This is a genomic window from Halomonas halophila (genome assembly GCF_030406665.1).
Classification (GTDB): Bacteria; Pseudomonadota; Gammaproteobacteria; order Pseudomonadales; family Halomonadaceae; genus Halomonas; species Halomonas halophila.
In genome coordinates, this window is sequence record NZ_CP129121.1 from 2,741,152 (window position 1) to 2,852,304 (window position 111,153).

Below are 111,153 nucleotides of genomic sequence, written 5' to 3' on the forward strand. Positions count from 1 at the left end.
GATGCCGCCGGGCATGCGGATCTTGACCCCGTCGAAGTCGTCGAAGCTTCTCAGCGGCACCTTGGAGTGGATCAGGTTGAGGTCGTGGTGAACGTAGCCCAGCAGCTCCTGGCCCTGCTTGCGATAGAGTTCCTTGGCGATGCCGAAGCCGCCGTAGGCGCCGAACATCATGTCCCACTGGTGGGGCAGCGACAGCCCCATGGGGAAGGCAGTGAGGAAGACGCCGGCCGGCATCTTGCCGGGCCAGTAGACGGTGAACCAGTTCTGACCGTCGAGCACGCCGTTGCGCACCGCATCGGCGACCTCGAAGGCCCCGGCCACGGCACCGGCGGGGAAAGGCTCGATGCTGACCTCGCCACTGGTGGCCTCGATCACACCGTTGGCCCAGGCCTCGAAGGTGCGGTAGCCCACGGTCCCCGGCTGCCAGGAGGACTGCATGCGGATGCGAATGCCCTGCTGAGCCTGGACATTGCCGATCCAGGGGGCCGCCACGGCCGCGGCGGAGCCGATCGCGGCGGCCTTCAGGAAGTTACGACGATTGCCGGCACCGCTGCCCGATGTCGCGACGCTAGCGGACGAAGTGCGCTTGGGCTGCTGGTCGTCTTGCATGGCGAAGACTCCTCGTTGGTGTTGCGTCCGTCTCGCACGGCGCGAGAACGGAGGGCTTGTTGTTGTTTCTTCTGGCTTCACCCCATGCCGCCGGCGCCCGAGGGACGCCGACGGCATGGGCAACACGATCCATGTCTCTGGAAATACCTTCCGCATCAAAACGTAGTGTCCCCGTAGACCCCGGCCAACAGCGACTTTCAACGTACATCGCTCAACGATACGCACCGATAACGAAGTAACATGCTGTTATATATAAAAATTCAGACTCTGGGGCGGCGCAGGCGAAAAAACGTCCCTACGACTATTGAACGAGTGATGGGAGGCCACGAGGGGAGAGAGGACGGGGGAAGTCGGAACGATAAAGACGACGGCCATCGCCGGGGAGGCGATGGCCGTGCAAGGCCGCTCGGGCGGCCTCAAGCGCGAACCGGAAGGCTAGCGCGAGAACACCACCGTGCGGCGGCCGTGCGGGAACACCCGACGCGCCACGTGGGCATCGACGGCGCGGGCGACAGGCATCAGGGGCACTCGATCTGGCGCCCCCGCCCTTGGCTTTCCTAGCGCGAGAACACCACCGTGCGGCGGCCGTGCAGGAACACCCGACGTGCCACGTGGGCATCGACGGCGCGCGCCAGGGTCATGCACTCGATGTCACGGCCCTTGGCCACCAGATCCTCGGGATCGTCGGCGTGGCCAACCGGCTCCACGCCCTGAGTGATGATCGGCCCCTCGTCCAGATCGTCGTTGATGTAGTGCGCGGTGGCACCGACCAGCTTGACGCCCTTCTCGAAGGCCTGGTGATAGGGCTTGGCACCCTTGAAGCCCGGCAGCAGCGAGTGATGGATGTTGATCGCGCGGCCGGAGAGCTTCTCGCACATGTCGCTGGAGAGCACCTGCATGTAGCGGGCCAGGATCACCAGCTCGGCGCCGGTCTCCTCGACCACCTCCCACACCCGGGCCTCCTGCTCGGCCTTGGTCTCGGCGGTGATCGGGAAGTGGTAGTACGGCAGCCCGTGCCAGTCGGCCAGCGGCTGGAGATCCGGGTGGTTGGAGACCACCGCGCGAATCTCGATCGGCAGCTGGCCGGTACGATAGCGATACAGCAGGTCGTTCAGGCAGTGATCCGCCTTGGAGACCATGATCACCACCGGCATCCGCGCATCCGGGGCGGTCAGCTCGAAGGCCATCTCGAACTCGGCGGCCCGGGCGGCGAAGGCGGCCTGGAAGGCCTCGGCATCGAAGTCGGGCTCCAGCGGGCGGAACTCGGTGCGGATGAAGAAGCGCTCGCCGTGATGGTCGTCGAAGGACTGCTGCTCGGTGATGTAGCAGCGGCTCTCCTTCAGGAAGCGGGTCACCACGTCGACGGTGCCCAGGCGGCTGGGGCACTGGGCGGTGAGAATCCAGGTATCGGCGCTACGGCTCATGGAAGGTCTCCTGACGTAAGCAGGCCGGGGCGAGCCCCGGCCTGATCTGGTACCACGGCTGAATGACGGTCGCGCTCAGCGCTCGACGCCGATAGCGTACTCGTCACCGGCATCCAGCAGCCAGCGATAGGTATAGTCGGCGAAGCTGCGGCGCACCACCAGCTCCCAGCGCTCCTCGCTCGGACGGCGAAGGACCACGGTGGTCTTGGCGAAGATGGTGGTCACGCCCTTGCCGACCGGGAAGTGGCTCGGATGGACGTCGTAGACCACCGACTTCATCAGCACCTCTCGGGCGGCCTCACCCTCGAGCTCGACCAGGGTCTGGCCGCCGCTGACGTTGCTGATCGCGAAGTGGGCGTCGCCCAGCGCCGCACGCAGGCGGTTTTCCAGCTCGAACTCCTCGCCGCCGGGCACGATGACCAGCCACTCGTCCGGGGAGATCCACTGGATCGAACGCTTGCCCTCGTCGTCATGGACCAGGCCCTGGGGCTCGCCAGGCAGGGAGACGCCGAGCACCCCACGCACCGCGCCGTCGAGCACCACGGCGCCGCCGCGCAGCACCAGGTGCCCCAGGAAGGGCTTCTCGCGCAGCACCACCTGGCTCTTGGCGGTGGGGGCCGGAGCCCCCGAACGACGATAGCTGTAGGCGAGCGGCGATTCGACCGGGATCTTGGCCTCGGTATTGGTATCGAAGGTGGCAACGTTAGACATTCTGACGCTCTCCCTTGGGATCGAGGAAGATGGGGCTGACGATCTCGGCCTCATGGACCTGGCCGTCGGCCATGGGCAGATAGACGGTCTCGCCCATCTTCTTGTGACCGCCCTTGACCACGCCCAGGGCGAAGCCTGATTCCAGGGTCGGGCTGTAGTAGCTGGAGGTCACGTGACCTTCCATCGGCATCGGGATCGAATGGTTCGGGTCGAGCACGATCTGCGCGCCCTCCTCCAGCACCACCTTCGGATCCTTCGGCTTGAGGCCGACCATCTGCTTGCGGTTCTCGCGCGAGGTGTCCGGACGCGTCAGGGCACGCTTGCCGATCCAGGAGAACGGCTTGTCGTAGCCGATCGCCCAGTGCATGCCGAGGTCTTCCGGGGTCACCGAGCCGTCGGTGTCCTGACCGGCGATGATGAAGCCCTTCTCGGCGCGCAACACGTGCATGGTCTCGGTGCCGTACGGCGTCAGACCGTACTTGTCGCCATGGGCGAACAGCGTCTCCCAGACGTGCAGGGCGTAGTTGGCCTGGACGTTGATCTCGTAGGCCAGTTCACCGGTGAAGGAGATACGGAAGATGCGCGCCGGCACGCCCGCGACCTTGCCTTCCTTCCAGTCCATGAACTTGAAGCTGTCCTTGTCGAGATCGACCTCGGTGGTGACCTCTTCCATCAGCTTGCGCGCTTCCGGACCGGTGATGGTCATGGTCGCCCAGTGATCGGTCACGGAGTTGAAGTAGACGTCCAGTTCCGGCCACTCGGTCTGGTGCCAGACTTCCAGCCACTCGAGCACGGTGGCGGCGCCGCCGGTGCTGGTGGTCATCAGGAAGTGGTTGTCGCCGAGGCAGCTGGTGGTGCCGTCGTCGAACACCATGCCGTCGTCCTTGCACATCAGGCCGTAGCGGACGCGGCCGGGGGCCAGCTTGGCCCACTTGTTGGTGTAGACGCGACCCAGGAACTCGCGCGCGTCCGGGCCCTGGATGTCGATCTTGCCCAGGGTGGAGGCATCGAGGATGCCGACCTTCTCGCGCACCGCCCGGCACTCGCGAACCACCGCCTCGTGCATGGTCTCGGTCTTGCCGTTGACCTTGCGCGGGAAGTACCAGGGACGCATCCACTGGCCGACTTCCTCGAACGCGGCGCCCTGCTCCACGTGCCACTGGTGCATGGCGGTGTAGCGCTCGGGATCGAACAGCTCGCCGCAGTGACGGCCGACGATGCTGCCGAAGGTCACCGGGGTGTAGTTGGGACGGAACACCGTGGTGCCCACCTCGGGGATCGAGCGACCCAGGACGCGGGCGGCGATGGCCATGCCATTGATGTTGCCGAGCTTACCCTGGTCGGTGCCGAAGCCCATGGCGGTGTAGCGCTTGACGTGCTCGATGGACTCGAAGCCCTCGCGGGTGGCCACTTCGATGCCGGCCGCGGTGACGTCGTTCTGCAGGTCGACGAACTGCTTCGGCGCGCGCAGGGTCGCCTTCTCGTGGGGCACCTGGTAGAGCGCCACGGCGGCGCCGTCACGGCGCTCGGCGACCTGGGGCAGGCTCACGGAGGCGGCCTCGAAGCCGGACTCGGTGGCCGCTTCCAGCCCGGCCTCGACGCCTTCGGCCAGCACCGCGCCGGTGGCATAGACGCCACGCGCGCCACCGGCGGCGGCGACGCCCTTCACGGTGTTCGGGACGAAACCGAGCAGCTCATCGTTCCAGGTCGGACGGCTGCCGGTGTGGGACGCCAGGTGGATGACCGGGCTGTAGCCGCCGGAGCTGGCGATGGTGTCGCAGCTCAGGGTCTCGGAGCCACCGACCACGCGGAAGCCCTGGAGGTCGACCTTGGCGATGCGGGCGGCGCTGACGCGGGAGTCGCCCTTGGCCTCGACGACCGCGGAGCCGGCGATGATGCGGATGCCCTTGGCGCGGGCCTGCTCGACCAGCTCGCCGTCCGGGTTGGCCCGGGCGTCGGCGATGGCGACCACGTCACGGCCGGCCTCGGCCCAGTCCAGCGCCGCGCGGTAGCCGTGATCGTTGCTGGTGGAAAGCACCAGCTTGCTGCCCGGCACCACGCCGTAGCGGCGGATGTAGGTGGAGACGGCGCCGGCCAGCATGTTGCCCGGCACATCGTTGTTGCCGTAGACCAGCGGGCGCTCGTGGGCGCCGGTGGCCAGCACGACGCGGCCGGCACGCACGCGGTGCAGCCGCGAACGGGCCTGACGACGACCGTCCTTGAGCGGCGCGGTATCGGCCAGGTGCTCGGTAAGGCGCTCGTGCAGGGTCACGAAGTTATGATCGTGATAGCCGTTGGCGGTGGTGCGCGACAGCAGGGTCACGTTGTCCATGCCGGACAGCGCCTCGACGGTCTCGGCAACCCACTGGTCGGCCGGCTTGTCGTCGAGCAGCTCGCGGGAGTCGAGCAGCGAGCCGCCCATCTCTTCCTGCTCGTCGGCGACGATCACCCGCGCGCCGCTCCTGGCGGCGGCCAGCGCCGCGGCCAGGCCGGCCGGGCCGGCGCCCACGACCAGCACGTCGCAGTGCTGGTGCATGTGATCGTAGATGTCCGGGTCGCTTTCCATCGGGCTGCGACCGAGACCGGCGCCCTTGCGGATGTACTTCTCGTAGGTCATCCACATGGAGGCCGGGGCCATGAAGGTCTTGTAGTAGAAGCCCGGCGGCATGAAGCCGCCGCCCAGCTTGCCGACCAGGCCCATCAGGTCGCGCTGGACGTTCGGCCAGCCGTTGGTGCTGCGCGCGGTCAGGCCGTCGTACAGCGCCTGCTGGGTGGATCGCACGTTCGGCACCTGGCCGGCCTCGGTGGCACCGAGCTGGACCAGCGCGTTCGGCTCCTCGGCGCCGGCGGCGAAGATGCCGCGGGGACGCGAGTACTTGAAGCTGCGGTTGACGATGTCGACGCCGTTGGCCAGCAGGGCGGAGGCCAGGGTGTCACCGGCATGGCCCTGATACGTCTTCCCGTTGAAGGTGAAGCTCAGCTGACGAGAGCGGTCGATACGGCCGCCCTGGGCGAGACGATTGAGCTGGCTCATGCGCGGACTCCTTCACGAAGCGATGCCTGGTCGGCTTCAGCAGACGGCCGGCCCTCGGGGTGCTCGGCGGTGAACGTCGGCTGCTCGCCCATCTTGTAGGTCTCGAGAATCTCGTAGGTCACGGTATTGCGCGTGATGTTGAAGAACTTGCGGCAGCCCACGGCGTGTACCCACATCTCGTGGTGGATGCCACGGGGGTTGTCGCGGAAGAACAGGTAGTCGCCCCACTCCTCGTCGCTGCAGTTCTCCGGATCCGCCGGCCGGATGAGGTGCGCCTCACCCTTGGGGTGGAATTCCTCTTCCTCGCGGTGTTCGCCGCAGTAGGGGCAATGGATATAGAACATGTCGGCTCTCCTCTGCGGAAATCAGTGGGCCACGCCGGCGGCGCCGTGCTCGTCGATCAGCGCTCCGGTGTTGAAGCGGTCGATGGAGAACGGGGCAGCGATCGGGTGCATCTCGCCCTTGGCCAGGCTGGCCGCGAACACGTTGGCCGACCCCGGGGTGGCCTTGAAGCCGCCGGTGCCCCAACCGCAGTTGAAATACAGGCCCTTGACCTTGGTCTTGGAGATGATCGGGCAGGCGTCCGGGCAGGTGTCGACGATGCCGCCCCACTGACGGTTCATGCGCACCCGCGAGAACATCGGGAACATCTCGACGATCGCCTGCAGGGTGTGCTCGACGGTCGGGTAGCTGCCGCGCTGGCCGTAGCCGTTGTAGCCGTCGATGCCGGCGCCGATGACCAGGTCACCCTTGTCCGACTGGCTGACGTAGCCGTGCACGTGGTTGGACATGGTCACGGTGTTGAGCACCGGCTTGAGCGGCTCGGAGACCAGCGCCTGCAGCGGATGCGATTCCAGCGGCAGCTTGATGCCGGCCATCTTGGCCATAACGCCGGAATTGCCGGCGGTCACGCAGCCCACGGTCTTGGCCTCGATGTCACCGCGGTTGGTGTGCACGCCGTAGATCTGGCCGTCGCGGATCTTGAAGCCGGTGACCTCGGTCTGCTGCAGGATGTCCACGCCCAGGGCGTCGGCACCGCGGGCGAAGCCCCAGGCCACGGCATCGTGACGGGCCACGCCGCCGCGCGGCTGCCAGGAGGCGCCGAGGATCGGGTAACGAGCGCGCTTGGAGGTGTCCAGCAGCGGCTCGATCTCCTTGATCTGTTCCGGGGTCACCACCTCGCCGTCGACGCCGTTCAGGCGGTTGGCGTTGACGCGGCGCTGGATGTCGCGCATGTCCTGCAGGGTGTGGCCCAGGTTGAGCACGCCGCGCTGGGAGAACATGACGTTGTAGTTGAGGTCCTGGGACAGGCCTTCCCACAGCTTCATGGAATGCTCGTAGAGCGCCGCCGCCTCGTCCCACAGGTAGTTGGAACGCACGATGGTGGTGTTACGCGCGGTGTTGCCGCCACCCAGCCAGCCTTTCTCGATCACGGCGACGTTGGTGATGCCGTGCTCCTTGGCCAGGTAGTAGGCGGTGGCCAGGCCGTGGCCGCCGCCGCCGATGATGATGACGTCGTAGGACGCCTTGGGCGTGGGATTACGCCACTGGCGCTGCCAGTTCTCGTGGTGGCTCAGCGCGTGCTTGACCAGCCCGAAACCTGAATAACGTTGCATATGGGTCTACTCCTCAAGGGCCCCGCCGGCTGCCCGGCGGGGAACGGGCTCACGCGGTGGCGGTGTCGGTCGACTCGACCGCGGCCTTGGCATAAACGGGATGGCGGGCGCACAGCTCGGCCACCTTGCCCCGGACCTCGGCCTCGATGGCGGAGGTGTCTTCCTCCTTCTCCAGCACGTCGAGGATGTCGCAGATCCAGCCGGCCAGGGTCTCGCAGTCGGCCTGGTTGAAGCCGCGGGTGGTGACGGCCGGGGTACCGAGGCGCAAACCGGAGGTGACGAACGGGCTCTGCGGATCGTTGGGCACGGCGTTCTTGTTGACGGTGATGTGCGAACGGCCCAGGGCGGCGTCCGCGTCCTTGCCGGTCACGCCCTGCTTGATCAGCGAGACCAGGAACAGGTGGTCGTCGGTGCCGCCGGAGACGACCTCGAAGCCACGCTCGACGAACACGCTGGCCATGGCCTGGGCGTTGTCGATGACCTGGGCCTGGTAGCGCACGAAGTCCTGGCTCATGGCCTCGCGGAAGGCCACGGCCTTGGCGGCGATGACGTGCATCAGCGGGCCGCCCTGCTGACCCGGGAAGACCGCGCCGTTGAGCTTCTTGTACAGCGCCTCGTCGCCGCTGGCGGAGAGGATCAGGCCGCCACGCGGACCGCGCAGGGTCTTGTGGGTGGTGGTGGTCACCACGTGAGCGTGGGGCAGCGGGCTCGGATAGTGGCCGGCGGCGACCAGGCCGGCGACGTGGGCCATGTCGACCAGCAGGTAAGCGCCCACGGCATCGGCGATGTCGCGGAACCGGCGCCAGTTGACCACGCGCGAGTAGGCCGAGAAGCCGGCGATGATCAGCTTCGGCTTGTGCTCGTGGGCCAGGCGCTCGACTTCCTCGTAGTCGATCTCGCCGGTCTCCGGATTCAGGCCGTACTGCACGGCGTTGTAGTGCTTGCCGGAGAAGTTCGGCGCGGCGCCGTGGGTCAGGTGGCCGCCGTGGGCCAGGCTCATGCCCAGCACGGTGTCGCCCGGGGCGACCATGGCCATGAAGGCCGCGGCGTTGGCCTGGGCACCGGAGTGAGGTTGGACGTTGGCGTAGTCGGCGCCGAACAGGGCGCAGGCCCGGTCGATGGCCAGCTGCTCGACCACGTCCACGTGCTCGCAGCCGCCGTAGTAGCGCTTGCCGGGATAGCCCTCGGCGTACTTGTTGGTCAGCTGACTGCCCTGAGCCGCCATCACCTGCGGGCTGGCATAGTTCTCGGAGGCGATCAGCTCGATGTGGGCTTCCTGCCGTGCCACCTCGTCACCGATGGCGGCAGCGATCTGGGGATCGGTCATTGTCAGGTTGTTGTCATTCATTCGTCATCACCCTCGGGTTAGCGTCACAACGTTAAGGATTGGTGGCGATCGAGGCATCCTGAAAACGACACCGCCGTCGTTGAACGAGACACCGGCCTCTCACGCGTTTCACCTTGGCCATATTGATAGCCAAGGCCGCCGCCCAAAGATTGAATGAATGCGACAAATTTACCGACAGATTCCCGCCATAATATTCAAATACCTGATTTTAAAGATTTTAATTTCAAGACGGTTTTTGTATTTATCCCTGCCTGACGCGGAGTATCGATACCCTCACAGCGCCAGCGTTGAAGCCCCTTCGAGCGACTCCCACGCGATCGTCGCGCCGACGACACCGCCCCCGAAGATGAGCGCGCCCGGTCGAGACGCCATACGCCACCCTAGCCGCCCGCCCCCTCGCGGGAGGCGATATGCAGGAAGAACGGATCCACCGGCGTCTCGCCGCGCTGCGCGGCCTTGCGCATGGCGGTAGGCGTGTCGCCGAAGGCCTCGCGGAAGTGGCGCGAGAAATGGGCGGTGTCGGCGAAGCCGCAGCGTTCGCCGATCTCGGTGACGCTCTTGGCGGTGTAGTGCAGCATCCACAGGCCATAGCGCAGGCGCAGGTCACGAGCGAACTTCTGCGGCCCGATGCCCAGCTCCTCGCGGAACTTGCGCTCGATGTTGCGCCGCGACGACCCCACCCGCCGCGCCAGTTCGTCCACCGTGATCGCCTCGCCCAGGTGCTGCTCGATGATGGTGATGGCGCGGCGCACCAGCCGGTCGGCGACCTTGTCGAAGACCACCGGCTGGGGCTGGGGATGCTCCCCGCGGCGCGCCTCGTCGATCAGCATGATGTGCAGGCTCTTCATCGCCCAGGCCTTGCCCAGGTGGCGCTCGACCAGGTAGGCGGCCAGATCCGCCGAGGCGATGCCGCCGGCGCAGGTCAGCCGATCGCCATCGTCGATGAACAGCCGATCCGCCACCGGCTCGATATCGGGGAAGCGGCTCGTCAGGTCGCCGTGGTGGTACCAGCTCACGCAGCAGCGCCGGCCGTTCATCAGCTCGGCCTGAATCAGCGCGAAGACGCCGGTGCACACCCCGACCAGCGGCACGCCGGCCTCGGCCACGCGCTGCAGGTAGTGGAGCGCCGCCTCGTCCACCGCGTCGTGCTCGTCCTGAACCCCGCCGATGACCACGATGTAGTCGAAGTCGCGCGGATCGCGAAACGGCGAGCAGGGCGTGACGGCGGCGCCGCAGCTGGACATGGCGTCGTGCCCGCCGCTGGTCATGAACACCCAGTGGCAGCGCAGCTGGCGCGAGCGGTCGCCCTCGTCGGCGGCCAGACGCAGGCAGTCGACAAAGGCCGCGAAGGGCATCATGGTGAAACGCCGCAGCAGCACGAAGCCGACGGACAGGGGCTCGTTGTCGTGGGAATGACGCATGGGACGGGGGACTCTTCGCTCTCGCCGGATCGCCCCTAGTGTCCGGCACGGCGCGGCGCGGCGCAACGCGGGCCCGGCGCATCGGAGCCGGCTCGCTATACTCCCGGTAGAGGTCACGACGACCGGCCATGCAGGGAGCCCCGCAGTGCCGACGCCCTCACCCGCCTCTTCCCCGTCGACGGTGCTCGAGGCCCGCCATCTGACCCGCATCTTCCGCATGGGCACCGTCGAAGTGGCTGCGCTGCGCGGCGTCGACCTCGACCTCGCGGCCGGCGAGCTGGTGGTGCTGCTCGGCCCCTCGGGCAGCGGCAAGTCGACGCTGCTCAACCTGCTGGGCGGGCTGGATACCCCCACCGAGGGCGAGATCCGCTTCCACGGCGACCCGCTGACCGGCGCCAGCGAGCGCGCCTTCGACCGCTATCGCCGCGAGCACGTCGGCTTCGTGTTCCAGTTCTACAACCTGATCCCGAGCCTCACCGCCCGCGAGAACGTGGCGCTGGTCACCGAGATCGCCCGCGATCCGATGACGCCCGAGGAGGCGCTGGAGATGGTCCACCTCGGCCCGCGCCTCGACCATTTTCCCGCCCAGCTTTCCGGCGGCGAGCAGCAGCGGGTAGCGATCGCCCGGGCCATCGCCAAGCGCCCCGAGCTGCTGCTGTGCGACGAGCCCACCGGCGCCCTGGACCGCGATACCGGCATCGTGGTGCTCGAGGCGATCCTGCGCGTCAACCGCGAGCTCGGCACCACCACCGCGCTGATCACCCACAATGCGGTGATCGCCGACGTCGCCGACCGGGTACTGCACTTCGCCGACGGACAGATCGTCGACAGCCGCACCAATACCGCTCGGCGCTCGCCCGCCGAGCTGGTGTGGTGAGCCGGAGATGCACCGTGAGTAGCCTCGACCGCAAGCTGCTGCGCGAACTGTGGCGCCTGCGTGCCCAGGTGCTGGCCATCGCCCTGGTGATCGCCTCGGGCAACGCCCTGCTGATCATGGCGCTGACCACCATCGAGGCCCTCGAGGAGACCACGGTCGCCTACTACGAGCGCACGCGCTTCGGCGAGGTGTTCGCCGACGTCACCCGGGCGCCGAAATCGCTGAGCCGCGAGCTGGCCGAGATCCCCGGCGTGCAGCGCGTGTCGACGCGCATCATCGAGGGCGCGCTGCTTGACCTGCCGGACTTCGACGAGCCGGTGGTAGCGCAGCTGGTGTCACTGCCCGAGCGCGGCGTCGAGCCGATGAACGCCCTGACCCTGCGCAGCGGCCGCCGGGTCGCCCCCGACCGGCCGGACGAGGCGGTGATCGGCGAGGCCTTCGCCGAGGCGCACGGTCTGGTGCCGGGCGACCACTTCGACGCCGTGCTGCGCGGCCAGCGTCGCACCCTCGAGGTGGTCGGCATCGCGCTCAGCCCCGAGTACGTCTACGCCATCGCCCCCGGCGGGCTGATGCCCGACGACGCGCGCTTCGGCGTGCTGTGGATGGGCCGCGAGGCGCTGGCCGCCGCCTTCGACTTCGACGGCGCCTTCAACGCCGTCAGCCTGACGCTCATGCCCGGCGCCAGCACCCGCGAGGTGGTCGCGCGGCTCGATGCCCGGCTCGCCCGCTACGGCGGCACCGGCGCCTATCCTCGCGACGAACAGGTCTCGAACTGGTTCCTGCAGAACGAGATCGCCCAGCAGAAGAACATGGCACAGCTGCTGCCGAGCGTCTTCCTGGCGGTCTCGGCCTTCCTCACCCACCTGGTGATGGGCCGCATGATCGATACCGAGCGCCGCGAGATCGGCCTGCTCAAGGCCTTCGGCTACTCGCGGCTGGCCATCGCCTGGCACTACGTCAAGCTGGTGCTGGTGATCGGCGGGCTCGGTGTGGTCATCGGCGCCCTGCTCGGCGCCTGGCTGGGACACTGGAACACCCGGCTGTACGCCGAGTTCTATCACTTCCCCTTCCTGCTCTACCGCCCCGGGCCGGAGAGCTTCCTGCTGGCCACGCTGGTCAGCCTGGGCGCGGCGCTGGCCGGCGCCCTGTGGGCGGTGCGCCGCGCCGCCGCCCTGCCCCCGGCCGAGGCCATGCTGCCGCCTTCGCCGCCGGTCTATCGGCGCAGCCGGCTGTCGCGCTCGGCGCTGGCCCGCCACCTGGACGAGCCCACGCGCATGATCGCCCGCCGCCTGCTGCGCTGGCCGCTGCGCGCGCTGCTGGCAAGCGCAGGCCTGGCCATGTCGGTGGCGGTGCTGGTGATGGCCCTGCAGTGGCTGGACGCCATCGACGCGCTGGTCGACAGCGTCCTCGTCGAGAGCCAGCACCAGGATGCCACCCTGGGCTTCCACGACCTGACCCCGCTCGGCGAGCTGGCCGGCGTCGAGCGGCTGCCCGGGGTACTGGCCGCCGAGCCGCTGCGCGGCGTGGCGGCACGCCTTCACCACGGCTCGCTCAGAGAGCGCGAGGCCATCGTCGGCCTGCCGCGCGACGGCGTGCTGAGCCCGGTCCACGACGCCCAGGGCCGCCCGGTGACGGTGCCGCCGGACGGCCTGCTGCTATCGCAACAGCTGGCCGGCATGCTGGAGGTGGAGATCGGCGACGTGCTCATCGTCGAGGTGCTCGAGGGCCGGCGCCCGCGGCTCGCGCTGCCGGTGGTACGGCTGTTCGACACCGACGTCGGCAAGCCCGCCTATATGGCGCTCGACGCGCTCAACCGCCGCATGGGCGACGGCCGGGTGATGCGCGGCGCCCGGATCGTCGTCGATCCGGCCCGCCGCGCCGAGCTGCTCGCCAGGCTCAAGACCCTGCCCGCCGTCAGCGGCGTGCAGTTCCGTCAGGCCGCCATCGACACCTTCCATGACACGCTCGGCCAGACCCTCTTCATCTTCGCCGGCTTCTTCATCGCCTTCGCCAGCGTGCTGTCGGTAGGGGTGACCTACAATACGATTCGCATCGCCCTGGCCGAGCGGGCCCGGGAACTCGCCACCCTGCGGGTGCTCGGCTTCAGCCGCTGGGAGATCTCCTACATCCTGCTCGGCGAGGCGGGGCTTCTCACCTGGCTGGCCATGCCGCTGGGCTGCCTGCTGGGCTTCGCCCTGGCCTGGTACCTGTCCAGCGCCTTCGCCACCGAACTGTTTCGGGTGCCGCTGGTGATCCACCCGGCCACCTACGCCTGGGCGGTACTGATCGCGCTGGCCTCCGCCGGCGTCTGCGCCGCGGTGGTGCGCCGTCGACTCGACCGCCTGGACCTGATCGCGGTGCTCAAGACCCGGGAGTGACGCCATGGACGTGAAGGGACGCCGAGGACTGCTGTGGGGAACGCTGCTGGCGCTGCTGGCCGTCGGCATCGGCGTCGCCCTGCGCCCGCAGCCGGTGCCGGTGGATCTCGCCATCGCCGAGGTCGCGCCGCTGCGCGTCACCGTCGACGAGGAAGGCATGACCCGGGTACGCGAGGTGTTCACCCTGGATGCGCCGGTGGCCGGGCGGCTGCGGCGCATCGACGTCGACGCCGGCGACCCGGTCGAGGCCGACCGCACGGTGCTGGCCACCATCGACACCGCCCCGCCCGCGCTGCTCGACGCGCGACGCCTGGCCGAGCAGCGCGCCGCTCTCGAGGCCGCGCGCTCGACCCGGGACCTGGCGGCCGCCGAGCGCGAGCGGGCGGCGGCGGACCTGGCCTTCGCCCGTCGCGAACTCGACCGGGCCCGACGCCTGGCCGAGGAACAGAGCCTGGCCCGCCGGGCCCTCGAGGACGCCGAACGGGCCTTCCGCGTGGCCAGCGCCGAGCTGACCCGCAGCGAGGCCGCGCTGGCGGTCCGCGAACACGAGCTGGAGCGGGCCGCCGTCCAGCTGCTATCGCCGCTGGAGCTCGAGGCCCGTCAGGCCAGCTGCGAGTGTGTGACCGTCACCTCGCCGACCCACGGCGTGGTGCTGCGCGTGCTGCGACGCAGCGCCGGCATCGTCGGCGCCGGCACCCCGCTGATGGAGATCGGCGATCCGGCCGACCTGGAAGTGGTGGTCGACCTGCTCTCCGAGGACGCGGTGCGCGTCTCGCCGGGTCAGGCGGCCATCCTCGGCGGCTGGGGCGGCCCCGAGCTGGCAGCCAGGGTGCGCCGCATCGAGCCGCTGGGCGTGACTCGCGTGTCGGCGCTGGGCATCGAGGAACAGCGAGTCGACGTGGTGCTCGACCTGAGCGACCCGCCGGCACGCTGGGAGCGCCTCGGCCACGACTATCGAGTCGACGTCGGCATCGTGCTGTTCGAGGGCGAGGTGCTGCAGGTGCCGCTCGGCGCGCTGTTCCGCGACGGCGACGACTGGGCGGTGTTCGTCGCCGATGACGGCGAGGCGCGGCGCCAGACGGTCACGATCGGCGCACGCAACGATCTGGCGGTGCAGATCCGCGACGGCCTGGAGGCGGGCCAGCGGGTGATCCGCTATCCCGGCGAGCGGGTCAGCGACGGCAGCGCCATCGTCGAGCGCTGAGGTCAAGCACGAGAGACCTCAAACGCAAGCGCCCCAGGCCATGGCCCGGGGCGCTTCGCGTCGAGAGACATTCGCGTAAGCGACATACGCCTCCACGACGTGCGCGTCTGCCTCAGTAATCCACGACCAGGTTGGTCTTGGGCGTGCTGCAGCAGGACAGGATGTAGCCCTCGGCGACGTCCTCGTCGGTGATGCCGCCGTTGTGCTCCATCTCGACCTCGCCCTCGGTCACGGCCACGCGGCAGGTGCCGCAGATGCCCATGCCGCAGGCCTTCGGGATATGCAGGCCCAGCTTGGCAGCGGCGGTGTGCACGGTCTCGGTGGGCTGGATGCGCACGCTCTTGCCGGTGCTGCTGAACTCGACGCTCAGCATGTCGGAGACGTCGAGCTCCTCGGCCTCGGCCTCGGCCTGCTCCACGTTCTCGATGACCTCCTCCTGGACGTCCACCGGCGTGGCGCCGAAGGCTTCCTCGTGGTAGCGGCTCATGTCGAAGCCGTTTTCCTGGAGCAGGCGCTTGACCGCGTTCATGTACGGGGTCGGACCACAGCAGAATATCTCGCGATCCATGAAGTCCGGCGCCATCAGCTCCAGCATCGCCTGGCTGAGGTAGCCGCGGAAACCGGCCCAGGCCTCGCCCAGCTCGTCGCTGCGCTCGCAGACGATGTGCAGCTTGAACTCGGGGATCCGCGAGAAGATATGCTCCAGCTCACGGTGGAAGATGATGTCCCGGGGCGTACGCGAACTGTGCACGAACTGCAGGTCCACGGCGGCGTTGGTGTCGAACAGCCAGCGCACCATCGACATCAGCGGGGTGATGCCCACACCGCCGGAGAGCATCAGATACTTCTCCGCCGGGTAGTCGATGATGTTGAACTTGCCGACCGGACCGTGCACGGCCAGCTCGTCGTTGACCTTTAGGTTGTCGTGCAGCCAGTTGGAGACCACGCCGCCCGGCATGCGCTTGACGGTGATCGAGAAGCTGTAGGGCACGGACGGTGAGCTGGAGATGGTGTAGGAGCGCATCACCTGCTCGCCGTCGATCTCCAGCTCCAGGGTCACGAACTGTCCCGGCTTGAAGAAGAACATCACCGGCTGCTCGGCCATGAAGCAGAAGGTGCGAGTATCCCAGGTCTCCTGGATCACCTTGACGCAACGCACCTGGTGGCGGCCGTTGGTCCAGGTCTGGGTGGTGACGGGATTGACGGGATTAAGAAAATTCATTGTCATGATTGTATCGCCTGGGGGTCGCCTGGGGCTGCAGCGTGAAGCTCGCGGTCCGACGGCGGAGACACCGCCTGCCGTTGGCAGAATTTTGCGCACCCCCGCGCGCCCCCACTTGTCTGTCAACGACATGGTCATGCCCATCACGTCCATCGGCAGGACATTTATCACACCCCCTGGTCGCTGTTGCATCGCCACGCGTCGTCAGTGGACAACTCCCCCTCCAGACGCTGTTTCAAACTCACCTCACCCGCCGCGGCCCCACCGGGGCGTGAATTCGCTAGACCTTGGCCCGCATTTCAACAATCCCGAGGCTGTCACAGCAGCCCAGCAATGAGGAAGCGTCCCACCATGGATTCACTGTCACCTGCCCGTCTGGATGACCCCCTGGCCCCGGCACGCGAGGCCACCGCCGAGATGCTGAAGGAGCGTCAGCACAACTACTCGCTGCCGCAGCCGTTCTACAACGACGAGCGGCTGTTCGCCCTCGACATGCAGGAAATCTTCGAGAAGGAGTGGCTGTTCGCGGGCATGACCTCCGAGATTCCGGCCAAGGGCAATTTCATGACCCTGGAGGTCGGTGACAACCCGGTGGTGATCGTGCGCGGCAACGACGGTGAAGTGCACGCCTTCCACAACGTCTGCCGCCACCGCGGATCGCGCCTGTGCGTGACCGACAAGGGCAAGGTCGCCAAGCTGGTCTGCCCCTACCACCAGTGGACCTACGAGCTGGACGGCCGCCTGCTGTTCGCCGGCACCGAGATGGGCCAGGAGTTCAACCTCGCCGATCACGGCCTCAAGCCGGTTCAAGTGCGCACCGGCGGCGGCTTCATCTTCGTCAGCCTGGCCGACGAGGCCCCGGAGATCGACGGTTTCCTCGAGACGCTGGACCACTACCTGGCGCCTTACGACATGGAAAACCTCAAGGTCGCCGTGGAATCCAGCATCGTCGAGCAGTGCAACTGGAAGCTGGTGCTCGAGAATAACCGCGAGTGCTACCACTGCAACGGCGCGCACCCGGAGCTGCTCAACTCCCTGCAGGAGTTCGACGACACCGACGATCCCCGCGCCACCCCGGCCTACAAGGAGCTGGTCGCGCGCAAGCAGGCCGACTGGGAAGCTCAGTGCGTACCCTACAAGCTGACCCGTCTGGATCGTCGCAACCGCCTGACCCGCACCCCGCTGCTGGACGGCGCCGAGTCGATGACCATGGACGGCAAGCGCGCCTGCCAGAAGCTGATGGGCCAACTGCAGAGCGCCGACCTGGGCTCGCTGCGCATCCTGCACCTGCCGAACTCCTGGAACCACTTCATGGGCGACCATGCCCTCGTCTTCCGGGTCCTGCCGCTCGGCCCGCAGCGTACCGTGGTGACCACCAAGTGGCTGGTGCACAAGGACGCCGTGGAAGGCGTCGACTACGATCCGGAGCAGATGCGCAAGGTCTGGGACGCCACCAACGACCAGGACCGCCGCCTGGCCGAGGAAAACCAGCGCGGCATCAACTCCAAGAGCTACCAGCCGGGTCCGTACTCCGAGACCTACGAGTATGGCGTCATCGACTTCATCAACTGGTACAGCGAGCGCATGCTGGAGAACCTGGGCCACAGCCAGCCCGACCTGCAGCTCGCCAACGGCTGATCTCGCCTCCGGTCGAGCGCGCCATCGCAAGGACCCGCCTCGGCGGGTCCTTTTTTTATCGTCGCATCGAATGCCGTCGCGTCGGCCAGACACCAACGCGCCCCGCCCGGACATCCGGGCGGGGCGCGTGCGTTCGGCGACTCGAGAGTCCGGCGTCGAAGGCCCTCAGGCCGACTCACCCTCTCCGTTCGGCAGCTCCATCAGATGCTGCTCGATGGCCTCGCGCACCGCGGGCAGCATCACGTCGCTCTGGGCCATCAGCTCGCGGACCAGGGCCTCGAGCCCCGGCACGCCCACCTCGTTATGCTTGAGCCGCGCCAGATGGGCGCAGGTCTCGGGACTGGCATCCGCGGGGACATGAATGTCCAACGCCACCAGACGGTCGCGGAAATCATCCCCGTCGATCAGGTCGACGATCATCATGGTGGATTCCTCCTGTTCTTGATCTTCGGCTAGCCTCAAGATTGGCACCGCGCGACGTCGCCCGCAATGCCGGCGCTCCCCCAGGCGAAACCGCTCGCCACCGTTCACCCCCCCCCTTCCAACGCATGACGGCGCCCCGAAGGGCGCCGTCATGAAGAGAGCCTGATGGCCTCTCATACCGCAACGTCTCAGGCCGCCACGCTGCCGTGCGGGTCCATGACGAATTTCTTGGCCGCCCCGCCATCGAAGTCGGCGTAGCCCTGCGGCGCCTCGTCCAGGCTGATCATCTGCACGTTGACCGCGTCGGCGATGTTGACCTTGCCGAACAGGATCGCCTGCATCAGCGGACGGTGATACTTCATCACCGGGCACTGGCCGGTGTGGAAGCTGTGCGACTTGGCCCAACCGAGGCCGAAGCGCATGCTCAGGCTGCCCTGCTGGGCGGCGGCGTCGGCAGAGCCCGGGTCCTCGGTCACGTACAGACCGGGGATGCCGATCTGGCCGCCGGCGCGGGTCACCGACATGGCGGAGTTCAGCACCGCGGCCGGCGCTTCCTGGCCGTGGTTGCAGCCGCAGGCGTGGGCCTCGAAGCCGACGCAGTCGACGAAGGCATCGACCTCGCGCTCGCCGAGGATGACCTCGATCTTGTCGGCCATGTCGCCGTCTTCGGTCAGGTCGATGGTCTCGCACCCGAAGCTGCGGGCCTGGGCCAGACGCTCCTCGATCATGTCGCCGACGATGACGCAGGCGGCACCCAGCAGCTGGGCGGAGACCGCGGCGGCCAGACCGACCGGACCGGCACCGGCGATGTAGACGGTGGAGCCCGGGCCGACGCCGGCGGTGACACAGCCGTGGAAGCCGGTCGGGAAGATGTCGGACAGCAGCGTCAGGTCCTTGATCTTCTCCATGGCCTGATCGGCGTCCGGGAACTTCAGCAGGTTGAAGTCGGCGTAGGGGACCATGACGTATTCGGTCTGGCCGCCGACCCAGCCGCCCATGTCGACATAGCCGTAGGCCGCGCCCGGGCGTGACGGGTTGACGTTCAGGCAGATCCCGGTCTGGCCGGACTTGCAGTTGCGGCAGCGGCCACAGGCGATGTTGAACGGCACCGAGACCATGTCGCCCGGGCTCAGGAATTCGACGTCGCGACCGCACTCGACCACGATGCCGGTGATCTCGTGACCCAGCACCAGACCTTCCGGGGCGGTGGTACGACCGCGCACCATGTGCTGGTCGCTGCCACAGATGTTGGTGGTGACGACCTTGAGGATCACGCCGTGTTCGCACTTGCGATTGCCGAGGGCAAGTTCCGGGTAGGCGATGGACTCGACGGCGACCTGGCCCGGGCCCTTGTAGACGACTCCGCGGTTGTTTGAACTCATGTGGCTGGCTTCCTTCATGGTTTTTGTGGACTCACGGTACAAGACCGTCACCACGACCCTACCCCTCCTGCATGGCCGGAACGCTCCGCGAGCGGCCTCGCCATATCCATCCGCGACCCCCTTCGACCACATGCTGTCGACGCATAGCTGCAGGTCGCTTTCACGACACTCCTCGACCCGCCTCGGCGACAAGAATGATCGGCGCCGCCCGTGGCGGCACACAATAACAACCGAGGAATACGCATGACTCATGATGACGATCCTGTCCTGTCACCCGGGCAGGACAACAAGCAGTTACTGGGGCTGGATTTCCACAATCCCGTCTTCCCCCTCTCCGCCCTGGCCATTCTCGGCTTCATTCTCTACGCCCTGGTCTACCCCGACGCCGCCAACACCCAGCTGGGCGCGGCGCGCGGCTTCGCCATCGAGCACTTCGACTGGCTGTTCATGATCGCCGGCAACGTGTTCGTGGTGCTGTGCCTGGCGCTGATCGTGCTGCCGCTGGGGCGGATTCGCCTGGGCGGGGCCGACGCCCGCCCCGATCACTCGCTGGTGTCCTGGTTCAGCATGCTGTTCGCCGCCGGCATGGGCATCGGCCTGATGTTCTGGAGCGTGGCCGAGCCGGTCGCCTACTACACCGACTGGTACGGCACGCCCCTCGACGTCGCCGCCCGGACCCCGGAGGGCGCGACCGCCGCCATGGGCGCCACCATGTTCCACTGGGGCCTGCACCCCTGGGCGATCTACGGCGTGGTCGGCCTGTCGCTGGCTTTCTTCGCCTACAACCGCGGCCTGCCACTGACCCTGCGCTCGGCCTTCACGCCGCTGCTGGGCGAACACACCCGCGGCTGGATCGGCCATCTGGTGGACATCCTGGCGGTACTGGCCACCATCTTCGGCCTGGCCACCTCGCTGGGCTTCGGCGCCTCCCAGGCCGCCGGCGGTCTCAACTACCTGTTCGACGTGCCCAATACCCTGGGCACCCAGATCGCCATCATCGTGGCGGTCACCGCCGTGGCACTGTTCTCCGTGTGGCGCGGCATCGACGGCGGGGTCAAGCTGTTTTCCAACATCAACATGGTGATCGCCCTGCTGCTGCTGCTGTTCGTGGTGATCACCGGCTCCACCATGCTGTTCGTCAACGGCCTGTGGGACACCAGCGTGGCCTACCTGACTCACCTGGTACCGCTGTCCAACTGGGTCGGCCGCGAAGATGACACCTGGTTCCACGGCTGGACGGTGTTCTACTGGGCCTGGTGGATCTCCTGGTCGCCGTTCGTCGGCATGTTCATCGCCCGCGTCTCCCGCGGCCGCACCGTGCGCGAGTTCCTGATGGCGGTGCTGCTGGTCCCGACGCTGGTGACGATCGTGTGGATGAGCGCCTTCGGCGGCAACGCCCTGGCCCAGGCCGCCGGCGGCGTCGGTGCGCTGTCCGATGGCATCGGCGAGGTCTCGCTGGCAATGTTCCAGATGCTCGAGCACCTGCCGCTGACCACGCTGACCTCGACCATGGCCATCGTGCTGGTGCTGGTGTTCTTCATCACCTCCTCCGATTCGGGCTCGCTGGTGATCGACAACATCACCGCCGGCGGCAAGGTCGACGCCCCGCGCACCCAGCGGGTGTTCTGGGCCACCCTGGAAGGCGTGATCGCCGGCGTGCTGCTCTACGGCGGCGGTGACAAGGCCCTGGGCGCCCTCCAGGCCGGCGCCGTGGCCACCGGCCTGCCCTTCACCCTGGTGCTGCTGGTGATGGCCGTGGGGCTGGTCAAGAGCCTGCGCGAGGAACACGCCCTGGGCCTCGCCCGGACCGCCTGACCCCTCGCTGAACGACACCGACGCCCCCGGCCGGGACTTCCCGCCGGGGGCGTCGGCGTTCCTGCTTACCGTTTCCCCGTTGCGGCCCCGCGGGGGCTCGACCTTGCCGCCGGTTACGGGCATGGTGGTAGCACCATGCCCGGGCACCGCTCGGCGTCCGGGGCCACGAGCGTCAAACCGTCTCAACCGTCAGGAGAAAGAACCCCAATGTCCAAACGACTCGTGTCGGGCCTGATCGGCCTGCTGTGCCTGCTGCCGCTGGCGTCTTCGGCCCTCGCCCAGACCAGCATGTCCGGCCAGGGCGGCAACTTCGAGAGCGAGCAGTACCAGAGCTGGGAAGTGCGCTGCCCCACCGACGCCCAGAGCGGCCCGTGCAGCATGACCCAACTGGTCACCAACCCGGACGACGACCAGCCGGTGATGCGCGTGATCATCGCCCAGCCGCCCCAGGCCGAAGTGCCGATCATGACCTTCCTGCTGCCGCTGGGCGTGCGCCTGGCGCCGGGCCTGCAGCTGAGCGTGGACGGCGGCGAAGGCGTGCCCTTCCCCTATCAGGTCTGCGACCAGCCGGGCTGCCGCGCCGACCTGCCGCTGGAACCGTCGCTGATGCAGCAGCTGCGCGGCGGCAGCAACGCCACCCTGAGCCTGATCGACCCGCGCGGCAGTCGCCGCGATCTGAACATCTCGCTGATGGGCTTCACCAGCGCCAGCCAGCAGATCTGAGTCGCGCGCTCCGCGCCACGTAAAAAGCCCCGGTCGGTGACCGGGGCTTTTTGCTTTGGTACCTGGCGAGAGACGCTGCGGCTAGCGCAGCACGCCCTCTTCCTTCAACAGCTTGAGGATCGCTTCCGCGCCTTCCTCCGCGGTCACGTCGGTGAGCACCTGGCCACCGCCGCCCTCGGCCTTGGCGGCCGCGGCCTTGAAGCGGTCGCGGGCCGAGGCGGCCTTGACGATCTTCAGGCGCTTGGGCCGCTTGCGGGCCGGCTGGGTCTCCCAGCTCGCCCAGGCCTCGTCCACGGTCACGCTGCCGGGCACCGCGGCCAGGTGGCCACGACGGGCCGGGCCGTAGGCGCTCTGACGCGGCGCCGGGGCCGCGCCATCGACCGTGACGATGGCCGGCAGGCGCACCTTGAGCCGGCGACGCTGGCCGCGCGGCAGCGCCTGCAGCAGGGTCGCGACGCCGTTCTCGACGCTCTCCACCGCCGCCAGGCCGCTGACCACCGGCCAGCCCAGGCGCTCGGCGAGCAGGTAGGGCAGCAGGCCGGAGCCTTCGCCCTGCTCGGCGCGCTCGCCGGTGATGACCAGCTGCGGCGGCGCCGCATCGAGCGCCTCGGCGAGCGCGGGCAGCACGTCGGTGCCCTCGGGCTGCTCGACCAGGGTCAGGGCATCGAAGCCCATGCCCAGGTAGCCGCGCAGGGCCGGCTCGCTGTCCGCCTCCTTGCCGCCGGCATGCAGCAGCTGGACACTGGCGTCGGCCACGCCGCGGGCCAGCTCCACCGCCCGGGCGTCCTGGTCGGCGCGGCGCGCGCGACCGGTGACGGGGTGACGCCCCACGGAGACCAGCACGGTGATCTCCAGCGAGGCATCGGCTTGGGCTTCAGGCCGCATCGCGCTTCTCCTCTCGTTGCTGCTTGACCATGGCCACCAGCGAGCCGAGTACCTCGGCCGAATCGCCGATGACCGCCAGATCGGCGCGCTTGATCATGTCGCAGCCGGGGTCCATGTTGATCGCCACCACCTTGTCGCAGGTCTGGATCCCCTGCAGGTGCTGGATGGCGCCGCTGATGCCGACCGCCACGTAGACCCGGGCGGTGACCCAGGTACCGGTGGCCCCGACCTGGCGATCGCGCGCCATGAAGCCGTCATCCACGGCGACACGAGATGCCCCTTCCGTGGCGCCGAGCACCTCGGCGGCGGTGTGGAAGCCATCCCAGTCGCGGATGCCGTTGCCGGCGGAAAGGATGAACTCGGCCTCGGCCAGCGCCACGCCCGACGGGTCCACCGGCACCTGGCCCAGATCCTCGATGCGCGAGATCGGCGACGGCAGCTCCTGGGGCAGGCTCAGCGCCTCGGCGGCGTGACGGTTGTCGTCGACCGGCTCGGCGCATTCCTCGAGCGCCAGGGTGATGCGCGGCAGCGGCCGCTGGATGTCGATGGTGGCCGCCGCGCCGCGGGCGGTGCACTGCCAGCCCAGTTCGGCATCGGCGTCGGGCTCGAGCTGCCACACGCCGGTGGCGGGGCGCTCGCCGAGACGCGCCGCCAGGCGGCGGCCCAGATCGGCGCCGCCGAGCTTGGAGTCCGGCACCAGCCAGTGGCGCGGCGTCCAGGCCTCCTCCACCGCCAGCAGCGCGCCGAGGCGGGCCTCCGGGGCGAAGCCGTCGAAGCGGGGATCGTCGAGGGTCAGCAGGCGGTCGACGCCGGCTTCGCCGAAGCCGTCTTCCTTGTGCTCGCCGTAGACCACCGCCAGCACCGCACCCCGGGCATCCGGGTCGGCGTCGGCCAGCTGCCGTGCCAGGCCCAGCAGGTCACGGTCATGGCCGGAGAGGCGGCCGCCGGCCATGTCCGGCACCACCGCCACCAGGAAGGCCGGCGATTCGATCTCGACCAGCGGCTTGCTCTGGGCGGTCGTCTTGGCGGCTCCGCCGCCGCCGGCACCCTGCTGGACGCCGCTGCGGTCGATGCGCTTGAGGCCATTGGGGCCCATGAAGCCCACCGCGTGCGGATTGCGGCGGACGATGCCCGCGGGTCCCACCCACTCGCTGGCCGCGCCCTGGCCGAGCTCGGCCAGGACTTCCAGATGCTGCGGGTGCAGCCGGTTACGGGCGATCCAATCCTTGCGCGGATCGCGACGGACGATATCGCTCATCACGCCACCTCCACGGCCTGGGGCCGATTCGATGATTGCTGGGCCGCGCCGGAGGACGCCTCGGGCGCCTCGGTCAGCGCGTTGGCGACCAGTTCGGCAATGTCACGCACCTCGGCGGTGGCATCGACCACGCCCTCAAGCATCGCGGTGCACTGCGGGCAGCCCACGGCCACCAGCTCGGCGCCGGTCTCGCCCACGTCGTTCATGCGCATGTCGGGAATCCGGCGCTCACCGGGGATGTCGGTGATCGGCGCACCGCCGCCACCACCGCAGCAGCGGGAGCGGAAGCCGGAGCGCTCCATCTCGGCGACTTCGATGCCGAGCGCCTTGAGCACGTTGCGCGGGGCCTCGTACTCGCCGTTGTAGCGGCCCAGGTAGCAGGGATCGTGATAGGTCACGCCGCCGCCCTTCCAGGGCTTGAAGTGCAGGCGACCGGCCTCGTACAGCTCGGCGATGTAGGTGCTGTGGTGCCGCACCTCGTAGTGACCACCCAGCTCGCCGTACTCGTTGCCGAGCACGTGGAAGCTGTGCGGGTCACAGGTGACGATGCGCTGGAAGCGGTACTTCGACAGGGTGGCGATGTTGCGCTTCGCCAGGCTCTGGAAGGTCGCTTCATCGCCCAGGCGCCGGGCCACGTCGCCGCTGTCGCGCTCCTCGTTGCCGAGCACCGCGAAGTCGACGTCGGCGGCGCGCAGCACCTTGACCAGCGAGCGCAGGGTGCGCTGGTTGCGCATGTCGTAGGCGCCGTCGCCCAGCCACAGCAGCACCTCGGCCTCGCCGCGATCCGCCATCAGCGGCAGCTCGAGGTCGGCGGCCCAGTGCATGCGGGCGTCGGGGGCGAAGCCACCCGGATTGTCGGTGGCGATCAGGTTGTCGAGCACCTCGGGCCCCTTGTTGGGGGTATTGCCGTGCTCGAGGGTCAGGAAGCGCCGCATGTCGACGATGGCATCGACGTGCTCGATCATCATCGGGCACTCCTCGACGCAGGCGCGGCAGGTGGTGCAGGACCACAGGGTCTCGGCATCCACCAGGGCCTTGCCCTCGCGGGCCACGATCGGGCCGTGAGGCGTGCCTTGATGCTCGCCCACCGGCTGGCCCGGATAGGGGCTGCCGGCATAGTGGGCATCGCTGCCGCCGGCCATGCCGACGACCATGTCCTGGATCAGCTTCTTGGGATTGAGCGGCTGGCCGGCGGCGAAGGCCGGACACATGGCCTCGCAGCGGCCGCACTGCACGCAGGCGTCGAAGCCGAGCAGCTGGTTCCAGGTGAAGTCGCTGGGCTTCTCGACGCCCAGGGTGGCGTTCTCGTCGTCCAGGTTCAGGGCCTTGAGGCCGGTGGAACGGTTGCCCTCGCCGAAGCGCTCGGCGCGACGGTGGAAGGCCAGATGCAGGGCGCCGGCGAAGGCGTGCTTCATCGGCCCGCCCCAGGCCATGCCGAAGACCATCTCGCCCAGGCCCCAGACCAGCACGGCGGACAGCGCCAGCGCCAGCACCCAGCTGCCGAAGTCCTCGGGCAGCAGGCCCACGGCGGGCAGGGTGATGGCGAAGACGCTCAGCGAGAAGGCCATCAGGCTCTTGGGCAGGCGCATCCACGGGCCCTTGGAGAGCCGGGACGGTGGATTGCGGCGGCGGCGAGCCACGAAGCAGCTGCCGACGAACATGGTGGCACTGGCGGCCAGCAGCACCCAGCCGAGCACGCCTTGGGCCAGGCCCAGGCCGTGCACCAGGACCATCAGCACCGCCGCGGCGACGAAGCCGCCGGCGGTGGCCACGTGGGTGTTGGACATGACCTTGTCGCGGGCGACCACGTGGTGCAGGTCGACCAGGTAGCGCCGCGGCACGGAGGCCAGCCCCTTGACCAGCGGCACGGGTGAGGGACGCCCCTGGCGCCAAAGGCGCACGCGCCGGACGACGCCGATCGCCGCCAGGCCCAGCGCGGCGAAGATCAGGATCGGCAATAGGATATCGAGCATGACGCTCACCTCATATCGAGAGCCGTAGCTTTAAGCTGTCAGCGGAAGTGATCCACACGGGCGGGGAACCCGGGCCGGCAACCGGCGGAGGGCTCGACAACGGCGCGGGGGCCCGAGGGCCGTTCCGCGCCGTGACCGAGGGTGTTCGACCGAGGCCCGGTGCGGCCGCGAGGCATGCACCGAGCCCTCCCCTTCCGTGGTTCCCCGGGCGCCGTCAGAAGTCCTTGCAGAGGCGCAGGGCGTCGTAGATCGCGGCATGGGTGTTGCGCGGCGCGGTGCAGTCGCCCAGACGGAACAGCAGGAAGCCGTCGCCGTCCTCGCTCAGGCAGGGCTGCGGCTTGATGTCGTACAGCGCCTCGAGATCCACCTGGCCCTTGTTGCGCGACTCCTGCTTGAGCGCGTAGTAGAGGTCCTCGTCCGGACGCACGCCGTTCTCGACCACGATCTGATCGACCACGCGCTCCTCCTGCTGGCCGGTGTACTCGTTCTCGAGCACCGCCACCAGGGAATCGCCCTCGCGATAGACCTTATGCAGCATCAGGTCGGAGGTCATGATCACCTCCTTCTCGTAGAGGCTGCGGTAGTAGGTCGGGAAGGTGGTGCCGCCGACCGCCGCACCGGGCTTGATGTCGTCGGTGACGATCTCGACCTTGGCGCCCTTGTCGGCCAGGTAGTCGGCCGCAGACATGCCGGCGAACTCGCACAGGGCGTCGTAGATCAGCACGTTCTTGCCCGGCTCGACCTTGCCGTTGAGCACGTCCCAGGTGCTGACGATCAGGCTCTCCTCGGGATTCTCGGAGTAGCCCCACTCGGGATACTGGTCCAGGTACGGCTGACCGCCGGTGGCCAGCACCACGATGTCGGCCTTGAGGTCCTTGATGGTGGCCTCGTCGGCGTAGGTGCCGAGGCGCTGGTCGACGTTGAGGCGGGCCAGCTCGAGCTGGTACCAGCGAGTGATGCCGGCGATCTGGTCGCGCTGCGGCGCCTTGGCGGCGGTGGTGATCTGCCCGCCGATGGCCTCGGAGGCCTCGAACAGGGTCACGTCATGGCCACGCTCGGCGGCCACGCGGGCCGCTTCCATGCCGCCTGGGCCACCGCCGACCACCACGACCTTGCGCTTCTTGCCTTCGGTCTGCTCGATGATGTGCGGCAGGCCCATGTACTCGCGGGAGGTCGCGGCGTTCTGGATGCACAGCACGTCCAGACCTTGGTACTGGCGGTCGATGCAGTAGTTGGCGCCGACGCACTGCTTGATCTGGTCGACCTGATCCATCTTGATCTTGGTGATCAGGTGCGGATCGGCGATGTGCGCGCGGGTCATGCCCACCAGGTCCACGTAGCCACCCTCGAGGATGCGGCTGGCCTGGTTCGGGTCCTTGATGTTCTGGGCGTGGATCACCGGCTTGGAGACCACTTCCTTGATGCCCGCCGCCAGGTGCAGGAACGGCTCCGGCGGGAAGGACATGTTGGGGATGACGTTGGCCAGGGTGTCGTGGGTGTCGCAGCCCGAGCCGACCACGCCGAAGAAGTCCACCTGGCCGGTGGCATCGTAGTAGGCGGCGATCTGCTTCATGTCGTCGTGCGACAGGCCGTCCGGGTGGAACTCGTCGCCGCAGATGCGCAGGCCGACCGTGAAGTCGTCGCCGACCTCGGCGCGCACGGCCTTGAGCACTTCCATGCCGAAGCGCATGCGGTTCTCGAAGCTGCCGCCCCACTGGTCGGTCCGCTTGTTGACGCGCGGGCTCCAGAACTGGTCGATCAGGTGCTGGTGCACGGCGGACAGCTCGACGCCGTCCAGGCCGCCTTCCTTCGCCCGGCGTGCGGCCTGGGCGAAGTCACCGATGATGCGCCAGATCTCCTCCTCCTCGATGGTCTTGCAGGTGGAGCGGTGCACCGGCTCGCGGATGCCGGACGGCGACAGCAGGGTCGACCAGTTGAAGCCATCCCAGCGCGAGCGACGACCCATGTGGGTGATCTGGATCATGATCTTGCCGCCGTGCTTGTGCACGGCGTCGGCCAGATTCTGGAAGTGCGGAATGATGCGGTCGGTGGCCAGGTTCACCGAGCTCCACCAGGCCTGCGGGCTGTCGATGGAGACCACCGAGGAGCCGCCGCAGATGCACAGGCCGCAGCCGCCCTTGGCCTTCTCTTCGTAGTACTTGACGTAGCGGTCGGTGGTCATGCCGCCGTCGGTCGCGTAGACCTCGGCGTGGGCGGTGCTGACCACGCGGTTGCGAATGGTGAGGTTGCCGATCTCGATCGGCTGGAAGATCGCGTCGAATGCCATGGGTGATGCCTCCTCAGCCCTGTGCGTTGTTCGAGATGTCGGCGATCGGACGGGTCACGAAGACGCCGACGTCGCAGCCTTCTTCGGCGCCGCTCTGGGTCTGCTCGGCGACGGTGCGCAGATCGCTGCCGCGGGCGGCGAGGATCTGGTCCATGGCGCCGGCGAACCAGCCGGTGAACATGTATTCGATCTTCCGGCCGACCTTGCCCATCTGATAGACGAAGGCGCTGTGCTCGAGGCGCACGCGGCAGGTACCGGCGTCTAGGTCGATGTCCTCGGTGATGAACAGCCCCCAGCCGCGCTGGGAGAGGCGCTTCATGTAGTGTTCGAAGACGTCGACGCCCTCGAGGCCGTGGCATTCGGCCTCCTTCTCGCACCAGTGCCAGGCGCTCTTGTAGCCGGCATCGTAGAGGATCTCGGCGTACTTCTCGGCGCCCAGGGCCTCTTCCACGGCGACGTGGTTGTTGATGAAGAAGTGACGCGGCACGTACAGCATCGGCAGGGCGTCGGTGGTCCAGATGCCGGTATCGGCATCCACTTCGATCGGCAGTTCAGGGGCCATCTTGGTCACGATCTTATTCCTCGAATCTTGCTGATTATTATCGGGCTTCAATGGGCTCGCAGGCGCGGCTTCGGGCGTTGTTGGCTGTTGGCAAGCGGCGTCGAGCGGCAGTGACATTCACGGATGGCGCCGGGCCGCGGCCCGGCGCGGAGGGCTCACTCGCCCCAGACGTCCTTCAGGACATTGACCCAGTTCTCACCCATGATCTTGCGCACCTGGCGCTCGCTCAGGCCGCGCTTCAGCAGCGCCTCGGTGAGGTTGGGGAATTCGCCGATGGTGCGAATGCCCTCGGGGTTGATGATCTTGCCGAAGTTGGTCAGGCGACGGGCGTAGCCCTTGTCGTGGGTCAGCCACTCGAAGAACTGCTTGTCGTGACCCTGAGTGAAGTCGGTGCCGATGCCGATGGCATCCTCGCCGACGATGTTCATCACGTACTCGATGGCCTCGACGTAGTCGTCGACGGTGGCGTCGACGCCGGCACGGAGGAAGGGCGTGAACATAGTCACGCCGACGAAGCCGCCGTTGTCGGCGATGAACTTGAGCTCTTCGTCGGACTTGTTGCGCGGGTGTTCCTTGAGGCCGGACGGCAGGCAGTGGGAGTAGCAGACCGGCTTCTCGGACGCCTCGATCACCTCGCGGGAGGTGTTCTCGCCGACGTGGGAGAGGTCGCACATGATGCCGACGCGGTTCATCTCGGCGACGATCTCGCGGCCGAAGCCGGACAGGCCGCCGTCACGCTCGTAGCAGCCGGTGCCGACCAGGTTCTGGGTGTTGTAGCACATCTGCACGATGCCCACGCCGAGCTTCTTGAAGATCTCGACGTAGCCGATCTGGTCCTCGAACGCATGGGCGTTCTGGAAGCCGTAGATGATGCCGGTCTTGCCCTCTTCCTTGGCCCGGGTGATATCCGCGGTGGTGCGCACCGGACGCACCAGGTCGCTGGACTCGGCCATCAGGGCGTCGGTCTTGACGATGTTGTCGACGGTGGCCTGGAAGCCTTCCCAGACGGACACGGTGCAGTTGGCGGCAGTCAGGCCGCCCTTGCGCATGTCCTCGAACAGCTCGCGGTTCCACTTGGCGATAACGAGACCATCGATAACGATGGCGTCCTGGTGCAGCTCGGAAGGGGTCATGGCGGGGGGCTCCGTGGTAGCGCATGGTCACGCCGGCAGCATATCCCCCGCCCTGCGGGCCCCGGCGCCTAGAAACGACCGGGAAAATTCCAAAAGCGTCACGCCCGTCGCGATCGCGACACGCCGGGAAATCGGTGTCGCGTCAGAGACGCTCGAGGTAGGCGGCACCGCCGAGATTGCGCATCTGCCCGCGGATCCAGGCGCTGCGCTGCAACACGTAGCCGCTGGGGCGCGAGGCATTCCAGCCACGGGGATTGGGCAGGATGGCGGCCAGCCGGCTGGCCTGGGCATTGCTCAGACGCGACGCCGGTACGCCGAAGTAATGGCGGGAGGCGGCCTCGAGACCGAAGACTCCGTCGTCCCACTCGGCGATATTGAGATAGACCTCGAGAATGCGCTCCTTGGGCCAGAGCGTCTCGATCAGCAGGGTGAACCAGGCCTCCAGGCCCTTGCGCACCCAGCTGCGGCCGGTCCACAGGAAGAGGTTCTTGGCGGTCTGCTGGCTGAGGGTGCTGGCGCCGCGCAGGTCGCCGCCGTTGAGGCTGGCCTCGACGGCGCGGCGCAGCTCGACCAGGTCGAAGCCGTGATGCTCGGGGAAGCGCTGGTCTTCGGCGGCGATCACCGCCAGCTTGGCGCTGTCGGGCAGCTGGCTCCACGGGCGCCAGTCCTGGCGGATCTCCAGCGAATCGCCGTCGCGCCAGGCCTGTACCTTGCGCTCGAGCATCACCATGGAGCCGCCCACCGGCACCACCCGGAACATCAGCACCGCCAGCACGCTCAGCCCGATCCCGCCGAGCAGCGCGAGCCCCAGGGCCCGCGCCAGCCATCGCCATCCGTTTCGCATCGACCTCCGCCCGGCACTTCGTCAGGGGCGCACTCCCCGAGGATGGGGATGCGCCCTCCCGGCGCCAGGCGCTAACTCAGCCTGACGCTGGCATAGGTCGGCTCCCCCCGGGCCTGGTCCAGGGCGCTCATGGCCGCGGACACCGGCGTGTCGGGCACCGACTCGAAAGAGGCGGACTGTAGCATGACGGCGGCATCCTGGCCCAGCTGCACCGGCACCAGGTCCACAGCGCTGGAGCCCAGACGTTCGTCGCGGGGCGGAATGCCGAAGTACTCGCGGTAGCACTTGGAGAAGTGCGGCGTGGAGACGAAGCCGCAGGCCGAGGCCACCTCGATGATCGACATCGGCGTCTGCTTGAGCAGCTGCCGGGCCCGGGTCAGACGCAGCTTGAGGTAGTAGCGCGACGGCGAGCAGTGCAGGTTCTTCTGGAACAGCCGCTCCAGCTGGCGCCGCGACACGTTCACGTAGCCGGCCAGCTCGTCGAGGCTGATCGGCTCCTCGAGGTTGGCCTCCATCAGCGCGACGATCTCCAGCAGCCGCGGCTGGGTGGTCCCCAGCACGTGCTTGAGCGGCACCCGCTGCTGGTCCTGCTCGTTGCGCACGCGGTCGTAGATGAACATCTCGGAGATGCCGGCGGCCAGCTCGCGGCCGTGGTCGCGGCCGATCAGGGTCAGCATCATGTCCATCGGCGCCGTGCCGCCCGAGGCGGTGGCCCGGTCGCGGTCGATGGAGAACAGCCGCGTGGTCAGCGAGACCTTGGGGAAAGCCTCCTGCATGGCGGCCAGGCATTCCCAGTGCACGCTGGCCTCGAAGCCGTCGAGCAGCCCGGCGCGGGCCAGGGCCCAGGAACCGGTGCAGACGGCGCCCAGGCGGCGCGAATGGCGTGCCTCGGACTGCAGCCAGGCGACGTGCTCGCGCTGCACGCTGCGCTGCGGGCCCACGCCGCCGCAGACGATCACCATGTCCAGCGCCAGCGGCACGGTGGTGGAGGCGTCGGGGGTGATCTGCAGGCCGTCGCTGGCACGCACCGGGCCGCCATCGAGGGTCAGGGTGTACCAGCGATAGAGCTCGCGCCCGGCCAGCTGATTGGCCATGCGCAGGGGTTCGATGGCCGAGGCCAGCGAGATGAGAGTGAAGTTATCCAGCAACAGGAAGCCGAGCGTCTGGGGCCCGGCGGCATGACGCGAGGTCTGAGGAGCGCTTGTCATCGTCCATACTCCAGCACGGTGGTGTTGTCATCGTTATTGTCGAGTCAGGCAGGGGCATTTGCCCTGGAGGCCCGCCTGTCGCGGACAGGCATGCACGCTTCGAAATTTACCGGCTGTGTCGTTTTCTGGCATGTCAAATTTGCCTATCGGGAGGCGTTCTCCCGGTACATCACGACAATGAGTCGCACACAGGCATGAAAACGTCGCCAAGGAACACGGAAGGCAGGAACGACAGGCGCCGCCTCGAGGAGGCGGCGCGCTGCGGGCCGCTGAGCGACCCGGCCGACAGGTCCCGGCGCGACTCAGTGCTGAGCGTGAAGATGCTCGGCGTGGTAGCGCAGGTGGTCGTCGATGAAGCTGGCGATGAAGAAGTAGCTGTGGTCATAGCCCGGCTGACGACGCAGGGTCAGCGGATGGTCGTGCTCGGCGCACACCGCCTCCAGGCGCTCGGGGCACAGCTGTTCCTCGAGGAAATTGTCGGCCTCACCCTGGTCGATGAACAACGGCTGGCGGGAGGCGCCGCGCGCCACCAGCTCGCAGGCGTCGTACTGGGTCCACTGGCTGACGTCCTCGCCCAGGTAGTTGCCGAAGGCCTTGCGGCCCCAGGGGCACTGGGCCGGGTTGACCACCGGCGCGAAGGCCGACACCGAGCGGTAGTGCCCTGGACGACGCAGGGCCAGGATCAGTGCCCCGTGGCCGCCCATGGAGTGACCGCTGATGGCCTCGCGACCATTGACCGGGAAGTGCTGACGCACCACCGAGGGCAGCTCCTCGGCCACGTAGTCGTACATCCGGTAGTGGTCCTTCCACGGCGCCTGGGTGGCGTTGACGTAGAAGCCCGCGCCGGAGCCGAAGTCGTAGCTGTCGTCCTCGCCGGGCAGATTCAGCCCGCGGGGGCTGGTATCCGGGCAGACGATAGCGATGCCGAGCTCCGCGGCCAGGCGCTGGGCGCCGGCCTTCTGCATGAAGTTCTCGTCGGTGCAGGTCAGTCCCGACAGCCACCACAGCAGCGGGACCCGCTCGGTCTCCGCCTGGGGCGGCAGGTAGATGGCGAAGGTCATCTCGCAGTCCAACGCCCTGGAGCGATGGCGATAGCGCTTGTGCCAGCCGCCGAAGCTGCGGTTGGCCGAGACCAGCTCGAGCTGTTCGGTCATGGTCATGAGCGACTCCTCATGGGGTTCGAGAGAGGCCGGGCGTCGCATTCGCGACACCCGGCACCGAAGACAGGGCGTGCACTGCCGCTGCCGCGGTGATCGGACTCACGTCATCCGCCTGTGGGCGGGCACGCGTCGAGCCCTCGATGCGGCAGCCGGCGCGTGTCGAGCCCTGCGCCCGGCAGCGGGCGCGTTGATCAGTAGTGCAGCACGGTGCGGATGCTCTCGCCCTTGTGCAGCAGCTCGAAGGCCTCGTTGATCTTCTCGAACGGCATGTCGTGAGTGATGAAGTCGTCGATGTTCAGCTCGCCCTTCATGTAGCGATCGACGTAGCCCGGCAGCTCGGTGCGGCCCTTGACGCCGCCGAAGGCGGAGCCTTTCCAGACCCGACCGGTGACCAGCTGGAACGGACGCGTGGAGATCTCCTCGCCGGCGCCGGCGACGCCGATGATCACGGACTCGCCCCAGCCCTTGTGGCAGCACTCCAGGGCCGAACGCATGACGTTGACGTTGCCGATGCACTCGAAGGAGTAGTCGACGCCACCATCGGTCATGTCGACGATGACCTGCTGGATGGAGTCACTGTAGTCCTTCGGATTGACGAATTCGGTGGCGCCGAACTGCTTGGCCAGCTCGAACTTCTCCGGGTTCACGTCGATGGCGATGATGCGGCTGGCCTTGGCCATGACCGCGCCCTGGATCACGGCCAGACCGATGGCGCCGAGACCGAATACGGCCACGGTGGAGCCCGGCTCGACCTTGGCGGTGTTCATGACCGCGCCAATGCCGGTGGTCACGCCGCAGCCCAGCAGGCAGATCTTGTCCAGCGGCGCTTCCTTGGAGACCACGGCCAGGGACACCTCGGGCACCACGGTGTATTCGCTGAAGGTGGAGCAGCCCATGTAGTGATGCAGCTTCTGGCCGTCGAGGGAGAAGCGGCTGGCGCCGTCGGGCATCACGCCCTTGCCCTGGGTGGCGCGGACCGCCTGGCACAGGTTGGTCTTGCCGGACAGGCAGAACTTGCACTTGCCGCACTCGGCGGTATAGAGCGGGATGACGTGGTCACCGGGCTTGAGGCCGGTGACGCCCTCGCCCACTTCCTCGACGACGCCGGCGCCCTCGTGGCCCAGCACGGACGGGAACAGGCCTTCCGGATCGGCGCCGGACAGGGTGAAGGCGTCGGTGTGGCAGACGCTGGTGGCGGCCATGCGCACCAGCACTTCGCCGGCCTTCGGGCCTTCGACGTCGATCTCGGTCAGCTCGAGGGGCTTGCCCGCTTCCAGGGCGACGGCGGCGCGTGACTTCATGGTTCATTCCTCTCAATGGGGTTGGCCTTCCCACAGTCTAGGCAAGACCGCATACTCGGATAAACTGCACTAAACGCATGACATTGTTGCCACCTGACAACAATCCAGCGCACCACCACCGGAGGACACACCGCATGCAACGCTGGGACCGCGTCGAGGCCTTCATCGAGGTCGTACGCCTGGGCGCCTTCAAGGCCGCCGCCGAACGCCTAAAGGTCTCGAGCTCCCACGTCAGCCGGCTGGTCAGTCAGCTGGAGAATCAGCTGGGCACCACCCTGCTCTATCGCACCACGCGACGGATTCGCCTCACCGAGGCCGGGCGGCTCTACTACCAGCACTGCCAGCACCTGTTCGAGGGCTTCCGCGAGGCCGAGACCGCGGTCAAGGAACTGCAGGACACCCCCACCGGCCTGCTGAGCCTGACCTGCGCCACCACCTTCGGTGAACGCTTCATCGCGCCGCTGGTGCATGACTTCATGTGCGCCAACCCCCGGCTCGAGGTACGCATGCACTTCACCAACCGTCAGGTGGACATCATCGACGAGGGTTTCGACATCGCCATCCGCATGGGCCGGTTGCAGGACTCCTCGCTGATCGCCCGGCGCCTGTGCGAACGGCGCGAGTACGTGGTCGGCGCGCCCGCCTACTTCACCCGCGTCGCCCAGCCCCACAGCCTCTCGGAGCTGTCGCGCCACCGCTGTCTGGTCGGCTCGCGGGACTACTGGCGCTTCGACGTCGACGGCGTGCGCCGCGACATCCGCGTCGACGGCCCGCTGAGCGGCAACTCCGGGCCGGCACTGCTCGACGCGGCGCTCAAGGGCCTGGGGCTGGCCCAGCTACCGGACTACTACGTCGAGGAACACCTGGCCCGCGGCGAGCTGATCAGCGTGCTCGACGCCTATCGCCACGGCGACACCGCCGTGTGGGCCGTCTACCCCCAGCATCGCCACCGCTCGGCCAAGGTGCACCGCTTCCTGGACTACCTGGTCGCCCATATCGGCGACACCCTGCCGGCACGACGAGGCTGACGCAGGGCAAAGCGAGCCGGATCACCCGGGACGAGACAAAAAAAGGCGCGCCACCCGAGTGGCGCGCCGGCAAGGACGACACCCGCCGCCCGACAAAGAGACTGATTCAGCATTCGATGGCGTTGACCGCCAGACCGCCCTTGGAGGTTTCCTTGTACTTCTCCTGCATGTCGGCGCCGGTATCGCGCATGGTGCGGATCGCCTTGTCCAGCGAGATGAAGTGCTCGCCGTCGCCGCGCAGGGCCATCTGGGTGGCGTTGATGGCCTTCACCGAGGCGATGGCGTTGCGCTCGATGCAGGGCACCTGGACCAGGCCGCCCACGGGGTCGCAGGTCAGGCCAAGGTTGTGCTCCAGGCCGATCTCGGCGGCGTTCTCCACCTGGCCGGGGGTCCCGCCCAGCACCTCGGTGAGACCGGCGGCGGCCATGGCGCAGGCCGAGCCCACCTCGCCCTGGCAGCCGACCTCGGCGCCGGAGATGGAGGCGTTCTTCTTGCACAGGATCCCCACGGCGCCGGCGGTGAGCAGGAAGTCCACCACGCAGCGCTCGTCGGCGCCCTGCTGGAACTTCATGTAGTAGTGCAGCACCGCCGGGATGATGCCGGCCGCGCCGTTGGTCGGTGCGGTGACCATGCGCCCGCCGGCCGCGTTCTCCTCGTTCACCGCCAGGGCGAAGACGTTGACCCAGTCCATGGCGGAGAAGGTCGAGGCGATCAGGCTGCCGTCATCCTCGACGGCCTCGAGGCGGCGATGCAGGGCGCCGGCGCGGCGCTTGACGTTGAGCCCGCCGGGCAGCACGCCCTCGCCCTCGAAGCCCTTCTGCACGCAGTCCTGCATGGCTTCCCAGATGCGCCACAGCCCGGCGCGGATCTCGGCCTCGCTGCGCCAGGCCTTCTCGTTCTCCATCATCAGCTCGCTGATGCGCATGTCGTGCAGGCGACACAGCGCCAGCAGCTCGCCGGCGGAGTTGAAGTCATAGGGCAGCGCGGTGGTGTCGCTGTCGAGCTCGCCGCTGGCCGCCTGAGCCTCGTCGACCACGAAGCCACCGCCCACGGAATAGAAGATGTTGCGGTACAGTTCCTGGGAGTGGCCATGGGCCACCAGGGTCATGGCGTTGGGATGGTAGGGCAGACTCTCGTCGTGCCACTGCAGGTCACGCGCCCACAGGAAGGGGATCGCCAGATGACCGTCGAGCAGCAGGGTCTGGGACTCCAGCAGCTCCTCGATGCAGGGCGTGACGATGTCCGGGTTGATCGACTCGGGGCGCTCGCCCATCAGGCCCATGATGGTCGCCTGATCGGTGCCGTGCCCCTGGCCGGTGGATGACAGCGAGCCGTGCAGATGCACCTCGACCCGTGCCACCCGCTCCAGCAGGTCCTGCCGACGCAGTTCCTGCACGAAGTCGTAAGCCGCGCGCATCGGGCCGACGGTATGCGAGCTGGAAGGGCCGATGCCGATCTTGAACAGGTCGAAGACGCTGATGGACATGGGGAGGACCTCGGGCGGGGCCGGAACGTACCGACGCCGTCTTGTTGTCAGTTACACTAAAGCCAACTGGCTTTCGTTTGCCTTGGACCTTAATGTTGTCGCGACTCTCCCATCACGGCAATCCAGAATATCTCGCCCACGCTATAGAATGACTAAACCATGAGCCGACTCCTCAATGCCCAGACCCACGCCTGGCTGAAGGTCTTCGCGGTCAGCGCCCGCCACCTCTCCTTCACCCGGGCGGCGGAGGAGCTGCACGTCACCACCGGCGCCGTCAGCCAGCAGATCAAGCAGCTCGAGGATCGCCTTGGCTTCAAGCTGTTCCGCCGCCTGCCGCGTTGCCTGGCGCTCACCGAGGAAGGCCGGCGACTGGCCTCGGTGGTCGACGAGGCCTACCAGGCCGTGGGGCTCGAGGTGAAGCGGCTGCGCAGCGGCGTGATGAGCGGCATCATCCGCATGCGCGTGGTGCCCTCCTTCCTCAACAAGTGGCTGATGCCCAGGCTGCCGCGCCTGCAGGCGCGCTTCCCCGACATCGAACTGCATATCCTCTCGGAGGACAGCAGCATCTCGCTGCGCGAGGGCGAGTTCGATCTGGCGCTGGACCTCAACGACGGCCACTATCCGGGCATGTCGATCACGCCGCTGATGGAGGAGACCATCTTCCCGGTCTGCGCCCCCTCGCTGATGCGCGGCCGTCCGCCGCTGCGCCGCCCCGAGGATCTGGCCTGGTACCCGCTGCTGCATGACGTCACCGCCTGGCGCGGCAGCCACGACTATGGCGAATGGGAGCACTACCTGCAGGCCATCAGCGCCCCGGACGTCAACGTGCGGCGCGGCTACACCTTCAACCGCAACCACCTGACCATGGAGGCGGCCCTGGCCGGCATGGGCGTGGCCATCGCGCGCCAGACGCTGATCACCAGCGAGCTGGACACCGGCGCCCTGGTGGCACCGTTCGACCAGCGCGTGGCGACCGGCATGCACTACGGTATCGTGCATGCCGCGGGCTCGCTGGACGATCGCCGGATCTGTGCGGTCCACGACTGGCTGCTGGAGGAGGCGCGACGCCAGCACCCGTCGCGTCACCCGGTGGTGGCAGACAGCGACCTCTCTCAAGACGTATAATTAGCTGACTCAATATTCTTCCGACAGAAGCCTGACCATGCCCGAACATTCCGCCGACCGAATCGCCTTCCGCTACCTGTGCCTGCGCGGCTTCGGCTACATGCTGCTGATTGCCGCGCTGCTCGAGATCGTGCTCTTCGAAGCCACGCACATGCCGGACCTGCGCTTCACCGAACGAGGCCTCACCGAGCCCCTGCAGTCGCTGCTGCTGCTGACCGGCACGATCATGGCACTCATCGCCCGCCGCCTGGACGACCGCCTGCCGCACCTCACCCTGCTGCTGATCGGCCTGCTCGGCGCATCGCTGATCCGCGAACAGGACGCCTGGCTGGACGAGTACGTCTTCGACGGCGCCTGGCAGATCCTGGTCAGCCTGCTGGTGCTGCCGATCCTGTTCGTGGTGATCCGCCACGGCCGCGCCTTCGCCGCCGAGCTCGAGCGCTATGCCATGACCTTCTCCGGCGGCCTGTTCGCCGCCGGCTTCCTCGGCACCTACGTGTTCTCGCGCCTCTACGGCCGCGGCGACATGTGGAAGGCCGTCCTCGGCGAGCACTACGTCCGCGTGTTCAAGGACGCCGCCGAGGAGGTCACCGAACTGTTCGGCTACACCCTGATGTGCATCGCCATGATCGAGCTGCTGCTGCTGGCCCGCCGCTGGCGGCAGCAGCGGCTTCAGGGCCGGGGGTAAGACCCGGACCGAGCCCGACCGGCAGCACAAACGACGACGCCCGCGGCCATGGCCGCGGGCGTCGTCGTTTCAGGCGGGGCATTTCATGCAAGGAATGCCGGGGCCGGCGAACGGCCGGCCCGGTCGACGATCACTCGTCGAGGAAGGAGCGCAGCGGCTCGGAACGGGACGGGTGACGCAGCTTGCGCAGCGCCTTGGCCTCGATCTGACGGATCCGCTCGCGGGTCACGTCGAACTGCTTGCCGACCTCCTCGAGGGTATGGTCGGTGTTCATGTCGATGCCGAAGCGCATGCGCAGCACCTTCGCCTCACGGGCGGTCAGGCCGCCGAGCACGTTGCGGGTGGCCTCGATCAGGCCCTCGCCGGTGGCCGAGTCGATCGGCAGCACCATGGTGCCGTCCTCGATGAAGTCGCCGAGGTGCGAATCGTCGTCGTCACCGATGGGCGTCTCCATGGAGATCGGCTCCTTGGCGATCTTCAGGACCTTGCGCACCTTGTCTTCCGGCATCTCGAGGCGCTCGCCCAGCTCTTCCGGCGTCGGCTCGCGCCCCATCTCCTGCAGCATCTGGCGGGAGACGCGGTTGAGCTTGTTGATCGTCTCGATCATGTGCACCGGGATACGGATGGTGCGCGCCTGGTCGGCGATGGAGCGCGTGATCGCCTGACGGATCCACCAGGTGGCGTAGGTCGAGAACTTGTAGCCGCGGCGGTACTCGAACTTGTCCACGGCCTTCATCAGGCCGATGTTGCCCTCCTGGATCAGATCCAGGAACTGCAGGCCGCGGTTGGTGTACTTCTTGGCGATCGAGATGACCAGGCGCAGGTTGGCCTCGACCATCTCCTTCTTGGCGCGACGCGCCTTGGCCTCGCCGATGGACAGCCGACGGTTGACCTCCTTGATGTCGGTCACCGGCAGCTGGATCATCTCTTCCTCGAAGGCGATCTTGCGCTGGGAGCGCTGGATGTCGCCCTTGAAGACGGCAAGCTTGTCGGCGTACTTGGTCTGCTCGGCCATGAAGTCGTCGAGCCAGTCCTGGCGCGACTCGTTGCCGGGGAAGGCCTTGATGAAGGTCTTGCGCGGCACCTTGGCCTTCTTGACGCACAGCTGCATCACGGCCTTTTCCTGGGCCCGGATCTGCTCGACGCTGATGCGCACCTGACCGACCAGGCGCTCGAAGTGCTTGGGCACCAGCTTGATCGGCGAGAACAGCTCGGCCAGGCGGGCCAGCTCGGCCTGCGCCTGGGCGGAGCCGCGGCCGTTGGCGTCGATGGCCTGGCGGGCCGACTCGTTCTGCTCGCGGATCTGCTCGAAGCGGGCGCGGGCCTCTTCCGGGTCCGGGCCGCCGCCGCTGTCGTCCTCGTCCTCGGCGTCCTCGTCATCCTCGTCGGACGCCCCTTCGGCGACCACCGGCTCCTCGGGCACATCGGCCTCGGCGACGCCAGGGATGCCCTCGTCGGGGTCGATGAAGCCGGAGAACAGGTCGGACAGGCGGCCCGGGGCCTCCTCGTCCTGAGTGGCATCGTAGGCCTCGAGGATGGAGTCCACGGCGCCCGGCAGATAGGCCAGGGCGGACATCACCTCGCGGGTACCCTCCTCGATGCGCTTGGCGATCTCGATCTCGCCTTCGCGGGTCAACAGCTCGACCGTGCCCATCTCGCGCATGTACATGCGCACCGGGTCGGTGGTGCGGCCCACGTCGCTCTCCACCGCCGCCAGGGCCGCCACGGCCTCCTCGGCAGCCGATTCATCGGTGGAGTGATCGGCCATCATCAGGGTATCTTCATCAGGCGCTTCCTCGACGACATTGATACCCATGTCGTTGATCATGCCGATGATGTCTTCCACCTGATCGGGGTCGGCGATATCCTCGGGAAGATGGTCGTTGACCTCGGCATAGGTCAGGAAGCCCTGTTCCTTGCCGCGCGCGATCAACTCCTTCAGACGTGACTGCTGCTGCGCATTTCCAGCCATAGAAACCCTATCTCGACGAAGAAGAATGAAGCACCTGAAGCACTGAGGCGGAGAAAACTCGATAAGCCGAACAGTATAGCGGGTTTGACCGCCGTTTTGCCAGTTCGACGTATTTGCGCGGTCATTCAGGTGTGTTAGCGTGTCTGGTTGCGTTCCGCTCAGGGGACGCTGTCTATATGGTGATGGTAGGCGGAAATTCAAGTCCGGCGCCAATCGACGCCTCTCTCAGACCCTCACCCCTTGAGCTCCATCAGCAGCGCATTGAGCCGCTGCCGCTCCTCTTTCGACAGCGACTCGCCGGCCTGCATTCGAGCCAGCAGGGCGTCATACGCCTCCTGCGGCGACTGCTGCCGACGATGGCGCTGAAAATAAGCCACCCAGTTGTCGAGCTCGGTGCCGAGCAGCCCGCGCGGCACCAGCGGCGCCCGCCGGGCCAGCATCGCCAGGCGCTCGCCCTCCGGCGTGCCGTGAAAGTGCGCCAGCAGCACCTGAGGGCTGCGGTAGCCGCCGGCCCGTAGCAGGCGCACCACCTCGCGACACAGCCCGGCATCCGGATCGTTCTGGTCGCACCAGTCGTCGTCCTCGGGCAGACGCTCGACCAGCGACGGCTCATGCACCAGCAGCTGCAGCGCCCGAGCCATCTGCCCCAGGGACGCCGGACCGCCGGTCGTCCGCGCCCCCGCCGGCGCCTCGCCTCGGGGCGGCGCCTCATCCGCCCACTCCGGCGGCACATCCGCGGTCGGCGCCTCGTCGACACTCTCGCCGCGGGACATCAGCGACTCGAAGCTTGACTGATCGACGCCGGTGCGACGGGAGAGTTCCGTCAGCAGCAGCGACTTCATCACCCCCTCGGGCAGGCGACCGATGGCCGCCAGCACCCGGCTGGCGAAGCGCTCGCGCTCCTCCAGCCGCTCCAGGTCGCGCCCCTCGGCGGCCTGCTCGAAGAGGAACTCCGACAGCGGACTGGCACAGGTGACCCGATCCTCGAAGGCCTCGGGACCCTCGCGGCGCACCAGGGTATCCGGATCCTCGCCATCGGGCAGGAACAGGAACCGCGCCTGACGGCCGTCGATCATCTGCGGCAGCACCGTCTCCAGCGCCCGGCTCGCCGCCTGGCGGCCGGCGCGATCGCCGTCGAAGCAGAACACCACCTCGTCGACCATGCGGAACAGCCGCCCGAGATGATCCTCGGTGGTGGCCGTGCCCAGGGTGGCCACCGCATTGCGGATGCCGAACTGGGCGAGCGCCACCACGTCCATGTAGCCCTCGACGATCACCAGCCGCTCGAGACGCGGGTTGGCCTGACGCGCCTCATAGAGGCCGTACAGCTCGCGCCCCTTGTGAAAGACCGGCGTCTCAGGGGAGTTCAGGTACTTGGGCTTGGCATCGCCCAGCACCCGCCCGCCGAAGGCAATGGTGCGTCCGCGGATATCGCGGATCGGAAACATCACCCGATCACGGAAGCGGTCGTAGGTGCGCCCGCTGTCCTCGCGGTGCACCAGCAGGCCGTATTCGATCTGCACCGGCTCGGCGATGCCCTGCTCGCCGAGATGCCGCTTGAGCGACTCCCAGCCGCCCGGGGCATAGCCGATACCGAAGTCGCGCACGACCTCCGGCGACAGCCCGCGACGCTCGATATACTCCCGCGCGCCCTGCCCTTCGGGCATCTTCAGGCGCTCGCGAAAGAAGCTCGCCGACAGTTCGAGCAGGTTGACGCCTTCCTTGCGCTTGCGCTCGCGGGCCTGGGCCCGCGGATCGTCGGCGCCCTCGCGCGGCACCTCGAGCCCCAGCCGGGCGGCGAGATGTTCCACCGCGTCGGGGAAGCGCAGGTTGTCGTACTCCATCAGGAAGCGCAGCGCGTTACCGTGGGCACCGCAGCCGAAGCAGTGATAGAACTGCTTGTCGGCGCTGACGGTAAAGGACGGCGACTTTTCCTGGTGAAAGGGACAGAGACCGGAATGATTGCGTCCGGCCTTCTTGAGCTTGACCCGCTCGCCGACCACCTCGACCACGTCGACGCGAGCCAGCAGGTCATCGATGAAACGCTGCGGGATCTGACCGGCCATCAGGCAATCCAGTATGGGTTGAAAGCCAGGACCCTGAGAACGGGCGAAAAAACAAGCGGCCACCGAACGGCGGCCGCTTGGCGCTCCTCCCGAGTCGATCCGCTAGCCAGCGGTCCGACCCAAGTACGGATCAATAGAGCCGTTCGAAACGCTTGCGCTCACGCTGAAGCTTCTTGGCGTGACGCTTGACGGCGGCAGCCGCCTTGCGCTTGCGCTCTGCGGTCGGCTTCTCGTACTGCTCGCGACGGCGAACCTCGGACAGAACACCGGCTTTTTCACAGGAACGCTTGAAGCGACGCAGTGCGACGTCAAACGGCTCGTTATCGCGTACTTTAACAGAAGGCATTAAGCACTCACCTACCTTGAAAAACTTGAGTTCGGTTTGAACGCACGCCTTCAGGGGCGCTCGCCATGTCCCACTGACGCCGACGACCACGCGATGCGGGCCGAAACGATGGAAGGGAGAAACAGGGAGCCTGCCCCTGGGCGCACGACCCAGTCTTGCAGCGCACAGCATTCTAGTCGTCGTACCACGACCATGCAAACCGTTTCGCGCCCCGCCCCTGCCGCCCAGCGACCAAAAGGCGTAGAATGGCGCCCTTTCCGCTGTACCGAGCCATGACCATGCGTGTACTGGGCATCGAGACCTCCTGCGACGAGACCGGCGTCGCCCTCTATGACACCGAGCGTGGCCTCGCGGCCGACGCCCTCCACAGCCAGATCGCCATGCACGCCGAATACGGCGGCGTGGTGCCGGAGCTGGCCAGCCGCGACCACACCCGGCGCCTGCTGCCGCTGATCCAGACCGTGCTCAGCGATGCCGGCGTGAGCCGTGGCGAACTGGACGCCATCGCCTACACCGCCGGCCCCGGCCTGGTGGGCGCACTGATGGTCGGCGCCAGCACCGCCCACGGCATGGCCCGGGCACTCGACATCCCGGTGCTCGGCGTGCACCACATGGAAGGCCATCTGCTGGCGCCGATGCTCGAGGACGCGCCGCCCGCCTTCCCCTTCGTGGCGCTGCTGGTTTCCGGCGGCCACACCCAGCTGGTCGAGGTCGAAGGCCTCGGCCGCTATCGCCTGCTCGGCGAATCGGTGGACGACGCCGCCGGCGAGGCCTTCGACAAGGCCGCCAAGATGCTCGGCCTGGACTACCCCGGCGGCCCCGCCGTGGCGCGCCTGGCCGAGACCGGCGACCCGACGCGCTTTCGCTTCCCGCGGCCGATGACCGACCGCCCAGGGCTGGACTTCAGCTTCTCCGGACTCAAGACCCATACCCTGACCGCGATCCGCAAGCTCGAGGCCGACGGCGAACTCGATGACGCCGCCCGCGCCGACGTGGCCCGCGCCTTCGAGGAGGCCGTGGTCGACACCCTGGTGATCAAGTGCCGCCGCGCCCTCGACCAGACCGGCCTCAAGCGGCTGGTGGTGGCCGGCGGCGTCAGCGCCAACGCCCGCCTGCGCGAGCGCCTCGGCCTCGAGACCGCCAAGCGCAGCGCCGAGGTCTTCTATCCTCGCGGGCGCTTCTGCACCGACAACGGGGCCATGATTGCCTATGTGGGCGCCCAGCGCCTGCTGGCCGGCGAGCACGACACCGTGGGGCAGATGCAGGCCGTACCGCGCTGGCCGATGGACGGGCTCGAGCCGCCGGCCGGGCGCTGAAAGCTGGAAGCTGGAAGCTGGAAGCTGGAAGCTGGAAGCTGGAAGCTGGAAGCTGGAAGCTGGAAGCTGGAAGCTGGAAGCTGGAAGACAGCATGCCCCCCCGCCATCATGGGGTCACGGGTTTTCTTCAAGCTTCCAGCTCGAGCCCGCGAAGCGGGCGTTCTTCCAGGCGCGAAGCGCCGCTCTTCGCGCTTACGACTTACAACCCCGGCTCGTCGCCCCGCCCCAGCTGACGGATATTCAGCGCATGACGCCCCAGCACCAGCAGCGTGAAGCCGATCACCACCGGCACGTAGTCGGGCGCCAGCCAGATCGCGGCCAGCGGGGCCAGCGCGGCGCTGGCCAGTGACGCCACCGCCGCGGTGCGCACCCGCCAGGCCAGCAGACACCACAGAGTCGCGCAGCACAGCGCCACCCAGGGGGTCAGCACCAGCATCACGCCGAAGGCGCTGGCCACCGCCTTGCCGCCGCGAAAGCGATACCAGGCCGGATAGCTGTGGCCGAGCAGCACGCCGAGCCCGACCAGCCCCTGCCCCCAGGGCGGCAGCGCCAGCAGCATGGCGAGCCACAGCACCGGCATGCCCTTGACCGCATCGACCAGCAGCGTGGCCAGGGCCAGCCGCGGCCCATGCAGGCGCAGCACGTTGGAGAAGCCGGGATTGCCGGAACCGGCCAGGCGCGGATCGCCGCGGCCGGCCAGGCGACACACCGTGATCGCCCCCAGCCAGGTGCCGCTGAGATAGCCCAGCGCCATCAGCGGCAGCACGAGTTCGAGTTGGCTCAGCACGGCCGACCCTCAAGCGGAAAGTGCCCCGATTCTGCCAGCCTCGATGCCGCGGGAACAGCGTCGACGCTGTCGCCGACCGGTCGCCTCGCGTACAATCGCCGCCCAATTCGGCACTGCCGCCGCCCCTTGCCACGGCTCGGAGAGCCCAAGATGGATCTCGTACTGATCGAAGCGCTGAAGGTCGACACCGTGATCGGCGTCTACGACTGGGAGCGCACCCTCACCCAGACCCTGGTTCTGGATCTGGAGCTGGCCACCGACCTTCGCCCCGCGGCGGCCGACGACGATATCGCCCAGACCCTCGACTATGCCGCCATCAGCGAGCGCATCGCCCGCTTCGGGGCCGAGCACAGCTTCGAGCTGGTGGAAACCTTCGCCGAGCGCCTGGTCGACGCCCTGCGCCAGGAATACGGCATCGCCTGGATACGCCTGACCCTGCGCAAGCCGGGCGCGGTGCCCGCCGCCAATGCGGTCGGGGTGCGCATCGAGCGCGGCGAGCGGAGCGCGACCTGATGGCCCTGGTCACCGTCAGCATCGGCAGCAACATCGAGCGCGAGACGCACCTGACCGCCTGCCTCGACGCCCTCGCCGAGCGCTTCGATGGCCTGCGCCTGTCGCGGGTCTACGAGAGCGAACCGGTGGGCTTCGAGGATGGCCGCAACTTCTACAACCTGGTCGCGGCGTTCGACAGCGACTGGTCGGTGGGCGAGCTGCAGGCCTGGTGCAAGCGGCTCGAGTTCGCCAACGGCCGCCGCGCCGACAGCCCCAAATTCAGCCCCCGCACCCTGGACATCGATCTGCTCACCGTCGGCGAACTGACCGGCGAGCACGATGGCGTCGCGCTGCCGCGGGCCGAGATCCGTCATCACGCCTTCGTGCTGAAGCCGCTGGCGGAGCTGCTGCCCGACGTCCGTCACCCCGAGGACGGCCGGCGCTATGCCGAGCTGTGGACGGCCTTCGAGGCCGACGACCAGGCCCTGTGGCCGGCCGACTTCCCGTGGCGCGGAAAGTCCCTGCCGCTCGACGCCTGATCCGACCGTCTTATCCGGTCGCTTGAACCGGACACCGGACCCTCAGCCCGCCAGCACCTCGTCGATCGCTGCCCGGCGCCGCCGGGCCAGCTCCTCGCCCAGCTCGCGACCCTGATAGCCCTCCTCGACGAGCCCGCGGGGCAGGATCTGCCCCGCCAGGCGCCAGGCCACGGCCAGGTCCTCGGCCAGACGCGCGTCTTCCATGCTCACCAGGCTGATCAGCGAGGCCACCCGCTCGCCCTGGCGCCAGGCGCCAACGGCATCGAGCCAGGCCATCACCCGCGCTCCGTCCAGCTCGCCCGCCCGCGCCTCGGCGATCAGCCGGCGCGTCGCCGCCGCCTGATCGCCCAGCCGGCGCGGCGTCCGGGGCAGCTTCAGGCGCTCGGCCAGGCGCTCGCGGGCCTCGGCGTCGAGATGTTCGACCAGCCGCGCCCAGCGCCAGTGCGGCGCCTCCTCATCGGCCACGTCCTCGGGCAGCCGCGCCAGCTGGCCCAGCGCCTCGTCCAGTGCCGCGGCGTCCGCCGTCAGCTCCGGCATCAGCGCCGCCAGGGCGCCGCAGTCGTGAAGGGCCTGGAAGTAGACGTCCGGCCAGGGCTCGCCCAGCGCCTTCTCGGTCTCGGTCCAGACGCGCTCGGCCACCAGATGACCGAGCTCGCCGCTGGCGGCCAGCCGACGCATCAGCTCGCGGGTGGCCGTGGCGATCACGAAGCCGAGCCCGGCGTAGCGGGCCAGGAAACGCGCCGTGCGCAGCACCCGCAGCGGGTCCTCGACGAAAGCCGGCGAGACGTGGCGCAGCACCCGGGCCTCGAGATCGTGAAGCCCGCCGTAGGGATCGACCAGCTCGCCCTCGGGGGTCTCGGCCATGGCGTTGATGGTCAGGTCGCGGCGCACCAGATCCTGCTCCAGGCTGACCTCGGGGCTCGCGTGGACCTCGAAGCCGGTATAGCCGTGGCCGGCCTTGCGCTCGGTGCGCGCCAGGGCGAACTCCTCGTGGGTCTTCGGATGCAGGAACACCGGGAAGTCGCGGCCCACGGCGCGGAAGCCGCGCCGGGTCATGGCCTCGGGCGTGGCGCCGACCACCACCCAGTCGACGTCGGTGACCGGCCAGCCGAGACGGGCGTCGCGCACGGCGCCGCCGACCCGATAGACCGTCAGGCCATCGAGGCGGGCATCGCGGGTCGTCACGCTCAGGCCTCCACGCGCTCGGGCAGACGGTGCTGCCAGTCGGTGAAGCCGCCGTCGAGGCTGTAGACCGTCTCGAAGCCCTGGCCGGCCAGCCAGGCCGCGGCCTGCTGGCTGGAGTGGCCGTGGTAGCAGACCACCACCAGCGGCGTCTCGCGAGGCGCCTCGGCCAGCAGGGCCGTGACGCTGTCGTTGTCCAGGTGGCGGCAGCCGGGGATATGACCGGCGGCGAAGCTCGCCGGATCGCGGATGTCGACCAGGGTCAGCGGCGAGCCGGCGTCGAGCCACTCGGCCAGGGTGGGAATGTCCAGGTGCTGGAAGCTCATCGGTTCTCCAGGAATGCAACAGGAAGGAAGGGCTAAATTCAGTAGCGGCTGGGCACGCTGATGCGTGCGCCGCTCTCGAGGTCGAGGGCGGTCAGCGCCCCGCCCCAGACGCAGCCGGTATCCAGCGCCTCGGCCCGCACCCGGCTGCCCGGCGTCTCGCCCTCGAGCGCGGCCCAGTGGCCAAACAGCAGCCGCGGATCGTCGTCGCGGGGATACTGGAACCAGGGCGCGAAGCCCGGCGGCGCGCTGTCGAGCCCCTCCTTGGCGCTGAAGTCCAGCGCGCCGTCGGCGGCGATGAAGCGCATGCGGGTGAAGGTGTTGACGATCGCCCGCAGGCGGTCGAGGCCGTCCAGGTCGTCACGCCAGCGGGCCGGCTCGTTGCCATACATCTGCTCGAGGAAGGCGCCGGCACGCTCGCCGCCGAGCCGCTCGGCCACCTCGGCGGCCAGCGGCTCGGCCTGATCCAGCGTCCACTGGGGCGGCAGGCCGGCGTGGCTCATCAGGGTATCGCCGTCGCGCACCACCAGCGGACGGCTCTGCAGCCAGTCGAGCACGCGCTCGCGATCGGCCGCGGCGAGGATGGCGTCCAGGGTATCCTTGCGCTTGAGGCGCGCGCCGCCGCGAGCCACCGCCAGCAGGTGCAGATCGTGATTGCCGAGTACCACCCGGGCGGCGTCGCCCAGGGCCATGACCTCGCGCAGGCAGTCCAGCGAACCGCGGCCGCGGTTGACCAGATCGCCGGCCAGCCACAGCCGGTCACGGCGCGGATCGAAGTCGAGGCGCTCAAGCAGGGCCACGAATTCCTCGTGACAGCCCTGGAGATCGCCGACGGCGTAGGTGGTCATGGCGCGTCCTCGCGGTCTCGTTGGAAGATCGGGGGTGAAGCGGCGCTCGCCGAACGCCTCAGTGCACCTGGTTGGGGCCGGCCAGCCGAAAGGGGGCGACGGCCACCTCGAAGGGGCGCTGGGTGGCGGTGTCGACGCAGGTGAAGGCGCCTTCCATCACGCCCACCGGGCCGTCGAGGATCGCCCGACTGGTGTAGCGGAAGGTCTGGCCGGGGCCGATCAGCGGCTGCTGGCCGACCACACCCTTGCCGCGCACCTCCTGGGTCTCGCCGCTGCTCTGGGTGATCTTCCAGTGGCGCGCCAGCAGCTGCATGCTGTGGCCGGAGTGATTGTGCACGGTGATGGTATAGCTGAACACGAAGCGCTCTTCTTCGGGGGCGGACTCGTCCGCCTGGAAGGCCGGCTCCACGTCGACATGGATATCGTCGCCCAGGATCGATGTCGTCATGAGGCGCCGCCCTCCTCGGCCAGGTGGTTGGCGATGCGCACGAACTCCGCCACGCTCAGGGTCTGGGGCCGCCGGCTCGGCTCGATGCCGAGCGCCTCCAGGGCCACGGCGTCGATCCGTCCCTTGAGGTTGTTGCGCAGCGTCTTGCGGCGCTGGGCGAAGGCCTCGCGCACCACCTCGAACAGCAGCGTCTCGTCGCGGGCGACATCCGGCATCTCGGCGTGGGGGGTCAGGCGCACGATGGCCGAATCCACCTTGGGCCGCGGCACGAAGGACTCCGGCGGCACGATGAACAGCGACTCGACCGTGCAGTAGTACTGGGCCAGCACCGAGAGGCGGCCGCGCTCGCCGCCCCCGGGCGGGGCCGCCAGGCGGTCGACGACCTCCTTCTGCAGCATGAAGTGCATGTCGGCCACGGCGTCGCCGGCCTGGAGCAGGTGGGAGATCAGCGGCGTGGAGATGTTGTAGGGCAGGTTGCCCACCACCCGCAGCGCCGGGCCATCGCCACGCAGTTCGCGGAAGTCGACCTTGAGCGCGTCGCCCTCGTGGATCACGAAGCCCGGCTGGTCGAAGAACTGCACGCGCAGGCCGGGAATCAGGTCACGGTCGAGCTCGATGACCTCGAGATGGCCGCCCGCCGCCTCCAGCAGCGGCTCGGTGAGGGCGCCCTGGCCGGGGCCGATCTCCACCAGGCGCTCGCCGGGGCGGGCGCCGATGGCGCGCACCAGCCGCGAGATGATGCCGGGGTCGCGCAGGAAGTTCTGGCCGAAGCGCTTGCGGGCGCGATGACCCTGGGGGCGGGATGCCATGCGTCTGTCCTTCTGTTCGAATCGGGGATGCCGCGCTCAGTCACGAGCGGCGCGGCGGGCCATGTCGGCGGCCAGCGCCTCGGCCACCGCCAGGCTGCCGGGATCGGCGCGGCCGCTGCCGGCCAGGTCGAGGGCGGTGCCGTGGTCCACCGAGGTGCGCACCAGCGGCAGGCCCAGGGTGATATTGGCGGCGCGGCCGAAGCCGGCGTACTTGAGCACCGGCAGGCCCTGATCATGATACATCGCCAGCACGGCGTCGGCCTCGGCCAGGTGGCGCGGGGTGAACAGGGTATCCGCCGGCAGCGGCCCGTCAAGGGTCAGGCCCTCGCGACGCAGCGCCGCGAGCGTCGGCACGATCACCTCGAGCTCCTCGCGACCGAGGTGGCCGCCCTCCCCGGCGTGGGGGTTGAGGCCGCAGACGGCGATGCGCGGCGCGGCCAGACCGAACCAGCGGCGCAGGTCGGCGTCGAGGATGCGAAGGATGCGGGTCAGCCGCTCGGGCGTCACCGCGTCGCTCACCTCGCGCAGCGGCAGGTGGGTGGTGGCGAGCGCCACGCGCAGCGACCGCGGGCCCTGCCAGTCTGGGCCGGTCGCATGCAGGGCACGGTCGGTGGCGAGCATCATCACCACCTCGTCGACGCCGCAGGCGTCGCGCAGGTATTCGGTGTGGCCGGTGAAGTCGGCGTGGCCGGCCTCGCGGATCACCGCCTTGTGCAGCGGAGCGGTGACGATCCCGGCGGCCTCGCCTGCCCGGCAACCGGCGACGGCACGATCCAGCGTCTCGAGCACGTAGTCGCCGTTGCGGATATCCAGCACCCCGGGGCGACTGGGCGCGGCGAGCGCCACCGGCCACACGGGCAAGCGCCCGGGCCGGGTCTCGGGCACCGGCTCGCCCGGTGCCAGCTCGACGATCTCGAGCGCCCGCCCCAGGGCCTCGGCCCGCTCGGCGAGCAATCCGGCATCGCCCACCGCCACTCGGCGGTGCCCCGGGGTCGTGCCGGTGGCACCGTCGGTGGCCAGCATCACCGCGAGCTCGGGGCCGATGCCGGCCGGCTCGCCGGTGGTCAGGGCGATGACGGGCGCATCGCTCATGCGCCGGGCTCGAGACGCTCGTCGACGAAGGCCTCGCTGCGGATCTCCTGGATCCAGTCTTCCATCTCGTCATTGGCCTTGCGCTGGAACAATGCCTGGCGCGCCTGATCGCGGCTCATGCCGGCGCCCTGCTGCTCGATGAAGCGGTCGACCTCGCGCTCGGAGAGGCTGACCCGACCGCCCACGCGGCGCTGCTGCAGCTCGCGCATCAAAAGCTCGCGACGCACCTGGTCACGCACCACGCCGAGCGACAGGCCGTCGGCCTCCAGGGCGTCGGCGAACTGGTCCAGGGTCATGTTGTTGCCCCGGGCGATGGCCCGTACCTGACGATTGAGCTCGGTGTCGTCGACGCTCAGATTGGCCTCGCGGGCCATCTGCAGCTGGATCTCCTCGACGATCAGGCGGTCGAGCACCTGCTCGCGCAGCACCTGGTCCGGCGGCAGGTCGACGCCCTGGGCCCCGAGCTGTTGCTTGGTCTGGGTGAAGCGGTCCTCGAGCTGGGAGGCCATGATGGCGCCGTCGTTGACCACCGCCACGATACGGTCCAGGGGCTGGCGCGCCTGGGCCAGCCCGGTCAGGGGCGCGGCCCCCAGCAGCAGGGCCAGCAGCAGGGTGGCGAAGTGTCGGCTGCGCATGTCGGTGTTTCCTCTCTTTCGATATCGGATGTCTCGTGGCGGCCGGCGAGCGACCGCCACGAAGTGGCAGGCGGGGCGCCGGCCGCGGCTCAGCGTGCGCCGAAGGCGGTACTGCGATAGCCCGGCACGGCGCCGTCGAAGTAGCTGGCCGCGTCTCCGCCGATGCCGCCCAGGCCCTTGAACACGAAGCGCAGGAAGAACCCGCGATCGGTGGTGTCGTCTTCGATGGTGTTCGCGGTGCCCTCGTCGTCGACCCACTCGCGCCACACCAGCTGCAGACCATAGCAGCAGTCGTTCCACTGCACACCCGCCATCTGCTCGAGGCTGCGGTCGTTGGTGTTGTCGTAGACGAAGCGACCGATCAGGTCGACCTGTGGCCCGACCCGGTAGGCCCCGGAGACGTCGAACTCCTCGCGGTTGTAGCCGAGCCGGTCCTCGAAGTCGTCCTCGGAGACGTCGAAGCCCTGAAGCTGCCAGCGATAGCCCAGGTTGAGCACGTGGCCGGCATCGGCACGGTACTGCAGGTCCCAGCTGGCCTGCTCGGTACGCGATTCCTTGTCGTCGTACAGCCACTGCCAGCGCGTGCGCCACTCGTCGCTCAGCCGCCAGTTCAGGCGGGTCACCAGCGGCGAGCGGTCGCGGGTGGCATCGTAATACTCGTAGGAGTCCTCATCCCTCGGCAGGGTATCGGGATCGCCGGCCATGTCGATATGGCGATCCTCGAAGTAGAGCGCCTGGCCGAGGCCCAGCGACAGCCGCTCGCGGCCGCTCTCGTCCTCCAACAGGCGACTCTCGACGCCATAGGACAGGCGATTGAGGTCGCCCACCCGGTCGCCACCGGAGAAGCGGTCCGGCGACCACAGCTGTTGCCAGGAGAAATTGCGCTCGCCGGTGTCGAAGTCCGGGAACTCGCTCTGGTCCTCGGCCGGCACGTAGGCGTAGTTGAGCCGCGGTTCCAGGGTCTGACGGTAGGCGCCACCGCCGACGTCGAGGTCGCGCTCGAACACCAGCCCGCCGTCGACGGAGGTCACCGGCACGGTCAGCGACGGCGTGTCGCTGCGTCCGGGGGTAGTCTCGCGATTGTCGTAGTCGAGGTCGTAGGAGCGATGGGCCAGCTCGACGCGGGGCTCGAGGTAGCCCCAGCTCTGGTCGAAGCGCCAGCCCACGGCCGGATCCAGCCTGAGCCGGGTGCCGTTGGCCGCCTCGCGTTCCGAGATCTGCCGACGACCGTCCTTGAAGTCATACCAGCCGTCGTCGTCCGTATGCACGTCGCGCCAGAAGTAGGTCAGGTTGGAGGCCCACTCCTCGTAGAAGCCATTGTCCTGGGACCAGCGCGCCCGGGCATCCAGGCTCGGCAGGCGGTAGAAGGGCTTGTCGCCCTCTTTCAGAGGATCATCGAGCCGCTGGTACCCCTGGGCCTTGGCCTGCAGGCGCCAGACATCGCCGCGATAGTCGAGCCGGGCCAGCCGTGACAGGTGGTCGGTGTCCTGCTCGGCGAAGTCGCGGCCGAAGTCGTCGAAGTAGGCGCCGTCGCTGGCCGCGCCGTAGCGCAGCCGGTAGTCGGTACGCTCGTCGAAACGCCCGGCGTGACGGAAGTCCAGGTACCAGCGCTCATCGCCGTTCTCGAGACGGGAGCCGTTCGAGGCCTCGTCGCCGGCACGCTTGTCGTCGGCGATGTAGGCCCCCTCGATGGTGCCGGCGTCGGACGGAAAGAGATAGCGATACTCGCCGCCCAGCAGCAGGCCACGATCGCTGATCCAGCGCGGGGTGAGGGTCGCGTCCTGGTCGGGGGCGATGTTCCAGTAGAAAGGCTGGGAATAGTCGAGCCCGCTGCCGGTGGCGCCGAGGGTCGGCCACAGGAAGCCGGTCTGGCGGCGCTCATCGAGCGGGAAGCGCACCCAGGGCCAGTAGAATACCGGCACGTGACCGACCTCCAGGCGGGCGTGCTTGGCGGTGCCGAACCCCTGCTCGCGGTCCAGCAGGATGTCGTTGCCGACCAGGCGCCACAGCTCGCTGCCGGGCTCGCAGGTGGTGAAGCTGGCCTCGCGCAGCCGGTAGCGGCCGTCCTCGAGCCGGGCCAGGCGCACGGCATCACCACGCAGGCGCTGCTCATGGGCCACATAGTGGGCGGTATCGATGCTCGCCGCATCGCTTTCCAGCGAGAATTCGGCGGCGTCGCCGCGCACCAGCAGATTCTGGTCGCGCAGCGCCACCGGCCCCTCGGCCAGCACCCGATCCCGGGACGCCGGCAGGTTGACCCGCGGCGCCTCGAGCTGGGTGTCGCCACGGCGCAGCACCACCTGGCCGCTGAGCCGGGTCTCCCCCTCGGCACCGTACTCGCCGCTGTCCGCCTCGCTGGTGACCTGCCCCTCGGGCGGCGGGGCCAGACGATAGTCCGGCATCACGTAGCGCCCGCGGCATACGGCATCGGCCGGCCGGTCGGCGCCCCAGGGCTGCCAGTCCAGCCGATCGGCGGGCAGCGGCTCGGGGGGCGCCGCCAGCAGAGGAGCGGCAATGATCAGGTTCGAGGTCACCAGACCTGCCAGGGCCGTCCGGGAGGGTCGCTTGGCCATGTTCCACGATGTCCTTGGCGGAGTGAATCGGTATTATACAGGCCCCATGCGACCTGTCCCGCCGACGAGTCCCTGTCACGCCGACGCTGTCGGGCCTCAGCATGCGGCGACGCTTCGGGGCCGTCAACCGAGCCCCGCCACCGGACATCGAGAGGTGATGATGCCAGAGGCCGATGCCCTCGCCCGCCAGACGCCGCTGCGCCACTGGATCGCGCAGTGCCATGGACTCGACCCGCAGGCCCTGGACCTGCGCCTGGCCGCCGGCGATGCCAGCTTTCGCCGCTACTATCGGCTGACACTGCCCGACGGCGCCACACGAATGCTGATGGACGCGCCGCCGGACCGCGAGGACAGCACGCCCTTCGTGGCCATCGACCGGGCCTGGGAAGCCGCCGGCCTGCCGGTGCCGCACCTGCACGCCGTGGACCTCGACGCCGGCTTCCTGGAGCTCGACGATCTCGGCGACACGCCGCTGCAGACCCGCTTCCGCGGCGATAACGACCCGGCCACCCTGGCCTGGCACGAGCGCGCCCTGACGCTCATCCATGAGCTTCAGAACCGCGCCGCGCCGGACGCGCTGCCGGCCTACGACGCCGCCCTGCTCGGCCGCGAGCTCGACCTCTTCCCCGAATGGTGCCTGTCGCGCTGGCTCGACGTCGCCCCACCGCCCGGCTGGAACGCCCTGCGCCAGGCGCTGATCGCGTCCGCGCTGAACCAGCCCGTGGTCACCGTGCATCGCGACTATGACGCCATGAACCTGATGGTGGCCGACGAGGCGCTCTACCTGATCGACTTCCAGGACGCCGTGGCAGGTCCCATCAGCTACGATCTGATCTCGCTGCTCCACGGCCGCTACTGCCGCTTCGACGCCGCGCGGCGCACCGAGTGGATCGAGGGCTTTCGCGCGCGGGCGGTGGCCGACGGCCGCCTCGATGCCGAGATCGATGCGGCCGGCTTCCACGCCCGGGTGGCCGCCATGGCTGCCCAGCGCGCGCTCAAGGTGCTGGGCATCTTCTGCCGGCTGACCCTGCGCGACCATCGCGACGGTTATCTCGCCCGCCTGCCGCACTTCCTCGCCCATCTCGAGGACGCCCTGGCCGAGCTCGACGGTCACGACGCCTTCAGGGCCTGGCTCGCCGACGTCTTCCGCCCCGCCATGGCGGCGAAGCTGGACGAGGACGGCATCGACCGGGAGGGCGCGGCATGAAGGCGATGATCCTGGCCGCCGGGCTCGGCACGCGCATGCGCCCGCTCACCGACCACTGCCCCAAGCCGCTGCTGCCGGTGGCCGGCAAGCCGCTGATCGTTCATCACCTGGAACGCCTGGCCACGGCCGGTATCCGTGAAGTGGTGATCAACGTCAGCTACCGCGCCGAGCAGATCATCGAGGCGCTGGGCGACGGCCACGAGTTCGGCGTGGACATCGCCTGGAGCCGCGAGGACGCGCCGCTGGAAACCGGCGGCGGCATTCGCCGCGCCCTACCCTTGCTCGGCGAGGCGCCGTTCTGGCTGGTCAACGGCGATGTCTGGTGCGATGTCACGCCCGACGCGCTCCCTCCGCTCGGCGACGACCTGGCCAACCTGGTGCTGGTGGACAATCCCGATCACCATCCCACCGGCGACTTTCACCTGGATGCCGGCGGTCGGGTGCATGCCGAGGGCGAGCCGCGGCTGACCTACGCCGGCCTGGCGCTGCTCGATCCGGCGCTGGTCGCCACTCAGACCGACGGTGCCTTCGCCCTGGCCCCGCTGCTGCGCGAGGCCATGGCGGCAGGCCGGGTCGCCGGCCATCATCATCGCGGCGCCTGGGTCGATGTCGGCACCCCGGCCCGCCTCGAGAGCCTGGATAGGGCCCTGCGCACCCAACTTCCTTCATGACCCTCACGGGGCACCGGGGACAAGCCGAAGAGGAGCTCCGACGCCTGGGCGGCGCCGGGAGCCTGGAGGGACATACCCGTCGTGTCTCCTCGCCGGCTTGTCGACGGACAGCCTACCCATCGCCGGAGCCCTCCCGGGCTGAGCCGGTCGGCGCCAGCTGCTAAGCTGGCGCCATTCCACTCTCTCACTGCACCAAGGAAACACCGCACATGAAAGCCAGCGTCAAATGGACAGACGGTCGCCAGTTCGTCGCCTGGGGATGTGGAAAGCTGGCAGCGGCCGCGGTGAAGCCACGCACTTAATCAACAGCAAGGAAATCAGTTCATGAAAGCCTCAGTGAAATGGACCGACGGTCGCCAGTTCGTCGCCGAAGCCGGCAGCGGCCACAGCGTGGTCATCGACGGTCCGCCCGACCACGGCGGCCGCAACACCGGCCCGCGCCCGATGGAAATGCTGCTGATGGGCATGGGCGCCTGCACCTCCTTCGACGTGCTGGAGATCCTCGAGAAGTCGCGCGCCCCGGTGGCGGACTGTGTGGCCAGCATCGAGGCCGAGCGCGCCGACAGCGTGCCCAGCGTCTTTACCAAGATCCATATCCACTTCACCGTGAGCGGCCAGGGGCTCAAGGAGAAGCAGGTCAAGCGCGCCGTCGAGCTCTCCGCCGACAAGTACTGCAGCGCCTCGATCATGCTGGCCAAGGGCGGCGTGGAGGTGACCCACTCCTTCACCATCATCGAGGAGTAAGCGAGCCTTCCCCCACGGCGCCCTGACGGCCGAGACGCCAGGTCCGGCTCCCCGCCTGGCGGCGGCGAAAAAAAACCGTGGCGGCGGGTGCGCCGCCACGGTGGGCTGTGCATAATACGCGGCTCTCGATTGCCAGGGGTTCCGGCGACATCCGTCGGGATGACACTATCTGCCACTTTGGGAGGCTCGGACGTGACCGACAATCTCCGACTCCACGGGTTCAACAACCTGACCAGCTCCCTGAGCTTCAACATCTATGACATCTGCTATGCGAAGACCGAGGAGCAGCGCAAGGCGTACATCGACTACATCGATGAGCTCTACAACGCCGAGCGTCTGACGCAGATCCTCAAGGATGTCACCAACATCATCGGCGCCCACGTGCTCAATATCTCCCGCCAGGATTACGAGCCCCACGGTGCCAGCGTGACCATCCTGATCGCCGAGCACGAGCTGGAAGAGGCCGCCCCCGAGCAGATGGAACCCGGCCCGGGCCCGTTGCCGGAAACCGTGGTGGCCCACCTCGACAAGAGCCACGTCACGGTGCACAGCTACCCCGAGTCCCACCCGGACAACGGCATCAGCACCTTCCGCCTGGACATCGACGTCTCCACCTGCGGCCAGATCAGCCCGCTGAAGGCGCTCAACTACCTGATCCACAGCTTCGATTCCGACATCGTGACCGTGGACTATCGGGTGCGCGGCTTCACCCGTGACGTGGACGGCAAGAAGCTGTTCATCGACCACGACATCACCTCGATCCAGGACTACCTGGCCGACGATACCAAGCAGGCCTACCAGATGGTGGACGTGAACGTGTATCAGGAGAACATGTTCCACACCAAGATGCTGCTCAAGGACTTCGAGCTGGACAACTACCTGTTCGGTACCTCCCGGCGCGATATCAGCTTCGAGGAGGCCCGCGACATCGAGAGCCGGCTGCGCAAGGAGATGCTGGAGATATTCTACTCGCGCAACATGGACTAGCCCCGCGCTATCATCGGCACACGGGGTCAGACCCTTAAGCGCCCTTAGGGACGGAGTCCCTAAGGGCGCTTAAGGGTCTGACCCCTGCTATCTTCGGCGCTTGTAGCTCGGCGCTTAAAGCTTATAAACCGACCGGGTCATCACCTTGGACATCAGCGTCATGCCGGCCTTGACCGGCCCCGGGAAGCGGGCGCCGCCGGCTTCCAGCGCCTGCTCGGCGTGATGGGCCTCGTCGATGGCCATCTGGCGCAGCACCGCGCGGGAGCGGTGGTCGCCGGACGGCAGCTCGTCCATGTGGGCGTCGAGGTGGCGACCCACCTGTTCCTCGGTGGCGGCGACGAAGCCCAGGCTGATGCGGTCGCCGATCGCCCCGGCCAGCGCCCCCATGCCGAACGAGGCGGCATAGAACAGCGGGTTGAGACGGCTGGTGTGACCGTCGAGCTCGTCGAGACGCGACTCGCACCAGGCCAGGTGATCGATCTCCTCCTGGGCGGCTTCCTCCATCTGCTCACGAACCTCGGGCAGCTTGGCGGTCAGCCCCTGTCCCTGGTAGAGCGCCTGGGCGCACACCTCGCCGGTATGGTTGATGCGCATCAGGCCCACGGCGTGGCGTCGTTCGGCCTCGTCCAGGGCATCGTCGCGCACCTCCGGGGTGGCCGGCGATGGACGAGACGGCTGGGCGGCGCCCGGCACCAGGGTGCGCAGCACGGCATCGCCCTGGCGCACCAGTTGATCGGCACGGGAATACTGACGGTTCATGACACCCCCTGAATCGATGATGAGCTCATTGTAACCGAGTCGCCCCGGTGCCGGCAGTTCCTCCGGATGCGACGACGCCGCCCCGGAGGCGGCGTCGAACGGAAACGGTGTCGGGCGAGGCCCGGGAAGGCTGCACCTGATGCGTCGAACACCGCAAGCCGCGGCAGGCGCCGCGCGCCGACTACCCAGCCGGCCAAGTAAAGCGTCGACCGCCCATCAGGTGCATATGAATATGATAGACGGTCTGACCGCCCTGTTCATTGCAGTTCATCACCACCCGATAGCCGTCGTCGGCGAAACCGGCCTCGCGGGCCAACCGGGCGGCGGTGAACTGCAGCCGACCCACCAGCGCCAGATCGTCTTCCTCGATGTCGTTGAGGGTGGCGATATGGCGCTTGGGCACGATCAGCTGGTGCGTCGGCGCCTTGGGATCGATGTCGTTGAAGGCCAGCACCTCGTCGTCTTCGTAGACGATGTCGGCGGGAATCTCACGCTTGATGATCTTGCAGAACAGGCAGTCCATGGCGGGCTCCTCGACGGATGACGAACGGCGAATGTAGAGGCTCAGCGAAAACGGCGCTGGGCCAGCAGGTGGCGCACCAGCGGCCCCAGGATCAGCTCCATGGCCAGCGGCATGCGCGAGCCCGGCACCACCAGGGTGTGCGGTCGGCTCATGAAGGCATCGGGGATCATCGCCAGCAGGTAGGGGAAGTCCACCGTGGCCGGATCGCGGAAGCGGATCACCACGAAGGACTCGGCATCGGCGGGGATATCCTGGACCTCGAAGGGATTCGAGGTATCCACCGTGGGCACCCGCTGGAAATTGATGTGGGTGCGCGAGAACTGCGGCTGGATATAGCGCACGTAGTCGTCCATGCGCCCCAGGATGGTGTCGATCACCGCCTCCTGGGAGTAGCCGCGATAGCGCATGTCGCGATCGATCTTCTGGATCCACTCCAGGTTCATGGTCGGCGCCACCCCGACCAGCAGGTCCACGTGGCGGGCGATGTCGTGCTCGGCGGTCACCAGGCCACCGTGCAGCCCCTCGTAGAACAGCAGGTCGGTGCCCGTGGGCAGCGGCTGCCATTCGGTGAAGGTGCCGACCTGATAGCCGGCCTCGATCATCGACTTGTCCTCGGCGTGGATATAGTGCCGATAGGTGCCGGTGCCGTGCTCGCCATACTCCTGGAACAGCGCCTCGAGCTCCTCCAGCAGGTTGGCCTCCACGGCGAAGTGCGACAGCTCGTCCTTGCGCTCGGGCTCCTCGCGGAAGATCCGCGCCAGCTCCTGACGGGTGTAGCGATGGAAGGCGTCGCCGTCGACGAAGGCGGCATGCAGGTCCTCGCGGGCGAACATGCGCTCGAAGGTGCGCTTGACCGTGGTGGTGCCGGCCCCGGAGGAGCCGGTCACGGCGATGATCGGATACTCGCGCGACATCAGCTCGCCCCCGCGAGACGCTCGCGCACGAGGTCGGGCACCGCCACCGGGCGGCCGGTGGCGGGGTCCACCAGCATCAGGTTGATGCGTGCCGTGGCCACGGGACGATCGTCGGCGAGGCGCCGGATGCGATGGTAGACGGCGATCGCGCGGCGCCCCGGCGCCGGAATCGCGGTGTCCACCTCCAGCGCCTCGGGCCAGCGCGACTCGGCCTGATACTGCACCGCCAGGTCGGCGGCCACGCACGGGTAGCCGCCCATGTCGCCCTCGGCGAGCGAGCGGGTGGCCAGGGCCTGAACGCGGGCCTCGTGCATCAGCGACACCACGGCATCATGGCCGAGATGCCGGCCGTAGTTCATGTCGGTGATGCGCACCGACAGCGGATGCCGGTGCAGGATGTCCGCCTCGGGGAACTCCAGTTTCACGCGTTCCATGCCGCCTCCTGGTGGTGAATGTGCGCCGTCGTGGGTGGGTCAGGCTCGCGGGCTCAGCCCTCGCCGCCTTCCCGGGCGATGGCGCGATGCGCGATGTCGCCGCGGTGGAAGGCGTCCTGCCAGCGGATCTCGGCCACGCCCCGGTAGGCCAGGTCGCGGGCCGCGGAGACACCCTCGCCCAGCGCGGTGACGCATAGCACGCGGCCACCGGCGGTCAGCACCTCGCCGCCGTCGCCCAGGGCGGTGCCGGCGTGGAAGACCTTGCTGCCGGTGGCCTCGGCGGCGTCGAGCCCCTCGATGGCGTCGCCCTTGCGATAGCTGCCGGGATAGCCGCCGGCGGCCATCACCACGCCCACCGCGGCGCGGGAATCCCACTCGCAGGCGTGGCCGGAAAGCTCGCCGCGGGCGCCGGCCAGGCACAGCTCGGCCAGGTCGGACTGCAGGCGCATCATGATCGGCTGGGTCTCGGGGTCGCCGAAGCGGCAGTTGTACTCGATCACCCGCGGGTTGCCTTCGGGGTCGATCATCAGGCCGGCGTACAGGAAGCCGGTGTAGGGATGGCCTTCCTCGGCCATGCCGCGCACCGTGGGCCGGATCACGCGCTCCATCACGCGCTCATGGATCTCGTCGGTGACCACTGGTGCCGGCGAGTAGGCGCCCATGCCGCCGGTGTTCGGGCCCTGGTCGTCGTCGTAGGCGCGCTTGTGGTCTTGGCTGGTGGCCATCGGCAGCACCGTCTCGCCATCGACCATGACGATGAAGCTGGCCTCCTCGCCCTGCAGGAAGTCCTCGATCACTACCCGGGCGCCGGCGTCGCCGAAGGCGTTGTCCTCGAGCATGTCGTGGACCGCGGCCTCGGCTTCTTCCCGGGTCATGGCGACGATCACGCCTTTGCCCGCGGCCAGTCCGTCGGCCTTGATCACGATCGGCGCGCCCTTCTCGGCGAGGTATTCGAGCGCCGGCTCCACCGCCACGAAGGTGCGGTATTCGGCGGAGGGAATGGCGTGGCGGGCCAGGAAGTCCTTGGTGAAGGCCTTCGAGCCCTCGAGCTGGGCGGCACCGGCGGTGGGGCCGAAGATCGCCAGCCCGGCCTCGCGGAAGCGGTCGACCACGCCTTCCACCAGCGGCGCCTCGGGGCCGACGATGGTCAGGTCGATGGCCTGCTCGCGGGCGAAGGCGAGCAGCCCGTCCAGGTCCTCGGCGCCGATCGCCACGTTCTCGAGTCCCGGCTCGCGGGCGGTGCCGGCGTTGCCCGGGGCCACGTGGACGGTCTCGACCTCGGGCGACTGAGCGACCTTCCAGGCCAGGGCATGTTCGCGGCCACCGCCGCCGATGATCAGAACCTTCATCCGCTGCTCTACCTCACTTACAGGGGGATAACACGGGAAAAACGTCGCCGCATTATGTCAGAAAGCGGCCGTCGGCGCCGCCTTCAGCTTCGATACGCCGGCCTATCGAAGCGCCACGCGGGGCGCCGGGGACAGGTCAGAGAGGGGGTGGGTTGCCATGCATGGCAAAAGTAGCGCCCAGGGAAGAGTTCACAGCGCCCCTCGGCGACCTGTCGCCGGATCAGCCCCGAGAGCATCGGTACGCCATCAGGACTCGTCGTCATCCTTGCGGCCCTTGCCACCCAGGTTCTGCTGCCAGAAGCGCATGTTCTCCTCGGCCAGCTCGCGCATCAGCTCCATGGGCGTGTGGCGCATGGCCTGCTGCCACTGGTCCTGCAGGTGCTTCTGCTGCTCCATCATCAGCTGCGTGCCCTGCTCCAGGTAGCGCGCCAGCGGCAGCGGCTGGGCCATGTTGTAGACGCGGATGAACTGGGCCAGCAGGTCGTTGGAGAACACCTGGGCGTCGCCGTCGGCCTGCTCCTGCTCGATGATGATGGTCAGCAGGATGGTCCGGGTCAGGTCCTCGCCGCTCTTGGCATCCTCGACCCGGAAGGGCACCTCGTCGAGGATCAGCTTGCGCAGATCCTCGAGGGTCACATAGCGGCTCTGTTCGGTATCATAGAGCCGGCGATTGGCATACTTGCGAATCACGCGCACGGCGCTCTCCTTGTTCGAATCGGGTGGGCGAATGCCTCCTTATGCAGGTATTGTGCACCGCCTTACCGACCATGCAAGGCATACCGGCACCACGAGGCCCCATGAACCTGATCCTGCTCTCCCCCGACGACATCGAGAACGACCGCCTGGCCCGGGTGTGCGCCCCGCGCCGGCTCGCCCATCTCAGGGAGGTCCATCGGGCCCGCGAAGGGGACACGATGACGCTCGGCATCGCGGGTGGCGCCCTGGGGCGCGGCGAGCTGCTGAGTCTCGGCGAGCACGAGGCAGTGTTCGACGTGTCGGGGCTCGATCAGGCGCCGCCACCGCCGCTGCCGGTGCATCTGGTGCTGGCCCTGCCGCGGCCGCGAATGCTGGCACGCACGCTCGAGCATGTCACCGCGCTGGGCGTGAAGGAACTGACGCTCTTGAACACCAGGCGGGTGGAGAAGAGCTACTGGCAGTCGCCGGAGCTGTCCGAGGACAAGATCCGCCGCCATCTGGAGCTGGGCCTGGAGCAGGCCCGGGACACCCGTCTGCCGCGGGTGACCCTGGCCAAGGGCTTCCGTCCCTTCGTCGAGGACACCCTGCCGGGGCTCTTGGCCGGCCGCCGCGGGCTGCTGGCCCATCCCGGCATGCCGGACGCCTGCCCCCGCGGGGTCGAGGCGCCGACACTGCTGGTGGTGGGCCCCGAGGGCGGCTTCATCCCCTGGGAGGTGGAGAAGCTGGTCGAGGCCGGCTGCCAGGGCGTCCACATGGGGCCGCGCATCCTGCGCGTGGAGACCGCGGTCACCGCCCTGCTGGCGCGGCTATTCTGACGCCGACTCGGTCTCGGACTCGGCGGCCGATGACGACGATGCCTCACCGCCATCGGCCTTCCCGCTCTCTCTGTTCTCTCTCTTGTCACCGTTCTCCCCGTCATCGCCGGACGCCTCATCATCGGCTCGATGGGGCATCCGCGGCGCGTCGCCGTCGCAGCCGGGCTCGGTCAGGTGAGTGCTGGCCACGTCCAGGCGGCCCAGGTGGCCGATGGTCTGGCGCCCCAGCAGGATCGGGTAGGTCATCTCCGAGCGGTCGCGCAGGCTGAACTCCTCCTCGTAGCGCACGCCGTCCACGCACACATCCAGCAGCACCACCGGCCGGTCGTCGGTACCGCCGGCGCCGCGCACCGTCAGGCGCCGCACCCGGGGGCGCTCGAGGGTCATGGCGAAGGTCTCGCCATTGTCGTCGTCATCGAACTGCAGCCGGAAACGCACCCAGGCCTCACCGTCGCGCTCGAAGCGTTCGATGTCCCGCGCATCCAGCGACGAGGTCAGCGCCCCGCTGTCCAGCTTGGCCTCGAAGGGCAGGTTCCAGGGCATCAGGGTCACCGATTCGACCCAGCCCACGCTGCGATCCGGGGCCTCGGCCAGGGCCAGCCCCGACCACAGCGCCGCCGCCAGACACCACGCCGCACGCCTCATGAGCCCACCTCCCGCAGCCGCTCCAGCAGGCCCAGGGTGGCGAAGCCGTCCGGCGTCACGCCGATCTCGCGCTGGAAGGCCCGCAGGCCACGCCGGGTGTTGGGCCCGAGGATGCCGTCGGCCTCGCCGACCTCGTAGCCGCGGGCGTTGAGCCGCCGCTGCAGCTCCAGCACCTGGGTACGCTTGAGCGCCGGCTCCTCGCGGGGCCAGTCGCCCTGGACCGCGGGGCGCCCGTCGATGGCGTCGCCGAGCGTGGCCACCGCCAGGGCATAGCTGGTGGCGTTGTTGTAGCGGCGAATGACCCGGAAGTTGTGGCCGACCAGGAAGGCCGGCCCCCGTGCACCCGCCGGGGCGATCAGCGCGGCCTCGCTCAGTGCGGGCAGCGCCTCACCGGCGCGCGGGTGCACGCCCGCCGCGGCCCAGTCGTCGGCGCTGCGACGCGTGGTATCGCCCGTCAGCGAGTAATCGAAGTCGGCCGGCAGCACCACCTCGGCGCCCCAGCGCTCTTCGGCCCGCCAGCCAGCCTCGACGAGATAGGCGGCGATCGAGGTCAGGGCATCCGGGACGCTGCCCCAGATATCGCGGCGGCCGTCGCCGTCGCCGTCCACCGCGTGGGCCAGGTAGCTCGACGGCAGGAACTGCGGATGGCCCATGGCGCCGGCCCAGGAGCCGACCATGCGCTCGGCAGGCACGTCGCCGGCCTCGAGGATGCGCAGCGCCGCCAGCAGCTCGCCGCGGGCGAAGTCGCGCCGGCGACCGTCATAGGCCAGGGTCGCCAGGGCATCGAGGGTCGAGACCTCGCCCTGATAGCCGCCGTAGCTGCTCTCGATGCCCCAGATCGCCACCAGCACTTCGGCCGGCACGCCGTAGCGCGACTCCGCGCGCTCGACCGTGCGGCGATAGGCGTCGAACCGGTCGCGGCCGGTGCTCACCCGGCTCGCCGACACCGCGCCGTCGAGATACTCCCAGATCGGGCGCACGAACTCCGGCTGACGCCGATCCAGTTCGATGACCCGAGGCAGGTAGCGCAGCGCGTCGATGCGGGCCAGGGCAGTCTCGCCGAGGCCCTCGTCACGGGCCAGGCCGCGGAAGTCGCGGCGCCAGTCGTCGAAGTCGCCCACGGCCTCGGGGCGCTCGGCGGATGCATTCCCCCCGCCCTCCGGCCTCGTCGAGGCGGCGACCTCGGCCGTGGGCGACGCCATCGGCGAGATCGGAGAAGAGGCGGCTTCGGCGCGGGGGGTGGCGATACCCTGGCAGCCGGCCAGGCCGGCGCAGAGCAGCACGAGGAGCAGTAACGGGGGCAGCATCGACGACGTTCCTTGACGAAAAGAGCCCCCGATGATCGCGCAGAACGCCGGCTCAGGCCAGTAGCAGCAGCCGGGCGATCAGCGCCAGATGGCAGGCCGCCACCACGGCGGTCAGGCGAGTACGAAGCCGCCGATAGTCGCTCGGCAGCCCCGCGGCGCCGGGGCCCGCCTCGTAGAGACGCAGGGCGACGAAGCCGGTCAGCAGCATCGCGGCGGTGGCCGGCGGGTCGAGCAGCAGCGCCGGCCAGGCGATCAGGCTCGGCAGCACGCCCACGACCAGACGGCGACCCGCGGGCTCGGAGCCGCCGGCGCCGACCAGCGCCAGTCCCCAGTGCACCCCGCCGAGGAAGGACAGGATCACCGAGCCGTAGGCGAGGAAGGCCTCGATGGCCAGGGCCTGCCCGGGAGGCGGTGCCAGGAAGGCCGCCGCCAGGGTCGCGAGGAAGGGCCCCAGGCCGGCGACGCCGAGTCCGACCGTGGCGACGCGGGGCAACTGGCGAGCGCAGGGAGCGGAATCGGTACTCATGGCGCGGCCTCTTCCTGGATTGACAGCGAAGGGGGCGGCAGGAAAACCGCGGGATCATGCCGCCAGGGCCGATGGCGGGCGTTCCCGGGCGGCAGATCGGCGAGCTCGGGGCACCAGCGGGCCACATAGTCGCCCTGAGGATCATAGCGCTCGGCCTGGTCCAGCACGTCGAAGCGATGCGCCTTGGCATGACGGCCACGGCCGGCGATATAGCCCCAGTTGCCCCAGTTGCTGGCGACGTCGTGATCGATCAGGCAACGCTCGAACCAGGCCGCCCCCAGTCGCCAGTCGACGCCCAGATCGTGCACGAGATGGCTGGCCACGTTCTGCCGGGCGCGGTTCGACAGCCAGCCGGTCTCGGTCAGTTCGCGCATTCCGGCGTCGACGAACGGCAGCCCGGTCTCGCCGCGGCACCAGGCCGCGAAGTCCTCGCCCCCGTCGGGTGGCGTGGCGCCGCCGTAGAGTCGCCGACCGTCCTGCCGGGCGGCCCAGTGGAAATACTCCCGCCACCAAAGCTCGAAGCGCAGCCAACGGCTCGAGTCACTGGCCCCGCGCTCCGCCTCCCAGTCGTCCAGGGCGTCGTTGACCTGAGCGGCGGACAGGCAGCCCAGCGCCAGCCAGGGCGACAGCCGGCTGGATACGTCGGCGCCGACCAGACCGTTGCGAGTCTCGGCGTAGTGCGCCACCGCCCCGCTGCCCCACAGATAGTCGTTCAGCCGGGCGAGGCCGGCACGCTCGCCGCCGGTGAAGCGAAAGCCGCCGAGCGACGAGGCGCTCCATTCCGCCGCCCGCACGTCGACCCAGCGCAGCGGCGGCAGCCCGCGTGAGGCCTGGGGCGGCCAGGGCGGCAGCGTCACGGGAATCGAACCGGCGTATTGCGGGGTGACGGTCTCGAGCCGACGCCGGAACCCGGAGAAGCCGGGCGGCAGCGCCTCGACAGGCCGGGGCAGGTCGTCCTCGGTGAACAGCATGCCCCCTTCCAGGCACTCGAGCTCGCAATCCGCGGCGAGGCGTGGCGCCAGCCGCTCGACGGCGCGGGTCTCCTCCCAGCCGGGATCCCACCGCACCCTCACTCGCCGAGCGCCGAGCTCGGCGGCCAGGGCCGCTACCTCCTCGGAAGGGTCACCGAGGCGTACCAGCAGATCGCTGCCCCGGGCGAGCAGGCGGCCGCGCAGCTCGATCAGGCTCTGCCACAGGAAGCCGAGGCGGGCCGCACCGATGCGCCGTTCCTTCAGCCAGCGCTCATCCAGCACATAGGCGCAGGCCAGGTGCTCTCCCAACGGCCCGGCGAACAGCGGATTGTCGGCCAGGCGCAGGTCCTGGCGCAGCCAGACGAGATCGATACTCATGACGGCCCCCTCATGCCCCGTCCTGGCGTCGTGAAAGGCGCCTGACCTCGCGACGGCAACGGTCGCTGCAGTAGCGCACCTCCGCCCAGCAGCGAGCCCACTTGCGCCGCCACCGGAACGGGCGGCCGCAGCACTGGCACGGCTTGGAGGGCAGATCAGCCTTGCGACGCATGGCTCCACCTAACATGGACAGGGATAAAAAATGGTACAACTTATGTACATGTTATATCCCATGGCCGCGAACGCAAGCGGAACGGCCGACGCGGTCAGCATTCGCCCTGCGGGCCGGCAGGCGGGTGGGATGAACCGAACGTGGTGATCGAGACGTCGGCCTGTGGATGTCGCGGGTCTCGGGGGCGACGCGCCTCGGTGCAACGAGACGCGTCTTGCGGGCGGGGCAGTCAGTCGCGATGGGGCGGCGTGGCAGGCGGTTCGTCGTCGCCTTCGCGCCCGCTGCGCAGGCGATGGGTCAGCGGATCGTAGTGGGGGCGCAGCTCGTCCTTGACGGTGCCATCCCACAGTCGGGCCCCGACGAAGTAGCCGGCGCGGCCGATGATGTGCGCCGCCACCGGCGCCGTCAGCATGAGGAACAAGATGATCCCCAGGGCCCGGGCCACCACCGCCGTCTCGGCGAAGTGCACCGCCACCGACAGCATGATCAGCGACACGCCCAGCGTGGCCGCCTTGGTGGTCGCGTGCAGTCGCGTCAGCAGATCGGGCAGGCGGACCACCCCCAGGGCCGCCAGCAGCATGAAGGTGGAGCCCGTCAGCATGCCGGCGGCGGTGAGCACCTCAGTCATCTCGCGGTCCTCCCCGCTCCAGGAACCGGGCGAAGCCGATGGTCGCCATGAAGGCCATCAGCGCCATGACGATGGCCACGTCGAGCAGGATCGACACGTCGGTGGCGATGGCCACCACACCGATGATGCCGACGAGGATCGAGGAGAACAGTTCCAGCGCCACGACCCGGTCCGGCAGGCTCGGCCCCCGGAACAGGCGCGCAAACGCCAGGCACAGGGCCAACGACATCACGGCCAGGCTGAACAGGATCACGATCGACACGGGATAGTCCTCCCCTCGTCAGTGGAAGAGTTCCAGGGCACGCCGCTCCAGCTCGGCCAGGCTGCGGGTCAGCGCCGGCTCGTCGTCGAGGAACATGGCATGGATGTAGAGCACGCGGCGGTCGTCGGAGACGTCCAGGCTCAGCGTCCCCGGGGTCAGCGAGATCAGGTTGGCGACGAAGGCGATCTCGAATTCCGTGCGGGCCTTCAGCGGCATCGCGATCACCCCCGGCTTCATGTACCAGGGCGGCGTGACGATGTCGTAGGACACCCGCAGGTTGGAGACCACCAGCTCCTTGAGGAAGAAGCCGACGAAGCGGATCAGTCGCGGCAGCCGCTGGGCGTAACCGGCCAGCGCCGGCACCTGGGGCTGGATCAGCGCCAGCACCAGGTAGCCGAACACCAGCCCGGCGAACAGGCTGCCGCCGCTGAAGTCGCCGGTCAGCACCACCCAGGCGACGCCTAGCATCAGGTTCCAGGCCGCGCCGATCATGATCCCCCTCCCGGTACGCCGAGTACCGCCTCGATGTAGCGCTCGGGAGCCAGCAGCTGCGCCGCCGAGGCCTCGGCCAGCGCATAGAGCGCGTCGGGCTGCAGGCCGATCGCCAGGGTGCAGAGCGCCAGGCCGACCGCCGGCGCGCCCATCAGCCACAGCTCGCGCTGCCCGACCTCCCGCTGGGGCTCGCCCCCGGCCTCGCCACCGGGCGGCGCCTTCCAGAACGCCTCGTTCCAGATCTTGATCATCGAGTACAGGGTGAGCAGCCCCACCAGCAGGGCGATCGCCGTCACCCCGTAGGCCTCGGCCTCGAGGCCCGCCCGGATCACGATGAACTTGGCGAGGAAGCCCGACAGCGGCGGCATGCCGGCCAGCGACAGCGCCGGTATCAGGAACAGCACCGCCAGCCAGGGATGCTCGCGATAGACGCCGCCCAGCGTCTCGAGGCGATAGCTGCCGCGCAGCCGCTGGACGATACCGCTGATCAGGAAGAGGTTGGTCTTCACGATGATGTGGTGGGCGATATAGAACACGCCGCCGAGGATCGCCAGGGGCGTGAACAGCGCCAGCCCCAGGATCATGTAGCCGATCTGGCTGACGATGTGGAACGACAGGATGCGCCGGAACTCGAACTGCGCCGCCGCCCCCAGCACGCCGCACAGCATGGTCAGGGCGGCCCCCCACAGCAGGATCTCATGGGTATAGCCGGGGCTGTGATGGAAGATCAGCGTGAACACCCGAAACAGCGCATAGACCCCGACCTTGGTCAACAGACCGGCGAACAGCGCCGACACCGCGACCGGCGGCGTGTGGTACGAGGCCGGCAGCCAGAAGAACAGCGGGAAGGCCGCCGCCTTGATGCCGAAGGCGACCATGAACATCATCGCCAGCACATCGACCATGCCGGTATCGTCCAGCGTCGCCAGCCGGCGGGCGATGTCGGCCATGTTGAGGGTGCCCACCATGCCGTACAGCAGGCCCACGGCGACCAGGAACAGCACCGACGACACCAGGTTGAGGGTGACATACTTGATCGCCCCTTCCATCTGCGGCTTCTCGCTGCCCAGGATCAGCAGCGCGAAGGACGCCACCAGCATCACCTCGAACCACACGTAGAGGTTGAAGATATCGCCGGTCAAAAAGGCCCCGGCCACGCCGGCCAGCAGCAGGTGCATCAGCGGGAAATAGCCGTAGTCCTGGTGCCCGCGGCCGACCGACGCCAGCGAGAAGAGCGCCACCGCCAGGCCGATGATACCGGTCAGCACGACCATGAGCGCGCCCAGCAGGTCGGCGACCAGGCTGATGCCGAAGGGCGCCGGCCAGCCGCCCATCTGCATTACCTGGATGCCGTCGCGGTTCACCGTCATCAGCAGCCAGATGCCGGTGACCAGCAGCCCGACGGTGCCGCCCACCGCGATCAGGCGCTGCATCGTGCGGGACCGCCAGAACACCAGCGACAGGGCCCCGGCGAACAACGGTATGAGGACGGGTAGCGCGATCTGCGGGGTCACGTATCGGTATCCTTCATCCGGTCAAGGTCGTCGGCGCGCACGATCTCCCAGGCGCGCCGCACCAGCACCACCGCGAACGACAGCACGCCAAAGGCGATGACGATGGCGGTCAGCACCAGCGCCTGGGGCAGCGGATCGGCCACCGCCGACTCGGGGGCAGCGAGCCCCTCCGGCACCAGCGGCGGCGCCCCGCGGCGCATGCCGGCGGTGGCGAAGATCAGCAGGTTGGCGGCGTTGGACAGTAGCATCAGCCCGATCACCAGCTTGACGATGGAGCGCCGCAGCATCATGTAGATGGCGGTGGCGAACAGCACGCCGATGGTCACGGCCATCAGGGGTTCCATAGGCTATCCCTCATCGTGTCGATCGGTGTCCACCAGGGCGGTGATGGCGGTGAGCACCACGCCCACGACCGCCAGATAGACGCCGATATCGAAGATCAGCGGCGTCGAGGCCTTGAAGTCGATCACCGGAATCGTCCACCAGTGGGCGGTGAAGAAGGGCTCGCCGCTCCACCAGGCCGGCAGCGTCGAGCTCACGCCGAGCAGCAGCCCCACGCCCACCAGGTCGCGCGGCGAGACCCGCAGCACCCGGCGCAGGGCATGACGACCGAAGGCGAACAGGTAGAGCGCGAAGGCCCCTGCCGCCACCAGGCCGGCGATGAAGCCCCCGCCGGGCTCGTCGTGTCCGCGCAGCAGCAGGAACACCGAGAACAGCAGCTGCAGTGGCAGCAGCAGGCGAGCGGCGACGCTCAGGATCAGGGTGCCGGACTTAACCATCGGACGGCCCTCCCGAGCGCCGGTCATCGCGAGCCTCGTACTCGCCGGCGTGGAAGCGCAGCATGGCATAGACGCCCACGGCCGCCAGGGCCAGGACGAAGATCTCGCCCAGGGTGTCCAGGGCGCGGAAATCCACCAGGATGACGTTGACGATGTTGTGCCCGTGCGCCAGCGGCTGGCTGTTGGCGACCATCCAGTCGGAGATGCGCGGCAGGCGCTCCCCGGACAGCACCGAGAGCATCAGCAACGTGATAAGCCCCCCGGTCAGGGTCGCCACCACCAGGTCGCGAAGCCGCTCGAGGGGGGTCGACAGGGTAGCGAAGCGCGGCAGGCGGAACAGCACCAGCGCCAGCAGCACCACGGTGAGGGTCTCCACCAGCAGCTGGGTGATGGCCAGATCCGGCGCGCTGAACAGCACGAAGGTCAGGGCGATGGAGAAGCCCATCACCCCCACCGCCGCCACCGCCGCCAGCCGGGCCCGCATCACGCAGGCGGCCACCGCGCCGGCCACCATCAGCCCGGCGACCACCGCCTCGTGGAAGTGGACCGACAGGCCGAGCTCGATCGCCAGGCCGTGACGGAAGAAGAAGGCGTGCCCCACCAGCCCCAGCAAGACCAGCAGGGTCATCACCAGGTAGTTGCGCATATAGCCGTTCTGCAGGAAGCGAGTCTGCCAGGCCGACAGCGACACCAGGCCCGCCATCAGCGCCGTATAGCCGGCCTCGGGGCCACGCGCCATCAGCGGGTCGAGCCGCCGCAGGGCGACGCGCAGCCGATCCCAGTGGCGATACACCAGCGCCCCCAGCACCAGGCTGGCCACGGACAGCACCAGCGGCAGGTTGACCCCGTGCCACAGCGCCAGGTGCACGCCGGCGCCGGGCGCGCCGATGCCCGCCAGGATGGCGTTGGTCAGGCCATCCAGCCCGCCCGGCGCCAGCCCCAGCCACAGCGACAGCGACGTCAGCAGCAGGGGGCCGGCGAGCATGGAGAAGGGCGGCTCATGGGGCGTGCGGGGCGTCTCCCGAGAGGCACCGTAGAAGGGCCGCAGGGTGACGATCGCCGCCACCGCCAGGGTCAGGAAGGCGGCCGGGAAGGCCAGGGCCAGGAGCAGCCAGCGCCAGGCCGTGGCGCCCAGTACCGAGGCAAACATCAGCTCCTTGCCGACGAAGCCCAGCAACGGTGGCAGGCCGGCCAGCGACAGCCCGGCGACCACGGCCAGCGTGGCGGTCAGCGGCATGGCCCGACGCAGCCCGCCCATGGCGGTGACGTCCTTGGTATCGGTCTCGTGGTCGAGGATGCCGGCGATCAGGAACAGCGTGCCCTTGTAGAGCGAGTGCGCCAGCAGGAAGACCACGAAGGCGCTCAGGGCCCCGGGCGTGCCGATGCCCAGCAGCAGGGTCAGGGTGCCCAGCGCCATCACCGTGGAATAGGCCAGCAGCTTCTTGATGCTGGTGTGATGAATCGCCAGGAAGGCCCCGGTGGCCATGGTCAGGGCGCCGACCAGCGACAGGGTGAGCGTCCAGGTCTCGCTGCCGCCAAGCGCTGGATGCAGACGCGCCAGCAGGTAGATCCCGGCCTTGACCATGGTCGCCGAGTGCAGATAGGCCGAGACCGGGGTCGGCGCCGCCATGGCATTGGGCAGCCAGAAGTGGAAGGGGAACTGGGCCGACTTGGTGAAGGCCCCGACCAGGATGCAGATCAGCAGCGGCGTGTAGAGATCGTGCTGGCGCAGCAGTTCGCCACGCTCGACCAGGGCCGCCAGCGACCAGCTGTCGCCGGCCACGGCCAGCATGACGAAGCCCGCCAGCAGCGCCAGGCCGCCGCCCACCGTCACCAGCAGCCCCTGCTGGGCGGCCTTGCGGGCCGTCGCATCGGTATGATTGAAGCCGATCAGCAGGTAGGAGGTCACACTGGTGAGCTCCCAGAACACGAACAGCGCCACCAGGTTGTCGGCCAGCACCAGGCCCAGCATCGACATCATGAAGGCGGTGATCACCACCAGGAAGCGCGGCAGGTCACGATGGCCACGCAGGTACTCGCCGCTGTAGGCCAGCACCAGGGCGCCGATCACGCTGATCAGCAGGGCGAACAGCAGCGACAGGCCGTCGATCAGGAAAGTCAGGCTGATATCGAGCCCCGGGGCCCAGGCCCATTCCAGGCGCAGGGTGTCGCCCGCGACGATGGTCGGCCACTGGGCCAGCAGCCAGGCGGCGATCCCCGCCGGCAGCGCCGCCATCAGCAGCGGGGTGCGCGCGCCGAACCAGCGATGCAGCAGCGGCGCCATCCCGGCGAGCAAGAAACCTCCCAACACAACCAGTTGCATCGAGCATCCCTCCCTGGCGTCCGCGCGGTCCCAGCGGATGAAAACGTGACCCAACCTTAAAGAGCCCGATTTTGAAAGGCAAGATGGCGCGAGCCGCCGCCCGATACGGTAAGGTATTGCGATTCAACTACTTCATGGGGCTCGATCAGCCCCGGGACGGAGGCGGCGCCTGACCTCTTGCGCGCGGCCGCCCTCTCGGCATGATGACGCTCCGACATGACGCAACCGAGCAGGATGACTGATCGATGACCTTGATGTGGATAGCGCTGCTACCCCTTCTCGGCGTGCTGGTGCCGGCCTTCGGCGCCGGACTGAGACGCCGGGAATGCTCCCTGGCCACCGCCGCCCTGCCCGCCCTGGCATTGCTGCTGATGCTGGCGGAAATCCCCGCCCTGCTCGACGGCGAGACGCTGCGCGTCGCCGTCGACTGGATTCCCTCCCTGGGTCTGGAGCTGGCCTTCCGGTTGGACGGCCTGTCGCTGCTGTTCAACCTGCTGATCCTGGGGATCGGCCTGCTGATCCTGCTCTACGCGCACTACTACCTGGATCCGGACGAGCCCTACGGGCGTTTCTACGCCTACCTGATCCTGTTCATGGCCTCCATGGTCGGCATCGCGATGTCCGACAACCTGCTGCTGCTGTGGATCTTCTGGGAGCTGACCAGCCTCTCGTCCTTCCTGCTGATCGGTTTCTGGTCGCACCGCAGCGATGCCCGCAAGGGCGCGCGCATGGCGCTGACGGTCACCGGCGCCGGCGGGCTGGCGCTGCTGGCCGGCTTCCTGCTGATCGGCGACATCGTCGGCAGCTACGACATGGACACCGTACTGGCCAGCGGCGAGACGATCCTCGCCGACCCACGCTACCCGCTGACCCTGGCCCTGGTGCTGCTGGGCGCCTTCGCCAAGTCGGCCCAGTTCCCCTTCCACTTCTGGCTGCCCCACGCCATGGCGGCGCCGACTCCGGTCTCGGCCTATCTGCACTCGGCGACCATGGTCAAGGCCGGCATCTTCCTGATGGCGCGCCTGCATCCGGCCCTGGCCGGCGGCGAGCTGTGGACCCTGACGGTCTCCCTGGTGGGCATGATCACCATGCTCTATGGCGCCTGGTTCGCGCTGATGAAGACCGACCTCAAGGGCATCCTGGCCTTCTCCACCGTCAGCCACCTCGGTCTGATCACCGTGCTGCTGGGCATCGGCAGCCACATGGCGGTCCTGGCCGCGCTGTTCCACATCATCAACCACGCCACCTTCAAGGCCGCGCTGTTCATGGGGGCCGGCATCGTCGACCACGAGACCGGTACCCGCGAGCTGTCGCGCCTGGGCGGGCTGCGCCGGGCCATGCCGCTGACCGCCGTGCTGACCACCATCACCGGCGCGGCCATGGCCGGCGTGCCGCTGTTCAACGGTTTCCTGTCCAAGGAGATGCTGTTCGCCGAGACCCTGCACACGCCGATCCTCGGTGGCCTGAGCTGGCTGATGCCGGTGCTGGCGACCGCCGGCGGCGTGCTCTCGGTGGCCTATTCGCTGCGTCTGGTCCACGCGGTGTTCTTCAAGGCAGCGACCCAGGCGCCGCCCAAGACGCCCCATGAGCCGCCGCGGCTGATGAGTGCCCCGATGGCGCTGCTGGCCACGCTATGCGTGCTGGTCGGGCTGTTCCCCTCGGCGCTGGCCGGCGGCCTGCTCGACCTGGCCAGTCGCGCCGTGCTGCTGGCGCCGCTGGAGTTCCACCTGGCGATCTGGCATGGCCTCAACCTGCCGCTGGCGATGAGCGCCGTGGCACTGGCGGTCGGCATCGGACTCTACAGCGCCCACTCGCACCTGCGACGCTTCCTGCGCGGCTTCAAGCCGGTGGATGCCCGCCTGGTGTTCGAAGCCGGCGTGCAGCGCGCGGGAAACCGTGCCGAAGCCCTGCTGGAACGCCTCGACAACGCCTCGCTGCAGCGCTACGTGGGGCTTCTGCTGCTGGTGTCCCTGATCTTCGTCGCGCTGGGCCTCGGCAAGATGCCGAGCCTGGCCGGCGAGACGCCACAGCGACCGGTGGACGGCATCCTGCTCACCGGTGCGGCGCTGCTGATCTTCAGCGGTATCGCCACCGTGGTCACCCACCGCTACCGCCTGATCTCGCTGTTGATGCTGTCGATGGTGGGCCTGCTGGTGTCGCTGACCTTCGCCCGTTTCTCCGCCCCGGACCTGGCCCTGACCCAGCTCTCGGTGGAGGTGGTGACCATCATCCTGCTGATGCTGGCGCTGTTCTTCCTGCCCCAGAAGACGCCCCGCGAGTCCTCGATGCCGCGCAACCTGCGCGACATCGCCCTCGCCGGCGGCCTGGGCACGACCATCGCCAGTCTCAACTACGCGGTGCTGACCCGCGACAACGCCGGCATCTCGGGCTTCTTCCTCGACAACAGCGTGTCCGGCGGCGGCGGCCACAACGTGGTCAACGTCATCCTGGTCGACTTCCGCGGCTTCGATACCCTGGGCGAGATCACCGTGCTGGCCATCGCCGGCCTGGCGATCTTCAAGCTGCTCAATCGCCTGCGCCTGTTCATGCCGCACAGCGATACCGAGGGCCGGCTGTGGTGCCCGGACCGCTATCCGATGATCCTGACCACCATCTCCCAGGCGCTGCTGCCCCTGGCCCTGCTGGTGTCCGCCTTCATCTTCCTGCGCGGCCACAACCTGCCGGGCGGCGGCTTCATCGCCGGCCTGATCACCGCCGTGGCGCTGATCCTGCTGCTGATCGCGCGCGGCGTGGAGTGGGCCCAGGCGCGCCTCGACTTCCCCTACCAGCCGGTGGCCATCGCCGGCGTTGGCCTGGCGACCCTGACGGGGGTGGGCAGCTGGCTGTTCGGCTATCCCTTCCTGACCTCGTCCTTCGGCCACTTCCACCTGCCGCTGGTCGGCGACTTCGAGCTGGCCACGGCGATGATCTTCGATCTGGGCGTCTACCTGGCCGTGGTCGGGGCGACGTTGATGATCCTGGCCAACCTCGGCAAGGTCACCACGCCCCACCGGCCGGGCAAGGACGAGACCCCAGCCACCACCTCCAGCGGCAAGGAGAAACGCTGATGGAAAGCCTCTACGCCATCACCACCGGCGTGCTCAGCGCCTGTGGCCTCTACCTGATCCTGCGGGGACGCACCTTCCCCGTGGTGGTGGGCCTGACCCTGCTGTCCTATGCGGTCAACCTGTTCCTGTTCTCCATGGGCGGGCTGACCACCCACGGCGCGGCCATCGTCGACGGCAAGGCCGCCTACGCCGATCCCCTGCCCCAGGCGCTGGTGCTGACCGCCATCGTCATCGGCTTCGCCATGACCGCCTTCGCGGTGATCCTGGCGATGCGGGCCCGGGGCGACATGGGTAACGACCATGTCGACGGCGGCCGCAACCGCGACGACCGAGAGGAGAACCGTCGATGAGCCCACATCTGATCGTTCTGCCCGTCGTGCTGCCGCTGATCGCCGGGGTGCTGCTGCTGCGCACCCGCCACGGCAACCCGCGCAACAAGCGCTGGCTGGGCGTCGGCGCCACCCTGGCGCTGGTGGTGGTCTCGGCGATGCTGGTCGACCGGGCGGCGGGGGGCGAGATCGCCTACTACGCCCTCGGCGACTGGCAGCCGCCGTTCGGCATCGTGCTGGTGCTCGACCGGCTCTCGGCGCTGATGGTGCTGCTGACCTCGGTGCTGGCCCTGGGCTGCGTGATCTTCGCCTGCGGCGGCGACGACGAGCAGGGCAGCAACTTCCATGGCCTCTTCCAGCTGCAGCTGATGGGCATCAACGGCGCCTTCCTGACCGGCGACCTCTTCAACCTCTTCGTGTTCTTCGAGGTGCTGCTGCTGGCCTCCTACGCCCTGCTGCTGCACGGCGGCGGCAGGTCGCGCACCCAGGCCGCGGTCCACTACGTGGTGCTGAACCTGGCCGGCTCGTCGTTGTTCCTGATCGCCGTGGGCACCCTCTACGGCGCCACCGGCACCCTCAACATGGCCGACATGGCCGCCCGCATCGGCGAGCTGCCCGCCGAACGCAGCGGCCTGGTCACCGCCGGCGCGCTGCTGCTGCTGGTGGTGTTCGGCCTCAAGGCCGCCATCCTGCCGCTCTACTTCTGGCTGCCGCGGGCCTATGCCGCGGCCCCGGCCCCGGTGGCGGCGCTGTTCGCCATCATGACCAAGGTCGGCATCTACGCCATCCTGCGAGTCTACTCGCTGATCTTCGGCGAGCAGGCCGGCAGCCTGGCCGCCCTGCAGCAGCCCTGGGTCTGGTGGCTGGCCCTGGCGACCCTGGCCGTGGCCACCCTCGGCGTGCTGGCCGCCCGCGATCTGCGCCTGCTGGTGGCCTATCTGGTGCTGGTCTCGGTGGGCACCCTGCTGGCCGGCGTCGGCATGGGCACAGTCGAGGCCACGTCCTCGCTGCTCTATTACCTGGTGCACAGCACCCTGGTCACCGGCGGCCTGTTCCTGCTCGCCGAGATGATCGGCCTGCAGCGCGGCAAGGCCGGCACGCGCATCGTCCGCGGCCGCCCGCTGACCCAGGGCGGCGCCCTGGCGATGCTGTTCCTGGCCGGCGCCGTGGCCGTGGCCGGCCTGCCGCCGCTGTCCGGCGCCATCGGCAAGGCGCTGCTGCTTGACGCCGCCACGCCCGAGCAACAGCCGTGGCTGTGGCCGCTGCTGCTGATCAGCGGACTGGGCGCCATCATCGCCTTGTCCCGGGCCGGCTCGACGCTGTTCTGGCGCAGCCAGAAGGGCGAGCGCGACGGCGAGCCGCTGCCCCGCCAGCAGTGGATCGGCGTCACCCTGCTGATGGCCACCTCGCCGCTGCTGGTGGCACTGGCGGGCCCGGTGAGCGACTACACCCAGGCCGCCGCCGAGCAGCTAGCCAACCCCGACGCCATGGTCCGCACCCTGCTGTCCGACGCTGGAGACGCCTCATGATCCGCTCTCGCTCCTGGCTTCCGATCCCGATGCTGTCGCTGCTGCTGCTGGTGGTGTGGCTGCTGCTGGTGCGCAGCCTGGCCTTCGGCCAGTTCCTGCTGGGCGGCGCCCTGGCCATCGCCATCCCGCTGCTCACCTATCGCTTCTGGGACGTGCAGCCCAACGTCAAGCGACCCGGGCTGCTGCTGCGCTACGTGCTGCGGGTCCTCGGCGACATCGTGGTCGCCAACTTCCAGGTGGCCTGGCTGATCCTCAACCCGCGTCAGCGCTCGCGGCCTCACTTCGTCGAGTATCCACTGATGCTGGAGGAGCGCTTCACCATCACCCTGCTGGCCAGCACCGTCAGCCTGACGCCGGGCACGGTGTCGGCCAACCTGCGCATGGACGGCCGGACGCTGCTGATCCATGCCCTGGACGTGGAGGATGACGAGGCGCTGATCGAGCAGATCCGCGAACGCTACGAGCGCCCGCTCAAGGAGATCTACGAATGCTAGACATCGCCCTGAAGATCAGCCTGACGCTGGTGATGTTGGCCCTGCTGCTCAACACCTTCCGGCTGACGGTCGGCCCCAGCCTGCCCGACCGCATCCTGGCGCTGGACACCATGTACGTGAACTCCATCGCGCTGATCGTGCTGCTCGGCCTGTGGCTCGGCACCAAGACCTACTTCGAGGCGGCGGTGCTGATCGCCATGCTCGGTTTCATCAGCACCGTGGCGGTCTGCAAGTACCTGCTGCGCGGCGACATCATCGAATAGGAGAGCCCCGCATGACGTTCTACGTGATTCTCGAGGCCATCATCTCGCTGTTCCTGATCGCCGGCGGGGCCTTCGCCTTCATCGGCTCGCTGGGCATGGCCCACCTCCGCGACTTCTACATGCGCCTGCACGGGCCGACCAAGGCGACCACCATGGGCATCGGCTGCACCCTGGTCGCCTCGATGCTCTACTTCGGCATCGCCGACAGCGAGCCGGTGGTGCAGGAGATCCTGATTGCCCTGTTCCTGTTCATCACCGCCCCGGTGAGCGCCCACCTGCTGGCCAAGACCGGCCTGCACCTGCAGCTCAAGTACGTCGACAAGACCCGCGGGCGCCCCGTGGAGCTGCAGGAGGAAGAGGTCGGCCAGACGCCGGTGCCCCACGGTTCGCCCCCCGACCGCGGCCCCATCACGCTCGAGAAGCGCCCGCCGGGACGCTGAAACGGCCGACGCCTACCGCGGCTCGACACGAACGGGCGGCCCCTTGCGGGGCCGCCCGTTCGTGTTGTGACGGCTGGTGATGGACGGCCTACAGCCAGCCGGCGAGCTCCTGGCGGACGATGGCCTCGAGCGCCGCGACGTGATCGTCGCGGGCGTTCAGGCAGGGCACGTAGGTGAAGGTCTCGCCGCCGGCCGCGAGGAAGGCGTCGCGGATCTCCTGCTGGACCTCCTCGAGGGTCTCCACGCAGTCGGCGGAGAAGGCCGGGGAGATCACCGCGATATGCCTGCGCCCCTGGCGAGCCAGCTCGGCGACCCGCTCCACGGTGGCCGGCCCCACCCACTCCTCGGGACCGAACTTGGACTGGAAGGTGGTCTCGATCGCCGCATCGTCGACCCCCAGACGCTCCTGCAGCAGCCGAGTGGTCTGGCGGCAGTGGCAGTAGTAGGGATCGCCCTCGTCGAGGTAGCGCTTGGGCACGCCGTGATAGGAGGCCACCAGCACCTCCGGGGTCGACTCGGCGGCCGCATAGGCCTCGCGCACCGAGGCGGTGAGCGCCTCGAGGTAGGCCGGATGCCGGTAATAGGCGGGCACGGTGCGGATCGCCGGCTGCCACTTGAGGCGCATCAGGGTGCGGAAGGCCTGGTCGTTGGCGGTGGCGGTGGTCGGCGAGCCGTACTGGGGATAGAGCGGAAAGAACAGGATGCGCTCGCAGCCCCGGGCCTGCAGGCGACGCAGCACGCTGTCGGTGGAGGGATTGCCGTAGCGCATGCAGAAGTCCACCTCGACCTGGTCGCCGTAGGCCGTCTCGAGCCGCTCGCTCAGCTTCTCCGTCTGTTCCCGGGTGATGGTCAGCAGCGGGCTCTCGTCACGCTCCTGGTTCCAGATGCTGCGATAGGCCTTGCCGGAAATGAAGGGGCGCCGGGTCAGGATCACCAGCTGCAGCAGCGGCTGCCACAGCCAGCGCGAATAGTCGACCACGCGACGGTCGGACAGGAACTCGCCGAGGTAGCGGCGCATCGACCAGTAGTCCGTGGCGTCCGGCGTGCCGAGATTGACCAGCACCACACCGACCTTGGCGCGAGGCAGCGCGGGATGTTCCGCTGGCGCATGCCGCAGCCGCCCCTCTCCCGGTGAGTCCCGCTCGGCATCGGATGAGTGCTCTAAGGCTGGCATGGCGCGCGTTCCCCGTGGTCGACATGAGACGAAACTGAATGACCTAGCCTACCATCACGGGCGTTCGGGCGAAATATCGTTATACTATCGGTTAGATTTGTACAATTTCTGGTGAACCATGTCCCGTCCGCTGATCCTGGTGCTCGGCGACCAGCTCGATGTCGATCTGGCGAGCCTTCGCGAGGCGCCGCCCGAGGCCGTCATCGCCCTGTGCGAGGCCGCCGAGGAAGGCCGCTATGTGCCCCACCACCCCCAGAAGATCGCCCTGGTCCTGGCCGCCATGCGTCACTTCGCCGCCGACCTGCGCGACCGCGGCCACCGCGTCCACTACAGCGCCCTGGACGACCCCGACAACGCCCAGACGCTGCTCGACGAGGCCGAGCGACTGGCACGCCTGTACGGCTGCGACGAGATCCGCGCGGTGCGCCCGGGCGAGTGGCGGCTGTGGCAGGCCATGCGCGAACGCCAGGGCAGTGCCCTGCCCTGGCGGCTGATCGAGGACGATCGCTTCTACACCACCCCCGACGACTTCGCCGCCTGGGAGCAGGGACGCAAGTCACCGCGCCTGGAGTACTTCTACCGCGAGATGCGTCGCCGCACCGGCCTGCTGATGGAGGACGACGCGCCCGCCGGCGGGCGCTGGAACTACGACCACGACAACCGCGAGCCACTGCCCGAGGGGATCGAGGTGCCCGCCCCGCCCCGCCATCGCCGCGATGACGTGACCCGCGAGGTCATGACGCTGGTGGAAGAACACTTCGGAGACCACTTCGGTGACCTCGCGGGCTTTCACTGGCCGGTGACCCGGCGCCAGGCCCTGGCCGACCTGCGCCACTTCCTCGCCGAACTGCTGCCCGACTTCGGCCGCTACCAGGACGCCATCAGCGACAGCGAGCCCTTCCTGTTCCACTCACGGCTGTCGGCGGCACTGAACCTCGGCCTGCTCTCGCCACGGGAGCTGTGCGAGGGCGCCGAGCGCGAGTATCATCAGGGCCGCGCGCCGCTCAACGCGGCGGAGGGCTTCATTCGCCAGATACTGGGCTGGCGGGAATACGTGCGCGGCCTCTACTGGACGCGTATGCCCGACTACAAGCGTGCCAACGCCCTGGGGGCGAACCGCGGGCTGCCGGCCTGCTACTGGACCGGCGACACCGAACTGCGCTGCCTGAAGCGTGCCATCGAGATGACCCGCGACAATGCCTACGCCCACCACATCCAGCGGCTGATGGTCACCGGCAACGTCGCGCTGCTGTGCGACGTGGCGCCGGACGCGCTGTGCGACTGGTACCTGGCGGTCTACGCCGACGCCTGCGAGTGGGTGGAGCTGCCCAACACCCTGGGCATGGTGCTGCACGGCGACGGCGGGCTGATGGGCTCCAAGCCCTACTGCGCCTCGGGCAAGTACATCGACCGCATGTCGGACCACTGCCGGCACTGCCGCTTCGATCCCAAACGGGTCGTCGGCGACAACGCCTGCCCGCTCAACAGCCTCTACTGGCGCTTCCTCGAGACCCACCGCGAGGCGCTGTCGGGCAACCACCGCATGAAGCTGATCTACGGCTCGCTGGACCGCATGTCGGACGACAAGCGGGCGGCGATGCGCGACCAGGCCGAGGCCTTCCTCGCCGGGCTCGAAACCGAGCCGGCCTACGGTCGAGGCGAGCACCGCGCCGGCTATCATGACGCCACCGACCACGGAGCCCCCTGATGATGCACCGCCCGCGCTCGACACGTCGCGCCCCCTCGCCTCGTCACGCCGTCTCGCCGGTGACACTCTTCCACGACGGCCACTGCCCCTTCTGCCAGCGTGAAGTCGCCTGGCTGGCGCGCCACCCGCGCCGCGAGCGGGTCAGGTTGGTCGACATCCAGACGACCGACGTCGCCGCCGAATGGGGGCGTTCGTTCGAGGTCATGATGGGCCGCCTTCACCTGCGCGACGCCGACGGCACCTGGTTCGTCGGCATGGACGCCAGCCGGGCGCTCTACGCGGTGCTGGGCTATCGTCGCCTGGTGGCGCTGTCGATGCTGCCGGGCCTGGCGTGGGGCGTCGATCGCGGCTATGCCGTCTTCGCTCGCTACCGGATCGGGCTGGGGCAGCGCTGGCAGGCCTGGACGAGGCGCTCGGATCGCTGAGCGATGGGGGCGACGCCATCGGGCACGGCGAGAACGCGACGGAAACCGGGCTGGCCGGAAAGGCCGGAAGACGCGGGGGAAAACATGCCACCAGTCGGGTCGGGGAGCGCGCTGAGGCGTACGGTGGCAGGTCGGTGGGCCGGCGCGATGCCGGAGGTCGGTGAATGGTGATCGAGGAAAGGCGCGGCTCGCAGGCTAGAACACCAGCGGCATGCGAGAGCTGAGCGCGTCGTGGTAGTTAGCGTCGCGACCGATCATCTCGTCGTGCGCCACGTACTGCACCAGATAGGCACGGTGGATGCCGGCGCGCTTGAGCTCGAGGTAGACGTCGTCGAGGGCGCGGAACAACATCGGCTTGCCGCGCTGGGTCAGCAGGTGGCGCTGGCCCTCGATGTCTTCCAGTTCGACCTGGTAGACGCGGCTGCCGGCATGGCTGATCACGCGGATCTCGAAGTTGTCGTGCTGGGCCACGAAGGCCTTGAGGTCATTGAAGTCCATGATCCCTCCATCGGGATATCTCAGGATGAATGCTGATACAGTCTCGTCCTGTCGGATGACACGACGATGACGGCACCGTATCGCCCTGAGACCGATGGAGGGCACCGGGGTTCCCGGCGGGAAGCCGCCGAAGGCGGTTACTGGTAGTCGGCGGGATCGATCGCCTTGCCCAGGGAGTTGCGGTCGACCCACTTGCCGGCCTTGGTCTCCTTGTAGCGGAACACCACGCGATCGCCGACCGCGACCGGCAGCTCCGAGTCCTCGGTCTGGTAGCTGTAGTCCTCGCCGTCCACCACCAGCTGGTAGCGATAGAGATCCGGCATGCCCAGCCACTCCTTGAACGGCCCTTCGCGTTCCACGGACTGCAATTCGCCGCGCGCCTCGAGCTTCGGGGTGCGCCGCCGATTACCGCGCTGAAATCCGCCTGCCATGGTGCTTCTCCAGTGTGCTGTTCGAGGGGTGGGGATTATACGGCGCCGGCTGCCCCGCTCAAGGGGGTCACTCGCCGAAGGTGTCGCCATAGCTGTCCGGCGCCAGATCCTCGAAGCGGGTGTACTTGCCGATGAACGCCATGTGCACCGTGCCGATCGGCCCGTTACGCTGCTTGCCGATGATGAATTCGGCCAGTCCCTGGTTGTCGGGGTTATCCGGATTGTAGACCTCATCGCGATAGACGAAGCCGATCAGGTCGGCGTCCTGCTCGATGGCGCCGGACTCGCGCAGGTCCGACATCACCGGGCGCTTGTTGGGACGCTGCTCCAGCGAGCGGTTGAGCTGCGACAGCGCCACCACCGGGCAGCCGAATTCCTTCGCCAGACCCTTGAGCGAGCGCGAGATCTCCGAGATCTCGCCGGTGCGGTTCTCGGAGAAACCCGGTACCTGCATCAGCTGCAGGTAATCGATCATGATCATCGCCAGGTTGCCGTGCTCACGCACGATCCGGCGCACCCGCGAGCGCATCTCGTTGGGCGACAGCGCCGCGGTGTCGTCGATGAACAGCTGCTTGTCCTTGAGCAGGTTCACCGCCGAGGTCAGGCGCGGCCAGTCCTCGTCCTCGAGCTGACCCGTCCGCACCCGGGTCTGGTCGATGCGCCCCAGCGACGAGAGCATCCGCAGCATGATCGCTTCGCCCGGCATCTCCATCGAGAACACCACCACCGGCTTGTCGCTGGAGATCACCGCATGCTCGACCAGGTTCATGGCGAAGGTGGTCTTGCCCATGGACGGGCGCCCGGCCACGATCACCAGGTCCGAAGGCTGCAGTCCGGAGGTCATGTCGTCCAGGTCGCGGAAGCCGGTCGACAGGCCGGTCATCTCGCCCTGCATGTTGAACATCTCGTCGATGCGATCCACCGCCTTGGCCAGCAGGTCGCTCATGCCGACCGGGCCACCCTCCTTGGGCCGCTCCTCGCTGATCTGGAAGACCAGGCGCTCGGCCTCGTTGACGAGCTCGTCGGCGGGCCGCCCCTGGGGCGCGAAGGCGCTCTCGGCGACCTGGTTGGCGGCATGGATCAGCTTGCGCAGGGTGGCCCGCTCGCGAACAATGTCGGCATAGGCGCGGATGTTGCTGGCCGACGGCGTGTTGCGTGCCAGCTCCGCCAGGGTGGCCAGGCCGCCCACGGTCTCGAGCTGATCACGCCCCTCCAACGCCTCGGACAGGGTCACCACGTCCAGCGGCCGCGCCTCCTCGGCCAGCGTCGCCATGACGTTGAAGATCAGGCGATGCTCGTAGCGATAGAAGTCGTTGGCCACCAGCCGGTCGGCCACGCTGTCCCAGGCCTGGTTGTCGAGCATCAGTCCGCCGAGCACCGACTGCTCGGCCTCCAGCGAGTGAGGCGGCACCTTCAGCGCCGCGGTTTCCTGATCGAGCTCGAGGGATTCGTTCATTGGGGCGGGCACCTCCGCAACATGGGCCGGCACATTCTACCTCGAAGGACGCCTGACGCCCCAGCCGGGATAACGTGGCACGGGCAAGCAAAAAAGGGCGCGAGGATTTCTCCTCGCGCCCCTGGCGTCCGCGGGGGAGTCGGGCTTATTCGGCCACGACCACCACGCGCACGGTGGCGTCGACTTCGGCGTGCAGGTGCAGCGCGATGTCGTATTCGCCGGTCTGACGGATCGGACCTTCCGGCATGCGGACTTCGCTCTTCTCTACCTCGATGCCGGCAGAGGAGATGGCGTCGGCCAGGTCGCGCGGACCGATGGAACCGAACAGCTTGCCTTCATCGCCGGCCTTGGCGACCAGGGACAGCTCGATGTCGTTGAGCTGTTCGGCGCGGGCTTCGGCTTCGGCCTTGCGCTCGGCGGCCTGAGCTTCGAGCTCGGCACGCTGGGCCTCGAAGGCTTCGATGTTGTCCTTGGTGGCCGGCACGGCGAGGCCGTAGGGCACCAGGTAGTTGCGGCCATAACCGGGCTTGACGGTGACCTGGTCACCCAGACCGCCCAGCTTGCCAATCTTGTCGAGCAGAATGACTTCCATCTCGTAAACCTCTTGTCAGTCGCTGCGGCCGAGTCGTCCGCGAATATCCGCGAACGCGTCGATCAGGGCCGCAAGCAGCACGATGAGAATCATGGGCCAGGTGGTGATCAGCAGCACATAGAAGGCGACCAGCCACAGCCCGTTCATTCCCTTCAATCCGATAACACCGTGCACCAGCGCGATGCCGGCCACCAGCAACGGCACCCAGAGCATCAGGCCGAGGCCGGGCAGCACCAGCACCGTGCCGATGACGAGAAACGCCATCAGCACCAGCAGCTCGCGGGGCACCAGGCGCAGGGCCTGGAACTCCTCGCGAAAGCCGCCGGGGTTGTAGAGCCCCGCCTGCCAGCTCCTGGCCAGGGCCAGGCAGGCCACCGAGGCCAGCAGCACGATCAGCCCGGTGACGCCGCCGATCAGCATCTCGGCCAGCCGTTCGGTCTCGAGCCCCTGGCGCGAGAGCTCGTCGAGCATCGAGGCGAACTCCGGCGAGCCCTGGCGCAGCTGCTCCAGCAGGGGCCCGGTGCCGCCCGGCGGCACGAAGATGCCCAGCTGGATCATCGCCGCCCCGGCGAGGGCGCCGACGATCAGCGTCTCGCTCCAGCGCAGGCGCGAGCGCAGCACCACCGCCATCAGCGTGACCAGCAGGATGCAGGCCAGCGGGATGACGTCACCCCGGGTCCACCACCAGCCCGCCGGCACGGCGGCGGCGACGATCACCGGGAGCGCCGGTGCCAGGCCGCGGCGCAGCGTGACCAGGCCGGCGATCGCCGCGCCCAGCCAGAACAGCCAGGGGACCAGTGTGGCCGCGGCCGCCCCGGCGACTGCCTGGGGCGTACCGCGCATCATCCAGCGGGCGACGGGCAGCATCACGCTAGTGTCTTACTGGTGGCTATCGGTGTAGGGCAGCAGCGCCAGGTAGCGAGCCCGCTTGATGGCGGTGGACAGCTGACGCTGGTAACGGGCCTTGGTCCCGGTGATGCGGCTGGGAACGATCTTGCCGGTCTCGGTGATGTAGGCCTTGAGGGTGTCCAGATCCTTGTAATCGATCTGCTTCACGCCTTCAGCGGTGAAACGGCAGAACTTGCGGCGACGGAAAAAGCGTGCCATGGGAAAGACTCCTTAGCGTGCGATGTGTGGCTTAGGCGGACTGGGCGGGACGCGACGGCTTCTCGTCACGACGGGCGCGCTTCTCTTCCGCCGGCTTCATCATCGGGGAAGCCTCAGTGACGGCTTCCTTGCAGCGCACGACCAGGCTGCGGATGATGGCGTCGTTGAAGCGGAAGATGTTCTCGATTTCCTCGAGAGTCTCGCCGCGGCACTCGACGTTCATCAGCACGTAGTGAGCCTTGTGGATCTTGTTGATCGGGTAGGCCAGGTGACGGCGACCCCAATCTTCGAGGCGATGCACGGTACCGCCGTTCTCGGTGACGATGCTGGTGTAGCGCTCGACCATCGCCGGAACCTGCTCGCTCTGGTCCGGGTGGACCATGAACACGACTTCGTAATGACGCATGGGTTCTCCTTGCGGTTTGGCAGCTTCCAGAGAGGCGTGAGGCCCCAGGGGAAGCAAGGAGGTGATTATCGAAATACACGATGTCCGTTCGTCGGACGAACGGGCGCCAGTATTCTAAAGAGCGCGCGCCAGATGCGCAAGCTGGAAGACAGCATGAACTCCGCCATCATGGGGTCAAGGATTGTCTTCAAGCTTCCGGCTCAAGCCCGCGAAGCGGGCGTTCTTCCAGGTGCGAAGCACCGCTCTTTAAGCTTATGGCTTCAAGCTTCTTTGCCGGACCGCCTCGAACAGGCCGATGCCGGTGGCCACCGAAACGTTGAGGCTCGAGACGCTGCCGGCCATGGGCAGCTTGACCAGCTGGTCGCAGGCCTCGCGGGTCAGCCGGCGCATGCCCTTGCCCTCGGCGCCCATCACCAGCGCCGTGGGCCCGGCCAGATCGGCCTCGAACAGGCTCGCCTCGGCCTCGCCGGCGGTGCCGGTGATCCACACGCCGAGCGCCTTGAGCTTGCCCAGCGCACGAGCCAGGTTAGTGACCTGATAGACCGGCACGCTCTCGGCGGCGCCACAGGCCACCTTGCGCACCGTGGCGTTGAGCGGCGCCGACTTGTCCTTGGGCACCACCACGCCGTGGGCACCGGCGGCGTCGGCGCTGCGCAGGCAGGCGCCGAAGTTGTGCACGTCGGTCACCCCGTCGAGCACCAGCAGCAGCGGCGCCTCGGCGTTCGACCAGCCCTGGAGGCGATGCCACAGCGCGGCTTCGGCCTCGAAGGCCAGCGGCGGGCAGAAGGCCACGATGCCTTGATGGGCGGCCCCCTGGGCGAGGCGATCCAGGTCGTCGCGGGGATGGGCACTGACCCGGGCGCCGCGTGCCCGAGCCTGATCGACCAGCTCGACGAGACGGCCACCGGCCTCCCCTTCCTGCAGCCAAAGCTCGCGCGGGGCTTCTCCCCGATCGAGCAGCGCCCGCACCGCGTGCACGCCGTAGACGGCATCCAGGCCGTTCGGCATCTTGGGCCCGCGGCGCGGCGCGGGCTTGTTCTTCGCTTTCATCGACATCTCGGTTCTTCTCGACATCCCGGCATCGGCCTCAGCGACGACGCGGGCCGCGGCGGCGACGCTTGTTGCCGCCGCTCTTCTCGCCGTCGCCCGAGGACTGGCCCTGGGCGCCGCCCTGACCACTACCCTTGCCCTGCGAGCCTCCGCGCTTGCGCGACTTGCGCTGCGGCCTGGGCTGGTCGTCGGCCAGCTCGAAGTCGATCTTGCGATCGTCCAGGTCGACCCGCGCCACCTGCACCGAAACGCCGTCGCCGAGGCGATAGCTCATGCCGCTGCGCTCGCCCTTGAGGCGATGCTTCTCGGCCTCGTAGTGGTAGTAGTCGGAGGGCAGCGAGGTGACGTGCACCAGGCCCTCGACGAAGAACTCGTCGAGGCGCACGAAGATGCCGAACTGGGTCACCGAGGCGATGGTGCCGCTGTAGACCTCGCCGAGCTTGTCGGACATGAACTCGCACTTCAGCCAGCTCTCGACGTCGCGGGTGGCGTCATCGGCGCGCCGCTCGGTCATCGAGCAGTGCTCGCCCAGTTCGAGCATCTGCTCGAAGGTATAGGGGCACCACTTGCTCGGCGGCTCCACCGGTGCGCCCTCCTCGCGCAGCACGGTCGCGGTCTGGCGCGGCCCGCGGATCACCGAGCGGATCGCCCGGTGCACGAGCAGGTCGGGGTAGCGACGGATCGGCGAGGTGAAGTGGGCATAGGCCGGATAGGCCAGGCCAAAGTGCCCCTCGTTCTGGGGCGAGTAGACCGCCTGGCTCATGGAGCGCAGCATCACCGTCTGGATGATGTCGGCGTCCTCGCGGCCGCGGATGGTCTCGGCCAGGGTCTGGTAGTCCTGGGGCGTGGGCTCGTCGCCACCGGGCAGCGACAGGCCCAGCTCGTTGAGGAACAGCCGCAGCTTGTCGAGGCGCTCCGGCGAGGGCCGCTCGTGGATGCGATACAGCGCCGGCAGGTCGTGCTTGTCGAGGAAGCGCGCGGTGGCGACGTTGGCCGCCAGCATGCACTCCTCGATGATCTTGTGGGCGTCGTTGCGCGAACGCGGCACGATCTTCTCGATCTTGCGCTCGTCGTTGAAGACGATCGCCGTCTCGGTGGTCTCGAAGTCGATGGCGCCGCGCTCGTCGCGGGCACCGCGCAGCACCTTGTAGAGGGAGTGCAGGTCGTTCAGCGGCTTGACCAGCTCGCTGTACTGCTCACGCAGCGCGTCGCCCTGCTCGTCCTCGTCGTCGAGGATCGAGGCGACCTTGTTGTAGGTCAGGCGTGCGTGGGAACGGAACACCGCCTCGTAGAAACGATAGCGGCTGATGGCGCCCTTCTGGGAGATGTTCATCTCGCAGACCATCGCCAGGCGGTCGACGTCCGGGTTCAGCGAGCACAGGCCGTTGGACAGCAGCTCCGGCAGCATCGGCACGACCTGACCCGGGAAATACACCGAGTTGCCGCGGCTGATCGCCTCCTGATCCAGGGGGCTGCCAGGACGCACGTAGTGGGAGACGTCGGCGATGGCCACCAGCAGCTTCCAGCTGCCGGACTTGGTCTGCCAGGCGCAGACGGCGTCGTCGAAGTCGCGGGCGGACTCGTCGTCGATGGTCACCAGCGGCAGGTGGCGCAGGTCGACGCGGTGCGCCTTGTCGTCCTCGGCCACCTCGGCGGACATGCCGGCGATCTGGTCCTGCACCTCCGGCGGAAACTCGGACGGGATCTCGTAGCTGCGGATGGCGATGTCGATCTCCATCCCCGGATCCATCCGCTCGCCCATCACCTCGGTGACATGACCCACCGGCTGCACGCGGGTGGCCGGCTGCTTGACGATGTCGGCCGAGATCACCTGGCCGTCGCGGGCACCGCCGTTGGCGTTATGCGGAATGATGATTTCCTGGGCGATGCGCGGATTCTCGGGAATCAGCACGCCGAACTCGGGGGTGTTCTCGCGATAGACGCCGACGATGTTCTGGGTATTGCGCGCCAGCACCTCGACGATGGTGGCCTCGTCGCGGCCGCGGCGGTCGCGGCCGCTGATGCGCACCAGCACGTGGTCGTTATGGAACACGCGGCGCATCTGGCGCGGCGGCAGCACCAGGTCGGGCTTCTTGCCGTCATCGCGCAGCAGGAAGCCGATGCCGTCGCGGTGGCCGAGTACCCGGCCCTTGATCAGGTCGAGCTTGTCGATCAGCGCATAGGCGCCGCGGCGATTGCGCAGCACCTGGCCGTCGCGCTCCATGGCCGACAGCCGGCGGCGCACGGCCTCCTGCAGATCCTCGTCCTCGAGGCCCAGCATCTCGCTCATGGCCTCGTGGGTGATCGGCTTGCCGTATTCCTCGAGCCGCGCCAGCAGGTATTCGCGGCTGGGCGCCGGCTTGTCGTACTTGTGGGCCTCGCGGCTGGCGTGCAGATCGTCGCTGAGCGTCCAGTGATTCATGCGGAGAGCATCCTTGGCAGGGTCGGGGACGACGTAAGGAGGGTGGCGCTCACGCGCCGCGGGCATGCAGTGATGCAATAGGGGTCTCTTGTCATGGCGGCAGTATAGCGTTGCGCAAGGGCGCACCCAACCATGTGCCGGCCGATAAAGGGACCGGAGACGCAAAAAAAGCCACCTGCCGACACACGAGGGGTTGCATCACCGAAAATTTACGGTAATATACGCGCCACTTGCCCAGATGGCGGAATTGGTAGACGCGCTAGCTTCAGGTGCTAGTGTCCTTACGGACGTGGAGGTTCAAGTCCTCTTCTGGGCACCAATTCGATACACTGTCAGCAGCATCGTCAGGTATCACGCTCTTTAAAAGCTCGATTCGCTCGTGTTTCGCCCAGGTGGCGGAATTGGTAGACGCGCTAGCTTCAGGTGCTAGTGTCCTTACGGACGTGGAGGTTCAAGTCCTCTCCTGGGCACCATTCATCGCTCAAGCGATGGCTCGGAACACGACGAATATGCATGACGCGCCCAGGTGGCGGAATTGGTAGACGCGCTAGCTTCAGGTGCTAGTGTCCTTACGGACGTGGAGGTTCAAGTCCTCTCCTGGGCACCATTTCGCGTTATGCAGACAAGAGCCGTACTTCGAGGCCATATCCTCGAACCACCACATCGCTATATCGTCTTATTATCTCCGGCCGCACACGTTGCGGTTTTTTGCGTTTCTGGCCGCCGGAAACCGACGATGCACTCATCCTCCCTGCCCGCTCCCCTGCTGCGCCATCGATGACGGCTCGCCTCGCTCAGTCGAAGCATCCCGGCAGATCGGCGACCGCCTCGAGTCCCCAGCCTCGGGTATCCACCCGCCCTTCCAGCTCGCGCTCGACGGCTTCGGGGAGATCCGGGAAGAAATCCAGCCCGGTCAGCGTCTCGATGCGATCGATGCTGACCACGAAGCGATCCAGCGGCTCGTCGCCACGCACGCTCTGCGGCATCACGAAGGCCAGCGCACGAGGATGCTCCCCCGGCACCACCAGGATCTTGTAGAAGGCCACGGGCACCTCCACCAGGCCAACCCGATTCAACATGCCCTGAGTGAACTCCGATGCGAAGATCGGCCCGGTAATGACCTGCAGGGTGCCATACTGCGGCACGAAGCGGTCGATCACGACTTCTTCCAGGCGCTGCCAGAGCCGGCGGTTCAGATCCGGTCGCTGAGGCGCCATGTTGCTCATCAGGAAGGTATCATGCTGGGCGGACGGACCATGCACCCGGGCGATGGCATAGTTGGGCGCCAGATGGCCGCGGTCATAGCCGCTACGCAGATAGCTGTCCGGGGTGACGGGCCAGAGTGTTCGCCAGTCGCGACGGAATCCCGGGCGATCGCCGACCTCCGCCACGCGATCGGCGTACAGCACGTAGCTGGCCCACAGCGGGCTGACCCGCACGTCCGACCAGCCCACCAGGAAGCCGTCGTTGCGCAGCACGCGATGAACGCTCAGCGGCGTCAGCCGCTCCCAGGTCGGCACGCCCATCCAGCTGAGGCGCTCGCGCACCTCGCGCTCTTCCATGTACCACAGCCCACTGCCCACCGCCGCGAACAGCGCGGCGATGCCCAGGCGGCGCAGCGAGCCGCGCCATGAAGGCAGGCGAAGGAGGCGTTGCAGCACCGGCGGGCCTTACCAGCCCAGCGCGAACATGGTCTCGAGATCGTGGCGCGAGTGCACCTGCAGGGCATTGAGGGTCTCGGTCTCGCGGATGCCCTCAACGTCGTTGAGACGCCCGGTCACCAGCTCCGCCAGCCCCTCGAAGTCGCGGGTCCGGGCGATGGCGACCAGGTCGTAGCGCCCGCAGGTGGAGAAGACCTCGCTGATGCCTTCCACCTCGGCCAGACGCTCGGCCACGGACTTGACCTGCCCCTTCTCGGTGTTGATCAGGATGACGGCATTCTGCATGGGGCAATCTCCCTCGAATAGCGGTTCACGGCGGCGAGTATAACAGCGTCCTCGCCCGACGGGGGCCCCGGCACTTCCCGAGCGCTCGTCGCCCTTCCCGGGCTCGGCTACGCTGAATGAGCCGATCCCGCCTGCCGCACGCGCGCCACACGGCGGGAACGAGACGCCAAGAGCCGGCTCACCGGCCGCCGAGCGTGACATCAACCGTGACCCTCAGGAGGAACCCTCATGGCCAACCCCAGCCGTCGCGACTTCATGCGCCACAGTCTGCTGGGCCTCGCCGCCCTGCCACTGGGTATCGGCGTGCTGTCGACGCGCAGCTTCGCCCAGGATCTGCCACCGCTGGACCCCGAGAGCGACCAGGCCAAGGCCCTGAACTACGTCGAGATCGCCGCCGACGCCAGCGATCATCCGGCCTACGCCGAAGGCGAGACCTGCGCCAACTGCATGTTCTACCAGGCCGATACCCAGGGCTGCCAGCTGTTCCCGCAGAACAGCGTCGCCCCGGGCGGCTGGTGCCAGTCCTGGACCGCCCAGGCCTGACCACCGCCCATCTCGCCTCCAACCGGCCCATCCCAAGCACCAGCGGCCCGCCCCGAGGGGCGGGCCGGATCACGCCTGAGCCGGGTTCGGGCCTGCCTCAGGCATCATTCTGCTCGTCCTCCGGCAGCGGCCAGTGATAGCGACGCACCACCTCGTCGTCCTCCAGAGACTCGAGCTTCACCGGGAAACCCCACAGCTGGTGCAGGTGGCGCATCACCGGATAGACGCTGCGCGCCAGCGGGCGACGGTTGTCCTGCACGTGGCGCAGCGTCAACGAGCGGTCGCCGCGGATGTCCGCCGACCAGACCTGGATGTTGGGCTCGCGCACCGAGAGCGCATACTGCACGGCCAGGCCATCACGGATGCGCTGATAGCCACGGTCGTCATGGATGGCAGTGACCTCGAGCATCTCGTCACGGTCGTCGTCGAGCACCATGAACAGCTTGAGGTCGCGAATCACCTTGGGCGACAGGTACTGCTGGATGAAGGACTCGTCCTTGAAGTTGCGCATGGCGAAGTGCAGCGTCTCGAGCCAGTCGCTGCCGGCGATCTCGGGGAACCAGCGCCGATCCTCGTCGGTGGGATGCTCACAGATCCGCCGCAGGTCGGTGAACATGGCGAAGCCCAGGGCGTAGGGATTGATGCCGCTGTAGTGGGGGCTGTCGAAGGCCGGCTGATGGACCACCGAGGTATGGGACTGCAGGAACTCCAGGATCAGACCCTCGTCCACCAGGCCGTCGTCGTAGAGGCGATTCATCAGGGTGTAGTGCCAGAAGGTCGCCCAGCCCTCGTTCATCACCTGGGTCTGGCGCTGGGGATAGAAGTACTGGGCGAGCTTGCGCACGATGCGCACCACCTCCCGCTGCCAGGGCGCCAGCAGCGGCGCATTCTTCTCGATGAAGTAGAGCAGATTCTCCTGAGGCTCGGGAGGGTAGCGCCCGCCGGCGTGCAGGCCGAGCGGATCCTCCGCATCACCGTCCTCCTGATGCCCCTCCTCGCTCGGCCGCCCGGGAATGGTGCTCCACAGGGTGTTGACCTGGGCCTGCAGGTAGTCGGAGCGCTCCTGCTGGCGACGCGCCTCCTCCTCGGCGGAGATAGGCGAGGGCCGCTTGTAGCGGTCGACGCCGTAGTTCTGCAGGGCATGGCAGGCGTCGAGCAGCTGCTCGACCGCGGTCACGCCGTGACGCTCCTCGCACTCGGCGAGGTAGCGCCGGGCGAACAGCAGGTAATCGACGATGGAACCGGCGTCGGTCCAGGTGCGGAACAGGTAGTTGCCCTTGAAGAAGGAGTTGTGGCCGTAGCAGGCGTGGGCCATCACCAGCACCTGCATCATCAGGGTGTTCTCCTCCATCAGGTAGGCGATGCAGGGATCGGAGTTGATGACCAGCTCGTAGGCCAGCCCCATCTGGCCACGCCGGTAGGCCTGCTCCACGGCCAGGAACTGCTTGCCGAAGGACCAGTGATGATAGCCCACCGGCATGCCCACGCTGGCGTAGGCATCCATCATCTGCTCGGTGGTGATGATCTCGATCTGATTGGGGTAGGTGTCCAGCCGATACTCGTCGGCCAGCCGGCCGATCTCCGTCTCGAACCGCTCCAGGACCTCGAAGTTCCAGTCGGAGCCGCTGGCGATGGGCTTGCGTTCGGTCATGCTGCCTCCTTGGCCTCGCCTCAGGACTGGACCGTGCGGCGCCGGAACAGCTCGCGGAACACCGGATAGATGTCGCCGGCCTCGACGATCTGCCGCATGGCGAAGCGCTCGGGATACTCGGCCTCGACCTTCTCGTACTCTTCCCACAGGGCCTGATGCGCGTGCGGCGTGATCTCCACGTAGGTGAAGTACTGCAGCCGCGGCATCAGGGTATTGGCCAGCTGATCGCGACAGGTCAGGGAGTCGTCGTCCCAGTTGTCGCCGTCGGAGGCCTGGGCCACGTAGAGGTTCCACTGGGTCGGCGGGTAGCGGTCGGTGATGATCTCGTCGACCAGGGTCAGGGCGCTGGAGACGATGGTGCCGCCGGTCTCCCGGGAATAGAAGAACTCCTCCTCGTCGACCTCCTTGGCGGCGGTGTGGTGGCGCACGAAGACCAGCTCGACCTTCTCGTAGTTGCGTTCCAGGAACAGGTAGAGCAGCAGGAAGAAGCGCTTGGCGATGTCCTTGTGGGCCTGGGTCATGGAGCCCGAGACGTCCATCACGCAGAACATCACCGCCTTGCTCGACGGCTGGGGCTGGTTGACCAGATTGTTGTAGCGCAGGTCATAGGTATCGATGAACGGCACCGCCTCGAGACGCTTCTCGAGCCGCTCGACCTCGGCCTTGAGCTCGGCGATGCGCGCCGGATTGCGCAGCACCGGATCCTTGCGTTCCTCGGCCTCCAGCGCCTCCTGGGCCTCGCGCAGGGCCCGGCGAATCGGCCCGCGCATGGCGATGCGCCGGGCATGAGCCTCGCGCATCGAGCGCACGATGTTGATACGGGCCGGCACCCCGTCACGGGTGAAGCCGGCCCGCACCGGGCGCACCTCGTCGAGGTCGACCAGGTTCTTGCGCTCCAGATGCGGCAGCTCCAGGCCGTCGAACACGAAGTCCAGGAACTCCTCGCGGGACAGGGTGAAGGCGAACTCGTCCATGCCCTCGCCCTGGTTGGAGGCGCTGCCCTCGCCGGATCCGCCGCCGCCTCCCCCGCCGGGGCGACGCAGACGATCGCCCTCGACGAACTCCTTGTTGCCGGGGGCGATGATCGAGCGCTTGCCGCCGGACCCGTGCTGGAACACCGGCTCGGAGATGTCCCGGGCGGGAATCGACACCTTCTCCCCGCGCTCCATGTCGGTGATGGAGCGGCGATTGACCGCCTCCTCGACGGACCGCTTGATATGGGTGCGATAGCGATCGAGGAAGCGCTGACGATTGACCGCACTCTTGTGCCTGGCATTGGCACGGCGGTCGATGAAGTAGGTCATGCGGACCTCCTGGGCTGCCCTGCGTCCTCACGGAGCGCCATGCCTCGGCGCCCCGTGCGGCCCTCGACGGCTACTGCGACTTGCGTACCCGCAGATACCACTCGGAGAGCAGGCGCACCTGCTTCTCGGTGTAGCCGCGGTCGACCATGCGGGCCACGAAATCCTCGTGCTTCTTCTGGTCCGCGGTGGAGGCCTTGGCGTTGAAGGAGATGACCGGCAGCAGCTCCTCGGTGTTGGCGAACATCTTGTGCTCGATCACCCCGCGCAGCTTCTCGTAGGACTGCCAGCTCGGGTTCATGCCGTTGTTCTGGGCCCGGGCCCGCAGCACGAAGTTGACCACCTCGTGGCGGAAGTCCTTGGGATTGGAGATGCCCGCCGGCTTCTCGATCTTCTCCAGCTCCTCGTTGAGCGACTGGCGGTCGAACAGCTCGCCGGTCTCCGGATCGCGGTACTCCTGATCCTGGATCCAGAAGTCGGCGTAGGTGACGTAGCGGTCGAAGATGTTCTGACCGTACTCGGAGTAGGACTCGAGATAGGCGGTCTGGATCTCCTTGCCGATGAAGTCCACGTAGCGCGGAGCCAGGAACTCCTTGATGAAGCGCAGATAGCGCTCGAAGGTTTCCTTGGGCAGCTGCTCCTGCTCGAGACGCTGCTCGAGCACGTAGAGCAGGTGCACCGGGTTGGCCGCCACCTCGTGGTTGTCGAAGTTGAACACCTTGGACAGGATCTTGAAGGCGAAGCGCGTGGACAGCCCGTCCATGCCCTCGTCGACGCCGGCGGCGTCGCGGTACTCCTGGATCGACTTGGCCTTGGGATCGGTGTCCTTGAGGTTCTCGCCGTCATAGACCCGCATCTTGGAATAGACGCTGGAGTTCTCCGGCTCCTTGAGCCGCGAGAGCACCGAGAACTGGGCCAGCATGCGCAGGGTGTCCGGCGCACAGGGCGCCTCGTTGAGCGAGGAGTGCTCGAGCAGCTTCTTGTAGATGTTGATCTCTTCGGTCACCCGCAGGCAGTAGGGCACCTTGACGATATAGACCCGGTCGAGGAAGGCCTCGTTGTTGCGGTTGTTGCGGAAGGCCTGCCACTCGCTCTCGTTGGAGTGCGCCAGCACGATGCCGTCGAACGGGATCGCGCCCATGCCCTCGGTGGGGTTGTAGTTGCCCTCTTGGGTGGCGGTCAGCAGCGGATGCAGCACCTTGATCGGCGCCTTGAACATCTCGACGAACTCCATCAGGCCCTGGTTGGCCCGGCACAGGCCGCCGGAGAAGCTGTAGGCATCCGGATCGTCCTGGGAGTAGAGCTCGAGCTGACGGATGTCCACCTTGCCGACCAGCGAGGAGATGTCCTGGTTGTTCTCGTCGCCGGGCTCGGTCTTGGCGATGGCGATCTGATTCAGCCGCGACGGATAGAGCCGCACCACCCGGAACTGGCTGATGTCGCCACCGGCCTCCTTGAGGCGCTTGGCGGCCCAGGGCGACATCACGCTCTTCAGGCAGCGCGGCGGGATGCCGTATTCCTTCTCGAGCAGCTCGCCGTCATGCTCCGGCGAGAACAGCGCCAGCGGCGACTCCTGCACCGGCGAGCCCTTGATGGCATAGAAAGGCACATGCTCCATCAGCAGCTTGAGCCGCTCGGCCAGCGATGACTTGCCGCCACCGACCGGGCCGAGCAGGTAGAGGATCTGCTTCTTCTCCTCGAGCCCCTGGGCGGCATGGCGGAAGTAGGCGACGATCTGCTCGATCGCCTCTTCCATGCCGTAGAACTCGGAAAAGGCCGGATAGCGACGGATGACCTTGTTGGAGAAGATACGCGACAGGCGAGGGTCCTTGGCCGTGTCGATCACCTCGGGCTCGCCGATGGCCTCCAGCATTCGTTCGGCCGCACTGGCATAGGCCGAGGGGTCCTCACGGCAGAGTTCCAGGTACTCCTGCAGGCTCATTTCCTCCTGCAGGGTGCGTTCGAAGCGGTTCTGCACATGATCGAAGATGCTCATCGATGCCTCCTTAAAGCCCGGGGCTCCGGCCTGGCAATCCTGGCCCTCTCGGCCGGGTCGGTAGCTTCAGCGTAGTCAGCGCGACCGGACGATGACGCCCGAAATCTTCAACGCAGGGCTACACTTCCTATGAGCCCGCGAAGCCGAAGCGGTTCATCCCGGGGCGTGCAGATTTTCAACGAACGCGGCTCATTCCCTCCTCTAGAGCGTGGCAGCCAGCCGCACGCCCTGGTCGATCGCGCGCTTGGCATCGAGCTCGGCGGCCCGGTCGGCGCCGCCGATGACGTGGACCGAAACGCCCGCCTCGCCCAGCGGCTCGAGCAGGTCGCGCACCGATTCCTGACCGGCGCAGATCACCACGCTGTCGACCTCGAGCAGGCGCGGCTCGCCCTCGACGCGGACATGCAAGCCGGTGTCGTCGATGCCGACGTACTCGCAGCCGGCCAGCATCTCCACGCCGCGATGGCGCAACGAGGCGCGATGCACCCAGCCGGTGGTGACGCCGAGCCCGGCACCGGGCTTCGACGTCTTGCGCTGCAGCAGGGTCACCGTCCGCGGCACCGGCGGCCGCTCGGCCGCGCGCAGTCCTCCCGGCGCGGTCACCGTCAGGTCCACCCCCCACTCGTCGCACCAGGCGTCGGCGTCCAGGGCGGGATGGCCGGCATGGGTCAGCAGCTCCGCCACGTCGAAGCCGATGCCGCCGGCACCGATGATCGCCACCCGTGCGCCCACCCGCTCGGGATGCTGGATGGCCAGCGGGTAGGACACCACCTTGGGATGATCGATGCCCGGCAGCTCGAGGGCCCGCGGCCGAACGCCGGTGGCCAGCACCACCTCGTCGAAGCCACGCAGCTCGTGGAGCCCGGGGTCGGTCGCGAGCCGCACGCTGACACCACGCTTCTCCAGCATGGTGCGGAAATAACGCAGCGTCTCGTCGAACTCCTCCTTGCCGGGAATCTGCCGGGCATGATTGAACTGGCCGCCCAGCTCGGCCTGACGCTCGAACAGCGTCACCGCATGACCGCGTTCGGCGGCGGTGACCGCCGCGGCAAGCCCGGCGGGACCGCCGCCCACCACCGCGACGCGCTTCATCGACGCCGCCGGCACGATGGCAAGCTCGGTCTCATGGCCGGCCCTCGGGTTGACCAGGCACGAGGTCGGCTTGCCCTGGAAGGTGTGATCGAGACAGGCCTGGTTGCAGGCGATGCAGGTATTGATCTCGTCGACCCGTCCCTCCCGGGCCTTGGTCACCCAGGCCGGATCGGCCAGGAAGGGACGCGCCATGGAGATCAGGTCGGCATGGCCCTCGGCCAGCAATCGCTCGGCGACCTCGGGCATGTTGATGCGGTTGGTGGCGATCAGCGGCACCGGCAGCGCGTCGCGCATGCGCCGCGACACCTCGGCGAACAGCGCCCGCGGCACGCTGGTGACGATGGTCGGCACCCGCGCCTCGTGCCAGCCGATGCCGCCGTCAATCGCATCGGCGCCGGCCTCGGCCACCGCGCGCCCCAGGGCGACCACCTCGTCATGGGTACTGCCCTCCTCCACCAGGTCGATCATCGACAGCCGGAACAGGATCAGGGCCTCGGCCCCCAGGGCCTCGCGGATGCGCCGCACTGCCTCCACCGGGAAGCGGATGCGGTTGACGAAGCGACCGCCCCACTCGTCCTCTCGATGATTGGTCCCCCGGCAGACGAACTGGTTAATCAGATAGCCCTCGGAGCCCATCACCTCCACGCCATCGTAGCCGGCCTCCCGGGCCAGGCGTGCGCAGCGCACGTAGTCGTCCAGGGTGCGCTCGATCTCCGCCGCGCTCAGGGCACGAGGCGGGCGAGGGTTGATCGGCGCGCGGATCGCCGAGGGCGCCACCGGCGCATCGGTGTAGGCGTAGCGGCCGGCGTGCAGGATCTGCAGGCAGATGCGACCGCCCTCGGCATGCACCGCCTCGACCAGGCGCCGGTGCTCGGCCACCTGCTCCGGGCGCTCCAGGGTGGCGCCGCCGTCGAACACGGCACCCTCCGCGTTGGGCGCGATGCCGCCGCCGACGATCAGCGATACGCCGGCCCGGGCACGCTCGGCATAGAAGGCGGCCAGGCGCGAGAAACCGCCGGGCATTTCCTCCAGGTTGGTATGCATCGAGCCCATCACCACCCGGTTGGGCAGGCGCAGCGGGCCCAGTTCGATGGGGCGAAACAGATGCGGAAAGTCAGCCACGTTCGAGCCACCTCGGAGCGTCGACAGAAAATTAAAACAACTGTATGACAGTCCCGCGGGCAGCGCAAAAGCCGCCTCGGCATTCGCCAGGAAAAGCCCGAGGCATTCGAACGAAAAAACCAGGTTCCAGACAACAGAAAAGCCCCGTGGCGTGAGCCACGGGGCTTTGGAATTCTGAGCAGATGGCGGACCGGACGGGACTCGAACCCGCGACCTCCGGCGTGACAGGCCGGCATTCTAACCAACTGAACTACCGGTCCGCGTGGTGGGCGATACTGGACTCGAACCAGTGACCCCCAGCATGTGAGGCTGGTGCTCTAACCAACTGAGCTAATCGCCCACGCGGTACTGCTTAGATTGTGCGTCATCGTGGCGGACCGGACGGGACTCGAACCCGCGACCTCCGGCGTGACAGGCCGGCATTCTAACCAACTGAACTACCGGTCCGCAAGTGATGATGCGGTACAGAAAACGCTGGCGGACCGGACGGGACTCGAACCCGCGACCTCCGGCGTGACAGGCCGGCATTCTAACCAACTGAACTACCGGTCCGCACTCGTTTCTGCGATGCAATCGGCCACTGTCTTTGACAGTGGTGGGTGGTACAGGGATCGAACCTGTGACCCCCAGCTTGTAAGGCTGGTGCTCTCCCAGCTGAGCTAACCACCCCCGGTCACATGGCGCTGCATTCTACGGAAACTGCGTTCATTGTCAACGCGTTTTTTCATCCCCGTGGCGAACGGGCGGCGCAGAACGGCAGGCCATTCATCCACTTGGCCGCTATCGGTCCCCGGACGCATCCCGCGCCATGGCCTCGGCGATGGCCGTCGCCCCCTCGGCGATCAGGGCGGCCTGATCGCGTCCCGAGGCTCGACGTGGCTTCCAGTCATGCTCGCCGTCCTCCAGCCAGTGCAGCTCGACGCCGGCGGGCAGCGCATATTGCGCCACCTCCTCGCGAGTGCCGAAGGGATCCCGCGTGCCCTGCACCACCAGCGTCGGGCAAGCCAGGCTCGGCCAGTGATCGAGACGCAGCGACTCGGGCTTGCGCGGCGGGTGGAAGGGATAGCCGCAGAGCGCCAGGCCATCGGCGCCGTCGCGGGCCGCCAGCAGGCTGGCCACCCGGCCGCCCATGGACTTGCCGCCCAGCCACAGCGGCCCAGAAGCAAGATGCCGTACGCCATCGCGCCAGGCGGCGTACTCGTCGACCAGCCGCTCGACCCGCGGCGGCGGCCGACGCCGTCCCTCTTCGCGCATGCGCTGCATATAGGCGAACTCGAAGGCCAGGGTCTGCACGCCCCGCTCGGCCAGCGCCGCTCTCAGGCGTTGCATGAACATCGCGTCCTGGCCGGCGCCGGCACCGTGCGCCAGCAGCAGCTGGCCATGGCGCGCCTCGCCGGTGACGTCCAGCGGCCCGAGGGCGTCGAGATGGAAACTTTTTCTGAACTCACTCATTGTATACACTTAATGAATACATTTAATCTGGCCGTATAACATACAAGAACGACGGTTCACGCCAGGCGGCAGCGCAAGATCGACACGCCGCCCGCTCCCGACTTGACCGTCATCATCATGTGGGCGAAAGCCTTGAGCTAGACTGCTGCCCAAGCGCGACTCCCTCCAACGCGTTCGATGGAACCCGACATGAGCACAGCACTGGAACACCCCACCTACAACTACAAGGTCGTGCGACAGTTCGCGATCATGACCGTTGTCTGGGGCATCGTGGGCATGGTCCTCGGTGTCACGATCGCCGCCCAGCTGGTCTGGCCGGAACTGAACCTGGGACTGCCCTGGACCAGCTTCGGCCGCCTTCGCCCGCTGCACACCAACGCCGTGATCTTCGCCTTCGGCGGCTCGGCGCTGTTCGCCACCTCCTACTACGTGGTGCAGCGAACCTGCCAGACGCGCCTGATATCGGACCGGCTGGCCGCCTTCACCTTCTGGGGCTGGCAGGCGGTGATCGTCTCGGCGGTGGTGACGCTGCCCATGGGCTACACCACCACCAAGGAATACGCCGAGCTGGAATGGCCGATCAGCCTTTTGATCGCGGTGGTCTGGATCGCCTACGCCATCGTCTTCCTCGGCACCATCAAGAAGCGCCGAACCTCGCACATCTATGTCGCCAACTGGTTCTACGCCGCCTTCATCCTCACCGTGGCGGTGCTGCACATCGTCAACAACGCGGCGCTGCCGGTCTCGGCCATGTACTCCATCTCGATCTACGCCGGCGCCGTGGATGCCATGACCCAATGGTGGTACGGACACAACGCGGTGGGCTTCTTCCTGACCGCCGGCTTCCTGGGCATGATGTACTACTTCGTGCCCAAGCAGGCCGAGCGTCCGGTGTACTCCTATCGGCTGTCGATCGTCCACTTCTGGGCCCTGATCATGATCTACATGTGGGCCGGCCCTCACCATCTGCACTACACCGCCCTGCCCAACTGGGCACAGTCGCTGGGCATGGTGATGTCGATCATCCTGCTGGCGCCCTCCTGGGGCGGCATGATCAACGGCATGATGACCCTTTCCGGCGCCTGGCATAAGCTGCGCACCGATCCCACCCTGCGTTTCCTGGTGGTGGCACTGTCGTTCTACGGCATGTCGACCTTCGAGGGGCCGATGATGGCGGTGAAGACCGTGAACGCCCTCTCCCACTACACCGACTGGACCATCGGTCACGTCCATGCCGGCGCCCTGGGCTGGGTCGCGATGATCACCATCGGCTCCATGTACCACCTGATCCCGCGGCTCTACGGCCGCACCGAGATGTACTCGGTGTCGCTGATCGCCGTGCACTTCTGGCTGGCCACCGTCGGCACCGTGCTCTACATCGCCGCCATGTGGGTCAACGGCATCCTGCAGGGCCTGATGTGGCGCGCGGTGAATCCCGACGGCACCCTGATGTACACCTTCATCGAGTCCGTCGAGGCCAGCGGCGCGGGCTATGTCGTGCGCACCGTCGGCGGGCTGTGCTGGGTCGTCGGCATGCTGATCATGGCCTTCAACGTCTTCATGACCGTGCGCCGCCAGCAGAGCCTCCAGCAGCCGCAGCCCCAGGCCGCCGCCTGAGACAACAGGGAACGAGAAGACTGCCATGAGACACGAGATCGTCGAAAAGAACGTGGGCCTGCTCGCCGTGCTGGTGCTGGTGGTGATCAGCTTCGGCGGCCTGGCCGAGGTCGTGCCGCTGTTCTTCCAGAAGCAGACCACCGAGCCGGTGGAAGGGCTCGAGCCGCTGGAACCGCTCGAGCTCGCCGGCCGCGACATCTACCGCCGCGAGGGCTGCGTGGGCTGCCACTCGCAGATGATCCGCCCCTTCCGCGCCGAGACCGAGCGCTACGGCCACTACAGCGTGGCCGGCGAGTCGGTCTACGAGCACAATTTCCTGTGGGGCTCCAAGCGCACCGGCCCGGATCTGGCCCGGGTCGGCGGCCGCTACAGCGACGACTGGCATCGCGCGCACCTCTACAACCCCCGCGACGTGGTGCCGGAATCGATCATGCCGGCCTACCCCTGGCTGTTCGAGAACGTTCTCGACGGCGAATCCATCGCCGACAAGATGCGCGCCATGCGCACCCTGGGCGTGCCCTACAGCGACGAGCAGATCGCCGGCGCCCGTGACGCGGTACGCGGCGAGCGCGAGATCACCGCCCTGGTGGCCTACCTGCAACAGCTCGGCACCGTGCTCAAGGACACCCGCTGACATGGATATGGGAACGCTACGCGGCATCATCACCGGCCTGCTGCTGATCGGCTTCATCGGCCTGGTCTGCTGGGCTTATTCCAAGCGGCGCAAGCCGGACTTCGACGAAGCGGCCAACCTGCCCTTCGCCGACGACGACGAGCCCTCGGCCCGCGACACCGGCGCCCACCGGGACGACGCCCGGCGGGATCAGGCTCGTCAAGAACAGGGAGACCGTGACTCATGAGCTCATTATGGAATGACGTCCTGCCCGGCTTCTGGAGCGTCTGGATCATCGTCATCACGCTGGGCACCATCGTCATCAGCGCCTGGCTGCTGTTCGCCAATCGCAAGACCGACAAGGTCGCCGACGCCGAGGGCAACGTCGAGACCACCGGCCACGCGGCCGACGAGATCGAGGAATACGACAACCCGCTGCCGCGCTGGTGGTTCCAGCTCTACGTCGGCACGGTGATCTTCGCGCTCGGCTATCTGCTGCTCTACCCCGGCCTCGGCAACTTCGCCGGCCTGCTGGGCTGGACCCAGGAAGGCCAGTGGGAAGCCGAGGTGGCCCGGGCGGAGGAGCGCTACGCGCCGATCTTCGAGCAGTACCAGCAGGTCCCGATCCCGGCGCTGGCCCAGGACGCCGAGGCCATGCAGGTTGCCGAACGCCTGTTCCTCAACAACTGCGCCATCTGTCACGGCGCCAATGCCCAGGGCGGCTACGGCTTTCCCGACCTGACCGACGACGCCTGGCTCTACGGCGGCACGCCCGAGGCCATCGTGACCAGCCTCACCAACGGGCGCAACGGTCTGATGCCCGCCTGGCAGCAGCTCGGCGAGGACAACATCGGACGCCTCACCCAGTACGTGCTGTCGCTGTCCGGCCAGGCCGAGGACCCGCAGCGCGCCGAACAGGGCGAGGCGCTGTTCGCCTCGGTGTGCGCGGCCTGCCACGCCCCCGACGGCACCGGCAACCAGGCCCTCGGCGCGCCGAACCTGACCGATGACGCCTGGCTCTATCGCCAGCCCGGCCAGCCGCTGGAGGCGTCCATCCGCCAGACCCTGCGCAACGGCCGCAACGGCCACATGCCGGCCCAGGCCGCCTACATCGGGGAGGACAAGGTCCACCTGGTGGCCGCCTACGTGTACGGCCTCAGCCGCCGCGACTGAGCCCCCGGCGGCGGGCCCACCCCGCCGCCGCCATCGATGCACAGGCCGCCTGTCGAGAGCCCGCCATGAGCGACAAGATTCCCCACCGCGACATCACCGACGCCGGCGACACCGTCAGCCAGGCGATGTACGCCCGCCGCCGGCACCTCTACGTGCGCGAGATCAAGGGCGTCTTCCAGCGCCTGCGGCGCAGCGCCAACTGGGCGCTGATGCTGGCCTACTTCCTGATCCCGTGGATGCCCTGGGGCGACCGCCCGGCGGTGTGGTTCGACCTGCCCGACCGCGAGTTCCACATCTTCGCCGCCACCTTCTATCCCCAGGAGTTCATGCTGCTCTCCTGGCTGCTGATCATCTGCGCCTTCGGGCTGTTCTTCATCACCGTGTTCGCCGGCCGCGTCTGGTGCGGCTACACCTGCCCACAGAGCGTCTGGACCTTCCTGTTCATCTGGGTGGAACATCGCACCGAAGGGCCGCGCAACCGTCGCATCCGGCTCGACCGGCACGGCTGGAGCGCCGACAAGCTGCGCCGCAAGCTCGCCAAGCACGCCATCTGGCTGGTCATCGCCGCCGCCACCGGCCTGACCTTCGTCGGCTACTTCACGCCGATCCGCGACCTGGTGATGGAGCTCCCGACCCTCGAGGCCCACGGCTGGTCCTACTTCTGGGTCGGCTTCTTCACCCTGTTCACCTACCTCAACGCCGGCTGGCTGCGCGAGCAGGTGTGCATCTACATGTGCCCCTACGCCCGCTTCCAGTCGGTGATGTTCGACGCCAACACCCTGATCGTCTCCTACGACGCCGCCCGGGGCGAACCGCGCGGCCCGCGCAGGAAGCGCCTCAGCCACGACGAGGCTCGGGAAGCCGGCCACGGCGACTGCATCGACTGCGAGCTGTGCGTGCAGGTCTGCCCCACCGGCATCGACATCCGCGACGGCTTGCAGTACGAATGCATCACCTGCGCGGCCTGCATCGACGCCTGCGACAACGTCATGGACCGCATGGGCTATCCCCGCGGGCTGATCCGCTACACCACCGAGAACGCCCTCGAGGGCAAGCCGTCGCATCTGCTGCGTCCGCGCCTGCTCGGCTACCTGGCCGTGCTGCTGGTGATGATCGGCCTGTTCGCCTGGACGGTCAGCGACCGCATCCCGCTGGGCTTCGAGGTGGAGCGCGGCCGCCAGCAGCTGTTTCAGATGACCGACGACGGCAGAATCCGTAACGTCTATACCCTGACGGTGCGCAACCTGGACCGCGAGGACCACGCCTACCGGCTCGCCGCCACGGGCCTGGAGGGGCTGACCCTCGACACCCGACGCGTCAGCGTGCCCGCCGGCGAGTCGCGCCGGCTGGTGGTGGAAGTCACCGCCCCGCCCGACGCCCTCCAGCGCCCCAGTCACGAGATCCGGCTGCGCCTGGAAGCCGTCGACGCCCCCGACATCGCCCTCGAGCGCGACGGCCGCTTCATAGGAGATACCCGCTGATGACGGCAGAACAACCGCCCATCGCCCCTTGGTACAAGCAGTTCTGGCCCTGGTTCATGATCGGCCTGCTGGGGGCCTCGGTCAGCTTCAGCCTGGTCTACCTGGCCCTCTCGATCCACTACTTCGACGGCACCGTGGCGGAGGACTATTACAAGGAAGGCCTGGCCATCAACGAGCAGATCGCCAAGCAGGAACAGGCCCGCACGCTGGGGCTCTCGGCTGCCCTGAACGCCGACCCGGCCACCGGCGACCTGGTGGTCGACCTGACCGGGGAGTCGCGCCCGGAGCGGCTGACCCTCAAGCTGATCTTTCCCACCGAAAGCGAGCGCGACCGGCGGCTGACGCTCGAGCACGTGCGCGCCGGCCGCTACGTCACCATGCTCGAGACGCCCCTGCGCCACCGCTGGTACCTGCACCTGGAACCCGGCGACGGCAGCGAGCCCGCCTGGCGCCTCACCGGCGAAGCCCGCTTCCCCGCCAAGGCCGAGATCGTCCTGGCGCCCGGAGACTGAGCGGCACCATGACCGCGACCACCGCCACCGCGCCCGTCGAGCGCGCCGCCTGCTATCACTGCGGCGCCCGGGTTCCACAGGACGCCCCCTGGACGATCACCCTCGACGACGCCGAACACCCGCTGTGCTGCCCCGGCTGCGAGGCGGTGGCCCACGCCATCGTCGACGGCGGCCTGGCCGGCTACTACCGCTTCCGAAGCGAGCTGCCGACACGGCCCGACGAGCGCCGGACCGCCCAGGCCGAGACCTGGGCACTGTTCGACGATCCGGGCCTGCAGCGGCGCTTCGTGCATGCCGACGATGAGGGCGTGCATGCCACCCTGGCGGTGGAGGGCATCACCTGCGCCGCCTGCGCCTGGCTGATCGAGCATCGCCTCAACGCCCTCGACGGCGTCAGCGCCAGCGCCGTCGATCTCACCCACCACCGCGTCCGCGTCGCCTGGGACCCGCAGCGCATCGCCTTCTCGCGGCTGCTCGCCGAACTGGCCGCCATCGGCTACCCGGCCCAGCCCTATGAGCCCGACGAGGCCCAACGACGCCTGCAGCGCGAGGAACGCCGCCAGGTGGGCCGGCTGATCGTCGCCGGGGTCGGCATGATGCAGGTGGCGATGTTCTCGATCCCCTTCTACGTGGCCGGCGACGGCGGCCTGGGCGCCGACTTCGATACCCTCTTCCACTGGCTGGCCTTCGCCCTGACCACGCCGGTGGTGCTCTACTCGGCCCAGCCGTTCTTCGCCGGAGCGCGGCGCGACCTGCGCAACCGACAGCTGGGCATGGACGTGCCGGTGTCGCTGGCCATCGCCGGCGCCTACCTCGCCAGCACCTGGGCGCTGCTCGTCGGCCATGGCGACGTCTACTTCGACTCCGCGGCCATGTTCACCTTCTTCCTGCTGTTCGGCCGTTTCCTGGAGGTGCGCGCCCGGCGGCGCAGCGGGCGCCGCGGCAACGCCCTGACCGAGATCCTGCCGCTGTCGGCGATCCGCCTCGGCGAGCACGGCGAGGAGCGCCTCCTGCCCGCCAGCGAACTGGTCGCGGGCGACCGGGTGCTGGTCAGGCCCGGCCACGGCGTGCCCGCCGACGGCGTGATCGAACAGGGCGCCTCCAGCCTCGACGAATCGATGCTCACCGGCGAGGCGCTGCCGGTGGCGCGCGGCGTGGGCGATACCGTGACCGGCGGCAGCCACAACGTCGAAAGCCCGCTGACGGTGCGGGTGACCCATGCCGGACGGGATGCCCGAGCGGCGCGGCTGCTCGACCTCACCGACCGCGCCTTCGCCGAACGCCCGCCCATCGCGCGCCGGGCGGCCCGGCTGGCCCATCACTTCGTGATCCAGGTGCTGCTGATCGCCGCCGCCACCGGATGGGTCTGGTCATTCGTCGACCCCGAGCGGGCCTTCTGGGTGACCCTCTCGGTGCTGGTGGTCAGCTGCCCCTGCGCCCTGGCGCTGGCCACGCCCACCGCCCTGACCGCCGCCCACGGCAGGCTCTATCGCCGCGGCGTGCTGCTGACCCGTGCCGACGCTCTGGAGACCCTGCCGCGCCTCGACCGGATGATCTTCGACAAGACCGGCACCCTGACCCAAGGCGAGATGCGGCTGGAGCGCACCGTGCCGCTGGCGGAACACGACCCCGAGCGTCTCACCGCGCTGGCCGCGGCCCTGGAGGCCCATTCCGAGCATCCCATCGCCCGCGCCTTTCGCCCCCATCGCCGCGCCGGCATCAGTGCCCGCGACGTCACCGCCCGCCCCGGCCTGGGCCTCGCCGGCGAGATCGACGGCCGTCCCTGGCGGCTCGGCCGGCCCGACTTCGCGGCCCCGGACCGAGTGCCGACGAATCCGGACAGCGGTGCCGAGATCGGCCACTGGCTGCTGCTGGCCGAGGACGGCGAGCCACGGGCCTGGTTCGCCCTGGGCGACCAGCCTCGGGAAGATGCCGCCACCACCGTCGCCGCCCTGGCGGCGCGAGGCATCGCGGTGGAACTGCTGTCCGGCGACGCCGAGGGGCCCACCCGGGCGCTGGCCGAGCGACTGGGCATCGCCGAGTGGCGCGCCGGCGCGAGCCCCGAGGACAAGCTCGCTCGGCTGCGCGACTGCCAGGCCGAGGGCCAGCGGGTGGCCATGGTCGGCGACGGCATCAACGACATCCCGGTGCTGGCCGGCGCCGACATCGCCTTCGCCATGAACGCGGCCACCGACCTGGCCCGCACCCGGGCCGACGCCGTGCTGCTCGGCCCCCATCTCGGGCGGCTGGTCGAAGCGCTCGACGTCGGCCGCGCCACGCGGCGCATCATCCGCCAGAACCTGGGCTGGGCGCTGGCCTACAACCTGCTGGCCCTGCCCCCGGCGGCGCTGGGCTGGGTGCCCCCCTGGCTGGCGGCGCTGGGCATGTCGGCGAGTTCGCTGGTGGTGGTCGCCAATGCCCTGAGGCTGGCCCGCCAGCGGCGCGCCGAGAATACCCTCGCCCGGGAGGCATCATGAGCATTCTCTACCTGCTGATACCGCTGTCGCTGATCCTGCTCGGCCTGGCCGTCTGGGCCTTCTTCTGGGCCGTGCGCCACGACCAGTTCGAGGACCTGGAAGGCCCGGCGCATCGCATCCTGTTCGACGATGACGACCCGCCGCAAGGGCCAGGCCCAGCGCACGATGCGGGCGAGCCGAACGCCGCCCACGACCGTGACCGAACCCGGGACAAGGACAGCGACAAGGACGCCCGATGAACCCCACCGGACTCGACCTGCCACCGCTGGCCGCGGCCTTCGTCTTCGGCCTGCTCGGCGGCGCCCACTGCATCGGCATGTGCGGCGGCATCATGAGCGCCCTGAGTTTCGCCGTGCCGCCCAGCCTGCGCCATCCGGTCCGGCTCGGCGGCCTGCTGCTGGGCTACAACCTGGGGCGCATCGCCAGCTACGTGCTCGCGGGCGCCCTGGCCGCCGGGCTCGGCACCCTGGTCGGGCTGGCCCCCGGGGTGCGCCTGGCGCTGCAGGTGCTGGCCGCGACGATGCTGATCCTGATGGCGCTCTACATCGCCGACTGGTGGAAGGGGCTGTTGAGGCTGGAGGCCCTCGGCAAGCGCCTGTGGCGCCGCCTGGAGCCCCTCGGACGGCGACTGATGCCGGTCGTGACGGTGCCCCAGGCGATGGCCCTGGGCGCCGTCTGGGGCTGGCTGCCCTGCGGACTGGTCTACTCGATGCTGACCTGGAGCCTGGCCAGCGCCGATCCGCTGCGCGGCGCGGCGCTGATGGGCGCCTTCGGACTCGGCACCCTGCCGGCGCTGCTGGCCACCGGCCTGGCCGCGCGTCGGCTGGGCGGCCTGATCCGCCACCCGGCCACCCGCACCCTGGCGGCACTGACGATCATCGGCTTCGCCCTGTGGCAGCTGTGGGGGCTGTGGCCGGGCGCGATGCCCCACGAGGCCGGCCACGCCGGGCAGCACTGAACCGCTTTCGCCGTCGCGCTTGACCCAGCGCAACACCGCCCGCTTCCGCGACCGCTAGCCTGATGGCATGCACTCCCGGAATCCTGCCATGCCCGTCACCGCTCCTTCCGACTTCGGCGCCGACGACTACGCCGCGGCGCTGGCCGCCAGCAACGCCGACGCCCGTCCCCTGTCGCTGCATCTGCGCCTGCCGCTGCGCCACGATGGCGACGCGCGCGTCGATCACACCAAGGGCATGGACCCGTTCGAAGTCGACCTGGCCCGACTGGATCGCGAGATGGTGCTGGTGCGACGCTGCCTCGCCCCCGATCGACGGCTCGAGGCCCTGCACTGGGGCGGCAGCCTGCCCCCCTGGCTGAGCCTGTCGCGGATGAGCGGGCTGGTCGATCGGCTGGCCTCGCGCTTTCCCTTCGAATCGGGACATTGGCGCGACTTCACCGTCGAACTCGATCCCCGTGCCACGGATCTTCTCACCCTGCGCCATCTGGAGGCACTGGGCTTCAACCGCCTGAAGCTGGTCATGCGCCTGCCGAGGGCCGA

Annotated in this window: 105 protein-coding genes and 8 tRNA genes (2 of these 113 cut by a window edge); 39 read left to right on the forward strand and 74 right to left on the reverse strand. The window is 68.3% G+C overall.

Annotated features, from left to right (window positions below):
* The 8 genes from dctP to QWG60_RS12925 form a co-directional block, all read right to left on the reverse strand.
* Positions 1–609, reverse strand: the 5' portion of a protein-coding gene (dctP, locus tag QWG60_RS12890) for a TRAP transporter substrate-binding protein DctP (protein WP_146908468.1). The gene continues 549 nt to the left of window position 1, outside the view; the window shows 609 of its 1,158 coding nt (coding positions 1–609); its start codon is at positions 607–609; the stop codon falls past the left edge of the window.
* Between the two features lie 557 nt (positions 610–1,166).
* A complete protein-coding gene (purU, locus tag QWG60_RS12895) occupies positions 1,167–2,033 on the reverse strand; it encodes a formyltetrahydrofolate deformylase (RefSeq protein WP_046078175.1) in 867 nt (288 codons plus the stop codon).
* Positions 2,034–2,108: 75 nt separating this feature from the next.
* Entirely contained in the window at positions 2,109–2,744 is a 636-nt protein-coding gene (locus QWG60_RS12900) for a sarcosine oxidase subunit gamma (RefSeq protein WP_046078176.1), read from the reverse strand.
* Entirely contained in the window at positions 2,737–5,778 is a 3,042-nt protein-coding gene (locus QWG60_RS12905; RefSeq protein WP_146908470.1) for a sarcosine oxidase subunit alpha family protein, read from the reverse strand. Before QWG60_RS12905 ends, QWG60_RS12900 begins: the two co-directional genes overlap by 8 nt.
* The gene (locus QWG60_RS12910; RefSeq protein WP_046078178.1) at positions 5,775–6,122 is read right to left on the reverse strand and encodes a sarcosine oxidase subunit delta; all 348 of its coding nucleotides are present in this window, start codon (positions 6,120–6,122) and stop codon (positions 5,775–5,777) included. Before QWG60_RS12910 ends, QWG60_RS12905 begins: the two co-directional genes overlap by 4 nt.
* Positions 6,123–6,143: 21 nt before the next feature.
* Complete coding sequence (locus tag QWG60_RS12915; protein ID WP_046078179.1) at positions 6,144–7,394, reverse strand: sarcosine oxidase subunit beta family protein; 1,251 nt, start codon at positions 7,392–7,394, stop codon at positions 6,144–6,146.
* A 49-nt stretch (positions 7,395–7,443) separates the two neighbouring features.
* Positions 7,444–8,742, reverse strand: a complete 1,299-nt coding sequence (gene glyA, locus QWG60_RS12920) for a serine hydroxymethyltransferase (protein ID WP_046078180.1) — start codon at positions 8,740–8,742, stop codon at positions 7,444–7,446.
* Between the two features lie 380 nt (positions 8,743–9,122).
* Complete coding sequence (locus QWG60_RS12925) at positions 9,123–10,163, reverse strand: GlxA family transcriptional regulator (RefSeq protein WP_046078181.1); 1,041 nt, start codon at positions 10,161–10,163, stop codon at positions 9,123–9,125.
* Between the two features lie 145 nt (positions 10,164–10,308).
* Here QWG60_RS12925 and QWG60_RS12930 point away from each other — a divergent pair, with 145 nt between their 5' ends.
* From QWG60_RS12930 to QWG60_RS12940, 3 genes are read left to right on the forward strand one after another with little or no spacing between them, the layout of a single operon-like run.
* Positions 10,309–11,040 carry an ABC transporter ATP-binding protein gene (locus QWG60_RS12930; protein ID WP_046078182.1) on the forward strand — a complete coding sequence of 244 codons (732 nt, stop codon included), beginning with the start codon at positions 10,309–10,311 and terminating at the stop codon, positions 11,038–11,040.
* Positions 11,041–11,054: 14 nt separating this feature from the next.
* A complete protein-coding gene (locus QWG60_RS12935) occupies positions 11,055–13,418 on the forward strand; it encodes an ABC transporter permease (protein ID WP_146908474.1) in 2,364 nt (787 codons plus the stop codon).
* 4 nt (positions 13,419–13,422) lie between these two features.
* The gene (locus tag QWG60_RS12940) at positions 13,423–14,622 is read left to right on the forward strand and encodes an efflux RND transporter periplasmic adaptor subunit (RefSeq protein WP_107181556.1); all 1,200 of its coding nucleotides are present in this window, start codon (positions 13,423–13,425) and stop codon (positions 14,620–14,622) included.
* A gap of 112 nt (positions 14,623–14,734) precedes the next feature.
* On the opposite strand, the gene QWG60_RS12945 is transcribed toward QWG60_RS12940, so the two are convergent.
* Positions 14,735–15,850 carry a hybrid-cluster NAD(P)-dependent oxidoreductase gene (locus QWG60_RS12945; protein WP_035597962.1) on the reverse strand — a complete coding sequence of 372 codons (1,116 nt, stop codon included), beginning with the start codon at positions 15,848–15,850 and terminating at the stop codon, positions 14,735–14,737.
* A 345-nt stretch (positions 15,851–16,195) separates the two neighbouring features.
* On the opposite strand from QWG60_RS12945, the gene QWG60_RS12950 reads away from it, so the two are divergent.
* The gene (locus tag QWG60_RS12950) at positions 16,196–17,482 is read left to right on the forward strand and encodes an aromatic ring-hydroxylating oxygenase subunit alpha (protein ID WP_146908476.1); all 1,287 of its coding nucleotides are present in this window, start codon (positions 16,196–16,198) and stop codon (positions 17,480–17,482) included.
* A 165-nt stretch (positions 17,483–17,647) separates the two neighbouring features.
* On the opposite strand, the gene QWG60_RS12955 is transcribed toward QWG60_RS12950, so the two are convergent.
* Complete coding sequence (locus QWG60_RS12955) at positions 17,648–17,905, reverse strand: hypothetical protein (RefSeq protein WP_046078186.1); 258 nt, start codon at positions 17,903–17,905, stop codon at positions 17,648–17,650.
* 188 nt (positions 17,906–18,093) lie between these two features.
* Positions 18,094–19,287 carry a formaldehyde dehydrogenase, glutathione-independent gene (gene fdhA / locus QWG60_RS12960; RefSeq protein WP_107181554.1) on the reverse strand — a complete coding sequence of 398 codons (1,194 nt, stop codon included), beginning with the start codon at positions 19,285–19,287 and terminating at the stop codon, positions 18,094–18,096.
* Between the two features lie 243 nt (positions 19,288–19,530).
* Here fdhA and QWG60_RS12965 point away from each other — a divergent pair, with 243 nt between their 5' ends.
* The gene (locus QWG60_RS12965) at positions 19,531–21,102 is read left to right on the forward strand and encodes a BCCT family transporter (protein WP_107181553.1); all 1,572 of its coding nucleotides are present in this window, start codon (positions 19,531–19,533) and stop codon (positions 21,100–21,102) included.
* Between the two features lie 207 nt (positions 21,103–21,309).
* The gene (locus tag QWG60_RS12970; RefSeq protein WP_046078189.1) at positions 21,310–21,825 is read left to right on the forward strand and encodes an invasion associated locus B family protein; all 516 of its coding nucleotides are present in this window, start codon (positions 21,310–21,312) and stop codon (positions 21,823–21,825) included.
* 81 nt (positions 21,826–21,906) lie between these two features.
* Here QWG60_RS12970 and etfB read toward each other — a convergent pair whose 3' ends face one another.
* From etfB to QWG60_RS13020, 10 genes are all read right to left on the reverse strand, one after another.
* On the reverse strand, positions 21,907–22,710 hold the full coding sequence (gene etfB, locus QWG60_RS12975; protein WP_107181552.1) for an electron transfer flavoprotein subunit beta: 804 nt from the start codon (positions 22,708–22,710) through the stop codon (positions 21,907–21,909).
* Complete coding sequence (etfA, locus tag QWG60_RS12980) at positions 22,700–23,968, reverse strand: electron transfer flavoprotein subunit alpha (RefSeq protein WP_107181551.1); 1,269 nt, start codon at positions 23,966–23,968, stop codon at positions 22,700–22,702. Before etfA ends, etfB begins: the two co-directional genes overlap by 11 nt.
* Entirely contained in the window at positions 23,968–25,941 is a 1,974-nt protein-coding gene (locus QWG60_RS12985) for a (Fe-S)-binding protein (RefSeq protein WP_046078192.1), read from the reverse strand. Before QWG60_RS12985 ends, etfA begins: the two co-directional genes overlap by 1 nt.
* 214 nt (positions 25,942–26,155) lie before the next feature.
* The gene (dgcA, locus tag QWG60_RS12990; protein ID WP_046078193.1) at positions 26,156–28,228 is read right to left on the reverse strand and encodes a dimethylglycine demethylation protein DgcA; all 2,073 of its coding nucleotides are present in this window, start codon (positions 28,226–28,228) and stop codon (positions 26,156–26,158) included.
* Positions 28,229–28,241: 13 nt separating this feature from the next.
* Positions 28,242–28,799: a DUF5943 domain-containing protein gene (locus QWG60_RS12995; RefSeq protein WP_016853728.1), complete on the reverse strand. Its 558-nt coding sequence runs from the start codon at positions 28,797–28,799 to the stop codon at positions 28,242–28,244.
* Between the two features lie 146 nt (positions 28,800–28,945).
* Positions 28,946–29,923, reverse strand: a complete 978-nt coding sequence (locus tag QWG60_RS13000; protein ID WP_035597939.1) for a dipeptidase — start codon at positions 29,921–29,923, stop codon at positions 28,946–28,948.
* A 142-nt stretch (positions 29,924–30,065) separates the two neighbouring features.
* Complete coding sequence (mtgA, locus tag QWG60_RS13005; protein ID WP_046078194.1) at positions 30,066–30,767, reverse strand: monofunctional biosynthetic peptidoglycan transglycosylase; 702 nt, start codon at positions 30,765–30,767, stop codon at positions 30,066–30,068.
* Positions 30,768–30,838: 71 nt separating this feature from the next.
* The gene (gene gbdR / locus QWG60_RS13010) at positions 30,839–31,975 is read right to left on the reverse strand and encodes a choline metabolism transcriptional regulator GbdR (protein WP_035597931.1); all 1,137 of its coding nucleotides are present in this window, start codon (positions 31,973–31,975) and stop codon (positions 30,839–30,841) included.
* 302 nt (positions 31,976–32,277) lie between these two features.
* Entirely contained in the window at positions 32,278–33,135 is an 858-nt protein-coding gene (fghA, locus tag QWG60_RS13015) for an S-formylglutathione hydrolase (protein WP_046078195.1), read from the reverse strand.
* Positions 33,136–33,326: 191 nt separating this feature from the next.
* Positions 33,327–34,436: an S-(hydroxymethyl)glutathione dehydrogenase/class III alcohol dehydrogenase gene (locus tag QWG60_RS13020; protein WP_146908479.1), complete on the reverse strand. Its 1,110-nt coding sequence runs from the start codon at positions 34,434–34,436 to the stop codon at positions 33,327–33,329.
* Between the two features lie 134 nt (positions 34,437–34,570).
* On the opposite strand from QWG60_RS13020, the gene QWG60_RS13025 reads away from it, so the two are divergent.
* Positions 34,571–35,464, forward strand: a complete 894-nt coding sequence (locus tag QWG60_RS13025; protein ID WP_035597916.1) for a LysR family transcriptional regulator — start codon at positions 34,571–34,573, stop codon at positions 35,462–35,464.
* A gap of 106 nt (positions 35,465–35,570) precedes the next feature.
* On the opposite strand, the gene QWG60_RS13030 is transcribed toward QWG60_RS13025, so the two are convergent.
* Positions 35,571–36,950 (reverse strand): L-serine ammonia-lyase, encoded by a 1,380-nt coding sequence (locus tag QWG60_RS13030; RefSeq protein WP_035597913.1) that lies wholly within the window; start codon positions 36,948–36,950, stop codon positions 35,571–35,573.
* 159 nt (positions 36,951–37,109) lie between these two features.
* Here QWG60_RS13030 and QWG60_RS13035 point away from each other — a divergent pair, with 159 nt between their 5' ends.
* Both QWG60_RS13035 and QWG60_RS13040 read left to right on the forward strand, forming a co-directional pair.
* Complete coding sequence (locus tag QWG60_RS13035; RefSeq protein ID WP_046078196.1) at positions 37,110–38,075, forward strand: LysR substrate-binding domain-containing protein; 966 nt, start codon at positions 37,110–37,112, stop codon at positions 38,073–38,075.
* A 37-nt stretch (positions 38,076–38,112) separates the two neighbouring features.
* Positions 38,113–38,763: a hypothetical protein gene (locus tag QWG60_RS13040; RefSeq protein ID WP_146908481.1), complete on the forward strand. Its 651-nt coding sequence runs from the start codon at positions 38,113–38,115 to the stop codon at positions 38,761–38,763.
* Positions 38,764–38,893: 130 nt separating this feature from the next.
* On the opposite strand, the gene rpoD is transcribed toward QWG60_RS13040, so the two are convergent.
* From rpoD to rpsU, 3 genes are all read right to left on the reverse strand, one after another.
* The gene (rpoD, locus tag QWG60_RS13045; RefSeq protein ID WP_035597907.1) at positions 38,894–40,735 is read right to left on the reverse strand and encodes an RNA polymerase sigma factor RpoD; all 1,842 of its coding nucleotides are present in this window, start codon (positions 40,733–40,735) and stop codon (positions 38,894–38,896) included.
* A gap of 233 nt (positions 40,736–40,968) precedes the next feature.
* A complete protein-coding gene (dnaG, locus tag QWG60_RS13050) occupies positions 40,969–42,801 on the reverse strand; it encodes a DNA primase (RefSeq protein ID WP_035597904.1) in 1,833 nt (610 codons plus the stop codon).
* Between the two features lie 130 nt (positions 42,802–42,931).
* Positions 42,932–43,147, reverse strand: coding sequence for a 30S ribosomal protein S21 (gene rpsU, locus QWG60_RS13055; protein ID WP_013333229.1), 216 nt, complete (start codon positions 43,145–43,147; stop codon positions 42,932–42,934).
* Positions 43,148–43,425: 278 nt separating this feature from the next.
* On the opposite strand from rpsU, the gene tsaD reads away from it, so the two are divergent.
* Positions 43,426–44,463, forward strand: coding sequence for a tRNA (adenosine(37)-N6)-threonylcarbamoyltransferase complex transferase subunit TsaD (tsaD, locus tag QWG60_RS13060; protein WP_146908484.1), 1,038 nt, complete (start codon positions 43,426–43,428; stop codon positions 44,461–44,463).
* A 199-nt stretch (positions 44,464–44,662) separates the two neighbouring features.
* Here tsaD and plsY read toward each other — a convergent pair whose 3' ends face one another.
* Positions 44,663–45,250: a glycerol-3-phosphate 1-O-acyltransferase PlsY gene (gene plsY / locus QWG60_RS13065; protein ID WP_016853715.1), complete on the reverse strand. Its 588-nt coding sequence runs from the start codon at positions 45,248–45,250 to the stop codon at positions 44,663–44,665.
* A gap of 150 nt (positions 45,251–45,400) precedes the next feature.
* On the opposite strand from plsY, the gene folB reads away from it, so the two are divergent.
* The gene (folB, locus tag QWG60_RS13070; RefSeq protein ID WP_146910289.1) at positions 45,401–45,763 is read left to right on the forward strand and encodes a dihydroneopterin aldolase; all 363 of its coding nucleotides are present in this window, start codon (positions 45,401–45,403) and stop codon (positions 45,761–45,763) included.
* Positions 45,763–46,281 carry a 2-amino-4-hydroxy-6-hydroxymethyldihydropteridine diphosphokinase gene (gene folK / locus QWG60_RS13075; protein ID WP_146910291.1) on the forward strand — a complete coding sequence of 173 codons (519 nt, stop codon included), beginning with the start codon at positions 45,763–45,765 and terminating at the stop codon, positions 46,279–46,281. The genes folB and folK overlap by 1 nt, the downstream gene beginning before the upstream one ends.
* Positions 46,282–46,323: 42 nt before the next feature.
* Here folK and QWG60_RS13080 read toward each other — a convergent pair whose 3' ends face one another.
* From QWG60_RS13080 to QWG60_RS13115, 8 genes are all read right to left on the reverse strand, one after another.
* Entirely contained in the window at positions 46,324–47,466 is a 1,143-nt protein-coding gene (locus QWG60_RS13080; RefSeq protein ID WP_146910293.1) for a polynucleotide adenylyltransferase, read from the reverse strand.
* A 2-nt stretch (positions 47,467–47,468) separates the two neighbouring features.
* Positions 47,469–47,789, reverse strand: a complete 321-nt coding sequence (glpE, locus tag QWG60_RS13085) for a thiosulfate sulfurtransferase GlpE (RefSeq protein WP_016853711.1) — start codon at positions 47,787–47,789, stop codon at positions 47,469–47,471.
* 38 nt (positions 47,790–47,827) lie between these two features.
* Positions 47,828–48,634: a symmetrical bis(5'-nucleosyl)-tetraphosphatase gene (locus tag QWG60_RS13090; protein ID WP_146910296.1), complete on the reverse strand. Its 807-nt coding sequence runs from the start codon at positions 48,632–48,634 to the stop codon at positions 47,828–47,830.
* Positions 48,635–48,692: 58 nt separating this feature from the next.
* Entirely contained in the window at positions 48,693–49,082 is a 390-nt protein-coding gene (apaG, locus tag QWG60_RS13095; protein ID WP_173835016.1) for a Co2+/Mg2+ efflux protein ApaG, read from the reverse strand.
* Positions 49,079–49,891, reverse strand: a complete 813-nt coding sequence (rsmA, locus tag QWG60_RS13100) for a 16S rRNA (adenine(1518)-N(6)/adenine(1519)-N(6))-dimethyltransferase RsmA (protein WP_107181545.1) — start codon at positions 49,889–49,891, stop codon at positions 49,079–49,081. Before rsmA ends, apaG begins: the two co-directional genes overlap by 4 nt.
* 36 nt (positions 49,892–49,927) lie before the next feature.
* Complete coding sequence (gene pdxA / locus QWG60_RS13105) at positions 49,928–50,983, reverse strand: 4-hydroxythreonine-4-phosphate dehydrogenase PdxA (RefSeq protein WP_107181544.1); 1,056 nt, start codon at positions 50,981–50,983, stop codon at positions 49,928–49,930.
* Positions 50,980–51,618 (reverse strand): SurA N-terminal domain-containing protein, encoded by a 639-nt coding sequence (locus QWG60_RS13110; protein ID WP_035596593.1) that lies wholly within the window; start codon positions 51,616–51,618, stop codon positions 50,980–50,982. The genes pdxA and QWG60_RS13110 overlap by 4 nt, the downstream gene beginning before the upstream one ends.
* Positions 51,619–51,707: 89 nt before the next feature.
* Positions 51,708–54,191 (reverse strand): LPS-assembly protein LptD, encoded by a 2,484-nt coding sequence (locus tag QWG60_RS13115; protein ID WP_290130904.1) that lies wholly within the window; start codon positions 54,189–54,191, stop codon positions 51,708–51,710.
* Between the two features lie 160 nt (positions 54,192–54,351).
* Between QWG60_RS13115 and QWG60_RS13120 the strand changes: the two genes are divergently transcribed.
* From QWG60_RS13120 to speD, 4 genes are all read left to right on the forward strand, one after another.
* A complete protein-coding gene (locus tag QWG60_RS13120) occupies positions 54,352–55,398 on the forward strand; it encodes an aminoglycoside phosphotransferase family protein (protein WP_146909971.1) in 1,047 nt (348 codons plus the stop codon).
* Positions 55,395–56,069 carry an N-acetylmuramate alpha-1-phosphate uridylyltransferase MurU gene (gene murU / locus QWG60_RS13125; protein ID WP_046078205.1) on the forward strand — a complete coding sequence of 225 codons (675 nt, stop codon included), beginning with the start codon at positions 55,395–55,397 and terminating at the stop codon, positions 56,067–56,069. Before QWG60_RS13120 ends, murU begins: the two co-directional genes overlap by 4 nt.
* Positions 56,070–56,393: 324 nt before the next feature.
* A complete protein-coding gene (locus QWG60_RS13130) occupies positions 56,394–56,813 on the forward strand; it encodes an OsmC family protein (protein ID WP_146909973.1) in 420 nt (139 codons plus the stop codon).
* Between the two features lie 192 nt (positions 56,814–57,005).
* On the forward strand, positions 57,006–57,800 hold the full coding sequence (speD, locus tag QWG60_RS13135; RefSeq protein WP_046078206.1) for an adenosylmethionine decarboxylase: 795 nt from the start codon (positions 57,006–57,008) through the stop codon (positions 57,798–57,800).
* Between the two features lie 114 nt (positions 57,801–57,914).
* Here the strand turns inward: speD and coq7 are convergent, their stop codons facing one another.
* From coq7 to phaR, 6 genes are all read right to left on the reverse strand, one after another.
* Positions 57,915–58,559, reverse strand: a complete 645-nt coding sequence (gene coq7, locus QWG60_RS13140) for a 2-polyprenyl-3-methyl-6-methoxy-1,4-benzoquinone monooxygenase (RefSeq protein ID WP_046078207.1) — start codon at positions 58,557–58,559, stop codon at positions 57,915–57,917.
* Between the two features lie 181 nt (positions 58,560–58,740).
* The gene (locus QWG60_RS13145) at positions 58,741–59,082 is read right to left on the reverse strand and encodes a histidine triad nucleotide-binding protein (protein ID WP_035596603.1); all 342 of its coding nucleotides are present in this window, start codon (positions 59,080–59,082) and stop codon (positions 58,741–58,743) included.
* A 41-nt stretch (positions 59,083–59,123) separates the two neighbouring features.
* Positions 59,124–59,996, reverse strand: a complete 873-nt coding sequence (locus QWG60_RS13150) for a phosphoribulokinase (protein WP_035596606.1) — start codon at positions 59,994–59,996, stop codon at positions 59,124–59,126.
* Positions 59,996–60,430 (reverse strand): acyl-CoA thioesterase, encoded by a 435-nt coding sequence (locus tag QWG60_RS13155; RefSeq protein ID WP_046078209.1) that lies wholly within the window; start codon positions 60,428–60,430, stop codon positions 59,996–59,998. The genes QWG60_RS13150 and QWG60_RS13155 overlap by 1 nt, the downstream gene beginning before the upstream one ends.
* A 53-nt stretch (positions 60,431–60,483) precedes the next feature.
* Positions 60,484–61,779: a phosphoribosylamine--glycine ligase gene (purD, locus tag QWG60_RS13160; RefSeq protein WP_046078210.1), complete on the reverse strand. Its 1,296-nt coding sequence runs from the start codon at positions 61,777–61,779 to the stop codon at positions 60,484–60,486.
* A 246-nt stretch (positions 61,780–62,025) separates the two neighbouring features.
* Positions 62,026–62,475: a polyhydroxyalkanoate synthesis repressor PhaR gene (gene phaR, locus QWG60_RS13165; RefSeq protein ID WP_035596615.1), complete on the reverse strand. Its 450-nt coding sequence runs from the start codon at positions 62,473–62,475 to the stop codon at positions 62,026–62,028.
* A 101-nt stretch (positions 62,476–62,576) separates the two neighbouring features.
* Between phaR and QWG60_RS13170 the strand changes: the two genes are divergently transcribed.
* Positions 62,577–63,290: a 16S rRNA (uracil(1498)-N(3))-methyltransferase gene (locus tag QWG60_RS13170; RefSeq protein ID WP_146909976.1), complete on the forward strand. Its 714-nt coding sequence runs from the start codon at positions 62,577–62,579 to the stop codon at positions 63,288–63,290.
* Here QWG60_RS13170 and rloA3 read toward each other — a convergent pair.
* The 12 genes from rloA3 to QWG60_RS13230 form a co-directional block, all read right to left on the reverse strand.
* Positions 63,282–63,935 carry a retropepsin-like aspartic peptidase RloA3 gene (rloA3, locus tag QWG60_RS13175; RefSeq protein WP_146909978.1) on the reverse strand — a complete coding sequence of 218 codons (654 nt, stop codon included), beginning with the start codon at positions 63,933–63,935 and terminating at the stop codon, positions 63,282–63,284. The two genes, QWG60_RS13170 and rloA3, sit on opposite strands and share 9 nt — an antisense overlap.
* Positions 63,932–65,242, reverse strand: coding sequence for a lytic murein transglycosylase (locus QWG60_RS13180; RefSeq protein ID WP_146909980.1), 1,311 nt, complete (start codon positions 65,240–65,242; stop codon positions 63,932–63,934). The genes rloA3 and QWG60_RS13180 overlap by 4 nt, the downstream gene beginning before the upstream one ends.
* A gap of 52 nt (positions 65,243–65,294) precedes the next feature.
* Positions 65,295–65,768, reverse strand: a complete 474-nt coding sequence (locus QWG60_RS13185; RefSeq protein WP_146909982.1) for a DUF3429 domain-containing protein — start codon at positions 65,766–65,768, stop codon at positions 65,295–65,297.
* Positions 65,765–67,117: a DASH family cryptochrome gene (locus QWG60_RS13190; protein ID WP_146909984.1), complete on the reverse strand. Its 1,353-nt coding sequence runs from the start codon at positions 67,115–67,117 to the stop codon at positions 65,765–65,767. Before QWG60_RS13190 ends, QWG60_RS13185 begins: the two co-directional genes overlap by 4 nt.
* Before the next feature lie 10 nt (positions 67,118–67,127).
* The gene (locus QWG60_RS13195) at positions 67,128–67,304 is read right to left on the reverse strand and encodes a DUF2256 domain-containing protein (protein ID WP_307725214.1); all 177 of its coding nucleotides are present in this window, start codon (positions 67,302–67,304) and stop codon (positions 67,128–67,130) included.
* Between the two features lie 214 nt (positions 67,305–67,518).
* Positions 67,519–67,917, reverse strand: coding sequence for a monovalent cation/H(+) antiporter subunit G (gene mnhG / locus QWG60_RS13200; RefSeq protein WP_107181938.1), 399 nt, complete (start codon positions 67,915–67,917; stop codon positions 67,519–67,521).
* The gene (locus QWG60_RS13205; protein ID WP_106487934.1) at positions 67,910–68,179 is read right to left on the reverse strand and encodes a monovalent cation/H+ antiporter complex subunit F; all 270 of its coding nucleotides are present in this window, start codon (positions 68,177–68,179) and stop codon (positions 67,910–67,912) included. The genes mnhG and QWG60_RS13205 overlap by 8 nt, the downstream gene beginning before the upstream one ends.
* Positions 68,180–68,197: 18 nt before the next feature.
* Entirely contained in the window at positions 68,198–68,671 is a 474-nt protein-coding gene (locus tag QWG60_RS13210) for a Na+/H+ antiporter subunit E (protein ID WP_046078215.1), read from the reverse strand.
* Positions 68,668–70,185: a Na+/H+ antiporter subunit D gene (locus tag QWG60_RS13215; protein WP_146909986.1), complete on the reverse strand. Its 1,518-nt coding sequence runs from the start codon at positions 70,183–70,185 to the stop codon at positions 68,668–68,670. The genes QWG60_RS13210 and QWG60_RS13215 overlap by 4 nt, the downstream gene beginning before the upstream one ends.
* Complete coding sequence (locus QWG60_RS13220) at positions 70,182–70,529, reverse strand: Na+/H+ antiporter subunit C (RefSeq protein WP_016853685.1); 348 nt, start codon at positions 70,527–70,529, stop codon at positions 70,182–70,184. Before QWG60_RS13220 ends, QWG60_RS13215 begins: the two co-directional genes overlap by 4 nt.
* A gap of 3 nt (positions 70,530–70,532) precedes the next feature.
* Positions 70,533–70,964 carry a Na+/H+ antiporter subunit B gene (locus QWG60_RS13225; RefSeq protein ID WP_035596699.1) on the reverse strand — a complete coding sequence of 144 codons (432 nt, stop codon included), beginning with the start codon at positions 70,962–70,964 and terminating at the stop codon, positions 70,533–70,535.
* On the reverse strand, positions 70,957–73,287 hold the full coding sequence (locus QWG60_RS13230; RefSeq protein ID WP_146909988.1) for a putative monovalent cation/H+ antiporter subunit A: 2,331 nt from the start codon (positions 73,285–73,287) through the stop codon (positions 70,957–70,959). Before QWG60_RS13230 ends, QWG60_RS13225 begins: the two co-directional genes overlap by 8 nt.
* A 245-nt stretch (positions 73,288–73,532) precedes the next feature.
* On the opposite strand from QWG60_RS13230, the gene QWG60_RS13235 reads away from it, so the two are divergent.
* From QWG60_RS13235 to QWG60_RS13260, 6 genes are read left to right on the forward strand one after another with little or no spacing between them, the layout of a single operon-like run.
* Positions 73,533–76,355 carry a monovalent cation/H+ antiporter subunit A gene (locus QWG60_RS13235; RefSeq protein ID WP_146909990.1) on the forward strand — a complete coding sequence of 941 codons (2,823 nt, stop codon included), beginning with the start codon at positions 73,533–73,535 and terminating at the stop codon, positions 76,353–76,355.
* A complete protein-coding gene (locus QWG60_RS13240) occupies positions 76,355–76,705 on the forward strand; it encodes a Na+/H+ antiporter subunit C (protein WP_035596643.1) in 351 nt (116 codons plus the stop codon). Before QWG60_RS13235 ends, QWG60_RS13240 begins: the two co-directional genes overlap by 1 nt.
* On the forward strand, positions 76,702–78,213 hold the full coding sequence (locus QWG60_RS13245; RefSeq protein ID WP_035596646.1) for a monovalent cation/H+ antiporter subunit D: 1,512 nt from the start codon (positions 76,702–76,704) through the stop codon (positions 78,211–78,213). Before QWG60_RS13240 ends, QWG60_RS13245 begins: the two co-directional genes overlap by 4 nt.
* Entirely contained in the window at positions 78,210–78,707 is a 498-nt protein-coding gene (locus QWG60_RS13250; protein ID WP_035596648.1) for a Na+/H+ antiporter subunit E, read from the forward strand. Before QWG60_RS13245 ends, QWG60_RS13250 begins: the two co-directional genes overlap by 4 nt.
* On the forward strand, positions 78,701–78,970 hold the full coding sequence (locus QWG60_RS13255) for a K+/H+ antiporter subunit F (protein WP_016853678.1): 270 nt from the start codon (positions 78,701–78,703) through the stop codon (positions 78,968–78,970). Before QWG60_RS13250 ends, QWG60_RS13255 begins: the two co-directional genes overlap by 7 nt.
* An 11-nt stretch (positions 78,971–78,981) precedes the next feature.
* The gene (locus QWG60_RS13260) at positions 78,982–79,410 is read left to right on the forward strand and encodes a Na+/H+ antiporter subunit G (protein WP_035596652.1); all 429 of its coding nucleotides are present in this window, start codon (positions 78,982–78,984) and stop codon (positions 79,408–79,410) included.
* Positions 79,411–79,498: 88 nt separating this feature from the next.
* Here QWG60_RS13260 and hemH read toward each other — a convergent pair whose 3' ends face one another.
* Positions 79,499–80,584, reverse strand: a complete 1,086-nt coding sequence (hemH, locus tag QWG60_RS13265) for a ferrochelatase (RefSeq protein WP_035596654.1) — start codon at positions 80,582–80,584, stop codon at positions 79,499–79,501.
* Between the two features lie 118 nt (positions 80,585–80,702).
* On the opposite strand from hemH, the gene QWG60_RS13270 reads away from it, so the two are divergent.
* Complete coding sequence (locus QWG60_RS13270; RefSeq protein WP_146909992.1) at positions 80,703–82,292, forward strand: cryptochrome/photolyase family protein; 1,590 nt, start codon at positions 80,703–80,705, stop codon at positions 82,290–82,292.
* Entirely contained in the window at positions 82,292–82,717 is a 426-nt protein-coding gene (locus QWG60_RS13275; protein ID WP_237022327.1) for a thiol-disulfide oxidoreductase DCC family protein, read from the forward strand. Before QWG60_RS13270 ends, QWG60_RS13275 begins: the two co-directional genes overlap by 1 nt.
* Before the next feature lie 195 nt (positions 82,718–82,912).
* Here QWG60_RS13275 and QWG60_RS13280 read toward each other — a convergent pair whose 3' ends face one another.
* The 9 genes from QWG60_RS13280 to rnr all read right to left on the reverse strand — a co-directional run bounded on the left by QWG60_RS13280 (position 82,913) and on the right by rnr (position 90,679).
* Positions 82,913–83,215, reverse strand: coding sequence for a DUF6482 family protein (locus QWG60_RS13280; protein ID WP_035596658.1), 303 nt, complete (start codon positions 83,213–83,215; stop codon positions 82,913–82,915).
* Between the two features lie 137 nt (positions 83,216–83,352).
* Positions 83,353–83,646 (reverse strand): hypothetical protein, encoded by a 294-nt coding sequence (locus QWG60_RS13285; RefSeq protein WP_035596660.1) that lies wholly within the window; start codon positions 83,644–83,646, stop codon positions 83,353–83,355.
* Between the two features lie 67 nt (positions 83,647–83,713).
* Positions 83,714–85,102, reverse strand: coding sequence for a replicative DNA helicase (gene dnaB / locus QWG60_RS13290; protein WP_035596663.1), 1,389 nt, complete (start codon positions 85,100–85,102; stop codon positions 83,714–83,716).
* 145 nt (positions 85,103–85,247) lie between these two features.
* On the reverse strand, positions 85,248–85,694 hold the full coding sequence (gene rplI, locus QWG60_RS13295; RefSeq protein WP_035596666.1) for a 50S ribosomal protein L9: 447 nt from the start codon (positions 85,692–85,694) through the stop codon (positions 85,248–85,250).
* Between the two features lie 15 nt (positions 85,695–85,709).
* Complete coding sequence (locus QWG60_RS13300; RefSeq protein WP_035596670.1) at positions 85,710–86,561, reverse strand: hypothetical protein; 852 nt, start codon at positions 86,559–86,561, stop codon at positions 85,710–85,712.
* Between the two features lie 12 nt (positions 86,562–86,573).
* Positions 86,574–86,801, reverse strand: a complete 228-nt coding sequence (gene rpsR / locus QWG60_RS13305; protein ID WP_016853668.1) for a 30S ribosomal protein S18 — start codon at positions 86,799–86,801, stop codon at positions 86,574–86,576.
* 31 nt (positions 86,802–86,832) lie between these two features.
* Positions 86,833–87,207, reverse strand: coding sequence for a 30S ribosomal protein S6 (rpsF, locus tag QWG60_RS13310; RefSeq protein WP_016853667.1), 375 nt, complete (start codon positions 87,205–87,207; stop codon positions 86,833–86,835).
* Positions 87,208–87,459: 252 nt separating this feature from the next.
* Positions 87,460–88,257 carry a 23S rRNA (guanosine(2251)-2'-O)-methyltransferase RlmB gene (gene rlmB / locus QWG60_RS13315; RefSeq protein WP_046078220.1) on the reverse strand — a complete coding sequence of 266 codons (798 nt, stop codon included), beginning with the start codon at positions 88,255–88,257 and terminating at the stop codon, positions 87,460–87,462.
* 37 nt (positions 88,258–88,294) lie between these two features.
* On the reverse strand, positions 88,295–90,679 hold the full coding sequence (rnr, locus tag QWG60_RS13320) for a ribonuclease R (protein ID WP_106487927.1): 2,385 nt from the start codon (positions 90,677–90,679) through the stop codon (positions 88,295–88,297).
* Positions 90,680–90,911: 232 nt separating this feature from the next.
* On the opposite strand from rnr, the gene QWG60_RS13325 reads away from it, so the two are divergent.
* The 3 genes from QWG60_RS13325 to QWG60_RS13335 all read left to right on the forward strand — a co-directional run bounded on the left by QWG60_RS13325 (position 90,912) and on the right by QWG60_RS13335 (position 91,286).
* Positions 90,912–90,998, forward strand: a tRNA-Leu gene (locus tag QWG60_RS13325).
* Between the two features lie 67 nt (positions 90,999–91,065).
* Positions 91,066–91,152: transfer RNA gene (locus tag QWG60_RS13330), tRNA-Leu, on the forward strand.
* A 47-nt stretch (positions 91,153–91,199) separates the two neighbouring features.
* A tRNA-Leu gene (locus QWG60_RS13335) sits at positions 91,200–91,286 on the forward strand.
* A gap of 187 nt (positions 91,287–91,473) precedes the next feature.
* On the opposite strand, the gene QWG60_RS13340 is transcribed toward QWG60_RS13335, so the two are convergent.
* Both QWG60_RS13340 and QWG60_RS13345 read right to left on the reverse strand, forming a co-directional pair.
* The gene (locus tag QWG60_RS13340; RefSeq protein WP_146910305.1) at positions 91,474–92,298 is read right to left on the reverse strand and encodes a DNA/RNA non-specific endonuclease; all 825 of its coding nucleotides are present in this window, start codon (positions 92,296–92,298) and stop codon (positions 91,474–91,476) included.
* A 51-nt stretch (positions 92,299–92,349) separates the two neighbouring features.
* Complete coding sequence (locus tag QWG60_RS13345; protein WP_016853663.1) at positions 92,350–92,625, reverse strand: Lrp/AsnC family transcriptional regulator; 276 nt, start codon at positions 92,623–92,625, stop codon at positions 92,350–92,352.
* A 228-nt stretch (positions 92,626–92,853) separates the two neighbouring features.
* Here QWG60_RS13345 and QWG60_RS13350 point away from each other — a divergent pair, with 228 nt between their 5' ends.
* Positions 92,854–93,168, forward strand: a complete 315-nt coding sequence (locus QWG60_RS13350) for a high-potential iron-sulfur protein (RefSeq protein ID WP_035597428.1) — start codon at positions 92,854–92,856, stop codon at positions 93,166–93,168.
* A 97-nt stretch (positions 93,169–93,265) separates the two neighbouring features.
* On the opposite strand, the gene QWG60_RS13355 is transcribed toward QWG60_RS13350, so the two are convergent.
* The 10 genes from QWG60_RS13355 to QWG60_RS13400 all read right to left on the reverse strand — a co-directional run bounded on the left by QWG60_RS13355 (position 93,266) and on the right by QWG60_RS13400 (position 101,782).
* A complete protein-coding gene (locus QWG60_RS13355; protein WP_146910303.1) occupies positions 93,266–94,819 on the reverse strand; it encodes a SpoVR family protein in 1,554 nt (517 codons plus the stop codon).
* 20 nt (positions 94,820–94,839) lie between these two features.
* Positions 94,840–96,123, reverse strand: coding sequence for a YeaH/YhbH family protein (locus QWG60_RS13360; RefSeq protein WP_035597439.1), 1,284 nt, complete (start codon positions 96,121–96,123; stop codon positions 94,840–94,842).
* Between the two features lie 70 nt (positions 96,124–96,193).
* Entirely contained in the window at positions 96,194–98,116 is a 1,923-nt protein-coding gene (locus tag QWG60_RS13365; protein WP_016853659.1) for a PrkA family serine protein kinase, read from the reverse strand.
* Positions 98,117–98,317: 201 nt separating this feature from the next.
* Positions 98,318–100,261 carry an NADPH-dependent 2,4-dienoyl-CoA reductase gene (locus QWG60_RS13370; RefSeq protein ID WP_246124764.1) on the reverse strand — a complete coding sequence of 648 codons (1,944 nt, stop codon included), beginning with the start codon at positions 100,259–100,261 and terminating at the stop codon, positions 98,318–98,320.
* Positions 100,262–100,513: 252 nt separating this feature from the next.
* Positions 100,514–100,590 (reverse strand) — tRNA-Asp (locus QWG60_RS13375).
* A 3-nt stretch (positions 100,591–100,593) separates the two neighbouring features.
* A tRNA-Val gene (locus QWG60_RS13380) sits at positions 100,594–100,670 on the reverse strand.
* Positions 100,671–100,700: 30 nt separating this feature from the next.
* Positions 100,701–100,777, reverse strand: a tRNA-Asp gene (locus QWG60_RS13385).
* Between the two features lie 28 nt (positions 100,778–100,805).
* A tRNA-Asp gene (locus QWG60_RS13390) sits at positions 100,806–100,882 on the reverse strand.
* A gap of 41 nt (positions 100,883–100,923) precedes the next feature.
* A tRNA-Val gene (locus QWG60_RS13395) sits at positions 100,924–100,999 on the reverse strand.
* 111 nt (positions 101,000–101,110) lie between these two features.
* On the reverse strand, positions 101,111–101,782 hold the full coding sequence (locus QWG60_RS13400) for an alpha/beta family hydrolase (RefSeq protein WP_035597445.1): 672 nt from the start codon (positions 101,780–101,782) through the stop codon (positions 101,111–101,113).
* A 189-nt stretch (positions 101,783–101,971) separates the two neighbouring features.
* On the opposite strand from QWG60_RS13400, the gene ccoN reads away from it, so the two are divergent.
* The 10 genes from ccoN to QWG60_RS13450 all read left to right on the forward strand — a co-directional run.
* Positions 101,972–103,399, forward strand: coding sequence for a cytochrome-c oxidase, cbb3-type subunit I (gene ccoN / locus QWG60_RS13405; RefSeq protein WP_035597448.1), 1,428 nt, complete (start codon positions 101,972–101,974; stop codon positions 103,397–103,399).
* A gap of 25 nt (positions 103,400–103,424) precedes the next feature.
* Positions 103,425–104,033 carry a cytochrome-c oxidase, cbb3-type subunit II gene (gene ccoO, locus QWG60_RS13410; protein ID WP_035597451.1) on the forward strand — a complete coding sequence of 203 codons (609 nt, stop codon included), beginning with the start codon at positions 103,425–103,427 and terminating at the stop codon, positions 104,031–104,033.
* 1 nt (position 104,034) lies between these two features.
* A complete protein-coding gene (locus tag QWG60_RS13415; RefSeq protein ID WP_035597457.1) occupies positions 104,035–104,259 on the forward strand; it encodes a CcoQ/FixQ family Cbb3-type cytochrome c oxidase assembly chaperone in 225 nt (74 codons plus the stop codon).
* Positions 104,256–105,185: a cytochrome-c oxidase, cbb3-type subunit III gene (gene ccoP, locus QWG60_RS13420; protein ID WP_035597460.1), complete on the forward strand. Its 930-nt coding sequence runs from the start codon at positions 104,256–104,258 to the stop codon at positions 105,183–105,185. Before QWG60_RS13415 ends, ccoP begins: the two co-directional genes overlap by 4 nt.
* Positions 105,186–105,250: 65 nt before the next feature.
* Entirely contained in the window at positions 105,251–106,666 is a 1,416-nt protein-coding gene (ccoG, locus tag QWG60_RS13425; RefSeq protein WP_146910281.1) for a cytochrome c oxidase accessory protein CcoG, read from the forward strand.
* The gene (locus tag QWG60_RS13430) at positions 106,666–107,178 is read left to right on the forward strand and encodes a FixH family protein (RefSeq protein WP_146910283.1); all 513 of its coding nucleotides are present in this window, start codon (positions 106,666–106,668) and stop codon (positions 107,176–107,178) included. Before ccoG ends, QWG60_RS13430 begins: the two co-directional genes overlap by 1 nt.
* Before the next feature lie 8 nt (positions 107,179–107,186).
* The gene (locus tag QWG60_RS13435) at positions 107,187–109,655 is read left to right on the forward strand and encodes a heavy metal translocating P-type ATPase (protein ID WP_146910285.1); all 2,469 of its coding nucleotides are present in this window, start codon (positions 107,187–107,189) and stop codon (positions 109,653–109,655) included.
* Complete coding sequence (gene ccoS, locus QWG60_RS13440; protein ID WP_046078229.1) at positions 109,652–109,894, forward strand: cbb3-type cytochrome oxidase assembly protein CcoS; 243 nt, start codon at positions 109,652–109,654, stop codon at positions 109,892–109,894. The genes QWG60_RS13435 and ccoS overlap by 4 nt, the downstream gene beginning before the upstream one ends.
* Positions 109,891–110,613 carry a sulfite exporter TauE/SafE family protein gene (locus QWG60_RS13445; RefSeq protein WP_046078230.1) on the forward strand — a complete coding sequence of 241 codons (723 nt, stop codon included), beginning with the start codon at positions 109,891–109,893 and terminating at the stop codon, positions 110,611–110,613. Before ccoS ends, QWG60_RS13445 begins: the two co-directional genes overlap by 4 nt.
* An 88-nt stretch (positions 110,614–110,701) precedes the next feature.
* Positions 110,702–111,153, forward strand: partial view of an oxygen-independent coproporphyrinogen III oxidase gene (locus tag QWG60_RS13450; RefSeq protein ID WP_146910287.1) — the start only. 517 nt of this gene lie beyond the right edge of the window; the window shows 452 of its 969 coding nt (coding positions 1–452); it begins with the start codon at positions 110,702–110,704; its stop codon lies off the right edge, out of view.

What these genes read in the sequence shown, in the direction of transcription:
- purU (WP_046078175.1), bottom strand. Translation starts at nt 2,033, where the DNA reads ATGAGCCGTAGCGCCGATACCTGGATTCTCACCGCCCAGTGCCCCAGC.
- QWG60_RS12900 (WP_046078176.1), bottom strand. Translation starts at nt 2,744, where the DNA reads ATGTCTAACGTTGCCACCTTCGATACCAATACCGAGGCCAAGATCCCG.
- QWG60_RS12905 (WP_146908470.1), bottom strand. Translation starts at nt 5,778, where the DNA reads ATGAGCCAGCTCAATCGTCTCGCCCAGGGCGGCCGTATCGACCGCTCT.
- QWG60_RS12910 (WP_046078178.1), bottom strand. Translation starts at nt 6,122, where the DNA reads ATGTTCTATATCCATTGCCCCTACTGCGGCGAACACCGCGAGGAAGAG.
- QWG60_RS12915 (WP_046078179.1), bottom strand. Translation starts at nt 7,394, where the DNA reads ATGCAACGTTATTCAGGTTTCGGGCTGGTCAAGCACGCGCTGAGCCAC.
- glyA (WP_046078180.1), bottom strand. Translation starts at nt 8,742, where the DNA reads ATGAATGACAACAACCTGACAATGACCGATCCCCAGATCGCTGCCGCC.
- QWG60_RS12925 (WP_046078181.1), bottom strand. Translation starts at nt 10,163, where the DNA reads ATGCGTCATTCCCACGACAACGAGCCCCTGTCCGTCGGCTTCGTGCTG.
- QWG60_RS12940 (WP_107181556.1), top strand. Translation starts at nt 13,423, where the DNA reads ATGGACGTGAAGGGACGCCGAGGACTGCTGTGGGGAACGCTGCTGGCG.
- QWG60_RS12945 (WP_035597962.1), bottom strand. Translation starts at nt 15,850, where the DNA reads ATGACAATGAATTTTCTTAATCCCGTCAATCCCGTCACCACCCAGACC.
- QWG60_RS12950 (WP_146908476.1), top strand. Translation starts at nt 16,196, where the DNA reads ATGGATTCACTGTCACCTGCCCGTCTGGATGACCCCCTGGCCCCGGCA.
- QWG60_RS12955 (WP_046078186.1), bottom strand. Translation starts at nt 17,905, where the DNA reads ATGATGATCGTCGACCTGATCGACGGGGATGATTTCCGCGACCGTCTG.
- fdhA (WP_107181554.1), bottom strand. Translation starts at nt 19,287, where the DNA reads ATGAGTTCAAACAACCGCGGAGTCGTCTACAAGGGCCCGGGCCAGGTC.
- QWG60_RS12965 (WP_107181553.1), top strand. Translation starts at nt 19,531, where the DNA reads ATGACTCATGATGACGATCCTGTCCTGTCACCCGGGCAGGACAACAAG.
- QWG60_RS12970 (WP_046078189.1), top strand. Translation starts at nt 21,310, where the DNA reads ATGTCCAAACGACTCGTGTCGGGCCTGATCGGCCTGCTGTGCCTGCTG.
- etfB (WP_107181552.1), bottom strand. Translation starts at nt 22,710, where the DNA reads ATGCGGCCTGAAGCCCAAGCCGATGCCTCGCTGGAGATCACCGTGCTG.
- etfA (WP_107181551.1), bottom strand. Translation starts at nt 23,968, where the DNA reads ATGAGCGATATCGTCCGTCGCGATCCGCGCAAGGATTGGATCGCCCGT.
- QWG60_RS12985 (WP_046078192.1), bottom strand. Translation starts at nt 25,941, where the DNA reads ATGCTCGATATCCTATTGCCGATCCTGATCTTCGCCGCGCTGGGCCTG.
- dgcA (WP_046078193.1), bottom strand. Translation starts at nt 28,228, where the DNA reads ATGGCATTCGACGCGATCTTCCAGCCGATCGAGATCGGCAACCTCACC.
- QWG60_RS13000 (WP_035597939.1), bottom strand. Translation starts at nt 29,923, where the DNA reads ATGACCCCTTCCGAGCTGCACCAGGACGCCATCGTTATCGATGGTCTC.
- mtgA (WP_046078194.1), bottom strand. Translation starts at nt 30,767, where the DNA reads ATGCGAAACGGATGGCGATGGCTGGCGCGGGCCCTGGGGCTCGCGCTG.
- gbdR (WP_035597931.1), bottom strand. Translation starts at nt 31,975, where the DNA reads ATGACAAGCGCTCCTCAGACCTCGCGTCATGCCGCCGGGCCCCAGACG.
- fghA (WP_046078195.1), bottom strand. Translation starts at nt 33,135, where the DNA reads ATGACCATGACCGAACAGCTCGAGCTGGTCTCGGCCAACCGCAGCTTC.
- QWG60_RS13020 (WP_146908479.1), bottom strand. Translation starts at nt 34,436, where the DNA reads ATGAAGTCACGCGCCGCCGTCGCCCTGGAAGCGGGCAAGCCCCTCGAG.
- QWG60_RS13025 (WP_035597916.1), top strand. Translation starts at nt 34,571, where the DNA reads ATGCAACGCTGGGACCGCGTCGAGGCCTTCATCGAGGTCGTACGCCTG.
- QWG60_RS13030 (WP_035597913.1), bottom strand. Translation starts at nt 36,950, where the DNA reads ATGTCCATCAGCGTCTTCGACCTGTTCAAGATCGGCATCGGCCCTTCC.
- QWG60_RS13035 (WP_046078196.1), top strand. Translation starts at nt 37,110, where the DNA reads ATGAGCCGACTCCTCAATGCCCAGACCCACGCCTGGCTGAAGGTCTTC.
- QWG60_RS13040 (WP_146908481.1), top strand. Translation starts at nt 38,113, where the DNA reads ATGCCCGAACATTCCGCCGACCGAATCGCCTTCCGCTACCTGTGCCTG.
- rpoD (WP_035597907.1), bottom strand. Translation starts at nt 40,735, where the DNA reads ATGGCTGGAAATGCGCAGCAGCAGTCACGTCTGAAGGAGTTGATCGCG.
- dnaG (WP_035597904.1), bottom strand. Translation starts at nt 42,801, where the DNA reads ATGGCCGGTCAGATCCCGCAGCGTTTCATCGATGACCTGCTGGCTCGC.
- rpsU (WP_013333229.1), bottom strand. Translation starts at nt 43,147, where the DNA reads ATGCCTTCTGTTAAAGTACGCGATAACGAGCCGTTTGACGTCGCACTG.
- tsaD (WP_146908484.1), top strand. Translation starts at nt 43,426, where the DNA reads ATGCGTGTACTGGGCATCGAGACCTCCTGCGACGAGACCGGCGTCGCC.
- folB (WP_146910289.1), top strand. Translation starts at nt 45,401, where the DNA reads ATGGATCTCGTACTGATCGAAGCGCTGAAGGTCGACACCGTGATCGGC.
- folK (WP_146910291.1), top strand. Translation starts at nt 45,763, where the DNA reads ATGGCCCTGGTCACCGTCAGCATCGGCAGCAACATCGAGCGCGAGACG.
- glpE (WP_016853711.1), bottom strand. Translation starts at nt 47,789, where the DNA reads ATGAGCTTCCAGCACCTGGACATTCCCACCCTGGCCGAGTGGCTCGAC.
- QWG60_RS13090 (WP_146910296.1), bottom strand. Translation starts at nt 48,634, where the DNA reads ATGACCACCTACGCCGTCGGCGATCTCCAGGGCTGTCACGAGGAATTC.
- apaG (WP_173835016.1), bottom strand. Translation starts at nt 49,082, where the DNA reads ATGACGACATCGATCCTGGGCGACGATATCCATGTCGACGTGGAGCCG.
- rsmA (WP_107181545.1), bottom strand. Translation starts at nt 49,891, where the DNA reads ATGGCATCCCGCCCCCAGGGTCATCGCGCCCGCAAGCGCTTCGGCCAG.
- pdxA (WP_107181544.1), bottom strand. Translation starts at nt 50,983, where the DNA reads ATGAGCGATGCGCCCGTCATCGCCCTGACCACCGGCGAGCCGGCCGGC.
- QWG60_RS13110 (WP_035596593.1), bottom strand. Translation starts at nt 51,618, where the DNA reads ATGCGCAGCCGACACTTCGCCACCCTGCTGCTGGCCCTGCTGCTGGGG.
- QWG60_RS13115 (WP_290130904.1), bottom strand. Translation starts at nt 54,191, where the DNA reads ATGGCCAAGCGACCCTCCCGGACGGCCCTGGCAGGTCTGGTGACCTCG.
- QWG60_RS13120 (WP_146909971.1), top strand. Translation starts at nt 54,352, where the DNA reads ATGCCAGAGGCCGATGCCCTCGCCCGCCAGACGCCGCTGCGCCACTGG.
- murU (WP_046078205.1), top strand. Translation starts at nt 55,395, where the DNA reads ATGAAGGCGATGATCCTGGCCGCCGGGCTCGGCACGCGCATGCGCCCG.
- QWG60_RS13130 (WP_146909973.1), top strand. Translation starts at nt 56,394, where the DNA reads ATGAAAGCCTCAGTGAAATGGACCGACGGTCGCCAGTTCGTCGCCGAA.
- coq7 (WP_046078207.1), bottom strand. Translation starts at nt 58,559, where the DNA reads ATGAACCGTCAGTATTCCCGTGCCGATCAACTGGTGCGCCAGGGCGAT.
- QWG60_RS13145 (WP_035596603.1), bottom strand. Translation starts at nt 59,082, where the DNA reads ATGGACTGCCTGTTCTGCAAGATCATCAAGCGTGAGATTCCCGCCGAC.
- QWG60_RS13150 (WP_035596606.1), bottom strand. Translation starts at nt 59,996, where the DNA reads ATGTCGCGCGAGTATCCGATCATCGCCGTGACCGGCTCCTCCGGGGCC.
- QWG60_RS13155 (WP_046078209.1), bottom strand. Translation starts at nt 60,430, where the DNA reads ATGGAACGCGTGAAACTGGAGTTCCCCGAGGCGGACATCCTGCACCGG.
- purD (WP_046078210.1), bottom strand. Translation starts at nt 61,779, where the DNA reads ATGAAGGTTCTGATCATCGGCGGCGGTGGCCGCGAACATGCCCTGGCC.
- QWG60_RS13170 (WP_146909976.1), top strand. Translation starts at nt 62,577, where the DNA reads ATGAACCTGATCCTGCTCTCCCCCGACGACATCGAGAACGACCGCCTG.
- rloA3 (WP_146909978.1), bottom strand. Translation starts at nt 63,935, where the DNA reads ATGAGGCGTGCGGCGTGGTGTCTGGCGGCGGCGCTGTGGTCGGGGCTG.
- QWG60_RS13180 (WP_146909980.1), bottom strand. Translation starts at nt 65,242, where the DNA reads ATGCTGCCCCCGTTACTGCTCCTCGTGCTGCTCTGCGCCGGCCTGGCC.
- QWG60_RS13185 (WP_146909982.1), bottom strand. Translation starts at nt 65,768, where the DNA reads ATGAGTACCGATTCCGCTCCCTGCGCTCGCCAGTTGCCCCGCGTCGCC.
- QWG60_RS13190 (WP_146909984.1), bottom strand. Translation starts at nt 67,117, where the DNA reads ATGAGTATCGATCTCGTCTGGCTGCGCCAGGACCTGCGCCTGGCCGAC.
- QWG60_RS13195 (WP_307725214.1), bottom strand. Translation starts at nt 67,304, where the DNA reads ATGTTAGGTGGAGCCATGCGTCGCAAGGCTGATCTGCCCTCCAAGCCG.
- mnhG (WP_107181938.1), bottom strand. Translation starts at nt 67,917, where the DNA reads ATGACTGAGGTGCTCACCGCCGCCGGCATGCTGACGGGCTCCACCTTC.
- QWG60_RS13210 (WP_046078215.1), bottom strand. Translation starts at nt 68,671, where the DNA reads ATGATCGGCGCGGCCTGGAACCTGATGCTAGGCGTCGCCTGGGTGGTG.
- QWG60_RS13220 (WP_016853685.1), bottom strand. Translation starts at nt 70,529, where the DNA reads ATGGAACCCCTGATGGCCGTGACCATCGGCGTGCTGTTCGCCACCGCC.
- QWG60_RS13225 (WP_035596699.1), bottom strand. Translation starts at nt 70,964, where the DNA reads ATGGTTAAGTCCGGCACCCTGATCCTGAGCGTCGCCGCTCGCCTGCTG.
- QWG60_RS13230 (WP_146909988.1), bottom strand. Translation starts at nt 73,287, where the DNA reads ATGCAACTGGTTGTGTTGGGAGGTTTCTTGCTCGCCGGGATGGCGCCG.
- QWG60_RS13235 (WP_146909990.1), top strand. Translation starts at nt 73,533, where the DNA reads ATGACCTTGATGTGGATAGCGCTGCTACCCCTTCTCGGCGTGCTGGTG.
- QWG60_RS13240 (WP_035596643.1), top strand. Translation starts at nt 76,355, where the DNA reads ATGGAAAGCCTCTACGCCATCACCACCGGCGTGCTCAGCGCCTGTGGC.
- QWG60_RS13245 (WP_035596646.1), top strand. Translation starts at nt 76,702, where the DNA reads ATGAGCCCACATCTGATCGTTCTGCCCGTCGTGCTGCCGCTGATCGCC.
- QWG60_RS13250 (WP_035596648.1), top strand. Translation starts at nt 78,210, where the DNA reads ATGATCCGCTCTCGCTCCTGGCTTCCGATCCCGATGCTGTCGCTGCTG.
- QWG60_RS13255 (WP_016853678.1), top strand. Translation starts at nt 78,701, where the DNA reads ATGCTAGACATCGCCCTGAAGATCAGCCTGACGCTGGTGATGTTGGCC.
- QWG60_RS13260 (WP_035596652.1), top strand. Translation starts at nt 78,982, where the DNA reads ATGACGTTCTACGTGATTCTCGAGGCCATCATCTCGCTGTTCCTGATC.
- hemH (WP_035596654.1), bottom strand. Translation starts at nt 80,584, where the DNA reads ATGCCAGCCTTAGAGCACTCATCCGATGCCGAGCGGGACTCACCGGGA.
- QWG60_RS13270 (WP_146909992.1), top strand. Translation starts at nt 80,703, where the DNA reads ATGTCCCGTCCGCTGATCCTGGTGCTCGGCGACCAGCTCGATGTCGAT.
- QWG60_RS13275 (WP_237022327.1), top strand. Translation starts at nt 82,292, where the DNA reads ATGATGCACCGCCCGCGCTCGACACGTCGCGCCCCCTCGCCTCGTCAC.
- QWG60_RS13280 (WP_035596658.1), bottom strand. Translation starts at nt 83,215, where the DNA reads ATGGACTTCAATGACCTCAAGGCCTTCGTGGCCCAGCACGACAACTTC.
- QWG60_RS13285 (WP_035596660.1), bottom strand. Translation starts at nt 83,646, where the DNA reads ATGGCAGGCGGATTTCAGCGCGGTAATCGGCGGCGCACCCCGAAGCTC.
- dnaB (WP_035596663.1), bottom strand. Translation starts at nt 85,102, where the DNA reads ATGAACGAATCCCTCGAGCTCGATCAGGAAACCGCGGCGCTGAAGGTG.
- rplI (WP_035596666.1), bottom strand. Translation starts at nt 85,694, where the DNA reads ATGGAAGTCATTCTGCTCGACAAGATTGGCAAGCTGGGCGGTCTGGGT.
- QWG60_RS13300 (WP_035596670.1), bottom strand. Translation starts at nt 86,561, where the DNA reads ATGCTGCCCGTCGCCCGCTGGATGATGCGCGGTACGCCCCAGGCAGTC.
- rpsR (WP_016853668.1), bottom strand. Translation starts at nt 86,801, where the DNA reads ATGGCACGCTTTTTCCGTCGCCGCAAGTTCTGCCGTTTCACCGCTGAA.
- rpsF (WP_016853667.1), bottom strand. Translation starts at nt 87,207, where the DNA reads ATGCGTCATTACGAAGTCGTGTTCATGGTCCACCCGGACCAGAGCGAG.
- rlmB (WP_046078220.1), bottom strand. Translation starts at nt 88,257, where the DNA reads ATGAAAGCGAAGAACAAGCCCGCGCCGCGCCGCGGGCCCAAGATGCCG.
- rnr (WP_106487927.1), bottom strand. Translation starts at nt 90,679, where the DNA reads ATGAATCACTGGACGCTCAGCGACGATCTGCACGCCAGCCGCGAGGCC.
- QWG60_RS13345 (WP_016853663.1), bottom strand. Translation starts at nt 92,625, where the DNA reads ATGCAGAATGCCGTCATCCTGATCAACACCGAGAAGGGGCAGGTCAAG.
- QWG60_RS13350 (WP_035597428.1), top strand. Translation starts at nt 92,854, where the DNA reads ATGGCCAACCCCAGCCGTCGCGACTTCATGCGCCACAGTCTGCTGGGC.
- QWG60_RS13355 (WP_146910303.1), bottom strand. Translation starts at nt 94,819, where the DNA reads ATGACCGAACGCAAGCCCATCGCCAGCGGCTCCGACTGGAACTTCGAG.
- QWG60_RS13360 (WP_035597439.1), bottom strand. Translation starts at nt 96,123, where the DNA reads ATGACCTACTTCATCGACCGCCGTGCCAATGCCAGGCACAAGAGTGCG.
- QWG60_RS13365 (WP_016853659.1), bottom strand. Translation starts at nt 98,116, where the DNA reads ATGAGCATCTTCGATCATGTGCAGAACCGCTTCGAACGCACCCTGCAG.
- QWG60_RS13370 (WP_246124764.1), bottom strand. Translation starts at nt 100,261, where the DNA reads ATGGGCTCGATGCATACCAACCTGGAGGAAATGCCCGGCGGTTTCTCG.
- QWG60_RS13400 (WP_035597445.1), bottom strand. Translation starts at nt 101,782, where the DNA reads ATGAGTGAGTTCAGAAAAAGTTTCCATCTCGACGCCCTCGGGCCGCTG.
- ccoN (WP_035597448.1), top strand. Translation starts at nt 101,972, where the DNA reads ATGAGCACAGCACTGGAACACCCCACCTACAACTACAAGGTCGTGCGA.
- ccoO (WP_035597451.1), top strand. Translation starts at nt 103,425, where the DNA reads ATGAGACACGAGATCGTCGAAAAGAACGTGGGCCTGCTCGCCGTGCTG.
- QWG60_RS13415 (WP_035597457.1), top strand. Translation starts at nt 104,035, where the DNA reads ATGGATATGGGAACGCTACGCGGCATCATCACCGGCCTGCTGCTGATC.
- ccoP (WP_035597460.1), top strand. Translation starts at nt 104,256, where the DNA reads ATGAGCTCATTATGGAATGACGTCCTGCCCGGCTTCTGGAGCGTCTGG.
- ccoG (WP_146910281.1), top strand. Translation starts at nt 105,251, where the DNA reads ATGAGCGACAAGATTCCCCACCGCGACATCACCGACGCCGGCGACACC.
- QWG60_RS13430 (WP_146910283.1), top strand. Translation starts at nt 106,666, where the DNA reads ATGACGGCAGAACAACCGCCCATCGCCCCTTGGTACAAGCAGTTCTGG.
- QWG60_RS13435 (WP_146910285.1), top strand. Translation starts at nt 107,187, where the DNA reads ATGACCGCGACCACCGCCACCGCGCCCGTCGAGCGCGCCGCCTGCTAT.
- ccoS (WP_046078229.1), top strand. Translation starts at nt 109,652, where the DNA reads ATGAGCATTCTCTACCTGCTGATACCGCTGTCGCTGATCCTGCTCGGC.
- QWG60_RS13445 (WP_046078230.1), top strand. Translation starts at nt 109,891, where the DNA reads ATGAACCCCACCGGACTCGACCTGCCACCGCTGGCCGCGGCCTTCGTC.